Here is a 112,134-nt window from a genome sequence, read left to right on the forward strand (position 1 = left end):
AGCTCTTTTTACGCTGCCATTCGCTTAAAGCCTGAGTCTATTTACATCTTTTGATGGAGAACACAAAAAAGCTTGCGCAATGACTTGGCAAGCAACGTATTTAATCAATTATTTCGCTTACCTCAAACTTGTCTTTGTGACGTTCATAAAAGTCGCTGATCGCAGCTTCATCTATTGGTCCGGTTGTCACTTTAGCATAGTGATTGTTAATCAAACCATGCGTTGTACTTAAACGAAAGATGCTTCTGGAATCAAGTGTAGCAGTGAACAGGTGAACACCATCATTTTGTTGGAGTTCTTCATACTCGGCAGAATGAATTTTTTTTGCTTGATAGTTGCTGAGGATGGCAATGAAATCGTTAATGACGTCCTCGTCAGTTGAATAAAGCTCGTTTTCAATGGTGGGCATAGTAAGGAAAATGCTTTCTGGATCGGTAAAATGGATGCTGCCAAACGCGTAAAGGCTTTTTTCTTTGTACTGATAAAATTGGTAAAGACTGACTAGTAATCCAACAATAACGAACGAACTAAGTAAGATTTTTTTTTCTTGTTTTCATCAATTGGCCTCATTCCATTATATGTCATTCTATTATACTTAGAGAAAAGGGTCTAAGGCGTAATTTTCAAAAAAAAAAAAAACGACTCATTTACTGAGCCGCTTTTTTCTTACTTATGAAAACAAATCAAACACCATCGTGTCACGGACGGTCATCCGGGCATAGTACGTCCCTGATACGTCTACGCCGACACTAAATCCCGCTGCTTCAAAGCCAGCGCGAGCACTTGCTTCGATTGCCGTAACAATCGTTGTTTGCCCGGTAACGGTAAACTCTCTGACTGGAAAGTCTCCATGCAATATGTCCGTATTTGAGTCTTCAAGCGTGTGTGGTCCGCTACCCGTCGTCCACCAAGCGTCGCGAATATCAACAACGTCCTCATAGTTACCTTCCGCATTCTTGGTCACAACAAAGCGGACGTTTAAAACAACTTCGAGCCCATTATATTCACGTGTTGAGAACATTTCCATAAACTCTTCCGTCGGTGGCTCAATTAACGGTGGGGGCAGAAGCGGATGGCGGTCATCCATTGTTCCAACAGAATCTGCTGGTTTTAAGCCAATTGTTTCAATGATGTCTCCAGTTTCCCGATCTACCAAAGTAACCGTCTCATGTCCAGCAGGGCTTGTCCCTTTCTCAATAGTAACGTCTTCCGCTGAATAAGGAAGCTCCACATAGAATCCGTTTAATTCTTCATAAAGACCTTCCTCAGGTGGCGTGGTGTGAATGGTTGCTCCTTCGTATTCTGCCTGTGCCTGTGCGTTATTCCCACCGAAACTTAAAAGCACAGTCATTAAACCAATTGTAAATAATGAAGCTAAAACTTTCATAAATGAAAAACTCCTCTCCCGTTTTTTAATCGTACATGAACAGGAGTACCCGGTAAAAAGCAGGGTCAAGCGTCATAGAGATTGGGAAAAACATGACTGATCAACTTGTACAAACACCTGCTTTTGTCGCGTTTTTAACTATAACTTTGTAACCGTATTTCTGAGGATATGTGTAACGGCGGACGTTAGCTCCTTTTTCGTTAAGGATGTCAATTATCGATATAATGGGAAAATGAAACGGGTTTTAGCACTTCTACGAGAATTACTTTTAAAAAAGATTCTATTGGGAAATATCAATTGCATATAGAAAGAGTCGAAATAATAGGATAAAATAACAAGATCAGTAACTAACCTATTAAGAAGGTGAAGTCTTGTCTACAAAAGTATACGGAGCAATTGAAGTAGGCGCCAAAATTGTAGAATGGCATAGCTGTATCATTGCACACTCGTTCGATCAAGCAATCTTGTTAAAAGATGAGTGCCAGCATCTTGTCCGACGAATGGAAACCAATGATAAAATAGTAGCCTACTTTTCTTTGGTTGATTTCCGTCACGAATTGTTGTTTCAAAGAAAGCTCGATGGGACAGAAGAGATTGAATCGGTTCCAGCAGAGCAACTAGGACCGATTGAGCCTTTATTAAACTACTTGTATTATTTTGTCTCTGGTCAGAATGAATTTAGAAATGAGCGCTATCGCGCCGCAATACGTTTGTTTAACAAAGCCGAGCGGCTGCTTGAGTACGTAAAGGACGATTCAGAGGAAGCAGAGTTTCATTACTATGCCGGATACACATACTATCATCTAAACCAGTATCCGATTGCCTGCTCGTACATTGAAAATGCTCGCTTAATCTTTGACCGTTTGGGTTACAGCGATAAATCGACTTCATGTGATGTTATTCTAGGCGGGATTTACAGTGAAACAAACTATGAGCAGAAAGCGGTTGAGTTGTTTGATAAAGCTTTATCGCATTGTGAAACAGAAGCTGCAAAAGGGATTGTCCTGCAGGCAATGGCTTTAAATGGGGTCCGATATGGGCAATATTCTAAAGCCATAGATTTAATAGAAAAAGCATTAGAGTTAAATGAGCATCGTGATAACTACCACGGAATGAGGAGCCTGTCGATACTAGCGAATGCTTATTTCCGTAACGATGATTTTAAGGCAGGTGAATTGAAGCTGCAACAAGCAGAAAGTGAAGCATCTTTTTATAACAGTGAAGAATACCAAGCGAGATGTTTAGCCAATCGTGGTCTATACGTAAACGATGATTTGACTTACGTAGACCAAGCCATTTCTATGTTGCAAAAGCGTTCTCTCGATTTTGAAGTAGCAGAAGTTGCCAAGGAAGCAGCGGATGTCTTACGAAAGAAAGGAGAATGGGAGAAAGCGTTGAACTATTTAACAATTGCGTTTGATGCACGATTAAATCAAAATTCAATGGGGGTAGAACAATCATGAAAAAATTCATTACGGTAATCGCCTTGATCTTGATTCTGGCAGGTGGAACAACATTTACGGCAACAAGCAGTGGAGACAACGACACGGTAACGGCTTTAGATAAAGTCGGCGGTCTAGGTTAAGCAATCATTTCAATTTCATAACGAGATAAGAAACCTGCTACGGCAGGTTTCTTTTTTTATAATTAAGACATGAACCAGTGGAGCGTGTTAGATGCGGACAATAACGGTTTCCGCTAAGTTCTAAAAGACAACTTTTAGAATGAGAGCAATTCAACTATACTTGCTTTAACAAGAAAAAACAGAGGTGAACAAATGAGAAAAACGGCTGTTCTGCTATATCCACAATTTAGCGAGTATGAATTGAGTGTTGCTCTATCTATATTAATGCAGGGGAAAAAGCCGATTATGACAATTGGTACAGGTCACGAAATTAGGGGGGAGTCCGGGTTGTTATGCAAACCCGATCGTTTGCTAAGTGAAGTAGATATAGACGAATTTGACAGCTTGCTGTTACCAGGCTGTTTAGACATAGGTGAACTAGTTAATCATTATGCTCTTATTCATTTTATTAAAGAGATCAGTGAGTGCGAAAATTGGATAGCAAGCATTTCAAGCTCACCTTACTTGTTGGCGCTAGCTGGTGCATTGCAAGGGAGAGAGTATACAATTGGTTTGCCACAATCATTTATTCAATCGTCAGAGCATCTGGACGCTCAGCTCTACCGTGACGTCCCGGTTGTCCAAGATAACCATATTATAACGGCAATTGGCAGCGGCTTTATTGAATTTGGCATTCGATTTGGTGAAGCGCTTAATCTAAGCTTTGATCAACGCTGGTATCGCAACGAACCCAAATTAGGCAAACAACTTCATTAAATAGCGTAGGTTCTCTTCATAAAAAGTACGGTGCTGTGCGATGCCGCGTCGCTGTGCCCAACCAATTGAGTTAAAGGCATCGGTAAACCGATAAAAAGGTAAAATCTGTTTGAGCTCGATTAAAGGACGGAACGGTAGCCCAAAAAAGCCTAACCGAAATTAGGCTTTTACGCGTTGCAATTAATGGGCCATCATTTCTCTAGCAATTACTTCGGCATTTAAATCTGCTGGATAATACGTTGGCCAGTTTGTCACTTCGTCTAGCAGTGCCTCTCGGTCATCGCCCCAATACAGATGAAAATGATGGGAATCTGTCGGAAAAATGCTATGGTCGCTAAATTGAATGTAGGTCGGCATGTCGGTAGATTCTTCTACCTGTTTAAAAATATAGCGAACACCACGATTGCCTTTCTCATATGTAAGCACCTCATAGCCATCGTATTCGTATTCACTCGAGTGAGAAACACCGTCCTGATAAAAATGAAAGAACGCATCTTCAATCACAATTCGGTCAACATCGGTTTCATAACCTACCGTGTAATAGTCTTTGTATTCTTCAGCGCTTTGATCATCGCTTTCCGCGGCTTTATGTGCAAAGACGTCGTCAAGGGAGCCATCAAGTAAATAAGGATAAACCGACTGCCAATCGCCTTCCCAATCGCTAAGCTCACGGTCTTCAATTTGTTCATCTTCAAAATAACCAGCATAAATCGCTTGCGATTCTTCATCATGGCCGTGTCCGTGGTCGTCAATTGAGATGACAACTGGTAATGACTGAGCAATGGGGGTATCTTGCTCATCAACTAAAACGACTTTGATTTCTTGCCCGTCTACCTCAGCTGTACCAGTGAAGTCCGCATTTTCTTGCCCCGCAATTGGATCCCACTCATTGGTTTCTGGATTTTTTTCAATCCATTTCCAACGATCGTACTCAAGCTCACCTGCGTATGAAGCCTCAAGCATAATGGCATCATTTGTATGGTAATGCCCTGCTAATCCCTCAATCATAATGTTTTCCGGTACTTCGTTTGCGGCTGTTCCTTGATCATCTGCAGATACAGATTCACCATCGTCTGCTTGCTGACAAGCGCTTAAACCAATGAGTGCTACAAAAACAACACTCGACCATGTAAATAAATGCTTATTCATTTGTACTCTCTCCTGTCTTTTTTAAAACGTAATCGTTACGATTTAAAAGTATAGCGACTGTTTTTAAAACCGTCAAGAAGAAATCTGAAAATCATAATCGAAATAAATGGGACATACCTTAGAAGAAAGAATTTTATTGTTAGGGGAATGTTATGGACTTTATCCATTATTTTGTTGTTTTTCTGTTAAGCTTTTGTCCGTTTGCTGAACTGTTCATTGGCATTCCCATTGGGATTGTTGTGTTTGAGCTCGAACCACATTTGGTTGCACCAATCGGCTTTTTAGGAAATGCACTAAGCATTATCTTGGTGCAATACTTGATCATTCGTTTTCATGATAGCCGCTTGCTCCGCCCGATTACGAATGTCAACCCAGCTAATCGGGCCGTGAAGTTTATCCATTTAGTGATTGAGAAATGTGGCTTATTCGTTGCAACGCTGCTCATTCCCTTCATGATAAGTGGACATGTTGGTATTGCAATGCACGCCATTCTCGGTGTGTCTAAGCAAAAGCTCTTAAACTACTTACTCGTCAGCCTAGCTATTTGGTCTTTCTTGTTAATTTATTTAAGTAAGCTGATCCCACAATTTTTGTTATAGAAACCGTTCACTCTCATTGGAAAAACCTGTTAGGATAAGAAAAACAGGTAAAAGGAGACTCGACCAATGAAACGGAAATGGACTCTTTTTCTTTTAACGACGGTGTTTATTTTTGCGGGTTGTGCGCAAACGGAAGCAGATGAGCCAATCGAAAATCATCCCCTCCTTGCAAAAAATACTGGGCAAGAGACTATTACTGCTAGCTATGACCCTTATCCATTCACCGAGGCGGTGACAAAGGCAGATCTAATTGTTGAAGTAAAAATAGGCACTGCTACTGGTGAAGTGCATGAGCCAACTCCAAAAACGATTCTTGAAGCGGATGTATTGCAAGTGTTTAAGGGTGAAACCGCTGAGACATTAACGTTTTTTCAGAATGGAACAGAAGCGATCCGCGTAAATGAACAGTTATTGCTCCAAGCGGGAGACGTGTATACCGTGTTTCTAAAAGAAACGGTTAACTCTGTGGAAGCAGAGTATCTTATTCTTGTAGAGGAAACGTCCTTGTATAAAGTTGACGGTGATAAAATCATCAAATGGGCTTTGCCAGATGAAGAGCTAGATGATATCACACTGGAAACAACGGTTCATCAGAAATCCGGACAATATCAGCAGCATCTTGATAAAGAGTCTTTTTACACATTACTCACAGAAAAAGTGAGTGAGCAGGACGAGGATAACTAGATTGCGAGTGAATTCTCTTATAAGTTCGGTAAAAGGATTTGCCAAAAGAAACAGGCAGGGACGAAAGGATATGAACAGAATAAAAAGACGATCAATTTTAATTAAGATTGGTCGTCTTTTCGTATAGATCAACATCATTAGCGTAAGGAGAACCGGAGACTTCTGCGGGGATAGCACGTGTCTGAAGACTCTGGAGCGTTGTTTTTTCGCGGAAGAGGCTGAGGCCGTGCCCGCGAAAAGCGAAGGATTCTCCTGTAGCGGATTTGTATTCAGTGTTCGTGTTTTCTAGTAGAATAAGACGTTTCCCCTGCCTCTTTTTTGCGTTCCTACGATTTTCTAAACGTACCACTGCGTAGAGACAAAACAAGCGCAAAGAGAAATCCTGAGAGCAGACCACCGAGGTGACCAGCAGTACTGATTGTTGGTATGAGAAAGGTTGATAGGAAAGCAATGCTGCTGAATAGAAGGATAGACGATCGATCAGATCGGGCAATCAGCTGTTTTTGTTGCCAGATCAAATAAAGATAGATACCGATCAAGCCAAATGCTGGTCCAGAAGAGCCAGCTAAAGGGACAGGGTAGGAAGAAAAGAAATGGATCGTCATGCCTGCACCTATGCTAAGAATGACGTAGCTGAGCAAAAAGAGTGAATGACCCATTCGTTTTTCTAAAGGTCTTGCAAGCAGCACAACAAAGGGGATGTTTAACAGTAAATGAAACAGGCTCATATGACCAAAGGCATAAGTAAGCAACCGCCAATAGGCGCCATCGTCCACAGCATTTGCGTCATAAGCACCTAGCAAAAGACGTGTCTCTGCTGTATAGCCACCAAGCAGCATCGTCACGGCACCTTGCAAAAGACAGATGAACGCAATTGCCGTTGTGACAGGGTATTCTTTTATAAACGCGCTAAAACTTTCTGTAATACGAAACATCCAGACCACTCCCTAGCTTCGATCTTATCTGTACGGAAGAATTGAATAAATGTTTCAAAAAAATTATTCTTGTTCTTTATACCGTATAGGGGTATATTGATTGGAGGGAGATGATGCTTAATGAAATCCTATCATGTTGGTATTTTATTATTTGATTATGTTGATGCGCTTGATTTTGCGGGTCCTTACGAGGTGTTTAATGTAACGACTTATGAGGATGGCGACGTGAAGAAATTATTTCGCAATACGCTCGAAGAAAAACCGTTTCTTGTTCACACTGTGTCTCATGACGGGAAACAAGTAACCGTTCACAATGGTCTAAAGGTTACGCCGGATTTCAGCTTTTCAAACAGCCCGCTATTTGATGTTGTCATTATTCCAGGTGGACCGTTAAAGGCAATGGAAGGTGTTAGCCAAAATCAAGAAATAATTGAGTGGGTCGCGGGCTATAAAGATAAGCTTGTTGCCTCTGTTTGTACCGGAGCCTTCTTTGTGGCTCAGGCTGGATTGCTAAACGGCAAAAAAGCAACCACAAACCGGGTTGCCTTACGATTGCTAGAGAAGCAGTATCCAGCGATAACGGTGGTACAGGATGCTCGCTTTGTTGATGAGGGTACTGTTGTCACGTCAGCTGGAATTTCAGCAGGGATCGATATGGCACTTCATCTGGTTAAGCGGTTATTGGATGAAGAAACAGCAAATCGAACCGCCTACACAATGGAATTAACAGAAGCCGATGCCTAACGGGGCACCGGCTCTTTTTATTTAGCTGTGTAGCCACCATCAATGTAAATCGTCGTTCCAGTAACAAATTCATTTTCCGCTAAGTAGACAACGCCATGAGCGATCTCATCTGGTGTACCGAGACGACCTGCTGGGTGCTTGGCAACTAAGCCATCATAGAAATCACCAAGGGCTTCTTTATTAACGAGTCCCGATTCAATAAAGCCTGGCGCAACGGCGTTACAGCGGATGTTGCGATCGGCATATTCAAGCGCCACGGATTTTGTAATTAAGTTAACCGCCCCTTTACTGGCCGCATAAGGGGTTGATGTCGGTTCACCGACCGCGCCTAAGATCGATGCGGTATTAATAATTGAACCCCCACCTGCTTTTAACAGCTCAGGAATTGCATTTTTAACGCCGAAGAAGACGCCGTCTTGGTTAACCGCAATAACTTTCTGATATTCCTCATACGTTAATTCATGCGTCGGTTTCTGGATGCCGATTCCGGCATTATTAAAGATCACGTTAAGTTGTCCATACGTTTCAACCGTTTTTGCGACAAGATTCTTAACGGACGCTTCTTCAGCGACGTTTACCTTTACAAACGTAACGTCTGAATACGTACCTTTTAAATCCTGAACAACGTCTTCTCCTGCTTTTTCGTTAAAGTCTCCAATAACGACTTTTGCCCCTTTTTCTAAAAAGCGCTTTGCTGTTGCCAGACCAATACCAGAAGCGCCTCCTGTTACAATAACAACTTGATTTTTTAATTCAATCACTTTGCATCCCTCCATTAAGTAGAACTTCACCTACTATGCGCTAGAAAAAGGGAGCTTATGCACAAAACGATTGTTTGAAAAAACCTGTTTGTTGTAAAAATGCGTCCTTATATAAAAACATTAAAGTATATGACAGATTAAATGAATAAACGTGAGAAAAAAGGAAGTGAACCTTATCATTTGCATTCATTTTATAAAATAAAGGTAGAAAGGGAGTTGTTGAAATGAATGAAAAGCAATTAGCGAAGATCAATCAAAACAGGACAGTTCCGTTGTTCGATTGTGATTACCATCGATTTGATGAACACCTTGAATTTTATACAGCAATGGGCTTCCAGCTTATCTATTATCAAAAAGCCCCTTACCGATTTGCTTCTGTCACAAAGGAGACAATCGGGGAATTCGGTTTCTATGGAGCGCGAAACTTTGAAGAGGAGGGGAATCAAGGTGGATGTTATGTTCATGTACCGGACGTAAGAGCCGTTTACGAAGAGCTGCGCAAGAACCTAAAAGCCTATTATGGAAAGCTGCCGTTAAAAGGGATGCCAAAAATTTCGCGCTTGAATAAAACCGCTGAAGATTGGCGCGTGAACATTACCGACCCAAGTGGAAATACGATTATCATTGGAGAAGCATTTGGAGACTCAACGGAGTTAATGGAAAAGGAAGCAGCGCGGGTCAAAGCATTAAAATCAATGTTTGAAAAAGGCTATGCAGCCGCTTATCGATTCGCCCACTCAAAAGAAGATTATCTAGCCGCGCGAAACACGCTTGAAGTCGCATTTTCCCAGCAAACGAAGAAAGATTCATGTTTAATGGTATTCAAGGCGAAGGTATTGCAGGCGGAAGTATTTATCCAGTTGAATCAAATTCAATTGGCGACTGAAGCAATTGAAGAGGCAAGTGCAATGGGAGTAATTGTTGAGCAAAGCGGTGAGCTCGGTCCTACCGTTGAGCGCTTAATGGAATTAGTAGAACAACTTGAAAATCTGTAAGCATGTGGTGTAGGTGTCTAAATATGAACAGGAAAAAAGGTGTGCAGGGAGATCGCTTATCCCAATCGCACCTTTTTTCAATTTCCTTAACATGTGCATCAATTACCTCACGCACACGTTAGTAAAAAGGCTGCATCCATCCCAGCAGATAGATTCCAATACGATGCAAGCATAATGGATTGGATTAACCCAAAGCTGAGCAAAATAAAGCTAGTATAGCGGAGCGCCGGTTGTGAATGTGTTTTCTGTCTTAGTAAAAAGACGATGCCAAGCAGTGAGAGCGCAATGGTGACAAACGGAATAATTGACGGGCTTAATCCAAAAAACAGGTTGAGTAAAAGAATGAGTAAAAACAAGAGCGGATACCGCAACATAGTCTTGTCCACCTCCTCCTAATAAGCTATGAAGCTCAGAGTCCAATTATGATGTGAATGATGTATAATACTGGAAGGAACGGCACAAGCTACAAATGCATAGGATAGAAGTAGGCGAATTTACGTGTTTTTTGTTGTAAATTTGATTTTTTAGGTACATACACCTTTTTTATCTGTCGCGAATCGATTATTATTAGATCATACATGTTTTTTCTAAGTCTAATGGATGTAAGGATGAACGAAATGAGCGTACTAAAATCAGATATTATTTTAATTGGTGCTGGAGTAATGAGCGCAACGCTTGGAACAATTGTAAAAGAATTAGCGCCAGAGATGAAAATTACTGTTTTTGAAAAGCTTAAGGGCGCAGGTGAAGAGAGCTCGAATGAATGGAATAACGCGGGCACTGGTCATGCAGCGCTTTGTGAATTAAATTACACAACTGAAAAAGCGGATGGATCGCTTGATATTAGTAAGGCTGTAAAAGTGAATGAACACTTTCAACTGTCACGACAGTTTTGGTCCTATCTTGTCGACAAAAAGATCATTGATAATCCGAAAGAATTTATTATGCCAATTCCCCATATCAGCATGGTTCAGGGCGAGAAGAATGGCTTATTTTTAAAAAGGCGTATGGAAGCGTTATCAGACAACCCGCTATTTGCCGATATGGAAATGAGCGATGACCCTGCCGTTCTAAAACAATGGATGCCGCTTATTATGGATGGACGCAAGGCTGAGGAAGAACCGATCACGGCGACAAAATGTGAAACAGGAACGGATGTGAATTTTGGTTCACTTACCCGTACATTATTTGAGCATCTTGATGCTGAAGATGTCGATGTCCGCTATGAACATATGGTAAAAGATTTAAAACAAAGCCCAGATGGAACGTGGAAACTAAAAGTAAAAGATCTTAAGACAAACCGAGTGGAGCATCATGAGGCGAAGTTTATCTTTATTGGCGCGGGTGGGGGAAGCTTGCCGTTACTTCAGAAAACAGGAATTCGCGAGTCGCGCCAAATTGGTGGTTTCCCAGTTAGTGGATTGTTTCTTGTTTGCAGTAACCCTGACGTGGTGGAGCAACACCACGCCAAAGTGTATGGCAAAGCAAAGGTCGGCGCACCACCAATGTCCGTACCTCATTTAGATACGCGCTATATTAACGGGAAGAAATCGCTGTTGTTTGGACCGTTTGCTGGCTTTACGCCGAAGTTTCTTAAAACGGGTTCTTATTTTGACTTAATTGGTTCGGTTAAACCTAATAACTTGTTTACGATGCTTGGCGCAGGCGTAAAGGAAATGGGCTTAACCAAATACTTAATACAGCAAGTGTTGTTATCGAATGAAAAGCGGATGAATGACCTGCGCGAATTTATTCCGAATGCGAAGAACGAGGATTGGGAAATGATTACAGCTGGTCAGCGTGTTCAGGTAATTAAAGACACCGAAGCAGGAGGGCGGGGGACACTTCAGTTTGGTACTGAAGTTGTTACTTCGCAGGATGGATCAGTTGCTGCTTTGCTTGGTGCCTCCCCTGGAGCATCAACAGCTGTGCATGTTATGTTGGAAATTTTAACGAAGTGTTTTCCAGACCGTATTAAGGAATGGGAACCAAAAGTAAAAGAAATGGTGCCATCATATGGCAAACAATTAAGCGAGCACCCGGCTTTGTTCCAAGACATTTTGAAAAAGACAGCGCATACGCTGATGCTTGAGAATCCCATTCATGAACCAAGCGACATTCGCCAACTATCATAAGCAAGTAAAAGAGACTGCCTAAAAAAGGCAGTCTCTTTATGCGTATATTAGGTTATGAAGATGCTTTCTTATTTCTGCATTCACTTGTGTTGGGTTATCTAAGTTCGTGGCGTGATGAGCCTGATCAATTATTTTCAGAGTTGAATGGGGGATAAGCTGATGCAAGGCGATCTGCTGTCTCATTATCATGGAATCATGCTCACCATGTAGGATGAGAGTTGGGCAGGTAATGGTCTGTAGCTGTTCGCCACTCTCCATTCTAGAAATTGCCTGCCAGAGACGAATCCATCGTTCATGTGGAATTGAGCGAACGGCTTTCTGGATGTACGCTTTATTCTCATGGTTAAAGCGGGAAAGCGTCTTCGCCTGCATAAAAGCGAGCAGCGACATTGGGATAAACCGACTCGACAAACGATTAAGCGGGAGAACCCATTTTTCGAATGCATTAAATGAATTGGTGTAAGGTGTCCCAATCAAAATAAGCGATGAAACGCGCTCCGGATAATAAATCGCCGTCTGTAGGGAAATGTGACCGCCCATTGATAAGCCGCATAGATGTGCCTGCTTTACATGGAGATGATCGAGCAGCGCAATTAAATCGCGGCTAAATTGACGTGCATCTACTTTTCCAGCAGGAAGAGTGGAACGACCATGCCCGCGCACGTCCCAAGTGACTGTATGATAAGAATTCGATAAAGCATTCACTTGCGGCTGCCACTGATGCTGATCCCAAGATGCTCCGTGTGTAAAAACAATCGTCTCGCCCGTTCCTCTTTCTTCGTAATGGAGCTCGACATCATTAAACGTAAGTGTTGGCATAAACTCTCCTTTTCACTGGTCACGTCGTGTACCAAAGCTTGTCATACTTTAAGCGGTTCAAACTATTCACTTCAATTCCTTGAAGGCGGTAATCGGCCTCAATGGAAACATGGGTTAACCGTTCGTAAAGGTAAATGACGTGATAATGGTTCAATAAATACGATTCGAGCTCCCGCAGGCGCGTATATGCTTCTTGCGTCGAAACGCTTGCCATCGTTCTGGCTACGAGCAGATCGGTGTGAGTCCGTGCTTCATCCGGCATCGTATTATAAATAAACGTCGCTTCTCCGCTCAAAGTCTGCACAAGGGATGCAAGAATATCGCCAGCCATTGTGATCCCGGCGATTATAAGATCAGATTGGTTCATTCGCTCAGGCTTAAGCAGTTCGTTAAAATCAACAATCTCTGTATCGAGCGTGATGCCAAACTCTTTTAATGCGTCCTGAAGTATGCCAATTTCATAACCTAAATGAGCATTGTGGCTGAGGCAGGTGGACGTCAGCGTAAAGCGCTTTCCGACATAACCGTTTTCTTTAAACCATTTCCGAGCCTCGTCTGGCCTGTACGTTTGTCTAAGTGGAGTGCCGTCCCGGATAAAAAATCCATCTGGCTGCCAAACCTTATAGTAAGGATGATTGGAAAAAAGCGTCTGGCGGTCAAGCGCATAAGAGAGCATCTTAGGAAAGTCTTGATGCGTGTGCAGCCCTGGTTTTTGTCGGTTTACAACCATATAGGTCCCGCCCCGATCCGTTTGCGGGAAATCATGAATAATCGTCTCGGTTGTATCGGCCTGCTTAACCCGGTAGTGTATACCGTTATGAATGGGAAGCTGTCCTGAAGGCAGACGATACAGTTCTACTTGATCAAGCTGTGGCCGGTAACCGAAATAACGGTCAAACGCCTCTAGTTTTAAATAATTCGTTTGATGCTCGGCAATCTTGAAAGGTCCCGTGCCAATCGGAAAGCGATCGAATTCAGCCTCTTGCTTTCTGTATGAGGAAACGGGCAGGATGGAGCTTTTCTTATCGGTAAAGAGATGCAAAAACAAATGATTTGGTTTAGTTAAACGAAACGTCAGCATCGAGCTTGAATCGAGTGTAATCGTCTCTATCTGCGCGAGCATCGATTGCTTCCATTTGTTTAACGATATCTCTTTCCAGAGTTCAATATTGTCTTTAATTGTCTCAGCAGTTAGCTTTGTACCATCATGAAAATAAACACCTTTTCGCAGAAAAAAACGCCAAACCCGGCCATTTTCTTTTTTCTCATAGCGATGCAGCAGCTCTAGCTCAAAGGTCTGATTCTCATAATTGTAGCTCAACAGGCAATTAAATAAATGAGAAATGATGTGCCCCTCATGCCTTGTTAAGGCTTTATGCGGGTTAAACGTTTGCACTGGAAAGTAGTACGGATAGCTAAGAACATCAAGCTTGGCATGGTTTACATGTTCCGGTGTCCAAAGAAATTGAGCTTGCAGCTGCTGGAGAAAAGCCTGCTCCAGCGGTGTTTTCTCCATCTCTTTTAGCGCTTGTGCCGTCTTGCCAGCTTGAAGTAGACTTTTTATCTGACTTTCTTGTAACGCTTGTTCAGACAGACGAAAGCGGATGGATGAGGCATTGCCCCGGCCCGGAGCCGGTTTCCAGTCAATCCATTCCTTTTCTGCAAGTTGCTTGATAATCGTCTTCGCATGGCGCGGGGTGCATTGCAGCGTTTCGGCGATTTCAGCTAAGTAAACACGAGCAGATGTGCCAAATTTCTGAGAAAGGGTGAAGTAATGATCTTGTAATTTCATCCTCTTTTTCTCCTTTTCCTTAAAAGGTGATCTCTTTTTGTTTTGAAAAGTGTGTCTTTTTGTTCCTCTTTTTAAGTTGTACCATAGATAGGGGAAAGGTGCTAGGGGGAATGGAAGATGGAGAACCGCAAAACAGAGAAAATAGAAATGATGCCGATCCGCTCGCTATGGAAAAACCGCGCGTTTTTACTTGTGTGGGGCAGCGGCACGGCAGGTACGATTGGACTTCAGATTTATACGCTTGTGATTCCGCTGCTTGTTTATGACATGTCGCAAAGTGCGCTGGCAATGAGCGGGATGCGCGTGATGGAATTTCTGCCGAATGTCTTACTTGGCATGGTCGCGGGCGTAATTGTTGATCGGCTTAACCGAAAAAAAGTCATGGTAGCTACGATTGGGGTTCAATGGCTAGCCATTGCATTGCTTGTCCTGCTTGTTTTCTCGCAGGAAATACAGCTGTGGAGCTTGTTTTTACTCGGATTTTTCTTCTCGAGCGCAGGGTATTTTAACGGGAACGCGACTCATTCGATCTTGCCGCAGCTGATTCAACGAGAACAGTTAACGGAAGCGAATGCAAAAATGAGCTTTACTGGCACGCTTATTAGCATGATCGGACCTGGACTTGCTGGGCTGATTTTAGCAGCTGGAAGCTTTGCCGGAACGCTCGTTATTCAATTCATTTGTATAACGATTGCGCTCATTAGCATGCTGTTTTTGCCCTCACCAGCTGTACATAAAAGGGCAAGCAAACAATCCTTTTGGGCTGATATGAAAGAAGGCATTCAAGAACTGCTTCAAAATAAAACGCTGTTAACACCGACAATTGCGACCATATTTCAAAACTTTGCATCAAGCATGGTTCTTGGTGTCCTCATTTTCTTCGCCGTCGACCGGCTTGGTTCTACGGAGACAGAGGTTGGCTTTATGTTAAGCTTTGGCGCTGTTGGTGGACTTCTTGGCGCTCTCATGGTGAAAAAGCTGACGCTAACGTTTGCCCGAGGAAAACTATATACATATACGATACTAGGAAATACCATTGGCTACACGTTACTGCTAGTTGCTGATTCGTGGTGGGTTATCGGCATTTCTCTAGCGGTGCGAACGTTTGCGATTACAATTTCAAACGTACTGTATTTTGCCATTCGGCAGGAATTTACGCCGAACCACATGCTCGGACGTGTTGCAGGAACGTCGTCGATGTTGATGAAATTAGCGCTTCCTGCGGGATTGCTCGCTGCTGGTCTATGGGCGGAAGTGTTCGAGATTCGAATCTTATTCCTGTTTACGATTATCATTACAGCGGCGATTTTCTTGACGATGTTTAGAACAACTTTCCATAAACAGGTTACCTAAAAAAAAGCTCTTCTGCGGAAGAGCTTTTTTTTAGGAGAGGGTTAGTCCAAATTCAGCTTGAAAAGAGGCTGCCCCGAGCTCTGTCACGCTAACGACGCGCTTTGGTTGCTGCACAATCCATTTTCTCGTAATGAGTTGATTCATGACGGCATGTCCAAGCGAGCCAGCTAAATGATAGCGCCGCTCACTCCAATCAAGGCATCTGCGAGCAAATTGCCGCCGCTGTTTTTGGAGTGCGGTGAGGTCAATTCCCATACTAGTGAAAAAAATCATCCCCTCGAAAGTGACTTCATAGTTTAAATCATTTGATTCAATCAGATAGCTCTGTTTAACAAAGTAATCCGTAAGCATAACGCCAAGTGCTCCAGCTAAGTGGTCGTAACAGCTTCTGGCTTTACGGAGTTTTTGTGAAGCGCTGTAGCTGTTAAACGAGTGAACAGCTGGCTTTGGAGCAAGCGCGCTTAATGCCTCAATCACTTGGGCCACTTCAACACTAGCAAGCCGGTAGTATTTATGACGCCCATGCTGTTCGACTTTAATAAGTTGCCCTTCAATCAATTGATGTAAGTGGCTGCTTGCTGTTTGTAACGTTATTCCCGCTTGCTGGGCAAGGGCAGAAGCTGGCAGACCATCAACTTCCATTAACGCATTCAAAAAAACAGCCCGTGAAGAATCGGCGAGCAGTTTAGCCGTCTTTGCGATGTCAGGTACATTGGCCATGCTAAATCCTCCTTAAACAACGATACTTCGATCATAACCGAAGTTGTTGCGTGATACTATTAGAAAAAACGAAATAAATTGCTTGGAGGCAGGAATGAATATGGATCAAGTAGAATGGTTAGTCATGAATAGCCAAGAAATAAGGCGAAGAAGCGAACGCGTCTGGAGAGCAATTCCGGAGGAACATGTAAACTGGCGTCCCGATGAACAGGCTCTATCGTGTCGGCAAATGATTAGGCATGTGCTGGAAGGAGAAGCTTTGTACCATCAGATGTTGCTAGCGCGGGGCACCGCACACGGGCAGTCTTTACACAATCCATACGAAGGCAAGCCTCTCTTGCAGGTGGAGGGCGAGCTTCAATTTGCTAAACCACATCGGGAAGCATACGTGCAATACATAAGTAGTCGATCAATCTGTGAGCTAAATGAGCTGAAGATTGATCGCTCGGATGTGGGCTATGTGCGCACACTTGGTGATATGATTTTGCGTATTGCTTATCATGAAGCTGTTCATACGGGGCAGCTGCTTGATTATATGCGGACAATGAAGCTTGATCGTCCGCATATTTGGGATTAAGTGAGGTGAGGATGGGGGAAATGGATGACTTAGATAAGCGTAAAGAGCAACAGGGTGAGTAAAAAGTTCAGAGCGTGAAAGAATGAAACGTAAGGAGGTCGAAAGATGAACAGTCAACCGAAACAAGTTTTTATAAATTTACCAATAAAAAACCTGCAACGATCAAAAGCATTTTTCTCAGAGCTCGGTTTTCGTTTCAACGAACAGTTTGAAAATGAAACAACAACCTGTATGGTCGTAAACGATTCCATCTTTGTCATGCTATTGGAGGAAGACCGATTCCGAGCTTTTACGAAACGAGAAGTCGCGGATACAAGTAAAGTAGCAGAAGCGATTTTAGCGCTGTCACTTGAAAGCAGAGAGGAAGTTGAAGCCATTGTCAACCGGGCGTTTGCTGCGGGGGCAACGCCTTACAACGAGCCCCAAGATCATGGCTTTATGTACGGCTGGAGCTTTACTGATTTAGACGGTCATTTATGGGAGTTTCTTTACATGGATGAAGCAGCTTTTAAGCAACAAACGTGAAGATTCCGCATAGCGGGATCTTTTTTTGTGCAAACTTGTTTACATATGTAAACAAGTTTGCTATTCTAACTGTAGAAGTTTTCAAAAAATAAGTCAGGAGGAACGAAATGGAATACCGCAAACGGATGTTTAGGGGAGCGAAGATTGAAGATTGCATTAAAGATTTTATTCAAATGGAACAAGTAACAAGAGAGCAAGTGGAAAAGGACACCGGCGAATTACAAACGATTTCAAAAGGCATGAATCAAGCTTATCGGAATGTCGTTAATCGAATGGTGCGAGATTTTGAATACAAAAAGGAGGAGTTAGCAATGAGAGAAAAAATAGAGGAAGCAGCGAAGTTGTTCCAACAACTAGCCCAAAACAATCGCGAGCTCAGTCAAAAAAGTCTGTATGAATCCATTCAAGAAACCTATTATAAAAGCGACATTCCTGAAGAGGCGATTGAAGAATTAAAAAACACGCCGCGGGAGTTTCATGAAGGGATGTTTGAGGGATTGAGCTTTGCCTACGAGCAGGCTGCAGCGTACTTGGCTATTGTTCTCCAAGGTGAACAAACCGTTAACGAAAAGAGCATCAATTTCGTCATCGACCAAATCAATGACAACCATCTGATGAAACAAGACAAGTTTGGCGAAGAGGCGAAAACCTACCAACAAGGCTTTGTTCAAGGCGTGAAATCAGGCTTTGGTATTTCTCGAATTGAGCTTGAAAAGAAATTTAATCGAACAGCTTAAAAAAAGCGTGCCGCGGCACGCTTTTTTATCGTAATTTCACCATATCGGAAGCATCAAATAGCACAAAACGGTTTGGTTTAATCGCGGCAACGCGCACCATCGCTTTGGCGACTGTGTTTGCTTCAATTCCAATTGTTGTTTTTAAAGAGGTCGGCAAAACTGGAGAGACAACTTGATAAAAACGAGTTGCCAGTTTTTCACCGAAGCGAAATTCTGCTCGGTCTCCAACTAAGAGTGATGGACGAAAAATCGATAGAGACGGCAAATTAAGAGCGATCAGCTTATCTTCCAGCTCGCCTTTAATGCGTGAATAAAAGAAACGAGAGTGAGGGTTGGCCCCAACGGAGCTGACGAGCAGAAGATGTTGCATTCCTCGAGCGCGAGCTAGACGGGCAACTGTGTACGGATACTCCACGTCAATTGTATACATCTTTTTCTTTGTTTTTGCTTTTTTAATCGTTGTACCTAAGCAGCAAAAGACATCGTCTGCATGTACGTCTGGATATTCTTCTTCTAAGCGGTCAAAATCAATCATGTGTTCTTGAAGCTTTGGGTGTGTGAGTCCAAGTGGCTTGCGCACAAGTGCTGTGACTTGAGCATATTGATCATTCGACAGTAGCTCACGAATGAGGTGAGAACCGACAAGACCACTCGCACCAATGATAAGTGCTTGTTTTTGTTCCATAGTAAACCTCTCCCATGCGTCTTTCCTAAACGATACCACGAACGGCGCTCAAGTGCGAAATCAAAGAGAGGATGAAGGGCGGCTGTAGGATTGATCGCGAATAACGACTGTTTCGGGTATCATTTTAATCCAAATCCAGTCAGGATTAGTGAGAACGGCTGTAAAACGTTGGTTCCACTGTTCTTCACTGCCCATATAGCGTGTAAAGAGGCGCTTCGCCCGGCTTGAATCAGGAGGAAGAAGCTGCCCCTGACCGCGAAACCCGACGTGATGGACAAGCCCCGTTGTTTGATCATAATCGACAATACCTACCGCGCAATGAGGGTTGTTTTTCACTCGAGTTGGAAACGAATCTGAGTGAAGGTTTCCGATAAACCACAGAGCGTCTTCTTCCCATAAGAACCAAATGGGGGAGTCACGGGGCGCGCCATTCTCGACCGTTGATAAGTGGGCGAAGAGTGGACGAGAAAGGACTTGATTGAGCAATTTTCTTGATTGTTGGTTTTCATCTACGATTTTTATTTGAATCACCTCTAGTGTATTTGGATGAATTTTCTCTTTTTCTGCCATATGTCCTAGTACGAATTTAATTAATTGCTATAATTAGTATAGCAATTAAACAACGAAATGACATACGCTTACAGTCTTAGTTACTCTACAACGATGTAAGGAGAATAGCTGTTTGGAGGAGATGTGTTGGGTACGATTCAGGAAAAGTCAAACAAATGGACGTCGCAAATGGAGGAACCGCTGGAACTATGCATAACGGGTCTTGTACCAACAGAATTGTATACGCTCGTGCTTGAGCGCCGAGCGGTGACAAAGGCTTCAATTATCAAGCGGAAGTCGGAAGCTGTTTTTCGAGCAGACCAATTAGGAAACGTTGATCTATCAACTTCTGAACTGGTCAGCGGTAGTTATGAAGGTACAGAACCGATGGGCTTGTTCTGGTCAATGGAAATAACAGAAAAAAGCGAAAATAAAGGTGAGCATTACGAGCGTCTCGTTCCTCATCAATTTGATTTATCAGTTTGGCATGAGGATACAGAAGTAGCGAGTAGATCATTAACGAAAATATGGCATGGAAAAGAAATAAAAGTGATTCCTGTGGAAACGGGCCAATTGATCGGAAACTACTACGTACAGGAGGACAGTAAACCACGCCCTACGGTTATTGTTGTTTCTGGTTCAGAAGGGGGAATTAATGACTTCTATGCAAGCATTCTTGCTGGTTATGGGTTCCATACATTCGCCGTCGCCTACTTTGGTGTAGAAGGACTTTCAGAAACGTTAACAGAGATCCCGCTTGAAATAATTGAACAGGCAATTGCCTGGCTATCGGAGCGTGAGGATGTCAAGCAAGATTGGCTGGCCATTCATGGCGTGTCCCGTGGCGGTGAGGTCGCACTTTGGTCAGCTGTACTGTTTGATAAGATTAAAGCAGCGGTATCTCTTAACGGGTCGGCGATTTCGTTTGCGGGCATTGTTCCCTGGACAGATACTCTAGCGCTTCCGCCAGCGTGGACGTACCGCGGAGAAGCACTTCCATATGCCTCACCCGTTAATCCTGTAGAAACGGCAAGGCACTGCAAATCACTTTATTTAAAAGGAGAAAATGGCGTGGGGATTTGGTATGACGCTCTGTATGAGGACGGAGTCGACAAAGCGACTATCCCAATTGAAGAAACGAATAAAGCGTACTTACTCATCATGGGTGAAGAAGATGCTACATTTGATATAAAACGCTATAACGCACGAATGACGAAAGAAACCATTAGACAAAACGTTTATCAAGGTGCTGGCCACGAAATTGGAGTGCCGCATATCCCGATATGGGCAAACAAGTTCACGGGTGGGACGAAGAGAGCGACGTACCGGGCTAGTGTTGATTCATTGCAAGCAACGGTTGCTTTTCTGCGGGAGAGTGCGGGAGTAAACCAAGATGAAACAGGGGAGCCTCTATGGAGCAAAAGGAAGTAAGAGTTGGAGCTATTACGATCTATTTTCCGATTGTTGGATATGAAGAGTACTGGATTTACGAAGATTTGGCAGATATTTACCGAAAAGAATATTTAAAGGCATCTATAAGACAATAGAAGAAATTAAAACAATTAATCGGCTCACGTCAGCGCATGTGTTTGCGGCAGCCTATAGCCAATTGAAGTTAAAGTATGTTGCGCTTACTTAATCTTACACAAGACATGATTCACTCGATCACGTTTAATAAAAGAAACTATAACTTCTACAAGAGGTGTATCGATGAAAACGGAAAGAGACATTCTTAAGCGGCTGGATGATACGCTAGCAGAAACAGGCTTTGTGTTAGATAATCAAAACGTTGATTTCGTAAAGGGAAAACTAGATGTCTTTGTAAACGGAGAGAATTGGTTGATCGCCATTCAAATTTATCAGCTCTCTGTAGTTGGACCAGCTGTTGATGTTTTTTTGATAGGTAGTGAGCTTGATAAGGAGGGAATTACATTTATTGACGATGAGCCTTTTTTAATTGTGAATCAAGACGGTGTGGAATATGAGTATGGTGACAACGATTATGTTGGATTCCAGCCTAAGTTTACAAAAAAGCCAGTATACTTAATGATAAAAGAGCATTTTTTTACCTTTAGACTAGATGATTCATTCCAACAGTCGCTTAGGCCTGAACAAGAAATCGTCATGTTCCTGCGCCAAACAATTAACAATAGAGCCTTTCTTAAGAAATTGTGGATCGATCAAGAAGAACTGTTTAACGGTACGCAACTGTCGCCAGGCTATGACCTATTTTACTCTACGGACCATTGGCTCCATTTAGAGTCAATAGTCGACTTACCGAGTGAAAATGCCTTTTTTAAATCTTTAGCAAAGGCAATTTATCAAAAAGATCCAGCTCTTATTGATAAGAGTCATACGAACACAGACTGGATACTTTGGAAAGAGTATGATTCGGTAGAATTCTACTAAAGAGTAGAGAGGTACAAATGATGATCTTATTAATGTATACTACGCCGCTAATCTACCTATACCTTCGTAAACGAAAGCTTGCTTGGGCAAGTGTATTCCTGTTGCTACTCTATACAATTAGCTGGTCTCAGTCGCTACAGTTTAAAGGGACGAATGCTGTTAACTGGGTAAAGGTAAGCTGGGTTAGTCTCCTCGTAATTATGCTTGTCTTATTGTTAATCGCTGTTTCGCTTTTAGTTCGGAGCTGGTTTGCGCTGTCCACTCGTGCGATTCTAGTAAGTGCCCTCGTCATAGCATTTCTAGCTAGTTTTATTTATCTAAGCAAGTGGTTCGCTTGGGAATTGCTTGAGCTACTACTCTATGGTTATGCACCGCTGTATATTTTACTGCTTTTTGTTATTGGTTTGATTAAGTATGAGCACAACTAAAAAAGAACGAGCCCGTATTCTTAGCTCGTTCCTTAAATGATTGATCTCCTTAAAAAGGTAGCCTAATCCGTAAAAGGCAATGCACCCCAAATATTGCCGACTGCAATACCGGCGATATTACCGATAATGATGCCGTATAGTGCGACAAGAATTGCCGGTACAAGTAATTTTCTCCATTTCTGAGCCGCGATTAAAGCAACGACTGTTGGAGGGCCACCGATACAGGCGTTTAATGAGATAAACATATTTTCAATTCTCCACTTGAATACTTTTCCGAGTGAGAGGATGATAAGTGCAGCGAAGATTGTTACAGCGGTGTACAGTAGGAAGACAACAACGCCAGATTCAATAACCATACCGATATTTGCAGTAGTGCCGACCGTCACAAACCACATTAATAGTAAGACCATACCAATCTTGTCAGCACCACTAATATTTCCGAGGATTTTCGGGAAGAGCGTCGCTAAAATAGTGGTGATGATCGTCATTAAAATATAGATGTTGCCGAAAATCTGTTGAATTACAAAAGACGTATTTTCAATGCTGTTTACTTGATCTGCAATTAAAGAAGAGGCAGCGAGAATAATAAAACCGACAGCTAAAGCCTGAAAAATAGAGACGATAGTAAGCGGATTTTTTTCCGTCTGTCTACTTTGTTCATCAAAATGATCCATATCTTCTTCAGAACTGCCATATCTTAAGTGCTTTTTAAAGAAAGAAGATTGATAAAGCAGTCCTTGAACACCAATCATCAGTCCAACAAACAGATTGCCAACGATGGTAATACCGAATAACCACTCAGGATTTAAAGCAAAAACCTGCGATAACGAAACAACGTTTACAGTTCCCCCTATCCAGCCACCTGTTTGAGCGGCAGCATATTCTTTAATGCCGTCCATGCCGCCAAGGAATAAAGGAATAAGTAACGCTCCGAGAAAACATGCAACCGCAACAACATTAAATGTGATGAACATATGTCCGGATTCCTTGAAGATTTTTCTTAAGTCACATTGTAGCAGTAGTAAGGGGATTGAAAGTGGTAAAAGAATACCGGTAATATTCGAATATACAGTAGACTCAAATGGAATAAGGCCTACATTTGCTAAAGCAAGTCCGGCAAATAGGCAAATCATCGTCGCGCTGATTTTTGCTGCCCATGTGAATTTCTTTTCAAGAGTCAGTGCCAGTGCAACGACAGAAATAACGACCATCCAAATTAAAAGTGTACTTTCTGAATGAATTAAACTATCCATGATATACCTAGTATAATCAGAAGCTATCGTACTTCAGTGAATATACATTTCCTTTCATACATGATTATTTTTAATATGTAATCGATTTGCTTTTTTTAATGTTGTTGATCTATTTGACGATAAAATTAAATGCCGTGAGAGGGTATGGTTCATCTTCCAATTGATAATGCCACCATTCTTCTTTGATTGCCTGGAATCCATTTTCAACCATTGCTCGTTTTAAGATGTGTCTGTTTTGGGTTTGCTCACTGGTAATTAAATGAGTGCCGTGATGTGATTTCTGTCCAAAGAAATCAAATACGGTGCCCATATCTAATTCTTGACCTGTCATTCGATTAACCAGTGTTACATCAAAGGCACTACCACTTGAATGTCTGGAATTTGGACCAATGTAACCGTTTTTAATTAACTGGTCTTTTTTTATGTCTGGATAGAAAATGGCTTTAGTCTTTGTATCCTCTAGATCATTTACCCAACGTAGAAAATGGTCGACAGCCCGCTTTGGCCGATAAGCGTCAAAGATCTTTAAGCTGTATCCATCCTTTTTCAATTGGCTAGTTGCTTTTTGTAAAGCTTTAGCAGCTGAAATCGTAGAAACTGCACGAGGACTTTCATAGCCTTCAACACGTACACCAAGAAAATTATCAGAAGAGTAATATTTAATATCTTCAATAATATCGAGAACAACGTCAGAAACATAGATAAACCCAGCAGGCAACTCATTTGTCATATGGTACCCCCCTCCTTTATCCTTATTAAGAATTGTTAAAATTCAATTTAAATTACCATAAATGTCGTATATAGTCAATGTTTGTCGAAATACTTAGTCGTGCTATAGCGCGTGATGCAGCCTGCTAGTACAGTGTAAAACAATATTTTGATCAAAGCGTCACACATGTGAGGTCGTTTTAAGCAAGAGTTTGTATGTTGTCTTGATAAGTAAGCCAGTTAGATTAGGGGCTAAGGTGCAGTGTAATGAAATCATGTAAAAATATTGAATAATTTATAGAAAATTTAGATTTACATACGGATTCAGTCATTTATAATAGATAGAAAAAGAGAAGATGTATTATTGGAGGGAACCTGATGAAGAACAGTTTGCTTAGCGTATTAGAGATTATTAAACTTGCAGAAAAATTAAAGTATGAGTTGAGGCACAGCTGGCTTTCTAATGGTAGACAAGAAAGTGTGGCTGAGCATACATGGCGAATGTCTTTAATGGCCGTGCTGATTGAGCCGCATCTTTCACAAAAGGTTGATACGGCACGCCTGTTAAAAATGATTATTATTCATGATCTTGTTGAGGCTGATGCAGGAGACATACCGGCTTTTGATACGATGAATGATGAAGAAAGAAAGCAGCAGAAATTAATAAATGAAGTGAAATCAATTGAGCGAATTCGCTCCATTCTTGGCGATGAATTAGGTGAAGAGCTCTATCAGCTCTGGTTCGAATTCGAGAACAAAGATACGTATGAAGCGAAAGTTGCCAATGCTCTTGATAAGCTTGAGGCACAGATTCAACATAATGAAGCAGATCTTGCTACTTGGATCGAAATTGAATATGAGATGAGTTTTCTACTTGATAGGCATGTGGATTTTGATCCGACGATGAAAGCGTTAAAAGAACTAATTGAAAGCGAAGCGGATAGTAAGCTGACGTTCGGTGGAATTAATACGGATTTGTTAAAAGAGAAGCTATAAGAAGAAAAGCCGTTTTGTGCTTTTCTTCTTTTCTACGAGAAGAGCATGGCTGCGAGGAAGCGGACCGACCATCTTAGAGCAAGTCGACTCTTCCGACCTGTCTTAAAAAAAGCTTATACAGGAGTTGGTAAAGCTTGATCAAAGGAATCGTTCTGCTTAGTTGTTATGTGCTGACGGCTGGGCTCTTTTGTTTTAGTCATCAGCTGGCAAATGATACGCCTCCTTATAGCTCAATGGGGAATCTGGCATTGATCGCACTGCCTTTCTTGGCTATTCTTACGCTAACGATCGTACTCTTTCTTTCAGCGATTTTACGGGAAAAACAAATTCGCCCGCTACCAGCAATTCTTGTGATGCTCGTGCTCGGCGTTCATGTAACCATAGGCGTTTACTGGCAAGTCCAGTCACTCGAAGGCTATCGCGATACGTTGCTAGAAAGGTATAATGACTACGGAGGTTTTGCAGAATCCAATCACGCCTATATTGAGGCGATAACAAGCGGGTTTGAAAACCAAATGAACAGTCAGTATTTTAATGTGAATACATGGCTAGTTTATGTATCTTTCACTATCTTACTTTCACTTGCTCTATCGTTATTCAGGTTAAAAACTAAGACTTATGTGTCGCCATAAAAGGACGCACTGTAAAAAAAGCCGAAGTGTTTCGTCACAGAAAAAATGCGGAGATCACCTTGTGTTGTTCGTTCGATAGGTGGCGAATTGACGATATAAATAGCGGTATTGTCGGCTGCAAGTCGTTCTGCATCAACATGTAAATCGTCTACTTCAAAATCTGTTGTGAATGCCTTGCCAGGATAACCTATTAAGGCTAGGTGCGTTCTTAAAGCAAGCTCAGGTGTGCAGTGCAAGAGGTACAGCAAGAGTACAAAAACGCCTAGCGGTATGAACGTTTTCTTCATTTTTTTCACCAGTTTCTTCTAGTATTGTTGTGATCGACTTTTACACTTTTTATAAGCAGCCTATCCTTCTGAAATGCTCTCATAAGAAAGGTAGCCTTGTTCGATTTTAGCATAAATAATCGGTTCTCCTTCAAGTTGGAATAACGTTGTCCCGACCGGCAGCAGCGTTGCCATATTCTCTCCTAGCTCTTTCCCTTCTTCGTAAACGCGCTCAATTTCACCGATGAGCGTTAATTCATCTTCATCCATATAGACAGCATCAGTATTTGTAATTTTGTAAACGGAATGATTTAAAATAAATAGATCTACTTCTGGATTATTCTTAAGCTCGTCGTGGGCAATTGACTGTTCGGTACTCCCTTCCGTGGAACAGCCTCCGAAAAAAAATAGAGGTAATAAAAGCACAAAGCCTATGATTCTTTCCAACGCGCAACGCCCCTTAGCTATTGGTATGCTTTTTTTTCAAGAAAAAGGTGAATTATTCCTGCTAATTTCCTCGCGTAAGAAAATGTCCCCGCACAAAAAGCTCCCATAGAAAAGGAGGCTTTGCGCTTATACAAGCGGCTCGATCAAGCTTGCTTCATTATTACGGGGATTATTGACCGCTTTGCTTACTTCGTAGGCTGTCATATGATCACTCGAATAAGGAACTAACAGCTGTTTAAGTTTTTCAGAATCACGTATGTCAGCATCTAGCCACGCCTGTCGATTTCCTTCATTCAGGATGACGGGCATCCGATCATGTAGGTCTGACATAAAGTCATTTGGAGCCGTTGTTAAAATCGTACAAGAAATAAGCACCTCGCCAGTTGCTGGGTCTTTCCAGCGATCCCAGAGCCCAGCAAACGTTAAAATGGGTGAATTTTTTACCCCAATTAAATAGGGATGTTTTGAGTCTTGTTCTCGTTTCCATTCATAAAAGCGATTGGCGACAACTAAACAGCGTCTATTCGCTAATAAGCGCTTAAACGCCGGCTTTTCATCAGCTGTCTCACTTCTGGCGTTGATCATCCGGTTTCTGATCTTCTTTTCTTTCGCCCAATAAGGAACCAAGCCCCAATGCATCCAGCCGGCTTTTGTTTCTGCTTGATTACCAACAATGGCCATGATGTTTTGTGTTGGAGCGACATTGTAATTTGGTTGAATAAAGGGGAAAGGAAAGCCGAATTCTGTTTCCAGTTCTTCTGCACTTGAGTACAGTGTAAATCGTCCGCACATAGAATCACCTCTAGCATCAGTATGATCGGAAAAGAAAAATTGTAGCCATGAGCAAGAATTTATTATGAGAACTATTTAGTAGAATCATTTACAATATATAAAGGAACTGAGCAAAGAAAGGCTTGATTTAGATGTTTGGTTTACGTATCGCGCGTACGGTTTATGGGGATTAATTATAAAGTGGATTCAATCAGATTTTACAGTTCCTAAAGACCAAATGACTTTGGAGTTGATTCAGCTTTTAAAGTATCAGCCAGAAATACATTACCACATCCAAGTTGCAAACCGAGGCAACCAAGAAGGAGCAGATCATGCTAGTAGAAATGCAACAAGATCAGTTCAATGAACTGTATGATTTAATGACACAAAGCTTTCCACCGGATGAATTCAGACCTTATGAAAAACAACGGGCATTGCTGGAAAAGCCAGAGTATACCGTCTACATCCATCAAAAGAACAATGAAATCGGGGCTTTTTTCGCGACTTGGCAAACAAATGAATTTGTTTTTCTCGAACACTTTGCTGTAAAAGAATCGTTTCGTAATGGGGGATTGGGGACAACGTTATTAAAAGCGTTTCTATCTCTCGTAAATAAACCAGTTCGAATTGAAGTGGAGCCTCCTCAAGCAGATCTTGAGCACCGAAGAGTGGGGTTTTATGAGCGGAACGGATTTCACTTTAGCGGCTTGGGTTACACACAGCCAGCTTTAGCAGAAGATTTACAGCCGATTTATTTAAACATCATGTCGTATCCGGAACCTCTTTCGGAGGAGTCGTTTACGCAATTTGAAGCATGGATGTTTTCACATGTGTACAAAAAAGCGGATTGAGTAGGAGACTACTCAATCCGCTTTTTCTGTTTTTAGGCGTTGATAAAACCAGGCAACACCGTTCATTAGCCACTTTGGGACTTTTTTCGGGAAATAAAACCGGTGATAATGCGTTTGATAGCCTTTTTTTAGATCTTGCCACTGTGGGCAGCGCTTGGTCTGGGAAAAGCGCGCAATATCAATAATTCGTACCTGATCATCACTCATAACAAGCAGGTTGTGTAGATGAATATCTGAGGGATTTAATCCTTTATTGCGCGCTTCTACTAATGCTGTATCGACTTGCTTTACATAGGAATCCTTTAACGGAATGCCTTCAGCTAGGCATTGAAAAAATGTTTTACCGGCAATGAAATCCATCACAAGATAGTTTGGGCCACTTTCATATATTTTTGGATAAAAACGAATGCCCTGGACCTTGTCGTAGTTTTGTTTTTCCTGCACGGCCGTCTGTTCAAAAGGGGGATAAAACACCTTTATGACGCGTGGCTCATGCTTTAGCTTAAAGACGACGGCACTCCGACCCATACCGAGAAATGTTAAATCAGGATGGTGATCAACAATTGAAACACCTTGGCGCTTTTTCACCCATTTAATAGTTGAAACGTAAAAAAGGTAGGATGACGCTGGACAAGCCATTACCCCTTTGACTGTCCCTTCCGCTTGGCAAGTTCTTTTTTGATGAATGGAACGACATGTTTTTGAGCTTGCTTTATCCCTTGATGAACGGCTTTGGATTTTAGTAGCTTTGATAATTTTGACATAACGATTGCCTCCTTAGTAAATGGTCGGGCAAAGGTCAAAAAAAAACGAGACCTTTGCCCAAAATCAATTGGACAAAGGTCTCGCAAGCAACAAAAGCGTTGCCAGTAGTGCCGAGGATTGCTCCTGTAATGACGACAGCTACTTTTATGCTACTCCCCTTTGGGATTACAAATCAGTATTGATGTGTGCTTATTATAGATCGTTTTCTTGCCATTAGCAACACAATCCACGGTTTCACACAGAGTCTTCACAATCGCTTTACAAATGAAGAAAATAAGCTTTATTTTTAGAAAAAAACTACGATCAATGCTGATCATAGTGGTCGTAGGATGAAATAACGCATTCCATAAATTGTATATGTTGATCAATAAATCGCTGATTTCCGCGATAAAAACAAGGGTTTTGCTTTTCTTTCTTTAACTGACGGAGTTCTTTTTTTAGCAACAGCCATTCATCTTGTTGTAACATGTCAACCCCCTCTTTCCTTTATCAATTGCCGTTTTGAACAAGTCTGAAACCTCATAAAGCAACGAGTAAAAGAATTAAATCATATGTCATAGGGCAATTGACTAAAAGGGGAGCAAGGGTGAGCGCGTTGCTTACGCTCAGCCAATTTACTTATTTTAACTGTGCGATAGAGCTTGAACAGTCGAGAAGGTTGAAAAGATACCGAACGAGCGGTTTAAGTTCAAATTGGTTCACTACTTATCTCCTTTAACACGGCAATGCCTGTCTCAATTTCACGAATGGTTAATCCACCAAATCCTAGTAAAAGTACAGGTTTTTTATATATGCGCTGTTTTTCGTAATAAATAGAAGCAGGGTAGATACGGACACCTTCTGCTTCAGCTCGCATTTCAATCGTTCTCTCCGATAAATGCGTGTTAATCTCAAGCAAAAGATGCAGTCCAGCGGGATCACCGATGATGCGAGCACTATCGCCAAAATGCTTCGCAATAGCCGTTGTAAGGGCCTCGTACTTTCGGCGGTAGACCGTTCGCATCTTATTAAGGTGACGCTCCCAGTAGCCCTTTTTCATAAAGTGATAGAAAATGTTTTGCTCGAATCGTGAGACACTCTGCTTTGGACTTGGAGTTAGCTGCTGGAAGGATCGTAAGAGCTTATTTGGTAAAATCATATAGCTCATTCGGGCAGAAGGAATCAATGATTTGGAAAATGTACCAAGGTAAATGACTCTGTTGGCTGAATCAATTCCTTGTAAGCTGGGAATTGGACGCCCTTTAAAGCGGAATTCACCATCGTAATCGTCTTCAACCACATAGCCAGAAACGTTCTCGGCCCAGTTTAACAGAGCTTGACGCCGTGAAATTGACATAATCACGCCCGTAGGAAATTGGTGCGATGGCGTGACATAAGCAAGCTTTGCAGAGCTTTGTTTGAGTTCTTGCAAATTCATGCCTTCTTGATCGAGCGTGATAGGGCTTAGTTGAAAACCTTGTTGTTTAAATGTCTTTTTGGAGCGATGAAATCCTGGTTCTTCAAAAGCAATGTCTTTGCTGTGATCAAACAGCGTAGTGAGCAGCAGAAGTAAGTGCTGTGTTCCCGCTCCGATGATAATTTGTTCAGGTGAACAGCGAACGCCCCTTGATTGAAACAAGTAAAGCGCAATTTCCTCACGTAAAAGCTGTTCACCTTTTGAGTTGCCAGTATTAAGAAAATCATCGTTGTTCAAAGCTTCTAGCGTTGCCTTCCGCCACTGATTATGGGGGAAGTGTTCCGTATCAATTCGACCGTAATGAAAGTCAATCGTCGGCTCTGGTTTCTCGGAACGAGAGGGATGTTGATTCATTAAAGCTGGTAAAGAAGCGTGCTCTAGCTGCTGCAATTGCTCCACGTATACCCCTTGCCGCGGCTTGCTCACAAGATACCCTTCTGCTTTTAATTGCCCATACGCGTTCTCAACCGTTAGTGTACTAATTCCAAGATGTTGTGCAAGTTTGCGTTTAGACGGCAGCTTTGTGCCTGAGCTTAGTGAACCGGCATGAATGTCTACTTTAATAGCGTTATAAAGCTGTAGATAAAGCGGCGTGCTGCTATCTGATTGAAGATGAATCGTCAGTTCAAACATAAAACACTTCCTTCTGTAATCTGGCATTGGTTATTTTATTATAACTGGTTATTTTGAACATGCCAGATCGTTTGTATACTTTAACCAACGTTAAAGGAGGAGAAACCAATGAAACCTACAACCATCAGATCCTTAAAAAGGGTTGAAGACTGGCGTGAGGCATACCCGATTATGCATCAGCTGCGAACGCATTTGACGGAAGCGATGTACATGGACTTAGTTGCTGAGGCAGTTAACGTCGATCGCTATCTGCTCTATGCTTTGTATGAAGCAGAGGAGATAGCGGCTGTTGTCGGCTTTAAAGAAATGACGACACTTTACAATGGTCGGTTTATTTGGGTGTGTGATTTAATAACGGATAAAGAGAAGCGTTCACTAGGTTACGGAGAAAAGCTGCTATCATTTGTGCATGAGTACGCTAGGGAAAAAAAGATTAAACGTGTTTCTCTCTCGTCAGGTTTACAGCGAAAGGATGCCCACAGATTTTATGAGGATAAAATGGGCTATGGAAAAACAAGCTACGTTTTTTTAAAACAAGTTAGCGATTAAAAGGAAACTCAAAAAAGGGTGCAGGAATGCACTCTTTTTTGTCGTAAATAGTCACTAGACCAGATAAAGGGGAGTTTTATGAAATTACAAATTGCTTTAATTGGTAAAGGGCCACATATTGATCATGTGTCATGTTTAATTAAACGAGCAGAGCGAAGCAGCGTATACAGGGACGTTAATCAGTATCAAACCATAGATGCGCTTGCTGCAACATCTGAAGTTCCTCATGTGATTGCAATTGAAGAGAGCTTGTTTTTTGAGGCACTTTCCTCTTTACAACAACAGTTAAAACAAGTTGCCTTGGAAAAAGGTAGAAAACTGATTATTACAGATATTGCTGCTGACTGGGAAGAAAGTAAATTGTATGAGTGGGAAAAAGAGTTTCCTTTCGCGCAACCAACCTTGCAAATACCCGTACCAGGAGGTATGAGAGAAGAAGTAATTGAGGACATCGTGTATTTTGAGAATAATAACCGCAAAGTATTTATCCAAACAAAGGCAGAGCGGTATCAAACATCCCTGCGCTTAAAAGAAGTGATGGAAAAGACAGCTAATTTCGCGTTTCAAAGCCCGTATGTTAGTTATGTCGTGCACTTAGCGTATGTGCAAGAGATTAAACAATCCGATCTGATTATGAAAAACGGCGAAGTTTTGCCGCTGTCACAGAAAAAAGCCAGTGAATTTCGAAAGGTTTTTCATACCTATTTGTCTTCTTTGCACTAATTTTTATCTATTTTGTAAATAGAAAGATTTAGTCTATTTTTTTCTTTATAGTATTAAAAAAAGGAGATGATTTTATGATAACGTTCAAAAAACCAGATGTCCGCTCTTTTCTCAAAACCTTTCAAATAGGCCTCTTTGCCGTCAGCCCTGATGAACAAACCGTTGCTTTCAAAGTAGACTTTACGGGTGTTCCGGAAGTTTGGGCGATGGACCTCAAGAGACGCTTTCCATACCAGTTAACGAATACGGGTCAAACTGTGTATGATTTGCGCTTTAGTAAAGACGGAACACATCTTTATATTAGTTTTGACAATGATGGTGACGAGGATCAGCAAGTCTACGCTATTCCAAAAGAAGGTGGGCAGGTTGTTCCGCTATTGCGTGAGGAAAAGACGAAGTTTATTGTGCACGCATTCTCAGAAGACGGGAAGCGCATGTATTATGGCACCAACCAAACGAATAAAACGTTTTTTGATTTATGCGTAATGGATGTTGAAACGCGCCAAAGCGAAACGCTCCTAGAAGGCACAAAAGCCATGACCATGTTTGGTAGTGTTAGTAAGGACGAACAGACGATTATCTACACGGAGATGTATTCCAATACGGTTGAAATAGGTTATCTTCTTCATCAAGGTAAAAGTGAACCGCTTATTCCAGACGCGAAAGAGCACGTAACGAATGCGACCGTATTATTGGATGACGGTAGAGTGTTGCTGGCAACCAATCATGAATCCGATCAAGCTTATCTGGCAATCTACAATTCGGCTACTAAAGAATTTACCAAGCTAGTAGAAATGGATGGGGAATCCGTAACAGAACTGGTGTTAGCAAAAGATGAAAAAACGGTTTATTTGGTAACATCAGCAGGCGTTCAAGACAAGCTTTATGCCTATACAATTGAGACAGGCATGTATGAAGAAATTAATTTGCCGGTTACGAGCATTGCTCAAATCACTATGAGTCGGGCAGGGAAGCTTTATCTGAATGGTTCAACCGCAACGAAACCGAGTAATTTGTATAAACAAAACGAGAACGAGTGGGAGCAGCTAACGGATGTAGCTGTGCTAGGTGTTGAAGAAGCAGATATGGTTGAGCCTGAAGTGATTCGCTATCGATCTTTTGATGAGAAGGAGATAGAAGGGCTGTTTTTTAAACCAAAACAAGAAAAGGATAACGGTTATACGATTGTATTTCCGCATGGTGGGCCACAGCATGCGGATGTGCTCTCCTTTTCATCATGGCATCAAATCCTTGCCTATGAAGGCTATCGTGTCTATTCGCCAAACTACCGTGGGTCAACGCGTTACGGGGCTGAATATACAAAACTAGTGGAACGAGACTGGGGCGACGGACCACGCTTTGACATCCTTGCAGGTCTCGACTTTTTAAGCGGAAAAGGAGACATTGAAGAAGGAAAGCTTATCGTGCTTGGAGGGAGCTATGGAGGTTATATGTCGCTGCTGCTCCACGGTCGTCACCCTGAACGGTTCACAAGCGTTGTTGATATTTGCGGGGTTTCCAACTTATTTAGCTTTTCTAAATCCGTCCCTGAGTCGTGGAAACCAATTATGGAGCGCTGGGTTGGACATCCGGAGCGAGATAAAGAAAAAATGACGGAGGATTCACCGGTAACTTATTTAGCGCAAATGACGAAACCAATGCTTGTTGTGCAGGGCGCGAACGATCCTCGCGTTGTTAAAGAAGAATCGGATCAAATTGTTAACGCGCTCCGTGAGCAGGGGACCGATGTAGACTATCTCGTTTTTGATGATGAAGGGCATGGCTTCACTAAACTGGAAAATAGAATTACGATGTTTGAGACGATCTTAGAATTTCTGCATAAGCATCGGAAATAAGAGAGGCGCAGTGAGGAGTAAACTCACTGCGTTTTTTTAAATAGACGTGCTAATTTTCAAAAATTGAATTGACGGCTCTCATCTAGCATATTATAATACAAAATGTTAACGCTATCATTTTGGTTGGGACAGGTGAACTATGACAAACATGAAAGAAGTTGCACAAGCAGCTGGTGTCTCTACCATTACCGTTTCGCGGGTGATTAACACTCCTGAAATTGTAAAAGAAGAGACGCGAAATCGAATTCTTAAAGTCATGTCAGAGCTGCAGTATCAAGGAAATCAAGCGGCAAAAGCACTTGTGACGAAGAAAACCCGTGTTGTACATATCTTTATCTCACAAAATATTAAGTTGACCAATCCGTTTGCGATGCACTTTCTAGCAGGCGTTAGTGATGGCTTAAGTGAACGGCATTATTCTTTCCTTGTCCGGAGAGAGTGGGATCATCCGTATAAGTGCGACGGGATCATTACGATGAGCGTGACCGCCGATCAGGAGAATCTCATTAAGGAAAAGTTTGATGTCCCTGTGGTCCTTTTTGGTCATTCATTACCGAATTATGATTGGGTTGATGTTGATAATTATCAAGGTGCATATGAAATGGTACAATACTTGATTGCGCTCGGACATCGTGACATTGGCTTAATTGTTATTAATGAAAATCGCCAGTTCGTGTCTGATCGAATTAACGGCTATAAGCAAGCACTAAGTGACAACGGTATTCCTTTTTTATCGGAGCGAATTGAATTTGCGGAAAATAAAGAAGACGTAGGTTACATAAAAACAATTGAATTGCTTGAACGAACGACTATAACGGCTCTATTTTGCATGAGCGATGAATTGGCTCTCGGAGCGATTCGAGCTGCCAGATTAATGAAAAAAAATGTTCCTCATGATTTATCGATTGCCGGATTTGATGGCTTAGGGTATGAACGGTTAACCGATCCAGCGATTACGACAGTGCATCAGCCTGTTTATCAAGTTGGTCAAGAGCTGGCGAAGGTTTTAGTAGAGCGGATGGAACAACCAGATACACCGCTCATTCACAAAATGATTACACCAGAATTAAGAAAAAACAAATCTGTGTTCAAAGCAAATCATTGAGGCAGATTTTTGCAGATAAATGATAACGTTAACATTCGATCGTGTAAGCGCTTTTAAAAGGAGGCTTGGTTTTAAATGTATAAGAAAGCAAGTTTTTTCAAGCGATACAAACAGCAGCTACCGCTTCAAATGATGGTTATTCCAGGTATTCTTTTTATGATTGTTTTTACGTACATTCCGATTTATGGCATTGTGGTTGCGTTTAAAAGCTTTACTGTAACAGATACGATTGCGTCCGCCCCTTGGGTCGGGCTCGAAAACTTCCGCATTGCCTTTACTGATCCTTTCTTCTGGAGTGCGGTAAAAAACACGCTTGCGATTAGCTTTTTAAAACTACTTATTGGCTTTACGTCACCTATTTTACTCGCTATCTTAATCTTTGAATTACGAGCAGGTTTGTTTAAACGGTCGGTCCAAACCATTTCTTACTTACCACACTTCCTTTCATGGATTGTTGTTGGTGGAATGTTAACAAGTTGGTTGTCTACTACTGGCTTACTTAACAGTTTTCTAATGATGATTGGTATTATCAGTGAACCGATTAACTTTCTCGTCGAACCTTCAAATTATTGGATGATCGCGGTTCTTTCAGACGTTTGGAAAAGCGTTGGCTGGGGCACGATTATTTACTTGGCAACGATGTCGAGCATTGATCCTACCTATTACGAAGCTGCTAAGATCGACGGGGCAACAAAGCTTCAGCAAATTTGGCATATTACCTTACCACTGATGTCCTTTATCATTGCACTAATGTTTGTATTGGCGGTCGGTGGGTTACTCGGCTCAAACCTTGATCAGACGCTCGTGTTAATTAATCCGTTAAATGCGTCTCGCGCCGAAGTAATTGACTCGTACGTGTTCAAAATTGGTCTCGTTCAAGGCGATTTCTCTTATGCAACAGCAGTAGGGTTAGCGATTTCGATCGTATCTTTAATCCTTGTCATCATTACACACAAAATTACGAAGAAGCTCAACAATCGATCAATCTTCTAGGAGGAGGTTTTTATGGCTGTACTTCAACCTAAATCAAAGATGCCTTTTAAAAAAAATAAAACGGCTGTTAAGGAAAACAGGCTGTTTAACGCATTAAACGTTATCTTTATGATTCTGTTTTCCATTCTGATTGTCTTTCCAATATGGGATGTCATTGTTGGTTCATTTAGCAGTTCGGCCTCCCTTGCAAGCCCTGGCATTCGCTTATGGCCAGAGAACTTTTCACTAGATGCCTATCGTGTTGTTTTTAACGATCCATCGATCTGGAACTCTTTTATGATTTCTGTTTTGAAAACGGTTATTGGGGTAACCACTTCAGTCTTTTTCACGGCAATGGTTGCGTACGCGATGAGTAAACAAGATTTAATTGGGCGCAAGCTTTTTATTGCTTTAGGCGTAGGAACGATGTTCTTCAGCGGCGGAATGATTCCATTCTACTTATTAATTCGTTCACTTGGCTTGCTTGATAATTTTCTTGTCTACATCATTCCGGCATTGTTTAGCTTTTATAACATGTTGATCCTCATGAACTTTTTCCGCGAAATTCCGGTTTCGCTTGAAGAATCAGCGCGGATTGACGGGGCAGGAGTATGGCGAATCTTCCTGCAAATTATCCTGCCGTTATCAACGCCGGTTTTAGCAACAATTGCTTTGTTTAACGGAGTTTATCAGTGGAATGACTTTATGACGGCAAGGCTTTATATTTCGAATGAAGCACTTTATCCAATTCAAATGAAGCTGTATGAAATCATCGTGCAGCAGCAGGCAGCCAATATGCAGAATGTCGTCGGCTCGGTCATTATTCCGACCTCATCACAAACGATTCAGCTTGCCACGATCGTTGTCGCAACCGTACCAATCGTGTTGGTTTACCCATTCCTTCAGCGTTATTTAATATCTGGAATGATGATTGGAGCGGTAAAAGAATAGGAACAAAGCTAAACAAATAGATAAGAGTCAACAGAGGAGGAGTAAGACATGAACAAGAAAGTAGTTGGGTTCGTTTCTACCTTAAGCATCACCGCTTTAATTGGCTGTAGCAACTCTGGGGGAGAGTTAACGATTGCAGAGCTGGAAGAAGCGCGCTATGAGCTGGATGAAAATACGCCTGCATGGCAGCTGGATGAAGAAGAAGCAGTTGAACTGACGTGGTATGTAAATGCGGAGTGGTTTGACCGTGCTTACGGTGAAGATGTCATTACGAAAAAGCTAAAAGAAGACTTGAATCTTGATATTACGTTTGTTACTGGTGACGATTCAAACTTAAACACACAGTTTTCTAGTGGCGATCTTCCTGATTTAATTACGATTTTTGACGGGCAGTCTCAGGCAGCCCAGCGAGCGGCAACTTGGGCGCTTCCGTTAAGAGAGCTTGCCGATCAGTATGATCCATACTTCCACCAAGTCGCACAAGAGCAGACGCTTGATTGGTATCAACTAGATGATGGTTTTACCTATGGCTATCCGAGCTATTCAAATACGGTTGATGATTACAATGCCAATATTATTCCTGGTTCGGATGCGTTCATCATTCGTCAAGATATTTATGAAGCAATTGGTGAACCAGAAATGTCAACGCCAGATGAATTTTTAGAAGCATTGCAATTAATGAAGGAAGAATTTCCAGATGTTGTACCATTTGCGTTTCGCGGATTTGGATCTGATGGTGACGTAGGGTCAATTGGTGATACGTTCCAAAACCATTTAGGTGTGCCAATTGCATCGGAAGAAGGTGACTGGTATAACCGTAACCTTGATGATAGCTACCTTGAGTGGATTCGCACGTTTAACGAAGCGTATCGTCTTGGGTTAATCAGTGATGATAATTTCTCGGATGATAACACGATCTTTGAAGAAAAAGTCGAGCGTGGTCAGTACGGTTCCGTCTTTGCCAGTGGCATTGCCCAGCTTTCTAGCTCGCTGCAAACAAATGTTGCGAGAGATCCAGAGCAACGCTATATTGCAGTCGATGGTCCGGAAAATACGAACGGAAATGAACCAACATTAAATCAGGCCGGTCTTTCAGGCTGGACCGTTACTTATATTACAAACAAAGTATCTGATCCACAGAAAGCGATTCAATTGTTTACGTACTTGCTAAGCGATGAAGGACAGTATTTAACGACATTTGGCGTTGAAGGTGAGACGTTTGATTTTAACGAAAATGGAAAAGCCGTTTTACGTGACGAGGTCTTACAGCTGCGCAATGACAATCCAGACGAATACAAATCGAACTACCGTCTTGGCGAATTTTGGTTCTTTGGTCATGATGGCTTTGCCTTGGAGCATGGGGAAAATGAGCCTTCAATTGCTGTTGATCAGATCCAGAAGTGGACACAAGGTAAGCTTAAACCACAATTCTTAATTGAAAACATTAATCCAGATCAAGGTACGGCTGAAGCGCGATCGCTCGTAAACATTGATTCCACTTGGGCAACAACGCTCGCAAGCCTCATTCGCGCGCAGGATGATGCGGCGTTTGATCAATTGGTCTCTCAATATGAATCCTTCCTTGATGAACAGAACTTTGAAGCGATTGTTACCATTCGCAACGAAAAAATGGACGAAAATCGTGAGCGGTTAGGGCTTTAATGTTAAAAGAATTGGAAGTGGACACTTGTCCGCTTCCTTTCATTGTAAAAAAGGAGAGATCACAATGGAGCAAACAACTTATAGAGAAGGTACATTGCGCTCAACGTTTTCATTTGAAAATAAAATTCCGTATCAAAATGGCATTCCATACCCTTCCTTTGATCCCCAGGAACGTCAGCGCTATTCCTTGGAAGGAACATGGAAAAAGAAACGGTTTCAGGCAGATCATAATTGGTCAATGAGTGAGCGGACAGAAGCGTGGCTCAAACAAACGGAGAAAGAAGGCTACACAAAAAGAACGTTTGACGATCAGGCCTGGGAAAATAAACAGCTGCCTGCACCGGAAAACCACTTAACAGGAAAAGAAGAAGTTCACGCCGCAGAGACGTATGAAGATGGTGTTTGGTACAGAAAGACATTCACATGGGAGCATCAACTAGATCAAGTCGTAACGCTCAAATGTTTAGGCGTCTCATACGTGGGTGATTTTTGGCTGAATGAAACATACATTGGCTTTCATGAAGGTGGATTTACGCCATTCGCATTTGATGTTTCCCGTGTTCTAACTGCTGGAGAAAACACGATTGTTGTCCGGGTAGATAATCCCCCGTGGACGACGCGACTCGATACGGTTCCAGCTGTAAACAATGATTTTTTTAACTACACGGGTATTGTCCAAGATATTTATTTAGAAATGGTCCCAAATGTGCAAGTGGCTCGAGTGGACATCGTCCCACTATCTAGCGCTGGAGATGTGAAGCTAACGTATGTGATCGAGAATCGAACGGATGAAGAAAAACAGGTCGTGCTAACGCCATTTCTTCATGATACGGATTTTCGTGCAACGAACTGGTTGGAGAATCCTGCTGCTAAAAGCATTTGCACAGATAAGATTGGTGTGAACGGGCTTGAAGCTGAGAGTATGATTCTTCAACCTCATGAGAGTAAGCAAATCACAAAAATGATTCAAATGGCTAACCCGAAATTATGGAGCATTCGCACGCCCCATCTGTACGTGTTTCAGCTCGACATTCAAGAAGGCGACACCGTAGTTGATTCGTTTTACAGTCAATTTGGGATTCGGACGATTGCAACAAAAGAAACTCAAATTACGTTAAACGAGCTGCCGGTCTTTTTTGCCGGTGTCGCAAGGCATGAAGAATGGCCGGAGTACGGCCGGACTGCGCAGTGGGATCGAATCGTTCGTGATTTCAGATCGATTTCTGAACTTCATGTGAACCTGGTTCGGACAGCGCATTACCCGAATCACATTGAAACGTTTATCGCACTCGATCGATTCGGCTTACCAAGCATGTCAGAAATTCCGCTATGGCAGTTTGAAACCGCCCATTACGAAGCGCAAGAAGTCCGCGGCATTTCTTATCAAATGTGGCGCGAAATGATTTTCTCAAGCTACAATCGTCCATCGATTGTGATGTGGAGCACGCAGAACGAATCGAAAGACGTCACCTTGCGCAAAGCGTACAATGAGGCGCTTGTAAAAGAAGTGAAGGGGGACTATCCAGACGGACGCTTGTTGACACAAAGCGCGGCTGCGGATCAGCCAGGGTTTGAAGATGCCTCAATGGAACCACTCGATGTGGCTGGCTGGACCATGTATTTCGGTATTTTCCACGGAAGTACGCCGTACGAAGGAACGAAGAATTTTATTGAAAAAGCCCACCAAGCGTGGCCGAATAAGCCAATTATGAATACAGAATACGGCATTTGGAGCAACGCCGATAAGAGCTTTATAGAAAAACAAGTGGAAATTTACAACGATGTGCAGCTTGCATTAGTAGAAAAAGCGACGGTTACGCCTGATGGTAAGGTCAACCCGAATGGCTATTTGGCGACGATTGATTACTGGACGGCGTTTGACTGGTACGTGAACCATAATGAGTTTTACCAGACGATGGGCATGCTTCATATGGATCGACAAACGCGCAAACCGCTTTACGATCATTTCGTTAAAGATCATAAGCGTTTGCTTGAAAAAACGAATGGAATTGGATCAGGTATGGCTCAAGCACCTATTCGGATTGCACACTCACTTGTGGGAGACGAGGGCAATAAGCTAACCTTTTCTCTTGATCAGCCAACAGCCTTTATGGGAGCACATTATTTACAGCTCGAGCTAGCGTTCAATCAAGCCGACCCTGTAACCATTACGCTGCATAATGCTAACCAAGCAACAAGCTACACAACGTTTACGTTAAGTGAAAAGATGGCGATTCCATTATGGAAATTTGATGACCACGTTCGAGAGGCTGTTGAGGCAATAACAATTGAGTTAGCAGCTGGTCAGAAAATGAACGTAGCAAGCATGCAATTAAGTCAAACTGGAAACTAGCAGAAACTCTTCTCATAAAGTGAGAAGGGTTTTTTTTTATTTAAAGGGTCGTTGTTTTTTGTTAAAATGAAACCGTATTTTTACTAGGAGGAACTGATATGCTTACCATTTTATTTACGATCTTGTTCATTATGGCCGTTGTTTACTTAGGTAATTTAGTTCGATTAATGAAGAAAAATAACAATCTACAAAAACAGGTGTTTGAAGAATTAAAGTATTATAATGAGCGAAGAGATAGGGATTAGGAACGATTCATAAGTAATTCTCTTTTAATCTAAAAGGGCTTTCCAGCTAAAGTTACAGAAACATCTGTTAACGCAAAGTCTACGATCCATAAAGATGCAGTCTTCTCGTAGCCCAATCGCTCGTATAAACGAATGGCTCCATCATTCTCCGCGAATACACCTAAATAAACCTCCTTTGCTTTTTTCTTTCCGAGCAATGTCAATTCGCTCGTAAGGATTGAAGCAAATCCTTGCCCGCGGTAATCAGGTTGGGTCACAATGTTGCCAATCTCAACAAGCTGTTCATCGTAGAAATGAAACCCACCAGCACAAGCAAAGGAATCCTTATCTTTAATTGCTAGAAAAGGATAGGAATCAAGTTCTTTTCTAGTAAAAAATTTCATGCCGTTCCCTTGCATAAACGTAGTAAACAAGTGATAGTCTACCTCTTTAACGGAATGGACCCGATTAGAGCAGACGAGTTTCTCATCATCAAAATGTTTCATTTGCAAAAAAGCTTTAGGTTCATTCTTAATGAGTCCGTAAGATTGAAACAAGAGACAATCTTCTTTTGAAAGAATCGTTCCGCAAGTCGTTTCTTCTGAAAAGTGAAGGTAGGAGCGTGTAAACTCTATTAAAGCAGGGAGATCAACTAGCTTAACATTCATGCACCGGAATGAAAATGCCGGAAAGGGTAGCTCTTCTGTATAAGCAAGTACCGCAGTTAATTGATCTTCTACATATTGTCCGATAAAGACAGCCGTTTGTTTCCTTTGCGTTAAATAACTATAAAATAGGAGATGTTTGTCTTTTTCTTGTTCTCGAATTAATCTGCGCTTCGCCTTCTCATCTAGCGGTTTATGTCTAAGCATGTGGGCTCTCCTTCTTTAAATTTGTTCGTTTCTATTCCAATGATAGAGAGAGAAAAGCCTTTTGTATAGGGCTTTGTGGGGGATTAGTGAGAACTGAATAATCTAATTGAGAAATAAAAGTACAAATAGTTAGATTTTTAATCCGTTTTGCTATATGATAATGAATATTCAGGTGTCAATGCATAAGGAGGTCAAATGAAAAGTTCAGAAGAAATGTTGAGACAACTAATCTCTGAATTTGAACAAAAGTTGTGCAGAGATTTAGTTGAAGCTGAAGTCGAGCTGTTAAAGTCTGTTGTTTATAAGTTGAGTGCTCAAGTAAATTGAATGAAGGACGCTATTCTCTTTTTGCTTTCAAAGTTCGCTTATTTTCGGTTTTGACTTTTTACATGTATCCATTATTTACGCACATACTTCTTCATTTGACCAGAAAAAAACGTTGAACCACTGACCGGAAAAACAATTAAAAGATTTTCAACAAGGTTTAATCCTATTTGAAAACCAGTATGAAGGGGAGATTTTTTGAAACAAACATTACTCGTCATTGATGTGCAACAAGAATTGCTTGATGGAAATTCCCAAACGAGTCCTGTCTATCGCAAAGCAGAGCTAATTGCCACGATTAATCAGGTCGTGAATAAGGCGGAAGCTCATTCAATTCCAGTTGTATTTGTTCGTGATCTTGACGTTGCGGGTGGGAATGGCCAAGGGTTCGAAATTCATAATGAGATTCAGGTCCCGGAGAATGCTCACATTTTTAACAAGGCGGCAACTAATGCTTTTTACGGTACTGGATTGCTTGAACATCTTCAAGCACAAGAAGTCGGTCACCTTGTTATTATGGGATGTGAAACGCCACATTGTATTGATAGTGCAGTCCGCACGGCGACAATTAATGGGTTTGATGTAACGCTCATTGCTAATGGACACTCAACTATTAATAGTGATGTCTTAACGGCAGAGCAGATTATAAACCATCATAATCAGATTCTGCACGGACACTACAATGTTGATCATTTTTCGATTGTTCGCTCAGCAGAAGAAGCCGTTTTTGAACCAACTCATGATACGTATCGAACGTAAACTGTTCGAAGAGGAGCCCATGCTAAGGAGTTGGGCTCTTTTTTTGTTTATCGATTTATTCAGATCAATTAGTGCCGAATTTGAGCGTTTATTTTAGAGAATAATCAGAAAAAAAGTCGCTTGAATCTACTATTTCCCAGGCAATCACTTTAACTCAGATTAACTGAAAGAAGTAGATGAATCAAAAAAAAAGAAGCCATACTGTGGCTACTCCTTTATTTTTGCCACAGACCAAGGTTGTTGTGGATTAATTGTATTTAGTTTTTTTGCTAGCTGTAGTGCATTATCAAACTCTAAGAAGACTTTATCAGTGAGGCAATGGATGTTCTTTAGAATAAACGTGTTTCCATTGACGAGGCGCTTTAAATGATACATTGGCTCATTCTCCCATCTTCTTTGTCTTTATTCTATTATAGCGTTAAATGGCTAATAATGCATTGAAAAAATGAAACGAACCTTGACTATTTAATGACAACCTTCTTGGAAACGGAGATTAATTGTATGACCACTAGATTTTAAAGGTTTTTTCTCTAATTGCTATGGTATTGATTGTTTTTATATTTTGGTAAAGTTATTTTGAAACCGCTTTAAAAGGAAGCTGTCAATTAGAGATCCGGTAAAACGATTGATGGGAAAGGCATTACTGAAAACGATTAGGCCGAGAAATGAGGGGAACGATGATTAACAAAAAACTTCCGCAAATTTGGTATGGTGGCGATTACAATCCTGAGCAATGGGATCATCCTGCGATATGGGAAGAAGATATTCGCTATTTTAAAGAAGCTGGTATAAACGTGGCAACCTTAAATGTTTTCTCGTGGGCACTTAATCAGCCTGATGAAGAAACCTATGATTTTTCGCGCTTGGAAATGCATATGAATCGTTTGTATGACCATGGCATTTATACGTGCCTTGCCACGAGTACGGCTGCTCATCCTGCGTGGATGGCACGCAAGTATCCGGATGTTTTACGGGTTGATTTTCAAGGAAGACAACGCCGCTTCGGTGGTCGACATAATTCCTGTCCAAACAGTCCAACTTATCGCCATTATGCGGGAAAGATGGCCGGTGCGCTTGGTTCTCATTTTAAAGATCATCCGGGTTTGTTAATGTGGCATGTGTCGAATGAATACGGTGGATATTGCTATTGTGATAACTGCGCAGCTGGATTCCGAAAATGGCTGAAACAAAGCTATCATTCTATTGACCGTTTAAATAAACTGTGGAACACACGCTTTTGGGGGCATACCTTTTACTCGTGGGAAGAGATTGTTGTACCAAACGCATTGAGTGAAGAAGGTGAGGGAAATGTTAGCGTGTTTCAAGGAATTTCTCTTGATTACCGACGATTCCAATCGGATTCATTGCTAGAATGTTACCAACTTGAACACACAGTTTTAAAAACATTTACGCCCGATTTGCAGATAACTACAAATCTTATGGGAACCTATTCTGAACTTGATTATTTTAAGTGGGGAAAAGCGATGGACGTTGTCTCGTGGGATAGCTATCCGGCACTTGATACACCAGTAAGCTTGACGGCGATGACGCATGACCTGATGAGAGGCTTAAAAGATGGAAAGCCCTTTATGCTAATGGAGCAGACCCCAAGTCAGCAAAACTGGCAGTCGTATAATGCATTAAAGCGACCTGGTGTGATGCGGTTATGGAGTTATCAAGCTCTTGCTCATGGCGCGGATACCGTGCTCTTTTTTCAGCTGCGTCGTTCAATTGGTGCATGCGAGAAATTCCACGGAGCTGTTATTGAACATGCAGGACATAACGAAACAAGAGTGTTTAGAGAAACGGAGCAGGTAGGAAGGGAGCTTCAACAGTTAGAAGACAAGTTGATCGGTGCAAGAATCACATCGAGAGTAGCTATCGTGTATGACTGGGAAAATCGCTGGGCACTTGATTTATCAAGCGGACCGACAGTTTCCTTGGATTACGTGAAAGAGGTTCATTCCTATTACCGCGCTTTTTACCGTTTGAATATTCCGGTCGATTTTATTTCTGTAGAAGCGGATTTAACTGGATATGATCTTGTTGTTGCTCCAGTCCTTTATATGGTGAAAACAGGTCATGCCAAGCGAATTGAAAGGTTTGTCGAAAACGGTGGGACGTTCGTGTCTACGTTTTTTAGTGGAATTGTGAACGAGCATGACTTAGTGACATTAGGGGGCTATCCAGGCGAGCTCAGATCTCTGTTCGGAATTTGGGTAGAAGAAACGGATGCACTTGATCCGGCACAGTTTAATCACATTGTGATGAGCAAGCAATGGGGAAAATTGAGTGGTCACTACCAGTGTAATTTACTGTTTGATCTCATTCATTCTGAAGGGGCTGAGGTACTAGCAACGTACGGGTCTGATTTCTATGCAGGTTCGCCTGTGGTGACACGAAATACGTTTGGAAAAGGCAGTGCCATTTACGTTGGTTCAAGTGGAGATCAGGCATTTACAGATGGGTTAATCGAAACGGTTTGTAATGAACGAGGAATTGTCTCGTTACTCCCAACGCCAGACGGGGTGGAAGTAACAGAACGAACTAAAGCAGGTGAATCATTTCTATTCGTGTTAAACCATCGTAGTGAACAGGTTGCTCTTACGTTAATCGACCAATACAACAACCTATTAACGAATGAAGAACTAGCGGGTGAGGTAACGCTTGAACCACATGGTGTTTTACTATTAAAAGCATGTTTATAAGCTGTATGTAAGGAGGATTGCTCGTGATTGAAAGCAGAAACAAATCACCGATAATGCGGGGGATGACAAGTCGTTCTCCAGCTAAAAAATGGGAAGACGCACTTATTACTGGGAATGGAACAATGGGTGCACTTGTATTTGGCCAGCCCCTAAACGAAACGATTATTTTTAATCATGAAAAACTGTATGAGCCTTTTAACGAAACGGTCGTACAAAACAACGAGCTAACTCCCATTCTACCTGAAGTACGGCGACAAATGAAGAATGGTCGGTTTCGAGATGCAGCTGCTCTTTTTTCCGAAAAATCCGGTCATCCGCTTCTTTTCACGGATGCTTACCATCCTGCATTTGGGTTAAACTGGAATCAAGCAAATAGTGGAAAGTACCGAAATTATAGCCGCCAGGTCAACTTTGAAACAGGTGAAACGATTGTTAAGTGGGCAAATGAAGCTGCCATGTTCGAACGGTACGGATTTGTATCGCGCGCGAAAGGACTATTTGTCATGCGCATGACAACAAGTCAGCCAGGGTTGCTAAGCGGTTTATTTACGATTGATCCTCTCCTTCTTGAGAGCAGTGCAGCTGGTTATGTGGAGGTCGATGAAAACGAGCTAAGCTACAGTTGCGCCTATAGCAAAACAGAGAAAGGCTATGTAGGACGCGTGAAGATCGTTACTGACGGAAAAACGACGCTCGTCCACGATGAGAAAAATAGCATTCGGGTTCAAGGAGCAACGGAAGTGATGGTTTTCGCTAAAATCACCCCACTGCTTAAGATCAATGCCGAGCACGAGGTAGCGCACGCACAGTTAAAAGCAGACCTGGCCTCCGTTGCTTCTTATTCGTATGACGAATTAGTGGATGAACACGCACGTATACACGGGGAACAATTTGCGAGAACGGCGCTTACGCTAGGCGAAGCGCCTTTGTATTCAGGCGCTATCGAAGATTTATTAGTAAAAAAAGAAAAGGAAATTGACGAACAGCTAGTGCAGCTGATGTTTGATATGGGCAGATACGTTCTCATTAGTTCATCAGGTAGCTACCCTCCTAATCTCGTCGGAATATGGGGCGGTGAGTGGCGCCCGCCTTGGAGCGGTGATTTTACAACAGATGCCAACGTGAACTTGGCCATATCAAGTGCTAGTCTTGGATGTTTACCAGAAGCGCTTGAAAGCTACTTTCATTTAATTGAGAAGATTGTTCCTGATTGGCGCATCAATGCCCGAACGATGTATGGGTGTCGCGGCATATTGGCTGGCTCGCGCACAGATGGCAATCACAACATTCACACCCATTTCGACGTTGATTGGCCGCTTGGATTTTGGACCGCTGGAGCTGCATGGTTGATCATGCCTTATTACGAGTGGTATCAGATTAGCGGGGATGACGCTTTTTTTCGTAACCGTGCGCTCCCATTGTTAAAAGAAGTCGCCTTATTTTATGAAGACTTTTTGACCGAAGAAGACGATCAAGGATATGCTATGTTTATTCCTTCGTATTCGCCAGAAAATACGCCCGTCATCTCATCTGAGCTTCAAGAACAGGGCTGGCAAGAAAGTCAGGCGGCCATCAATGCGACAATGGATATTGCCTGTGCAAAAGAAGTGTTAATGAATTTACTTACTACATGTAACGAGCTTGGAATCGAACAAGAGAATATTCCTCGGTGGGAAGCGCTCTTGAAAAAACTACCGCCTTATTTAATCAATGAAGAAGGAGCTCTGAAAGAATGGGCTCATCCCCATCTAGATGATCAATATGACCATCGGCACATTTCTCATTTATACCCAGTATGGCCAGGCCATGAGATCTCCAAATGGGGGAACCCAGAATGGTTTAATGCTGCTAAGCTGGCTTTGTTAAACCGGAAGCGAGGAAACGAATCAGCGCATGGTGTGATGCATTGTGGGATTGTCGCGGCAAGACTTAAATTAAAAGAACTTGTAGCAGAAAATTTAAAGTTTCTCCTACATGATGGCGATTACATTTACTCCAGTCTCGTCACTTCTCATAATCCAGGGCGAAGAATCTACAATGTAGATGCCAGCTGTAGTCTACCTACTCTTATAATGGAAATGCTCGTTTACTCGGTACCTGGAAAAATAGAGCTGTTACCAGCATTACCAGATCAGCTAACAACAGGGTCCATAACCGGCCTCGCAACGAGAACAGCGGTGACTATTCTTCGTTTAGAGTGGAATTTAGCTGATAAAACGGTCTCGATCTGCTGCCAATCGCATAAGAACCAGACGTTCTCGCTTTCTATGAGAGAAACCATAAAAGCTTTTACAACAAAAACAGAGGCTACAGATATAAACGTTGAGAAGGACGGATCACTTCTGCTTACAGTGGCAGAAAGTGAACAAATCACGCTTCAACTTTATTTCTAGGCTGTTCTGCTCTATAGCAAAAAGAAGGTGCAAAGGGATTGGGTATTACCTTTTGGACCTTTTTACGTTCCATTTGAAAGAATAGTATTTATCTAATTTCTGTATGAAAAGCATTAAAATTGTCCATGTATATTTTTAAGAGACTTTCCAGTAGAATAAATAGATATAAATAAATGAATAAAATGAAAGCGTTTCCTCTTAGGGGATTTATGTCTTTAGTGGAGCTTATGTATGAAGAGAAGCATTCAAAGAAAAGTGAACAGTATGACATTACGGAATAAATTGATTGCTGCTTTTATCCTTGTTGTGTTTGTACCTGTCCTTATTGTTGGCATTTTTTTAACGTCTGAATTGCAGCAGATGGCTTTAGATAATGCAGTTGATGATGCATCATCTGATATGACTAGGATTAAAGCGCGACTAACCGAAGCCCTTGTTCCATCGGTTTATGTATCAAATTCACTATTCGTTGATCAACGTCTAAAGGAAGTAGCGGAAACAACCTATGAAACTACTTATGATGTTGTTGAAGCTTATAAAAACTATACGTATTTAGAAGATCAAGTGCGGTATTATCCCGAGATTGAAAACATCCGACTTTACGTGCAAAACGAAACAATGTTAAATAATTGGCGTTTTATTCCTGTTAAGGAAACGAGTGAGATTGTGCAGACAAGCTGGTACCAAGATGCGTTGAAGCATAATGGATTAATGAACTGGAGTACAATTCAGTCAACTGAAGATCATTCTGATGCATTTAGTGTATCGAGGGTCATTCATTTTGCGGGTACGCAAACCCATGCTGTTTTAGTAATCAATGTTAATACGGCATACTTAAATACAATTATAAATCAAGAAGCACTGCCAATTTTGTTTTTGGACAGCTCAAACCATATTGTTGCGACAAATCAGTCTGGTCTACTGGGGAAAAATTTAGAACAGGTTACGATCTCACCAAAACTAAAAAATGGAGAATTGGGTATTTTTCAAGATCAGGTCTTTAATGCGCCGTCTCATATTCTTGTCGACGAATTAACAATTCCAAACAGCGTGAATGGCTTCCGAATTGTTTCAATTATTCCGGATGCAGCGATTATGGAAGGAGCAAATCGCTTACGAAACGTTGGTTTGGCAGTAATTGCAGGGAGTATAGTAATTGCCCTTTTCTTAATTATTTGGGTATCTACCCTTATCTCAAAACGAATATCGATGTTAAGTCGGCAAATACAAAAAGTAGGTGCTGGAGACTTGACGACCCGTTTTAGTATTGATGGTCAGGATGAAATCGGACAGCTTTCCCGCCAATTTAATCGGATGACCATTAACGTCCAGCAGTTATTAAAGGAGATTGAGGAGAAGAAGGAAGAAAAGCATGTTCTTGAGAAAAGACAAAATGAAATGAAGTTAAAGATGCTTGCGAGCCAAATCAATCCCCATTTTTTATTTAATACGCTGGAAACCATACGTATGCGTGTGCTGTTAAAGGGAGAACGAGAAACAGCCCATATTGTGAAACGGCTTGGACGCCTGCTTCGAATTAGCTTAGAAGTTGGCGGGGGACTTGTCCCATTAAAGCAAGAAATTGATATGGTTAAAGCCTACTTGGAAATTCAACATTTTCGGTTTGAAGATCGATTGACGTATGAACTGAACATTGATCCTGCAACAGAGGATTTTCTCATTCCTCCATTAGTCATTCAGCCGCTTGTTGAAAATGCCGTCATACACGGATTAGAGGGGAAACCTGAAGGGGGCTTAATTCAGGTTGAAACAAAGATTACTGGCAAAAATCTAGTCATCCAGGTAAGAGATAATGGCATTGGGATGTCAGAAGAACAGTATAAAAAAACGATACGTGCTTTAACCGCATCAACAACAGCGGAAGATCGAATTGGTCTACGAAACGTCCATGAACGGATCTTACTGACGTTTAACGATACAACTGGCTTACAAATCGAAACGGAGTTAGGTGCTGGAACAGTTGTTTCTATGACCATTTTTCATGGAGAATAATTAGGGTTTACTGCAATTGCCACTAAATTGATACAAATGGGGTGATGAGGATGTATAAAGTGTTAATTGTTGATGATGAGTCAGCCGTTCGGGAAGGTTTAAAAGCTATCATACCGTGGGAAGAATATGGTTTTGAAGTGACTGAGTTGGCAAAAGACGGACAAGAGGCGCTTCATTTATGTCATAACCAATCATTTGATCTATTACTCTCTGATATCCGGATGGGTCAGATGGATGGCCTGCAGTTAATAAAAGCGATTAGAACGTTTGACAATCGGCTTCATTGTCTAATTTTAACTGGATATGCTGATTTTGATTATGCAAAACAGGCCATTCAATATCAAGTGGCAGGCTATTTATTAAAACCGCTCGAAGAAGAAAACTTAATTCCTTTTTTAAAAGAAATCAAAAAAAAACTGGATAAGGAACACGCGCTTGAGCAACTAACTAAACTGGAGCAGCAAAGAAAGCAAGAGGCGTTTATTATTTCCTTTATTGATCACGAAGGAGAGCAAGGGGTTGTTTCTCATGAGCAATTTGACCATTTGCTTAAATTGTATCGTTTAGACTGGCCAGCGTATGCCGTGATTATAATCCAAGTTGAATCAAACGGTGGAGGGTACACTAATCAAATAAAACAGCAGTTAATGGAGTGGTTTAAAGGCAAGGAAGGGATCGTTTTCTTCACGCATCACATGTATGCTGGTGTTGTGGTGAACGCCGATACGTATCGAAACTATGACATTCAACGGCTTTACAAGCAGGTTGAACAGTCTCTTGCACTTGATCAAATCATTGTATCAGCATCGTTAGGTAAGACGGTTACTCGTTTAATCTCAATTAAAGAGTCGTATCAGCACGCAGTAGAGCTGTTAGAACAATCGTTCTTTTATCCAAAGCAACAGCTTGTGCGTGCTGGGAGTGAAGTGCTTATACCTGGTGCTGGTGAACGAGCAGATTTAACGATTTATGATGTGGCGGATCAACTTTATTTAGCGTTAGAATTAGATGAACTCTCGACGATTGAAACGGTGTTAACACAGCTTAATGTACAGAAGAAACCCTTTTATTCTGAACGGGAATTCAAGAAAACTGTCGTCTGTGTATTAACGGTACTCGTATCAAAATTACAAAAAGCAAAACCAGAGATGCACGATTTTCTTGTTGATGTTACGACGAACTTAGTATCCATCTATTCAATTAATCACTATGAAGACGTGGTCACCTTTGTGCAACTACAGCTGAAATCAATTGGTGAACAGCTTGAACATGAAGAGGGTGCTGATCCATTAAAGAAGCTCTTAATGCTAATAGATACCAATTACCATGAAAATCTGAAACTAGAGAAGTTGGCGGACTTATTTCATTACAATAGTGCCTACTTAGGAAAGTTATTTAAATCCTACACAGGTGAATATTTTAATACGTATGTTGACAAAGTCCGCATCAACCAGGCAAAAAAACTGTTGCTTCAAGGGGATAAAGTATATCGGGTAGCCGAAACGGTGGGCTACAACAACGTTGATTATTTCCATAGTAAGTTTAAGAAATATGTCGGATTATCACCATCCGCTTATCGCCGAAAAGAAAAAAACATCGTTTGATAGAGCAATACGTCTGCTATTTTTACTGCAGGCGTCTTTTTTATGAAAAGGTTAATATACTAACGATGGAAACGGATACAAGAACTAATTTCTATATGATTTTCGTCGTAATCTTTCAGGTATTGAAAGGGCTTTATATTCGGTACTATAAAATTAGAGAGGGGGGCTATGGTGAAGACATTAAATGAGACAGGAGATTCAAGTGTAACGGTCTCAAAGAAAAAGACTTTTTTTGCGACAATGAAAAAACAGAAGATCTTATATTTTATGTCCATCCCTATTGTTATTTATGTTTTAATATTCAATTATCTTCCTGTGTGGGGCTGGACAATGGCTTTCCAAGACTATAGGCCGGGTAGGTCTTTTTTTGAGCAGGATTGGGTTGGATTCGCTCATTTTATTGAGTTATTTAACGATCCTCACTTTTATCTTGTTTTACGAAACACGTTGGCGATGAGTATCTTGCTCTTAATCGCCGGTTTTACGATTCCAATCGTATTCGCTGTCTTATTGAATGAATTAAAAGATTCTCTTTTTAAACGATCCGTACAAACGATTTCCTACTTGCCTCATTTTGTTTCATGGGTAGTTGTAGCTGGAATTGTAACAAAAATGCTCTCCACTGATGGTGGAATCGTAAACGATTTGCTTGTCGGTTTAAATCTGATTGATCAACCGATTCAGTTTCTCGCGAAAGGCGAGTGGTTTTGGTACATCGTTACAGGGGCCGATGTTTGGAAGCAGATGGGCTGGAACTCGATCATTTTTTTAGCAGCAATGGCCGGGGTTGATCCTCAACTTTATGAGGCTGCACGGGTTGATGGTGCCGGACGATTTAGACGAATTTGGCATATAACGTTGCCTGGAATTCGCCCTACGATTTTTGTGATTTTAATTCTATCAATCGGAAACTTAATCGCAATTGGTTTTGAACGCCAGCTCCTGCTAGGCAATTCACTTACTCGAGAATACGCGGAAGTATTGGAAATGTATGCCCTTAATTATGGGATAGGCATGGGAAGATATTCGTTTGGTACAGCGATTAGCATTTTTAATGCAATGGTTAGCATCTTCTTATTGCTTATTGCAAACGGTGTGTTTAAGCGATATTCCAATACGAGCGTAATGTAGCGGAGGTGGCTTATGAGAAAAAAATTAAATCGGATGACTAAAGCTGAAAAAGTATTTGAAGCTGCAAACTATGTGTTTATGTGCATCGTGCTTGTTGTGATGCTTTATCCATTTTTGAATGTGCTAGCTATATCATTAAATGAATCAACAGACACAGTCCGTGGAGGTATCTATATTTGGCCACGGGAATGGACGTTAGAAAACTATGCCGTTATTATGCGCTATGATAGTTTAATAACTGGTTTCATTAACTCTGTATTGCGCACGGTAATTGGTACAGTTCTTGGTTTGTTCGTTTGTTCAATGGTCGCTTATACGTTATCTCGTCAAGATTTCCAAGCGCGTCGGTTTGTCTCGACTATAATCGTGTTGACGATGTTTTTCAGTGGTGGGTTGATTCCAACATATATGCTTATGCGTGATTTAGGCCTAATCAATACGTTTGCTGTATACATCTTGCCATTGCTTGCTAGCGCTTGGAATATCATTATCATCCGCTCATTTATGGATACGCTTCCAAACGCGTTGCAGGAATCAGCAAAAATGGATGGTGCAAACGATTTTACGATTTACTGGAAGATCATTTTGCCGATATGCAAACCCGTTTTGGCAACGATCGCCTTGTTTATCGCCGTTATGCAGTGGAATATGTGGTTTGACACGTACATTTATAACAGCGCCAACCCAGCACTCACAACGCTACAATATGAATTGATGAAAATACTACAGAACACGGCAACTAGTGCCGGAATTGATGCAACAAGAGGTGGACAAGGTGCAGAACTGGCCAGTCGTGTATCGCCAGAATCGGTACGGATGGCCATTACAATCGTAACAATCGTTCCAATTCTGCTCGTCTATCCATTCTTACAGAAATATTTTGTCAAAGGTATGACGCTTGGTGCGGTTAAATAATTCAAAGGGGGATAAATCATGAAGACTTATTTGAAAGTAGCAGGCACGCTTATTGTTCTGGGCACATTTGCTGCTTGCAGTAATGAAACGGAGACGGACGCAGATAGTGATCCAACAGAAGGCTTGGATGAGATTGAAATTGCTGGAGAACTCGAACCAATCACTTTTTCCTTATTTGCAGCAGACAATAATCCAAGCTGGAGTGGTATGGACACGCCAATTGGCAAGGAGATTTATAAGCAGACTGGTGTAGCTCTTGATGCTGATTTTGCCTTGTCAGACCCGACCGAGCGTATTTCTCTATTTGCTGCGAGTGGTGACTACCCAGATTTTATTTTGCCAAAAGGCGATGGCAATCTACTAGTTGACGCAGGGGCAATGGTTGACTTAAGACCATTAATTGAAGAGCATGGGCCGAACATCCAGAAGGTCTATGGAGAGTATTTGGAACGAATGGTGTGGGGCGAGGAAGATGATGCGATTTACTTTATTGGAACAAATGGTGGTGTGGATCAAGAGTATATGACACCAGGAACGGGCTTCTATCTGCAGCATGCGGTCGTCGAGGAATTAGGCTACCCAGAAATTAATACAGTAGAAGACTTTGAGAATGCCATCAAAACCTATTATGAAATGTATCCAGAAATTGATGGCCAGCCAACGATACCACTGTCGCTTCTAGCGGATGATTGGCGCCTCTTGATCTCTGTTACCAATCCGGCCTTTCTAGCAACCGGCGCTCCGGATGATGGTGAGTGGTTTGTCGATCAAGACACGTATGAAGCTCAACTCCACTACAAACGGCCAGAAGAAAGAGAGTATTTTAGATGGTTAAATCATATGAATGCAGAGGGACTGCTAGATCCAGAGAGTTTTGTCCAGCAAGAGGATCAGTACAAATCAAAAATTTCTTCTGGACGTGTTCTTGGAATGATTGACGCCGAATGGTCCGTTGCAGATACACAAGTTGCGCTTCGTGAAGATGGAAAGTTTGAACGGATGCATGGAATTTATCCAGTGACGCTTGACGATTCCTATAAACACGCAAACTTCAAGCCGACAGGTTATTTATCTGCTTGGGGAATTGGAATTTCCGTAGATAACCCTGACCCGGTTCGAGCAATTAAATTTTTAGACTGGATGGCAAGTGAAGATGCTCAGATTCTAAATAACTGGGGCATTGAAGGGGAGCATTATCAGCTTGATGATGATGGTAAGCGTTATTTAACGGAAGAACAGAGGGAGGAGCGCAGATCTGATAGTACGTTTGATGAACGAACAGGAATTAATGTCTATCGAGCGTATGCACCGCATTATGGCGACAGTGTGCTCGATTCTAATGGAGAGCCTTACACCATTAATACAGCAGAGACGTTAATCGATGATTATACGGATATTGAAAAAGAAGTTCTTGCAGCGTATGACGCAGAAGTATGGAAAGATCTCTATCCTCAAGAGGATGAGTTTGAGCCAAGACCGTACGGAGCGGCTTGGGAAATCAACTATGGATCGACTTCCTCGATTGCCGTGCCATTTCAACGGGCAGAAGATACAATATTCACGCGTATTCCACAGGCCATCCTAGCGGATCCAGCTGAATTTGACGGGATTTATGATCAATTTATTGAAGAGATTAGTGGACCAGAAATGGAAGAGGCTGAACTGGAGTTTTCGAGACTTCTGCAACAACGTGTAGAGCTTTGGGGTGGGAACTAACGAATAAGGATAGAGCGCTTCGTTTACAGAGAAACGAAGCGCACTGCTTATTAACGGAAGGAATGAAGAGTAATGAAATTTACAGATGGAAATTGGTTAGTTAAAGATGGGTTTGACTTAATTCCGGGAGATCAGCTTTTCACTACGGATCATGATTCGCATTCATTGACGGCTTACGTTGCGCCGCGAAGTGTTTCCGAGCGAGGTGGACAGCTGGACGTGCCGTTGCTCACGGTAAACTATACGTCACCAATAGAGGATGTTATAAGAGTACAAATTACACGGCATAAAGGTAGAAAGAAAGTGACGCCTGCTTTTACAATCCATGATCAAAACAAGTCCGTTCTCGTAGAAAAAACAGCCGAGTCTATTAAACTTATATCTGGAAAACTAGCTGTCCAGCTTCCAACTAGCGGAAGTTGGCACGCCAACTATACGTATGAACAACAAGCATTAACGAAAACGAAGGCAAGAGGTATGGCCCACATTACAGAGAACAAGAAGGATACGTATATGCGGGAAGAGCTTGGCTTGTCTGTCGGTGAACATGTTTATGGATTAGGTGAGCGATTTACACCTTCTATAAAAAATGGTCAGGCAGTTGACATCTGGAATGAGGACGGTGGGACAAGTACAGAACAGTCCTACAAAAACATTCCGTTTTACTTATCAAACAAAGGTTATGGTATTTTTGTCAATCATCCTGAGTATGTCTCGTTTGAGCTTGGCTCTGAAAAGGTATCTACTGTTCAATTCAGTGTTGCTGGCGAATCGTTAGAGTACTTTATCATTGGCGGTGGTTCGCCAAAAAAGGTATTGGAAAACTATACGACGCTAACAGGAAAGCCCGCATTACCACCGGCTTGGTCTTTTGGCCTCTGGTTAACCACTTCTTTTACAACAGACTACGATGAAGAAACCGTTACACGCTTCGTCGATGGAATGGCGGAACGGGACATCCCACTAAGTGTGTTTCATTTCGACTGTTTTTGGATGGAGGCGTTGAAATGGTGTAACTTCGAATGGGATAAAAATGTCTTCCCTGATCCTCAGGGAATGCTAGCACGTTTAAAGGAAAAAGGCTTAAAGCTATCGGTTTGGATTAACCCGTACATTGCACAGCAATCCCATCTCTTTGATGAGGCAGTAGAAAAAGGCTATCTCTTGAAAAAAGCAAATGGAGATGTTTGGCAGTGGGATAGGTGGCAGCCAGGCATGGGTATTGTTGATTTTACAAATCCGGATGCATGTTCTTGGTACAACAGCCATTTAGAAAAACTAATGGAGATGGGAATTGATAGTTTTAAAACGGATTTTGGCGAACGAATTCCCACAGATGTCGTTTACCATGATGGTTCTGATCCTTTAAAAATGCACAATTACTATTCTTATTTATACAACCAAGTGGTATTTAATTTACTTGAAGAAAAACGTGGCAAAAACGAGGCTGTCTTGTTTGCCCGTTCCTCAACGGCTGGAGGCCAGCAATTCCCGGTTCATTGGGGTGGTGACTGTGACGCAACGTATGAATCGATGGCGGAAAGTTTGCGTGGTGGCTTATCCTTAGGGTTATCCGGTTTTGGCTATTGGAGTCATGACATCGGTGGCTTTGAAAGCACAGCACCAGCCGATTTATACAAACGCTGGGCAGCTTTTGGCTTGCTCTCCAGTCATAGCAGACTGCATGGCAGTAAGTCGTATCGGGTTCCGTGGGTATACGATGAGGAGTCAGTTGATGTTGTTCGTTTCTTTACAAAGTTAAAGTGCAGCTTAATGCCCTATTTGTATCAGCAAGCCAATCACTCTTCATCGATTGGTATTCCAATGATGCGGGCGATGCTCCTCGATTTTCCCGATGATCCAACAAGCGCCTATTTGGATAAGCAGTATATGCTCGGCGACTCCATTCTCGTTGCACCTATTTTTAGTGAAGAAGGGGTCGTAACCTACTATCTCCCTGAAGGGCGCTGGACGCATTTATTAACAAACGATCGAACAAGCGGCGGCAGATGGGTGACGGAACAATATGATTATCTCAGTCTACCCGTATTTGTAAAACCAAACACGATTTTGCCCATTAACCCAAATGCGCAGATGCCTGATTATGACTACAGCAATGAGGTTGAATGGCATGTCTACGAGCTCGATACAAGCGCAGAGCAAGCTCTTCGAGATACAGACGGAAACCTCCTTTATTCAATCAAATTGTTGAGGCGGGGAAAAACCATTCACGTCCATGTAGATGGTACACCGAATAAGCCGTGGAGCCTGTTTTTTCATCGTATAAACATAGGTGAAACATCAGAAGAAGTAAGCTGTAAAGAAGAGACAGGCGGGACGAGAGTTATTTTGCAGGAAAACGTCTCAGATTGTGTGCTTACGGTTGATGAACAGTAAGCTGTTAACTCTAAGAAAAGGGTTGATGGTTCTTGCTGGAATATGCTGCATTCACCTTGGTGGGTGCAGCTCCTCATCTTCTTCTGAAGTGACGGTTATGATCTTTTCTGATCTACCTTTAACTGCGGAAGACGAAATTTCTACTTATCTTGCAAATCGTACAGATGTTGATAAACAGCAGCTGAAAGTAAATCTGTTTCTTCCATCAGCTGAGAAATTAATGGTAGAACTCGTTGCTGGCGAAGGCGATGTCTATCTTGTTGAAGAGTCTCTTTTGCCAATCTTATTTGATCCAGTCATGCTCGAACCTTTGCAGGTAAGTGCAGATTTAGTTGATTCCGTCAATCATTATACTGGATTTAATGACCGGAGCAATGAAGAGCATGTGTATGCGCTTGCGACTGCTTCAGACAACCAATTATTTGCTCATTTAGGTTACTCAGCGGAAACACATGCAGTGGCAATGATGCGGGAGCAGAAATTGCCGGACATTGCTGAAGCCATTCTCGATCAATTAGCACAATAGAGGAGGAAGTTTTATGCAAAGAAGCTGGGTTGATTCACCTTTATATACATGGTCTGATTGGGCAATGCGAATGGCTTATTTAAATATCATTTGGTTGTTGTTTACAGCAATCGGTCTGTTTTTATTCGGGTTCATGCCAGGCACAGTTGCCTTATTTACGCTTGTTCGAAAACAACTTTTAAAACAAGATGTGCCTGTGTTTAAAACTTTTTTTTCAATTTATAAACGTGTATTCATAAAAGCAAATCTGGTTGGGTTTTTGCTCACTTTATTTGGTTACGTTCTACTAGTAAATTTCACATATCTAGGAACGTTGACAGGGACCGAATTCACCTTACTACGATTTGGATTAGTGTTTGTTTCCTTGTTTTATGTGGCGACCTTGCTGTTTATTTTCCCCGTGCTTGTTCATTTTCAGTTGCCGATTATGCGATCGTTTAAGCAGTGCATCTTGGTTGCCTTTATCAACCCACATATTGCTGTCTTTATGGGAGCAGGCGTTGTTGCTGCGTATTATTTGTTCCAGCTGATCCCAGGTCTAACCTTATTCTTTTGTGGAAGCGTTATCGCTTCTTTTCTAATGTGGGCAACGCTAACAGCATGCAAGCGCATAGAAAAAAAGCAGCAGCTTTTACTTGATTCAACCCCTTCATCTTCCCATTGATGAAGGTTTTTTATGTATACTGAGTATAAACATAAGAAAGGGTGGTTGTTGTGCGTAGTGAAGTAGAAATGATGAAGTTGATTCGAGAAACAGCTGAGCAAGATGAGCGTGTTCGCGCTGTCTATATGAATGGATCAAGGACAAATTCGCTTGCACCAAAAGATGAATACCAAGATTATGATGTTGTTTACGTTGTAACTGAGGTTTCTTCATTCTTGAACGATCGAGCTTGGATTGATCGGTTTGGTAAACGGGTGATGATGCAGGAGCCGGACTTACTTGATTATGAGAGAGGGATGGAGGTTGATTTAACGAAATCCTATATTTATTTAATGTTGTTTAAGGATGGCAATCGCTTGGATCTACGCTTACAGACGATTGAAGCGATGCAAGAGACATACGGAGATGAGTCTTTAACCATTCCGATAATTGATAAAGACGAGCTGTTTCCAATGATTCCTAAAGCAACCGATCGCGACTATCATGTTCCAAAACCTTTAGAAGCGGACTTCACTTGCTGTGTAAACAATTTCTGGTGGTGCTTGCAAAATGTCGCAAAAGGGCTTGCCCGCAATGAACACGCCTATGCAAACGGAATGTTTGAGGGCGTGGTTAGAGTTGATTTAAATCAGATGGTCGATTGGTGGATTGGCTGTCAGTATGATTTCGGTGTATCAACAGGAAAATACGGAAAGTATACGCCGCTTTATTTGCCGGAATCGCTTCAAAAACAGTACGAAAAAACCTATGCTACTGGCAATTCGACAGAAATGTGGAAGGCCATCTATCAGGCGATTCAATTGTTTCGTCAGCTTGCCCAAGAGGTGGCGGAGCAACTCGATTTTACTTATGAGATAGAAGATGATCGGAACATGACCTCATACTTAAAGTCAGTTCAATTGAAAACCGGTTCGTTCTAAGCCTCGTCTCTAGATGAGGCTTTTTATATATTTAGTATATAAATTGTTGCGTAATTATGAAAGATCGATTACTATAAAAGACGTTGGTATATATACTAAGTATATAAAAAGGTTGGTGTCTGAATTGATAAAGATAAAAGAGTTAAAGAAATCATTTAAACAAGGAAAAGATGAAACGGACGTGTTAAAAGGAATTGATTTAGAAATAAAAGAAGGTGAATTTGTTGCAATTATGGGACCGAGCGGATCAGGTAAAAGCACGCTGCTTCAATTACTTGGTGGTCTTGATTCACCTACTTCAGGGGAAATAACGATTGCCAGTAATCCGATTCATACATTCAATGAAAAGCAGCGAACGCTTTTCAGACGAAGAAAGATTGGATTTGTTTTTCAGAATTATCAATTGCTGTCTCATCTCTCTGTTGAAGAAAACATTGCCTTTCCTTTGCATGCAGATGGTCCTGTAACAAAAGAAAAAGAAGAACGAGTTGGAGAGTTAATTCGTTTAGTTGGTCTTGAAGGAGAGGCATCGAGACAAGCCAATCTCTTAAGTGGCGGACAACAGCAACGAGTAGCGATTGCCCGGGCTTTAGCTAATCACCCGCAAGTTCTCTTAGCGGATGAACCAACCGGAAATTTGGACCGGGCGAGAGCAGAGGAAATTTTACAGCTTTTAGCATCCTTTCACCGTCGCAAAGGACAGACGATCGTGATGGTTACGCATGATTTATTTGCAGCTGGTTTTGCGGATCGTATCCTCTTGTTTAAAGACGGAATGATCGATCAACAAGTTGCGAGAAGGGATGAGAAATATGCTGAGCAGCTGGCGAATTTCATGGCGTAATAGCATTAGAAATAAAAAGAGGCTTGTATTTTCTTGTTTGGCAATCATACTTGGAACGGCTTTCGTAACAACTATGCTTATTGCTGATCGGACGACCAAGGATGTGTTTACATACTATGAAGAGATGTATGTAGGAAACGCTGACTACTGGCTCTTAAGCGATGAGTACGCATATTCCGATGAAATGGCCGTCAATTTAGCCGAATATGAAGAAGTAAATGACATACTGCTAGCGCTTGATAAGCAAACGTTTCTAGAGTTTGATGGTGATTACACCACCAGCCAACGTTCCGTCCGCATTACGGGCGTAAGTGACCAAGCAAGCCCTCTATTAAAGCTGCCAATCATTAAAGGTGAGCTTGATAACGAGGGTTTAGTTATTACAAACGACGTTGCCTCTCTACTGGACGTTACAATAGGAGACAGCTTAGCATTTGCGGGAATGGGTGAGTTGCCAATCGCGGCAATTGTTGAATTTACACAGCTACTTTCCAGTCCGACTTCTTGGGAACGAGCGGAATCAGCTAGTTTCCGGGTAATGGCACCGCTTGATTGGCTGCAAGAAAATACGGGTCAGACAGAAGAATTGTCTTACATACGCTTCAATGTAAGGGGCGAAGATGACAGGTTTGTTGATCAGTTACAAACGGATTTAGAGGGAACTGAGGCATACCTTTTACCGGTAGTGGCAGATGATCTACAAAACAATGACATTAGCGGACTGTATACATTCTTTTATTTAATTGCATTTCTAGCTATCTTTATTAGCGGCTTTATTGTGTTTAACATGATTTATACGAGCGTAATTGAGCGAAAGAAAGAGTTTTCTATTATGAAGAGTCTTGGTTATCTACAAGGTTCTATCTCGAAATTGGTTTTTATAGAAGTTGGTTTTATAGCGGTAGTTGGAACAGTCATAGGGGTTCCACTTGGAATCTGGCTTGGTGATTTGTTTATGCTGACGCTGCTAAATGTGTTTGAATTTGATATGGTCTATACGCTCAATTGGGTCTTCCCAGCTTTAATAGCTACAGGATTTGGTTTCGTGTTTCCGATTTTGTTCTCGCTGTTTCCCATTTATTTAGCTGGGAAAACATCGATTATGGAATTGCTAAAAGGAACAAGTGCAGAGGGCAGGCAAAAAAAACAGCGACGCGTTCGTTTGATTCTGGCAATTGTTTTCATAGCCGTTGGTTTGTTTGATTCAATCTATGCAATGATGGCTTTATTAGTTGGGCTAGTGCTCCTCTTCCCTTATTTCTTAGCTGTTTTTACAATCATTTTTAAGCCGATTAGTAAGCGGTTGTTTAAGCATCCAGGCTTAATGGCACACGTTCATGTGGCACAACAGCTTAATCGTAATGGCAACACAGCGTCTATTTTAGCAGTGGGTGTTGCTGTGGTGCTGCTTCTTAGCGCTGCCATGCAGGGGGCACCTGAAGGTTATGATAAGCAAATACGTGCCCATTTTGGCGGCGATATGCGCGTAACATCGGAATCACCATGGACTGAGGCAGACCGTGAGGAAATTGCAGCAATTGCAGGCGTTTCATCGAGTCTGTTTTTGCGTGAAGCAGAGCCGATTACGTGGAAGACAGCTGAAGGAGTAGAAAGAGAGTTTTCAGTAATGGGTATTAGTGAGGATGGTCCAGCTCTCTTTGATGAAGCAGACCAAATAATGACGAGTGGTTCAACTATTGTGCTAGGAGAACGCGCTTTTGTAGAGTGGGGAGGTGAGCAAGGCGACCTAATTGATATGTACACGCCAAATGGCTTGCAGTCGTTTGAAGTGACCGATGTGGTCAGCACGTCGCACTACTCTGGTTATGTTGCGTTTATGGAAGAATCCGCGCTTCAGGCTCAATTCGGGTGGGAGAATGCATTCGACTTGCTTCTCACAGTTGAAGATCAGGAAACGGCTGAACAGGTGAGAACACAATTGTGGAACGAGTATTCCAATCTTAGTTCGGTCACACTGGTAGAAGAAGAGGTTGATTCGACTACGTCTGCTTTCGAAGGGATGAATGAATTACTGATGCTACTGTTGATTCTAATCATCGCCCTTGCAAGCATTGGAACGGCGAATACGTTAATGATGAATACAATGGAGAGAAGCTCTGAAATTGGCACAATGCGGGCAATTGGATTTACAAAAAATCAAGTGAAGCGAATGGTTCTATTGGAAGGCGCTTTGATTGGCTTGGCTGGAGTGTCAGGCGGGGTCATTGCTGGAATGATTCTCCTTTATCAATTAAGTCACTCAGCCTTAATGGAAGGTTTTATTCGCTTCCATATTCCGCTTGATCTTGTTATGCTAACAGTAATTACAGGGGTAGTATTAAGCCTTGTCGCATCATGGCTTGCAAGCAAGATGGCAAGTCAGATTGAGTTGCAACAATCATTAAAAGAGGGATGATTCGATTTGTCCGTAAAATATGGAATAATGACGTTACTGTGTAAACAGCTGCGCCATGGATATGAACTAAAGCTAGAACTTGATCGACTGTTAGGTTTGAAAGGAAAAATCAACCCGGGCCAGATATACACAACGATTGACCGTCTTATTCGGGATGGATTGGTTTCAGCAGAGGAACAGGATGAACAAGAGCGGAAGAAATATAGGTTGACCGCTCATGGGCGCCAGGCTTTAGAAGAATGGTTGCTTGAAACGGTTCCTTATCATGAAATGAAGGAAGATTTCTTCTTCAAATGGAATTGTGCACGGGACATTGGCTATGATAAAGAACAGGAAATGTTGAATCAACAAAAAAGGGCAATTCTAACAGAAGTAATGGACTTAACTCAGCAAAAGACCGATCATTTAATTAATGGGGAAGAAACGGAATACCTTCTCATTAGTGGTAAGTTGCTTCATCTTGAAGCTGATTTAAACTGGATGGCTCAAGTCGAAAATCGGAGTAAATCCAAATAAAAAAGATGTGGCGTATTCGCCACATCTTTTTTGTCATTCATCATTTTCCTCTTCGTCGTCTTCTGTCAGAGTAGCACCTTCAGATTCCATTCCAAAATAATCAACGGTCTTAATCAGGTATTCTTTTTCCTTGTCTTCGATTAGAACGGTTTTGCGCTCGGTTTGAGCAACGCTCGCTAAATGAATTTCTTCGCCTTCTTCGTCAAGCTCATAAATACGATAGCCTGCGATATATTCATCTCGAACGGCGTGCCAAGAGAGCAAATCTCCTTGAATAGCTACTTGACTCGGTGCAGATGGAATTTTTTCCTCGTCTGGTTCTTGGACAAGTTTGGAATAGACAACAAGTCGTTCATCATGGTTGCGTGTATCTGGATTATAGATCCCTGTACAGGTAATTAAATTCAATCGTTGTTCATCCGTCCGACCGAATATCTCGGAAAGGGGAGCATCGTCAAATGGATAGCTTTCGATTCGATCAACTTCAAAGATGAGCTCCTCGCCAGATTCATCATAAACAAAAATTTGGTCACCAATCTCGACTTCTGTTAATGTCGCGAAAACAGCAGGACCTTCAAGATCATCAACATGACCAGCAAGAACAGAGTTTCCTGATCCACCAGGCATTGTACCTGGTTCGTACCAGCCGACTTCTTCTCCGTTATCAGGAACGCCCATTTGTCCGTTTTCAAGCTGACCGACTTCAATGACAGGGGCATCAACTTCTAGAGACGGAACGACTAATCGTGACGGGTTTAATTCAACTGTTTCTGATTGCTCTTGAATCGCCTCATCAATATCGGCTTGAGCTAAAGAAAACTCATCTGCTAGCGTCTGTTCTTTATCTGGTTCCGTTTCAGAATTGATTTGTTCAACCGCAGGTGAGCCAGATGTTGAAGGCGACTCATTTGTTTCTGCATTAGGCGTACCGCAACCAACTAATCCTATTCCTGCCACAATGAGAGCCATTTTTTGATACAACTTCATCACGTACTCACCTCCGTTTAGTATGTAAAGAGAGAAGAAAAACTTCTCCCTGTCTTCAAAAGAAAAAGAGGGGAGTTCCCTCTTTTCAATTATATCATCCTACCTTATGCGTTTGAACGCATTTTACGTACTCCGAAGTAGCCACCAAATGCAACAGCTGCTCCAGCTAGTAACCAAGCATACCATTGTAGTGTAGGACCTTGGTTGCTCATGCCACCCATACCTGTTTGAGGCATGTCAGGCATTCCAGCTTCATCTTCGAACATTTCAGGGTTTTGCTCAACAATGGCTCCAGCTAAACCTGAACCGATATCAAACGTAAAGGCATAACCTTCTCTGAACTTCTCAAATGAACCTTCGTAATCTCCGTCAATATAACGGTCAAACGTTGTAAGAACTTGCTCTTCGTGCATGTTTACCAATTCAGTTGCAGCGTCAGCAGGTAAGATTCCTTCAGTAGCAGTTCCAAGGAATGCACCAAACTCGTCAGCAAATGTGCTGAAGCTAGCTAACGCTTCTTCTTTTGCAGCGTCATCTTCATTTTTAACGGCGTTCACATAATCGCTTTGAGCGAGGATGTGGTTACCTTGCCAGATCATTTCGAATTGTTCAGCGCCTTCGTCACCATAAACAGATCCGATTGTTGCTTTTAAATCAGCTGTGTTTTCATCTTCTGCCCAGCTAACAAAGTCAAAGTCAGGGGCATCTTTGAATTCTTTGGCCATCCCAAGTGTAGCAAGAGCGAAGTGTTCCGCAACTAAATTGCTTGCGTCAGCGCGTAAGTCTCCAGCTGCTGTATTTGGGTCTGTACCGTCAAACGTATCAGGTGATTGAGCGACGATTGCGCCAGATAAAGCTGCACTAATATCAAACATGTGTGAAAGACCTTCACGGTATGTCATGTAGACTGTTTCGTAATCGCCAGCAACATAAGCATCAAATGCTTTTTCTACTTGCTCTTCATGTATGTCTAATACTTCTATTGCTGCTCCAGCTGGTAGTTCGCCTTCAGTTGCTGCTTCAAGAAATTCGCCAAGTTCAACATAGAATGCATCAAGCATTTCGGACGCTTCTTGTTGAGCGGCCTCGTCACCGTCTTTCACTGCTTGAACATAGTCAGCAGTAAACTGGTTATGACCAGAGAAGATACGATTAAATTCTTCAGCGCCTTCATCACCGTAAATTGAAGCGATTGCTGGTTTCATATCAGCTGCGTTTTGCTCAAGTGCTGCTTGTGCTGCTTCAGCGCCTTCATCACCATCAAATTGCTTTTGCATTGATACAACTGCTAGAACAAAGTGTTCTGATAAAAGATGGTCAAGCGTCCCTCTTAATTCAACTGCTGGTGTTTCAACTGGAGAAACATTTTCCTCAGCTTGTGCCGGTTGTGCGAATGATGGAGCGATTAACGCTGCACCAATTAATGGGATAAGTACTTTGTTTAACTTTTTCATTTTAAAACACTCCTTTGTTTGTGTTGGTTACATTGAGCTAACGCAGCCCAATTCGAAATGGATCACTATTTGTTAAAAAAAATAAAAAAAGATCAAGTAGTGTCGTTCACTACTTGATCTTTTACCGTTTTAAAGTTGCTCGCTTAAGACAATATCGCCTTTTGGTGTCTCGCTTGTTGCATCTGGTTCTAACGTAATGGCAATCGTATCAAATGGAATTGATGCGTCTATCGTAAAGGTAGACATTCCGTTTCCATCCTCAGACGGAGTAAATGTTCCTGCGCGGTAAACGTCCTCACCACTGATTAGCCATACTTGATAGACTTCGGTTTGTGCAGGCTGAGCTAAGTCTTGCGCTTGAACAACAAGTTCTTGCTGGTTTTCTTTATTTACAATCGAAGCTGTTGCTTGATAACCAACATTCTCGCTTGGCTGCAAGTTCAAGCTTCGTACAAGTGAATCAACTGTAAATGGATTCTCTTCTGGAGGTTCCGTATCAATTGGTGGTGGTGCTGCCTCATCTCCAAGTTGAGATACGGTATAAACATTTCCAATTAAAGAGAAGAACAAAGCAGCTGCCAAAACAGGTAGCATCCAGTTCTTTCTTTTTCGCTTCGTTGGAGCTGCTGTGTTCACAGGATGAACTGATTTTTCTCTAGCTGCCGCTTCATTTATTGAATGGATTTTTTTCGCTTCAGCAGCTTTTTCATTAGGTTGAGTTTGGGCGAAGGCCGCAGTAAGCACACGTTCCTTCATTTCAGAAGGAGGTTCGATTGGGTCGGCACCAAAGCCTAAGTCTGCAGTAAGTTGATTGATCTCTTCTAATTCTGCCTGACATTCCGAACATGAAGCAAGATGCGTTTCAAATGCCTGCTTTTCATCTTCAGTTAGTTGGTCGTTAATATAATCAATCAAAAAATCACACTGTTTACTCATGAGCCACCCCTCCATTCCGTTCAGATGTTTGCATTTGTTCTCGTAGGTGTTTTAAAGCCAATCGAATACGCCCTTTAACTGTTCCTAATGGGATGTCACATTGATCGGATATTTTTTGCTGTGACATTCCTTTAAAATAGAAAAGTTCGATCACTTGGCGCTGATCAGGGCCAAGTTTGTTCATCGCTGCTTGTATAACTTCTTTCTTTTCTTTCCATTCAACTTGATCCTCTACACTAGGATCCGTATCAGCGATCGTATCCCGCTCTTGCATATCAGAAGGAATTTCTTTTCGCTTTCGAATCGTATCAATAACGGTGTTCCTAGTTGTGGTGAGCAACCAACTTGAAAACTTGCCCTTGGATTCGTCGTAATGGCTTTTTTGCGTCCAAATTTTTATAAATACTTCTTGGACGATCTCTTCAGCCTGTTGCTTATCCTCGAGCATCTTATAACTAAACGAATAAAGAAGCTTAACGTAGCGGTCATATAACTCTTCTAGAGCTTGTTTGTCGCCACTTTTCATACTCGAATAGAGTTTCGCATCCAGTTCAGACATAATAATCTCCTTTTCAACGATCTCGATTTGTAAAATTGTAAAATCGGAAAGCTCAGTCTTGTATGATTTTACAATCTATTGTCGAGAAATGCCAAGAAAACAACTGAAAAGAATGATTGATCTATTTACCTAACGTATGAAAAGAACAAATGGATGCCTCAATCCGTAAAAAAGTTTTAAAAAACATAAATATGGGTAAATGTAAAGTTTTAACCATTATAGTATCTTAATTTTAACAAGCTTTTTACGATGATGAAAGCAAACAGCGCTTAAATACATCATTTTCTGCTTTATTGAAAAAACACGGCGCCATCGCGCCGTGTTTTTAGCTTTTTAAGAAATCGTCTTGCAAGAATGCAGGATTAGGGTATTTGTAAAACCCTTCGCCTGATTCGCGTCCTAGTTTTCCTTTATCAACATAATTCTCTTTCAAGTAGGCTGCTAGCTGTTTGTACTTTTCATCACCAGTTGCCTCACCTTTGCCGTAAGAGATATTATAGGCAGTTCGCACACCAACGACATCTAGAATTGCAAAAGGTCCTCTAGGCGCACCTGTCGCAATCATCCACGTTTTATCAATTGTTTCTGGATCAGAAACCTCTTTAACAAGCAGTGCTTGTGCCGCTTCTAAGAAAGGAACAAGTAAACTGTTTAAAATATAGCCTGGTTGTTCTTTGTAAATGGGTAGTGGAACCATGCCAATTTGTTTAGAGAATTCAAGAAGAGCATTAAAAACACTTTCTTCTGTTCCTTCGTGGCGCATGACTTCTGCTGTATTGCTTTTCCAAATCTCGTTGGCGAAATGCAAAGCGATGAACTTGCTAGGTCTGCCTGTTGCGTCAGCGAACTGGCTTGGTAAAAAGGTTGAGGAATTTGTAGCAAAAATCGTTTTTTCAGGTGCTGCTTCGCCCAGCTTCTTGTAGAAATCGGTTTTAATATCAACCACTTCAGGAACGGCTTCAATGACTAAATCTGCAGATTCTACCGCTTTGTTTAAGTCGCTGTAAAACGACATGCGCGCAAACGCGTCATTGACTTCTTGGTCGCTTGCATCTAAATTTTCTTTGTAACGTTCTTTAAGCTTTGTTACTCGTTCTTTAGCTTTTTCAAGCGCTTCATCGTTTAGATCATACACGGAAACAGAGAAGCCTTTGAATGCGGTTTGATAGACGATTTGACTTCCTAATACACCACTACCTGCTACAGTGATATTTTTGAATGACATGGTCATACTCCTTTATTATGGATTTATAATATCTATTATGGACTGCGGATTGGAAAATGAAAAGAAATTTGCTTGAGGTAACTAGTTTGTCCTATTCATCCAAAAACTTGTAGTAGCTAAACAGATTTGGTCGATAAATTGGTACTAATACGTTAAAATGAGGAAAAGATTTAGGGGAGAAACGATAATGAACCAAATCAAAATTGCTTTTTTTGATGTAGATGGAACGTTATTAAGTGAGAAAACAAATCAACTGTCAGAAAAGACAAAAGAAGCAGTTGCTGCGTTAAAAGCAAATGGAATTATAGTCGTTGCAGCTACAGGTCGTCCATTATCATTGTGTACAGAACTACAGGAAATTGGCATTGAGTCTTTTATAACGGCAAATGGGGGATACGCGGTCGACAGAGGTCAAGTCATTCATCAAACCATCCTTGATGCAGAAGTCGTCAAAAGCATTAGTGATTATGCAGAAAAGGCTGGTCATGGTTTATCCTATATGACTGAATCATTTTATGTGAATGGTATACAGAACGAAACATTTGCGAAAACGCTTCATGAAACGTTATCGTTAACGGATTATCCTCCCTTAGGAGAGGCAATGGATAAGCAGTCGATTTATTTACTATGTTTGTATGGCAATAAAGAGATGGTTCAACCTTATATCGAACACTTTCCACAGTTAACGTTTAGCCGTTGGCATGATCAAGTGGTAAATGTGTTACAAGAAGATGTCTCTAAATCAGTTGCGATAAAGAAAATGTTAGGGCACTTTGGAATCGATCGCGTAAATGCGATTGCTTTTGGCGACGGTGGGAACGATATTGATATGATTGACTATGTTGGCTTCGGAGTAGCTATGGGCAATGGAAATTCGGCCCTAAAAGCGAAAGCGCAGTTTGTTACAAAGAAAGCGAGTGAGGACGGTGTATCTTACGCGCTTCAACAACTAGGACTGATTAGGAGTGATCAAAATGCCACATCAGCAGGGTGAATCTGAGATAGGCTGGAACATTGACGCAAGCTACAAACAACTCCCAGAAGCGTTTTACAGCTTGCAAAGGCCTAATCTTGTTCAATCACCTCAATTAAAACTATTTAATCACCCCCTTGCAGAAACCTTGGGCTTTGATCCAGCTGTTTTTGCGGAAAATGGGTTGTCCTATCTTGCAGGGAACCAAGTTCCATACGGTGAAAAAGGATTAGCGCAAGCCTATGCGGGGCATCAATTCGGTCATTTTACGATGCTTGGCGACGGACGGGCATTGCTACTAGGGGAGCAAATGACAAAGAACGGAGAACGGTATGATATTCAGTTAAAAGGGTCCGGAAAAACATCTTTTTCTCGTGGCGGTGATGGACGTGCCGCACTTGGACCAATGTTGCGGGAATATCTGATTAGTGAAGCGATGCATGGACTTGGTATCCCAACAACAAGAAGCTTAGCCGTAGTGACGACCGGTGAAAACGTTTACCGAAAAACGACCTTGCCAGGGGCCGTTTTAACGAGAGTAGCGAAGAGTCATTTACGAGTCGGCACGTTCCAATATGCAGCAGCAAAAGGAAACGTTAGTGAATTAAAAGCACTAGCTGACTATGCGATTAATCGTCATCCACTAGCTCACAAGGAATATGAGAATCAGTACTTGAGCTTTCTTTATGAAGTAATTGAAAGGCAGGCAAAGCTTGTTGCAAGCTGGCAATTGGTCGGTTTTGTGCACGGCGTCATGAATACAGATAATATGACAATTAGTGGGGAAACGATTGATTATGGTCCATGTGCGTTTATTGATCACTATGATCCGGCGACGGTTTTCAGTTCAATTGATCAGCAAGGTCGGTATGCATATGGAAACCAACCTTATATGGCTAACTGGAATCTTGCCCGTTTTGCCGAAGCACTCGTGCCTCTTTTAGATCCTGAAAAAGAAAAGGCAGTTGGTCTTGCTCAAGAAGCAATTGAATCGTTTAAAAATCTTTATCTACGCCATTGGTTCTCTGGCATGAAGAAAAAGCTTGGCTTAGTGGGAGTGGCTGAGGGAGATGAAGCATTAATTGAGGAGTTGCTTGCTTTGATGGAGCAAGAAAAGGTCGATTTCACCAATGCGTTTCGAGCTCTGACATTTATGCGTGAAGATGAGACGCTCTTTGGACGAAATCCGAATTTTATTCAGTGGAAGGAGAAGTGGCTTTCCCGAACTCGATTTCAAGCTGAATCAAAAGAAGAAGTTCAGGAGCTGATGAAATTACACAATCCGGCGATTATCCCACGAAATCACCTTGTAGAAGAAGCGTTGGAAGCGGCAGTTAAAGCAGACGATTACAGGCCTTTAGAAAAGTTGCTTGAGGTCTTGGCCGACCCTTACGCCCATTCAACCGCGCAAGAAGCGTATACGATGGGACCAGACCAGCATTCAAATGGGTACGTCACGTACTGCGGTACGTAAAAGATAGAGCTATAAGACGCTAGCTGGAGGCTGTTGAGAAATCTTTTCTCAACAGCTTATTTTGTTTTTCTGCCCTCCATCTGCATGTATTGCTGCTGTCGTTTTGTATTTTGAAGAAAAAAACCTTGCAGTATCCTTAGGGAAGGCGCATACTTACTTAGTAAAGTTTCTTTAATAAATTGATGAAATCAAAGAGAAGGCCATTTTAATTTAGAACAATGTATAAGGATATAGGGGATTAATAAATGAGAAAACTAATATGGATGGCCTGCCTTGCATATCTTTTGACGGGCTTTGGTCACATCATCATCGGTTCTGTGCTCGAACCAATGATTGAGCATTACGGGCTTAGCTATAGCGACGGCGGTCAATTAATTATGAATCAATTTCTAGGCTTTCTTGGAGGGGTTTTGCTTGCTCCAATTATCCTAAGAAAGATTGGTAGAAGAGCAACCATTCTTATCGCGCTATTTTTGTTTGCAAGCTCACAGCTGGCTCTGTATCTGCTCATTCCATGGAATATTCTCCTCGCAGTCATTCCATTAGGTGGAGCTGGATTTGGTATCATTGAAACCGTTCTTGCAGGTCTAATTATCGGCAAGCTTAGAGAGAAAAAAGCATCCATCATGGTGTTAACAGAAGTCTTTTTTGGCGTAGGTGCTCTAACGGTTCCCGTTTTATCCGCTATCTTTATCGCAACCGGGAATTGGAACGCGATCTTCATTGTCGTGGGATCTTTTGTCTTTCTATGCTTTTTACTTTGGTTATTCCTGCGTTTCAACGAGTTTGAACCATTATTAAAAAAAGAAGCAGTAAACAAGCATGATGAGGACGGAAAAACGTTAAAGCTGCGTTACCCGAAACCTACAGCGCCGCTTATTGTTTTAGGTTCACTCTTTTTCTTTTTGTATGTTGGTGCAGAAATGACGTTTCCAAACTATTTGCCATCAATCATGGCAATGACGTCTGACTTGTCTGAAGCAGCCATGGCTTTAAGCATCACCGTTTTCTGGGGGGCGATGACGCTAGGACGTTTTATTATCATTTTCATTGTTGATAGAATTGGAATTGCGAAGCTGTTCTTCATTTCCGTCACAGGTCAAGTGATTACGCTAGGGTTATTTGCCCTTTCATCAAATTTAGTCATCAGTTTTATCGTTATTTTTATCGCAGGTCTATTAATGGGCGGGATCTTTTCACTTGGTTTACTTGTAATAAATGAAGGCATTCCTGGGCTTGAAGATCGGACAACAAGTTTATTGATTGCGATGGGTGGACTTGGTGGAGCACTACTGCCGCGTTTTGCCGGAAGTTTACTTGATCAATATACGGTTGACGTTACCTTGTGGACGTTGTTTGGGTTGGCAGGATGCATGTTTGTCCTAATGCTGCTCATCTTTCGTTTTCGGAAACGGCTTTTTATATAAATCAATCTGAATATGAAAACCCAACGGTTCTCTAGAAATCGTTGGGTTTCTTGCTTATAAATTGATAAAATAAATTGATAAAGGATATGAAGGAGCTGGATGAATGATTAATTACCGAATTGAACCACATGAAGGCCTAGCACAAAGAGTCGGTGAATTGCTATCAATGCTCGATTACACAAGAAGAGTGACATTGAAGGATGTGGAAAATTTAACGATTGAAGAACTTGATTACGTACCTGAACATGGCTCTAACTCCATCGGCGCACTGCTTCTACATATGGCGACAGTTGAACGCGTCCATCAAATCATTACAACGGAACACAGAGACATCACGACAGAAGAAGAGGAATTTTTTGAACCAGCACTAAGTCTAGGAGAAAAGGCTAGAGAAAAAATCAAGCAGCAACCAATCGAGTTTTACCTAAAGGCGCTTGATGAAGCAAGGCAAGCTACTATTAGAAAGCTGGAGCATGAGACGGATGAGTGGTTGCTCAAAGAAGATGTTTGGGATAATGGAGTTACGCATAATTATTACTTCATTTGGTTTCATGTGATGGAAGATGAAATTAGTCACCGTGGCCAAATCCGTTTGATTAAACGAATGATGAAGCAAAGCGTAGCAAAAGCCTCTCGTTAAAAAAATAGTAGGAATCTGACTATTTATTAGAAGTTTCGTCGTTTGAAAAGGAGATCGCCTCATTGTACGGAATAAGGTACGTACAAAATGATCGTTAAACAAAGGCGGTGTTGTCTTAGATGATGGCGAGCACTCTGATTCAAGAAGCACAGCATAATTTAGAAGGTTATGTAGGCAAGAAAACGAAAGTGCTAAATGAAACAAATGAAATGTGGGTTTTTGCCTGTGATGAGGACAAGCACTATCAAATTCGCAAAAGTGACGGAGCTACATATGTCGATAATAAGCTTGTTTGTTTGCTAGCATTTGGAGAAGAAGAGAAGGGAAGGACCGCGCTGTTGTTGCGGCTCCTGCAGAAGTTTCCGGCTGGTGTGCAATTGCTGAATGAAGATAATCAATCGTATTATGTTATTGTTCAGGAGAACGCTAAGCGAAGAAAGCGAAGCGTGGAGCTACGTATATCCAAACAATCAGGGTTTATGTACAAAAAAGAAGGGCAGCAGTGGTCGGTTACCCCCATCTTAGCTTGTTGAAAAAGTCTGATTGATGTGAAAAAAAGACATGAAGAAAGAAGGATATTTTATATTGATGAAGAATTGAATAGCTAAGGAAGAAGAAGAGGATTACTGCACCCATCCTCTTCTTCTTCCTTTTTTTATAGTTGAAACAGAGAGAATTGGAGTGATAAAGGTAATGAATGAATTTGAGCGCACTCATAATCAATTTATTAATGATTGGAATAGCGCGATGAATACAGGAGAAACAACAGCGCTAGAAAAGATGAATGAGACCTACTACGTTGCGTTTTTTTATAATTCAAGTGAGAAGCCTTCCTATTTTACGAAAGAAGAATCGATAGAAGGAATGAAAAAGTCAATTGATGATCTGCGTGGGGCAAAGAAGCGGTTTGAGAATCGATTGATTCGTATGAAAGATGAACAGAATGCCGTCGTATTTTATGAGTTGGTCATTGATCAGAATGGTGAAAGTATTGCTCGGCTATTTACGATTGAAAACTGGATAAAGAAGGGTGCCAGCTGGCTGCTTGCGAACGAAATCCAGCAATCAATCTAGTAAATACAAGCTTGTTTAAGTAGACAGAGAGAAGTGAGGAAAACGCTATTTTTTATTTATATTTAATAGTCATTATCTTGTACCTTATAAACATATGGATCGATGTAATCTGGATGGATCAACTAATAGGCGCACTTGCGTTGCTTATTATTGCATGTACCGTAAAGAAGGCATCAAGCTTGTATTTATGGGCTGGTCTTGTCTTTTTTATTAGTGGATTGATTTTTTATTTCATTTCAGTACCAAGTACGATTTCGTTTTTTTCCTTGTTTGGCTCAATGATCAGCTTACTCGCTTTAGTGTTTGTATTGCCGTTTATGAGCACGATTATTTCTGTTGGGAAGTACGACCGGGCGCTGGGTCAATTGATAAACCGCCCACCCCCGTTAAACATGAACCGACTCTATCGTCGCACCTCGGTCATGACTTACTTATTGACGCTTTTTTTAAATGTTGCAACGGTGCCTGTTGTTGTGGCAACGGTAAAAGAGCGATTGGTGTCGCTAAGAGATGTTGTGATTCAACGTTTTTTTGCTCATAGTATTTTACGAGCATATGCATTGGTGCTTTTATGGAGCCCGACTGAAGTGCTTGTAGCTTCAACAATTGATTTAACTGGAACAAACTACTTGCTGCTATTTCCAACGTTACTAACAATTAGCATTCTTTTTATATCATTTGATTGGGTGTTACACCACTTTCAATTAAAAAAGATAGCCGTCAATATGCCTGTGTCTGTAACTGAGCAATCACCGTTTCTTTATCGTAAATTAATTGAGCTTGGGATTGCGATCGTTTGTTTTATTACGGTTTTACTGATTTCAAATGAGCTGCTTGCTCAGTCATTTTTATTTACTGTAACGGTTTTAATTATTCCGTTTACATTTATTTGGGCAGCGGTGATTAAAAAGCAAAAACGATTTACGTTGCTTTCGATTGCTTATGTGAAAGGAAACACGTCTCAACTGCACGGATTGTTTTTTCTCTTTCTAGCAGCTGGTTTTTTTGTGGAGGTTTTTCCATATACGATTTTGTTTGAATACATGAACAGCATGTTTGTTCATACGTACTTTCATGCATCACTGTTTTGGTTCTATTTACTTGTAGCGCTCTGTGTCTTTTCATTTGCCTTGATTGGCTTCCATCCCCTTATTTCAATTGCACTTATTTCTCCTTTTTTATCAGAAGCCATTGCTAGGCATCCTTATGGCATGAGCATCTTGTTAATTGGAGTTGGATTAAGCACTGTCATGATTGGACCGTTTAATATTACGCCAACGATTTTAGCGATGCAGTTAAAGGCAAATCCATATCGAATCATTCGCAAGAACTTGTTGTTTGCCCTTTGTTATTTATTGTTTATTGTAGTTGTTGCCTTTTTATTTAGTCGCGCATTGAATTAAATGATTGATAAAAAAGGAATGAGCTTGATGAGAGAAACAAGAAAGATCATAAGTGGTCAACTTTTCATTTCAATGCTTTTGTTTTGCGCTGTAATTGTTTTGATGACAGTTAGCCCACTTGCTCAGTATGGCAGACAAGCAAATCAGCTATGATCAATAGGGATGTGGGCAGCCATTTCGTTAACAATCATTGGTTACGGAGTGCTTCTGTTGTTTAATCGGTTAAAGGGGCGTCTGTTTCGGCTTTTTCTCGCAATAAGTGTTGGTTTAGCTGCGTTGCATGATGTAAGTTTGATTGTTGCTTATGCGTTATCCAGTTATTTCATGGAAAGCTATCATTGGGCAACACTGACAGCAATCGGCATACAAATGGTTGCCGTTATCAGCAAAGCCATAATCTTGAGATGCTTAACAAAGAAGCGGAAACCAGAGACGAGTGCGAACACAACGTTTATATACAAATCATGATGGCATCCCCTTAGTAACCAATGAGCATACCTCCTACAATTGTGAACAAAATAGGGCAGATTGTTAGTAATCTGCTCTTTTTTTGGACAAAAATTGCCTCTATTTAAGCGGATGTTATAAAATTGAAGAGTATCTTAATCAAAAAAGAGGTATGTAACAAAATAAAGGTAGGGGAGGAAATAGAGCATGCTGTTCTTTAAAGTCGCCACTGCGATTGTTGTTGTTATTGGTATTGTCTTTATTGTTCAATCAGATTGGCTGGCGCAATTAAGAGTAGGTGATTCTCTTGAGACAGCAGAGCTATTCTCACATTCTCTGCCATTTTTACTTATGGTCTCTTTCTTATTTATCGTTGTACAAAGCGTTGTAACCGTTATTCCTCTCGCTCTTATTTTATTGTTTAATTATTTTATGCTCGGCTTTTGGCAAGGGTATGTATGGAGTTTGCTAACGAGTATTACAGCTAGCTTAATTGCCTTTTTATTGTATCGTTATTGGTTGCAAAGCTTTGTTCATAGGAAAGTAAAACGTGAATGGATGAAGTCGCTTGAAAACAACGGTTTTTGGTTTGTAACCATTAGCCGCTTGATTCCAGTCATGCCTTCGAGCTTGATTAACCTCGCCGCTGGCAGTAGTTCCATCCGTGTGATGACATTTAGTACAGCGACATTACTAGGCAATGGCCTCTATCTTTTTGCCGTTTTTTTATTAATGGAGGGTTTACTTGCGGTTGGTACAGAATGGATTTTAGCGCTAGTTGTTTTCTTCGTCGGACTCGGATTATTTTTAAAAAGACGCGCAAAAGTTTTGAAAGGTGTTTAGTTGATCTTATTGTCCTATCCTTAATCATCATGGGGCTTGCGTGGGTAGCTGATTTTTTCTTTAGACAGTCGATTGCGACGATTTTGTCCATCCCAGCAGCGATTATAGCGATTGTCATCGCTTTGGTTGCCGCAAAGAAAGCATCGGATGGCATTGAAGAAGTGCTTAAGTAGAAGAGGGATTCAAAGCTTGTGTTAAACCTTTTTATTTTCATATATTGACTTCTCCATTTTTGTCGTTATGATAAATAAGAATAAAGCAAACATATCCATGAGGATATTTAGGAGTAAAACGAGCTATGGAAATTAGAAAATTACGAGAAAATGAAGCGGTTCCGATGGATTTGTTGTTGCTGGCAGACCCTTCGACAGAAATTGTTCAAGAGTATGTTGAGAGAGGATCTTGTTACGTTCTTGAAGATAATGAGGAAATCGTCGGTATCTACGTTCTGTTACCAACACGGCCAGAAACCGTCGAGCTTGTAAATGTGGCAGTGGCTGAAGCAAATCACGGAAAAGGATTAGGCAAAAGACTCGTGCTTCACGCTATTTCTGAAGCAAAAAAACGAGCATTCAAGACGCTCGAGCTTGGTACAGCTAATTCAAGTATTCATCAACTTGCGTTGTATCAGAAATGCGGCTTTCGAATTGTCGGCATTGATGCGCACTTCTTTTTACGTCATTATGATGAAGCGATTTATGAAAATGGTATTCAGGCTGTTGATATGATCCGGCTTTCGCAAGATTTAACCTAAGAAAAAAGGAAGGGCGCAAGCCACTTCCTTTTTTTTATTTATACTTCTTTAACAATCCAATGATCATGATCCATTAAGATTAAATCCATATTTAATTTTTTCGCCATCAATTCCGCAGTAACAGAATCGTCAAAGGTTTGATCAAATTGATTTTGTGCATCCTTTAGGGTTTCCGTTACCCCTCTTACCGTACGATAGATCGTAAACAAAGGGTTACACTCCTAAATTCAATTCAGCATCTAAGCGCTGTGCCCTCATTATTGCACACTTCAAATTGCTTGCATAGGTACGCGTCCGTAACGAAATTTACAAATGAACTACTGAGGCTTATTCGATTAAAAAATTACGCAAAAATGGAATGTCGCTAAAGTCTGTACGTCATGCGGTTTAATTAGATTTCACGTTACATAGCAGTGCTCCGATTATTATATAAAAAGGAGAAGTAACAAAAATTGTATAAATAGTGGGAGAGGCAAAAACAAACGGAATGAATAATCTCGATCTTTTCAATTACTTTGTAGAAAAAAGCAGATTTCTGCTTGTTATAATAGACAAAATGAAGGGAATCGGGTCATAATAAAAGGTATAATGGGGGGATAGACATGCTATATGATTTTTTGAAAAGCAATACAAGAAGATTAACAGACGAATGGTATGATTCATTGGACAAATCGAAAGAGGGCGTTTATGGATCAACCAATCCTGATGTGATAGAAATATTAAAAAATCAAAATCATGAGTTTCACGTTATTTTTAGTGAAATCTTTAATGAAGGACGTCAGGCAAGCGAAATAGAAGCTGAATTTAGCCAATGGATTGATAAGTTGGCAAAAGACCAGCAGCATCTTGCCACACCTGTACCTGAAATGATTGAGGAATTTTTAAATGTCCAAGAACAATATTTAGATCTTATTTCAGAATACAGTGAGACGCATAAAGATCAGGTTTCTTTCGCTAAAAGCAGCTCGTGGAATCGTATTGTAACAAAGGCATTAAAAGAAGTGATTGTTGCATTTAGCCGTGCCAATTTAACGCAATCTGAGATTCATCTTCAAGCTCAAAAAGAAATGATTACTGAACTAAGTGCACCTGTCATTAAGTTAAGTAAAAACATTGCCCTGCTTCCTTTAGTAGGTGAAATCGATACGCATCGTGCGCAAGTGATTTTTTCACAAACGATGGAACAGTGTGTTCAGCTACAAGTTGATTCCTTATTAATTGACTTATCTGGAGTGCCAATTGTGGATACGATGGTTGCCAACCAGATCTTTTCACTAATTGAAGGGTTAAAATTGATTGGCGTAAAAGCCTCTCTTTCAGGGGTTCGTCCAGAAATTGCACAAACATCGGTTCAATTAGGCATCGATTTTATGTCCATCCCTATATATTCATCAATTGAGCGAGCACTTGTAAATCAGATGCAGCTGACGTAATTTATACATAGAAAAGAAGCCAACTAGACTAGGCTTCTTTTTTGCTAATTAACGAGAGGGAGTGAATCTAATGCTGCATATAAAAAAGAGAAAGCAGGGCATTCATCGGCCGATGGTTTGTACGCCTCTAGTAGGAAAAACAACTGAAGAACTTCAAGTGGAGTTACAAAAAGTAGTCTTAAAGAAGCCAGATTTAATTGAATGGCGCATTGATTTTTTTAGTGCGATAGGTGAAACGGCTACAGTCATTCAGACCGGAGCTTGGATAAAAGCACATGCGAACGGCATTCCTATCTTGTTTACCAGACGTTCAATTCGTGAAGGTGGAGAAGCGATTGAGCTTAGCGAAGAAGCGGTTTGTGCCCTGTATGAAGCAATGATGGGCGCAGGAGATATTGACTTAATTGATATTGAACTCAGCTGTCCAGAAGAGTTAAAAACACAGTTACTAACATCCGCACAGAAAACAGGCAAACAAACGATTCTATCGTTTCATCATTTCTCTGAAACACCGTCTGAAGAAGCGATCATTGCCAAGTTAAAGGAAGCAGAATTAACTGGAGGAGACGTCGGAAAAGTTGCGGTTATGCCCCATTCAGTTGCCGATGTTCTAACGTTAATTCAAGCGACACAGAAAGCAAACGAGTTGCTCTCAATACCAGTCGTCACCATGTCAATGGGGGAGGTTGGCGCACTGTCAAGATTAATTGGTGGCGCATGCGGCTCAGCGGTAACCTTTGCGATAGGTAGTGATTCTTCCGCTCCAGGTCAAATTCCAATCGAAGAGTTAAACCAAGTGCTCAATGTGATTGACAGGAGTCAAAGCAAAAAAACGACCAGCTAAGATGAAGCTGGTCGTTTTTAAATTTATAAGCGAATGAGTATCCGGCCTCGTATCTTACCTTTAAGAATTGCCGGTAATCTTTCTGGTACTTGATCAAGCGTAATTTCCTCGGCAACATGCTGTTCAAGCTGGGATAGTTTTAAGTCAGTCGCCAGACGTTCCCAGATTTGAATTCGTTCTGCCATTGGACAGTAGACAGAGTCAATACCAAGCAAACTCACACCTCGTAAAATAAACGGAAATACGCTTGTAGGGACTTTCCCTCCAGCGGTTAATCCGCTGACCGCGACAGATCCCCGGTACTTGATTTTACTCAGAACAGAAGCAAGTGGTTCACCACCGACTGGATCAACCGCACTTGCCCACTGCTGCTTGCCGAGAGTTGATAGTTTGCCATCATAGACGTCTTCACGGCTAATAACTTTGGTTGCCCCTAAGTTTTTTAAATACTCATGATCCGCTGACTTACCTGTACTAGCGACAACAGCGTAGTTTTTTCTGGCAAGCATCGCGACCGCGAGACTACCCACACCACCCGTTGCACCAGTAACGAGCACCTCACCATCATTTGGCGTTAGTCCGTTTTCTTCTAAGCGCTGAATGGAAAGCGCTGCTGTAAAGCCAGCTGTGCCGAGAATCATGCTTTCTTTTAGGGTAAGCCCTTTTGGAAGAGGAACGACCCAATCAGCTGGTACTCGGGCAAATTGACTGTACCCACCAAAGTGCGAAACGCCAATTTCATAACTCGTTGCGACAACAGAATCTCCAGGTTCAAAGCGATCATCGGATGATTCAACAACTTCACCAGCTAAATCAATTCCAGGAATAAAAGGAGTTTGTTTCACAACCTGTCCGTTTCGATCAGCGGCAAGTCCGTCCTTGTAATTGATTCCTGAATAATGGACGTTGATAAGCACGTCGCCCTCAGGTAAGTCATTGAGCTGAATAGGTTGAACGGTTGCGTGACGAACACCTTCTTGATCTTCTACTACGAGAGCTTTAAATGGTTTTTGCAACTGTATTCGCCTCCTACTTTTTCGGATTAAGACTATATTGTACTAGCTTTTTAATTGCATGAGCAAAGCAAGTGCTTGTTCTGTTGAATCGATTAATGATGCATTCCCTTTTTTCTGCCTAATTAAAAGTGCCTCGTTAAAACACATTTCAGCGTCAGCAAAATAACCTTGTTCCATTAAGCATTTGCCTTTATGCTGTAACGAAAAATCTGTGTATGCAGTAACCTCATGCATCTGACAGAGGGAGAGCGCCTGATTAAACAGGATGAGGGCTTTCTTATGTTCCTCATTGTACTTTAACGCTTCTCCTACGCGAATCAATGAAACAATTTGCTGAGTGGTTGTCCCACTTTCTTGAGCAAATAACAAACATTCATTTAAATAGACAAGGGCTGTTTGTGGACGTTTGCATATTCGATACAAATTCCAAATCGTTCCTTTTAAAAAGAAACGATCTTGCTCGTTACTGACCTCTGTTACTAACTGAAGCGCATCTTCAATCATGATTTTCAGTTGAGCAGGATCATCCGTTTTTTCACGCAGGAATTGTTTTTTATCAAAATAAAGAATTGTTTCAAGCGTGGCTAGTTTGTTTTTAAATAAAGATAAAGTCAATTCAAACCCTCTTTTATCTGTTAATTTATGCAATTCTGTATCAATTCTAGTGTACAATAAAAAGTGGGGGGAACGCGATGACTTTCACAAGAGTAAAAATAGAAGTGTATTTGCCAGAAGAGACCATTGTGCCACTTCGGAATGAGCTGAATGAGCAAGGGCTGTTGACGGTAGATCATTATGACCATGTGGTATCTTATACGGAGGTAAGGGGCTATTGGCGACCGCTGCAAGGTGCTGATCCGGTGAATGGAAGAATTGGAGAGCTGTGCTACGGACCGGAATGCAAAATGGAGTTTTCATGTAACTATCATCAATTACCTAAAGTGAAGCAACTCATTGAAACCATCCATCCGTATGAAAAACCTGTCTATTATGTAATTCCACTGTTTGTTTAACGCTAGGTGAGGAGCGATAACGATGTATCAAATGTATTTGTTGTTAATCTGCTTAACCTTTCTTTCAAAAGGGATTTCACTTGTGCTTATGCTTTATTATGGCTCTGATATTCCGGTACTCCCAGTGCTGTTTAGTGGCTATGCCTTTGGATTAGCAGCGGCCATGATGATCTGTCATCTCTATGGAAAGCTTACAGCCGTATTACTACTTATTTATTTCTCATTGGAGTTTTTATTTGGAATCGCCAGTAAAGTAAGTGTAGTACTTCACCCAACTTTTGCGTTCGAACAGCATGCGTTTTATGAGCGCATTTTGCTAGGCGGATATTACGTAGATGATGTAATATCAATCATTTGCGTGGGGTTATTAATTCGTCACATTAATCGAAAAAGAGACTATCAATCAACCTAAAAAAGAGCGCTAGCGCTCTTTTTTATTCCGTATTAGGAAGCAGACTGCCATAGTCAGCCAGCTTATCACGCCAAATCGTGTGAAGATGGAAATCTTCTTTCTTCGCAGCTCCTTCACGGGATGACAGCTCGATCCACATACGTGGCCCGTCTAGACGGATATAAGCACCTTGCGTTGTGATCTCAGTCGAGCTAGACCAAGCAAGTGTCGTTTGCGCAAGGGCATCTTCGCTAAAATAGGCATCCATTAGTGCTTGTTGTTCTTGTTTGGGCACAGAGGTAATCCAGGAAAGAACGAGCTTTTTTACATGTGCTTGCTGATGGTTGTTCAAAGCACTGAGAGCAAGTCCTTCTTGTTTCGGAAATGCACCGTCTTTTTCAGGACCTACTAGAACATCTGAATACGTTTGTTTCAGCTTAGACTGAGTTCGTTGATCGTCATTCAACGATTGCATCAACATTTGAGCGGCGGCAATCCGATCTTCAAATGGAGCGTAAGGCTGGTTATTCCAATGAAATCCACGCGGTTCAAGCCCGGTAAATTGTGATGTAACAGCGGCTTCTTCCGTGTGAAAGCCAATTGTTTCTGCTAAGTGATGACCGCTAAATTGGACAAACCATGGATCCGCCTCCGTTGGCTGCCCATGTATTGATAAAAAGTAAAGGTTTGGGCCCCATTTAAATTGCGGGTAAACGGTGGTTGTTTTTAAATAAGCGTCTGCTTTAATGATTTCGCTTGCTTGCTCAAATCCTTCAGGGCTCAGAACAGAGCGAACCAATCGTAAGCCTGCTTTTAAACTTTCCTCCGAAAGCTCACCGAGAGAGACTCCGTTACGGTTTTCAGCCGTAGCCGGAAGGTTGGACCATTTTACAAGTGTTTCAGGCTTTAGTTCAAGTAAGGTCCGTTCCTTTTGATCATCAGGAAGGGTAGCCAGAAAGGCTGTTGCAGCGTGTTCGGGTTCGAGCACTGTTTTTTCTTGAGAAACTGTAGAAAGCATATCTGTGATTGCTTGCTGTTGAGCTGCTTCATCTGCTGGTGCAGCAGAAGCGGTCAGTGGTGAGAGCATAAGCGTAAGTAAGATAAGGTTAACGAATAGTACGATGCGTTTCATAAGAAAACTCCTTAGGCCGTTTTCTTAGGTTTGTGCAGGGCTTGGTAGAAACATACATACAAATGGTTCATTAAAGAAATGAAATTTCAAGAATGGGGGAGTACATATGGTTAGTTGGTTAAAAGATGATGAAAGACAACAACCTCTAACAGATGAACAAAGAATAGCAGTAGAAAAACAATTAAAGATACAATTGCCAGAAGAGCTTATTGCTCTATTTAAACAGCAAAATGGAGGCTATATAGAAGGACTCGCCTGTCCAACTGCTGAACCAACTTCTTGGGCAGATGATCATATACAGATCGATCATTTCTTTGAAATTAGCGAAGAAAGTGGATTAGTTGATAGTCCATATTTGTGTAGCGAATGGGGACTACGGAAGAAGCTTGTCATTTTTAGCGGAGATGGGTATGGTTGGTTTGCACTTGATTACAAGAGGAAGAAGAATGGGCCTCGAGTTGTCTATATTGATAGTGAGTTGGAAGAAGAACAAGAGCTGGCACCATCGTTTGCGGCATTTCTCTCGAAGCTCGTACCTGCAGAGGAATACGTAATCGAGAAAGAAGATGAGGGCATAGCACTTGAAAATACAAAAGAAAACCGCGCCTTTATCGCTGAGCAATTGCGGAAAGGTCGTACAAATGAACAATTGCTGGCGAAAATTAATGCTGTTCTTGCAGAGAACAATGCCAAAAAAATTAAAAAATGTTTTAACGATATCATTAGTTTAGAGGACGAGTCGCTTGAAATGTATCTTATTGATCGCCTAGTTCACCATGAGAATACGAGCATTCGGGGTCATGTTGTTGGGTATTTATCTGCTTATCTTCCTGCATTTGAAGGCGATAAGCATGTAAACGATACTCTATCGCTTTACTACGTGAATCAAACGATGGAGAAATTAAAGCAAGACAAAAGTGCGAAAGTAAAACCATTCGTTGCCTATTGGTTTCAAGAATACAAAATGTAACAGTGGAAGACGCCAATCAATCAGCAGGCGTCTTCTTTTGTTTTTTTAATCCCCATGCTTGAAGTAAGGATGTAAATGCTTGTTCAATGTCAGTCTCGGCAATGCTCGCAAAGCCAAGAACAACCCGAGGTGGTTTATGGGCTCTTGCCTCAATTGAATAAAGCGAGAGTGGATAGACAAGAATGTCAGCAGCGCGGGCAGATGTGACGAGTGTCTCTTCATCCATACCATTGTTCACTACTAACACAATATGAAGTCCTGACTGATCACCTATAATCGTCAATTCTTCTTCAAATGGTTTTAAAAGTGAAAGAACTCGGTCTAATTTCCGGCGGTACAGCTTCCTCATCCGATTTAAATGTTTCTCAAAGTCACCGTGCTTCATAAATTCAGCTAGTGCAACTTGGTCGAATCTAGCTACGGTCGAATGATGAGAGGAGAACATCTGCTGATAGCTCGTTAGAAGTGGTTTAGGCAAGACCATGTAGCTAATCCGAGCTGAAGGAATAAGTGATTTCGAAAAGCTACCTAAGTAAACAACCTTGCCATGTTGATCCATGCTTTGCAAAGATGGAATGGTTTTGCCACTGTAACGAAATTCGCTGTCATAATCATCTTCAATAATAAACCGACTTGAATCGGACTCTGCCCAGTTTAACAACCTCTTGCGGCGGTTAATTGATAAAACCGAGCCGTATGGAAAGTGGTGTGAAGGAGTGAGGTACATAATGTTAATTTGTGATTGGCTAAGTGCGTCAACATTCACTCCCTCATGGTCAACTGGAAATGCTTCATAATGGTTTGGATAGTGGCGCAAGATTTTTTTAATTAGTTGGTAGCCTGGATCTTCAATACCATAAATGGTAGTCTCGCCAAACAGTAAAAACAATTGCTGTAGCAAGGTTTCCATTCCAGCACCCACGACAATTTGCTCAGGTGTGCATTGAACTCCTCTAGAATGATACAAGTAATGGGCTATTTCTGATCGAAAAATTTCTTCACCTTGCTGGTTTCCGAGTAAAAGCAGATCGCGATTCGACTGATCAATCGCCTGTTTCATATATTTTCGCCATTTATCAAACGGGAAATGTGCCGTATCAATATGCGTTGGATGAAAATTAAATCTTATTTGTTTTTTGGATGGCGTTGATTGCAATTCTGGAGATTTTTTTGAAGGGATTTGCTCTAACTCCTCGTAAGCTTGCACAAAAAATCCTTTCCGTGGTTTCACTTCGACGTAGCCCTCCGCCGTCAACTGTTCGTAGGTTGCCTCAATCGTGTTTTGGCTCAATTTTAGAAAAGCAGCAAGCTTACGTTTAGACGGTAATTTTGTTCCATAAGCAATCCGTCCAGACGTTATTTCTGCTTTTAAATGTGTATATAGCTGTTCGTACAAAGGTATTGTACTGTCACGTTTTAACTCGCACCAGATCGTGTCCAAAAGCATAGCTCCTTTAAATCTGACCTCATTCATTTATTGAAAACTGACACTTACAATACAATCAGTTCTTTTCTATACTAAAAAACAAATCAGTAAAAAGCAATCAAAAGGAGTGGAGAAGATGGAAAAAGCACTTGGAACAGATCGAGTGAAGCAAGGCATGGCGCAAATGCAAAAAGGTGGCGTCATTATGGACGTTATTAATGCGGAACAAGCAAAAATTGCAGAAGAAGCCGGTGCTGTTGCCGTCATGGCACTTGAGCGTGTACCTTCTGACATTCGGGCAGCTGGTGGAGTCGCACGAATGGCAGATCCAACAATTACAGAGGAGGTTTTAAATGCAGTCTCAATCCCTGTAATGGCGAAAGCAAGAATTGGTCATATTGTTGAAGCGCGTGTGCTTGAAGCGATGGGTGTTGACTATATTGACGAAAGTGAAGTCCTTACACCTGCCGATGAAGTGTACCATTTAAACAAGCGTGAATTCACAGTGCCATTCGTGTGCGGAGCAAGAGATTTAGGTGAGGCAACTCGTCGCATTGGTGAAGGGGCGTCAATGATTCGAACAAAGGGCGAACCAGGAACGGGCAATATTGTAGAAGCTGTGCGCCATATGCGCAAAATGCAGGCACAAATTAAGCAAGTTGCTCACATGTCAACAGACGAGCTGATGACGGAGGCAAAAAACCTCGGTGCTCCATACGAGTTACTGCTACAGATTAAAGAAACAGGAAAATTCCCGGTCGTTAACTTCGCTGCAGGAGGTATTGCAACACCTTCTGATGCGGCGCTCATGATGCAGCTTGGTGCAGATGGCGTCTTTGTTGGATCTGGTATTTTCAAATCAGATAATCCGGAAAAATTCGCCCGAGCGATTGTTGAAGCAACGACACATTATACCGATTATGCCCTAATTGCAGAGCTTTCAAAAAATCTTGGCACAGCAATGAAAGGCATTGAAATCTCGACGCTTGCTCCGGCTGATAGAATGCAGGATCGTGGTTGGTAATGACGACGATTGGCGTGCTGGCGCTGCAAGGCGCAGTTAGCGAACATATTCGTTTTATTGAAGAGAGCGGCGCAAAAGCGATTCCAATTAAACGGCCCGTACAGCTAGCAGAGATTGACGGCTTAATCATTCCTGGTGGAGAATCAACCGCAATGAGGCGTTTAATTGATAAATACCATTTCCTTGAGCCTCTGAGACAGTTTGGTCAAGCGCAAAAACCCGTTTTCGGAACATGTGCAGGCTTAATTTTAATGGCTAAATCGCTAACTGATCGAGAAGAAGGCCACCTCGGTTTTATTGATATGGTTGTTGAGCGCAATGCCTTTGGGCGACAGCGGGAAAGTTTTGAAGTAGGGCTTGATGTAAACGGAATTGCAAATAAAGTTAATGCAGTCTTTATCCGTGCTCCGCTTGTTAAAGAAATTGGTCAGGGTGTAACGGTACTGAGTGAATACAATGGCGAGATGGTTGCTGTGCAACAAGGACCGTTTCTCGCCTGCTCGTTTCATCCGGAATTGAGTGACGACAACAGCCTGCATCAATACTTTTTACGCATGGTTGAAGAACAGGTTTGACAAAAATATAGCTTTCTCAATAAAAGCTGTCTTCCGAAGAAGGCAGTTTTTGTTTTTATAAATAATGATAGACAGGTTCTTCTCCGGAGGAACCTGTCTTTTTTACGTAGGATTTACCAACTTTTAAGATACACCTTTTGTAAATAATCTTTATTTTAAAAAGGAAGGCTAAGATAAAGATGATGGTTAAAGGAGATTGAACATGGATTTACAGACATTATTAAAATCTATAACTGATGAGAATGTGTCTGGCCATGTGCAGGTTACAGGCATTTCCAATCATTCAAGCACGGTCCAAAAAGGGGACTTATTTGTTGCGATTTCTGGTTTTGCCGTTGATGGTCATGAGTATGTTGATGAAGCAATTGCTGCCGGGGCTGTCGCTGTTGTTGGGGAAAGAGATCTGCCTTCACTAAAAGTTCCCTATATCAAAGTTGAGAGTACACGCTTAACGCTCCCTTTACTAGCAAAACAATTTTATTTTCCTGTCCAAGGGATGAAGACGTTTATCGGCATTACTGGAACAAATGGCAAAACAACAACGTCATTTATGTTAAAACATCTTCTAGAAAAAGCTGGACATGACACAGCTTTATTTGGAACGATACACACGTATATAAATAAAACGATTTATCCGACGAAGAATACAACAGTGGATTCACTCCAGCTCTATAAATACCTTGCCGAAAGCGAGGATAAGTATGTCATTATGGAAGTAACGTCCCATGCGCTATTGCAGCATCGCGTTGATGGAATTCAATTTGATTTGTGCTTGTTCACGAATCTTAGTAGAGATCATCTGGACTACCACAATGATATGGATAGCTACTTTGAAGCGAAAAAACGATTATTTGAAATGATGAGTCCAACAGGATTAGCAATAATAAATTATGATAATCAGTGGGGCGAGACACTATATAAGCAGCTGCAGCAAGAAGGAAAAAGAGTAGAAGCGGTTGGGGCAGAGGCTCCTGACTTTTCGATTAACAGCATTGAATATGGAGAGGAGATGCGTGTTGAATTTGGTGTTAAACAATCTTCTTACCGGCTGGAAGTGCCGCTGCTCGGTGAACATAATGTTACTAATGCGCTGATGGCCTTTCAAGCAGCGCGCACTGTCGGTATGCCGCCGCCTAAAATTATAGATACATTTAAATCTTTTACAGGGGTTCCAGGACGATTTGAACGGTTTCAATTACCTAGTGGAGGATATGCCATTATTGATTATGCGCACACGGAAGATGCGTTGTACCATTGTTTTAAAACAGCAGAACAAATGGGAGCGGAGCGAATCGTTCATGTTTTAGGCTTTCGTGGCGGGAGAGATAAAGGCAAACAGCAGGCAATGATCGAACAAACGCTGGCATATAGCGACGTCATTTTTTTAACGTTAGACGATTTGAACGGAGAATTAAAGGAAGAGATGATTCTGAGTTTAGAACGGTTTGATTTAAAGCGAAGGGGTAAGGTCATTGCAGATCGAGTGAAGGCCATTCAAACCGCACTTGCAGAGATTAAGGATGGAGACTGGCTCTTTATCACAGGTAAAGGAAGAGAGAGGTATAAGGAGAGTTCTTACAAAGCGATTCACTCTGATTATGAAGCGGTTCAAGATTGGCTAAATCATACAGCAGGAATGAACGTTTTTAAATTGCCATCCACTTAATAAAAGAGACTGTAAACGCAGTCTCTTTTTCTGATGCCCCTATGTTATGATTGGATGGATATGCTGTTATCAGCAACCTTTTTTGTAGCGGAAATAACTAAACATTAAAGTCTGTACAATTCATTCTTACGCTATGAATAGTTTGTATTGCAGGAAGGATGTATTAGTAATGAAAATTCGATTGTTGAAAGACGAAGATCATGCTTATTTTCTCCCGCTTATTAATCAATGGTGGGGCGGAAGAAAGATGGATCATTTACTCCCAAGATTGTTTTTCACTCATTTTCAATCAACAAGCTTTGTTGCTGAAGTTGAAGGAAAACCAGTTGGCTTTTTGATTGGCTTCCATTCACAGACGAACAAAGACGAGGGATACATTCATTTTGTTGGTGTTGATCCAAATTATCGCCAACAGCGTATCGGACAATCGCTCTACCAAGCTTTTTTTGACAAAATGAATGAAGCAAAGCGTTACAAAGTAACCTGCATTACTTCACCTGTTAATCAAGGATCAATTGCTTATCATACGAAGATGGGGTTTATGATTCAACCAGGTGATAAAGAGGTAAACGGTGTCCCGGTCACGGCTGATTACGACGGTCCAGGGCAGGACCGAGTAAAATTCGAAAAACGACTAACAAGTAACGAGTGAGGTTGGGACAAAAGTAGATAGACAGACGAAAACGACGAACATTCCTGAAAATAGGAACGTTCGTCGTTTAATTTATACTAAAATGAGCGGAAGAGAATCTGAAGACTCCTAGGGGACCAGCACGTGTCTGAAGACTCTGGAGTGGCGGTTTTCCACGAAGGAGGCTGAGGCCGTGCCCCCGGAAAGCGAAGAATTCTCCTGTAGCGGTGCTACTCAGCATCGTTTCGATTATTCGACTTTTTAACTACTGCTTTTCGTTATGTCCCAGCCTCATCATGACTCTTTACAGATGAGAGAATATGTTTCAAGAACGAATGCTTTCATGGTTTTTTCAGGGTATTGAAGTGCGTCAAAACGCTCTTTAACCCGTATAGCATGGAATTTGGCTTTCTCTAAATGATTTAAGGCGAGGTGGCTACGGGCAATATACGCATCGGCAGCGTATATATGCGAAATATCAAGACCATGAAAACCTCCTAAAACAAATTCTAAGTCAGGAAGTACCTCAAGCGCTTGCTCGTAGCGTTCTAGTTTATAATAACAAGCGCCAATTTCTGTATGAAAAAAATTCAAGGAATAGCTCTCATTCAAGTAGGTAATTCCAGTTTCAAGTTCCTTAATAGCCAATTCGTAATCGCGATCAAATTGGCTCATGACGAACCCGCGTAATAAATGAGTTAAAGCATGTAGTTGATTGCTGTCAAGTAATTGAGCAAGTTGACCATGTTTCTCAACGTAATACATGATGTCGGTTCGATTATCGGTCGGCGTAGAGAACATAACGGCAACTCGGTAGTATTCGTCCATTTTGTAAAAAAGCTGTTTTTCTGTTGAGTACGCGATAGTTTTCTGTAGAAGTTCTTTTCCAGCTTGAATGTTTTCAGTTAAGAATAACAACCCAATTTCGAGATAATTGGATCGTAGCTCGTTCATTAATTCAAGTTCAAACCGTTGTGATTGATAAAATTGTTTCTTTGCCTCAAGCAGCTTGATGGCCTCATCAAATTGGTAGTGAGCTGTATGAAAAGAAACCCGTTCTAAAACAAGGCGAAAACCTTCATTAAACTGATTCATCTGCAAAAAACGGTCTTCAGCTTCTATCATGTAGCGTTCCCATTCGCTGTTTTTTTGACTATACAGTGTTAAACCATACAGTTCAATTAGCTGAGCGGATTCATAAGCAAGCGGCATGTTTTGCCTGATAATTGGCTGCAACAGTTCCTCCACTAGCTCATACTTTTCTTCATCATAAGCTTGTCTGCCTATGTCGAGAAGCTCTCGTAGTTGGCGAATGCTTACTTCTTCGAGCAGCTCACTTTTTTCTACACCAAGCGTTTCGGCAATATAGTGCAGGCTTTCCATTGAAGGCTGAGCCTTATCGTTTTCAATTAAACTAAGCATGCCCTTAGTGAGTCGTTCACCAGCTAAGTCGGCCAGCGTTTTTCCTTGTTGCTTTCGAAGCGCGCGTATGCGACTACCGAGTGACTCCATCGTATAAACCTCCGTTGGTTCTTATTAGTTTAATTATATTAAACTTTTGCTTGCTTGGGAAGTTCTTTTCGGTTACAATTTGTTTAATTTAATTAAACTTTATTTTGCTGGGGGATGATGAAGTGACAGAAGAGCAGAAAAGAAAGCGGGCAACTTACCATTTATGGACATTTGGCTTAAGCAAATTAATCGCATCATTTGGAGGAAGTGTTTATGTTTTTGGTATTAGTCTTTACATATTGACGTTAACAGGGTCTGCAATGAGTTTTGCGATTAATCTGATTTGTACGATCTTGCCGAGAACGTTACTAGCACCTTTCGCTGGTTACATCGCTGATCGTTACTCCAAAAAAGCGATCGTTGTAACTGCACAGGGCTTTTCCGTCTTAATTGTAAGCGGCTTGTTACTTTACAGCTTGCAAATCGGACTGTCGCTCGGAATTATCTATTTAGCAACGGTGCTGCTAACAATATCATCAACATTTACAAGCCTTACCTTCACGGCTTCGATTACTGGACTTGTTGATCCACCTCGAATTCAGCGCGCTTCAGCCATTAATCAAATGACGATTTCACTTTCTTCAATCGGCGGACCAGTACTTGGTGGGATCTTGTTTGCCTTCGCCCCGTTTGAGTGGTTTTTACTTATCTTCATTGCTGGATTTGCAGTAGCTGTTCTGCTTGAAGCAACCATGAATTTTAAGCTCTTTCTAAAAGAGAATCAAGAACTAGGTGATATTCCTGAGTCGATGAAGCAAAGCATGCTTTCTGGATTTCGTTACATTAAAGCAAATCCAGCAATCGGTAGAGTCATTACGATGGGGTTGTTTGTAAACTTTTTCTTTGGTGCACTAATTGTCGGCATGCCTTATGTCATTGTTGAGCTACTACAAATTGAATCGCAGCACTTTGGTATCATTGAAGCTTTTTTAGCTGGAGGGATGTTACTAGGCGGCTTGTTCTTCTCGATTCATAAACAGCTTAAGTTTCCACTGAATAGTGCAAGAAATGGCCTACTTCTTGTTAGTCTGGTGTTGGCGATGTTTACGGTGCCGTTGTTGTTTCAGATGAGCTATATGAGCATGGTTTTCTTTTATAGTGCAATTACGCTTTCCCTAGGTGTTTGTATGAGTTTTATCAACACACCACTTGGAGTTATGATGCAGCAGCTTGTGGAAGATGGCTATAAGGGTAGAGTATTTGGCGTAATGGAAACTGTAGCACAAGCTTTAGTGCCGCTTAGCATTTTACTGTTCGGGATGCTGTTTGAATGGGTTGGAGCGATTGCGGTTTTGCTGCCATCGAGTGTGGGGTTGTTTATCATTACGTTGATCATGCTACGTAGAAAAGTGTTGGCAATCATTCATCCTGAGATTCTTAAAGGTGAAGATGAGATCATGAAAGAAGTTTCTTTGTAAAAAGTGCTTACTAATTTTCTAACAGGCAGCATAAGATCGTTGGTTTTTCTTATAGTACCAATTGTCGTCATTTGCTAAACTAATTAAGACGGTTAAAGGAAAAGAGGTTCAACTATGGAAACGGAATTCTTTAAAATTTTTGATGAAAACAAGAACGAAATTGGCACAGCTTCTCGTGAGGAGGTACATCGGCTTGGCTATTGGCACGAAACATTCCATTGCTGGCTTGTTGAAAAATCTCCAAAGAAGACGTATCTCTATTTGCAATTACGCAGTGATTCAAAAAAAGATTATCCTAGTCTGCTTGATATTACGGCAGCCGGGCATATTCTAGCTGATGAGACTCCTGCCGATGGAGTACGAGAAGTGAAAGAGGAGATTGGCATTGATGTAACCTTAAATGAGTTAATTTCACTTGGTCTTATCGCCTATGATGTAACCCATGGGGCATTAATTGATCGGGAGCTCGCCCACACGTATCTGTACATAAACGAGTTTTCATTCGATTCCTTCACATTACAGGAAGAAGAAGTGGCCGGTATGGTGAAAGTGGAGTGGGAGGATTTTGTGCAGCTTTGGAAAAATGAGCAACTAGATATCCCGGCTTCAGGTTTTAAACTGAATGCTGCAGGATTGAAAGAAGAATGGAAAACCTCTGTGACAAAAGAACAGTTCGTCCCCCATCCGACAGCATTTTATCATACAGTTATTCAAAGAATTCAGCAACAACTTTAGCAGAAGTCGATAGCCAACAGCTCGCTGCTGGCTATGCGGCAATTTGCAATAAAACAACGCCAGCTGTAATCAAGCTAAGAGCTACGTATTTAACAAGACTACGCGATTCTTTCAAGAAGATTGTCCCAATTAAAGCGACAAATAGGATGGTCGTTCCGGACCAAATGGCATAGGCAATGCCAACCTCTAAATATTGAATGGAAAAGGTAAGCGTGAGCGTGACAATCAAGTAGCAGATAACAGCTAGAACTGTAGCTGTCCGGTTTTTAAACCCGTTTGATAACTTCATAAAGAGATTGCCGAGCACTGAAAACAAAATGGCAAGTGCTAGAAAGAGGTAGCCCACGTTTATGACACTCTCCTTTTTTCAGCTAGTGCATTTAAATTTAGTAAAACAACTCCAGCAACAACGAACCCCATTCCGATAAACTTCATTAACGAAACAGATTCATTAAAAAACCAAATGCCCAGCAAGATCACCGCAAATGTACCAAGACCTGACCACAGTGCATTCACAAAACCAACTTCTAATTCCCGCACAAGATAAATGCAAAGAACTAAGGCGCTGAAATAACAAACAAACACCATAATGGATGGAAATAAGCGCGTAAAACCATCTGCTTGATTCATAAATAAAGTGCCGATCACTTCAATGGTAATGGCAGTAAACAACAGACTTATCTTTTTCATGCTATAACACCTCTGCTTTAGCAGTAGGATAGCATTAGTTTGGACATTTTGCATGATTGAAGAATTAAAATTCTGAGTAGAGATAAAGGGAGACTTGTTCGGATCTGAGAGGGGTTTGAATAACGAGTAAGGCTTATACCAACTTCTTAATGATGGTTCCTATATTTAAGATGTAGAAATAATTATTGGCGTTTAATTTGATTTAAGTCCTTTATTAATTAATGTATAAACGGCTTTAGAAAATGTTGAGATTTCGTTCTCTGATTGGAATTTTTTTATGTTCACTACAACATCTTCTGGGAATTTAATTAGTTTCGGGATGCGTGGCATATGTGGACTTCCTTTCCTTCTTAAAAACGTCTACACGGTGATCATATTCCTGTGCGAAACACTTGTCAATGCCTATTTTAGCGCATGTCTCGCAGAGCAGAGCTAATAAATATGAAGAAACTTTTTTATTTAGGAACAAAAGTTGCTTACTAGCTCGGTTCATGTTGAATAAGGGAACTGGACTTGGTAAATGATAAATCCATTGAATACAGAAGGTGAGTTTATATGAAGAAAAGGATAATGATTATCATCATCGCTTTATTTATTGGAACAACTTCTCATGCACAAGCATTTGATGTACATATTAATCCGAATAAAGACTCGTCATTTCTGTCTATTTATGATTCGCTCACGCTGTTTTTGATGGGGCCGATTGAACAAGAAGTAGCCGATTATTATGAAAGTATCCTCACTGAAAGCCCGATGCTTTACCCTTATCAAATAGATGTTCAGAGCGTAACGCGGATTGACGGATTTCGTTCTTTTAGTTTTCGTTATCAAATTGAAGTTGAACCTGTTGTTGGGCCACATATTGCAGTAGGAAGAGACTTGGTCACGCTTGAGGTTTCTCCTCTGGTTCCATCGTTGGTTAAGGTAACACAGTTCAATCATTTAGAAACCTATAAACTGCCGCCACAGTGGGAGCATATCGAAAAGAACAGACAATAAAAGTCACAAAAAAAAGGTTTCTTCCATAGAGACTCTTTTTTTATGCCAATTTTTAAAATGAACTGTTTATAATAGCGTGATTTGTTATAGTCATGTAAAAGGGGGATGAATGGACACAATGAAACAAATTATCGCATTAGGGGGCGGGGGCTTTTCAATGGAGCCTGACAATCTCTTACTGGATCAATACATAGTAAATCAAGCTAAGAAGGATCAACCAAAAATTTGCTTTATTCCGACGGCAAGTGGAGACTCAGAAACGTATATTCAACGATTTTATAATGCGTTCAACCAGCTCGATTGCGTTCCTTCACACCTTTCATTGTTTAAACCACCGACTCGTGATCTAGCAAGCTTTGTGCTTGAAAAAGAGATCATATACGTTGGTGGTGGGAACACAAAAAACCTGATGATTTTATGGAAGGAATGGGGGCTTGATCACTTGCTAAAGCAAGCATGGGAGAATGGCATCATTCTATCAGGATTAAGCGCTGGTTCAATTTGCTGGTTTGAGGAAGGAGCAAGCGACTCTTATGGAGATCGCTTAGAACGAATTGGTGGCTTAGGTATTTTAGCAGGTAGTCATTGTCCCCATTATGACGGAGAAGAGCTACGTCGCCCTTCTTATTTAAAAATGATCAAAGAGAAGGAGCTTACAGCGGGTATCGCCGTTGATGATGGCGCAGCTCTTCATTATGTAGATCAAGAGCTGGTAACTTGTGTCAGTTCAAGAAAACAGGCTGGCGCGTATAACGTTTATCTCGAAGGAAACGAATCTGTTGAAGAGAAGATTGCTACGAATTACCTTGGTCAGACGTAAAGTTTAAAGCATAGGGTGGGTAAAGTTGATTTCGATTTTAGCCGTTCTTTAGAATCATTTCGAACGTACCCTTGTTCTTCATAAGCCGAATTCATTTATGTTTAAGCGTGATCGCTGTAAACTAAATGAGAAATACATTTTGGTTAACAGGAATGAGGAGGATCTTATGGACAATTATTCAAGCACTAAAACGTTATTTGAACCATTTTCATTTGGTAGAGGACAGCTTCAGAGCAGGGTTGTCATGGCACCAATGACAAGAGCCTTCTCACCAAATGGAGTACCAGGAAAAGATGTTGCGAGCTATTACCGTAAGCGGGCTGGACATGGTGTTGGTTTAATCGTAACGGAAGGAACAGCGATTAACCACCCAGCAGCAGTAAGCCACCCTGATATTCCGCGTTTTCATGGAGAAGACGCCCTTGCAGGCTGGGCGTATGTCGTGAAAGAAGTCCATCAAGCGGGAGGCAAAATCATTCCTCAGCTTTGGCATGTAGGTGCAGCCCGTAAGCAAGGAGACGGACCGAACGTTGAAGCGCCGCCGGTCAGTCCATCGGGTGTTGGTCTTGGTGGGAATGAACATGGTGTAGCCTTAACAAAAGAAGAGATTAAGGAAATGATTCAAGCATACGCAACTGCGGCTGCGAACGCAGAAAAAATAGGGTTTGATGGCATTGAACTGCATGGTGCACATGGCTATTTAATTGACCAATTTTTATGGGAGCAGACAAACAAGCGGACAGATGAGTATGGTGGAGATATAGCCGGTAGAACGCGTTTTGCTACTGAAGTCATTCGCGCTTGTCGTGAAGCAACGAGCCCCGACTTTCCAATCGTGTTTCGTTTTTCGCAATGGAAAGGTGGCGTATACGATGCAAAGCTTGCAAAAACCCCGGAAGAACTGAAGCAGCTGCTTACGCCACTAGTGGAAGCTGGAGTTGACTTATTCCATTGTTCCACTCGTCGGATTTGGGAAGCGGAATTTGCTGGTGAGGAACCGTTAAATTTAGCTGGCTGGACGAAGAAACTTACCGGTAAGCCAGTTATCTCAGTCGGTTCGCTTGGTATTAATCATGCTTTTCTAAGCACAAAGAGTAATGGGGAACAGACGATAGAAGATAATCTACGTCTTGTAGACGAGAAGCTGAATGCCGGCGAATTTGATCTTGTAGCTGTAGGACGTGCGCTGCTTGCAGATCCCGAATGGGCCGAAAAAGTCCGCGAGAATAGACTTGATGATGCCATTTTATATACGAAAGATGCAGAAAAAGAATTGATATAAACAGAGAGCAGCCAATACTTTGGCTGCTTTCTGTTTGTTTAGACCTTGTTTTTTAAGGCTTTGTTTAATGCTTGAGCTTGCTGCAATGCTAGATAATCTTGTTTAATCTCGCCTGGCTGATTTGCTTCTCCAATAATATAGGATGACAAAGGTTTCATTTGTAAGAAATCAAAAGCGAAATGAAACTGTTGGATAAGCGGCAATGCTTTTAGCTTTGGTTGATCTCCCCCGACAACGAGCACGATTGCTTCAACTGAGGGCATTCTTGCTTTGAGCTGAGGTCCATAGTGCTCATCTCGTAATGCTTGGCTAAGCCGATCAAACATTGTTTTCATCAGGCTCGACATGCCGTACCAGTATAATGGCGTTGCGAAAATAAGAAGATCGTTTTCCATAAAAGCTTGGACAATTTGGTCATAATCATCTAAGGCAGAAGGAAATCCTTCTTTTGTATGGCGTAAGTCAGTAAAAGGGTGGAGCGTCAACTCGCTTAATTTAATTATAGTAGTTGGAATGTCCGCTGTTACCATTTGTGCAAGCTCTTCCGTGTTGCCACCTCTTCTTGTACTTCCAATAATTGTTGCTATCTTCATGTTTTTAGCCCCTTTTTAATCAGCTATGCAATTACTTAGTTCTAGTTTAAAATATGTATATTGATCATTAAAATGAATGTTTTCGATTGTTATGATCGAAAAAAACGATTAAAAAGGAGTGGTGAAGTGGAAATCAAGCAGTTAATTACGTTTGTTGAAGTGGCTGAATCGCTTCATATAACGCGAACGGCTAAGAAACTTTCATTTGCCCAATCAAGCGTAACGGCGCATATTAAAGCACTCGAAGCTTACGTCGGAACCGCATTATTTGAACGACTTGGCAAGAAAATCTATTTAACCGATGCAGGTCGTACATTTAAGCATTATGCCGACCAAATGATTGCTTTGGATGAGGAAGTGAAGGCAAAAATAAATGGTACCGGAAGTGCTGTTGCGAAACTGACAGTTGGTGCACAAGAAAGCCAATGTACGTATCGCCTTACGCCCATTTTAAAAGCATTTAAACAACAGTATCCAGATGTAGAGCTTGTCTTTAAACCAGCCCATTCTCATAAGATGGCGCGTGAAAAACTGCTTGAGGGCGCACTTGATTTTGCTTTTATTACGGACACTGCTGCAACTGGCTCATCTCTGGTTGTAGAAAAATTGATTAAGGAAGACGTCGTTCTAGTTGCCTCACCTGAACACGCTATTTTTAAACGAACTTCGTTGCCTACTCCAGCTGATTTAAAAGAAGAAACGTTTTTGCTTGCTGAAGCAGGCTGCTCATATCGTGATTATCTCGTAAAATGGTTTGAACGAGCAGACCAATCCATTTTTCATAAAATTGAATTTGGTAGTATTGAAACCATTAAGCAATGTGTATTAACTGGTCTTGGTATAGCAATTCTGCCTAAGATGGCTATCGAGAAAGAGCAGAGTGAAGGCATGTTAAAAATAGTGCAGTGGGATCCGCCAGACGATACGATTTATACTCATATTGCATGGCATAAAGACAAACAGTTGACGCGACCACTGCAAACATTTATTGAGTTGACGCGTCATCACTTTCAATCGGCATAGCTACAATGTCAATTACGTCTCTAAAGGATGAAATGTTCATCGTGGCCTGAGCCAATTCTTCCATGCTACCGTATCCATATGTACAAGCAACAGTATGTAATCGATTGGCGGCACCAGCAGAGATATCTGATTTCCGATCTCCAATCATATACGCTTCATTAAGTTGATGATCTTGTTTTAATTGATGGACTAATTCTGTTTTTGACGAAACGGGTAAGCGGTCTGCTCCGTAATAATCAGTAAACCATTGATTTAACTGATAGTGATTCAAGATCGTTTTTAAATAAGACATCATGCCATTACTAGCTATGTATAAAGAAAAGCCCGCTTCTTTCAGCCTCTGAAGCGTTAGCGGAACATCAGGGTAAAGCTCACCTTCATCTGCCTTTATTTGTTCAATTATCTTAACTAAAAATAAATGATCAGCCTGCTTTCTTAAAGCAGGTTCAGCTCCCGGGAGCAATGTTTGCCAGACGTCTTTCATCGGTGCTCCTAGCATAGTGAGATAGCTCTGTACAGGCGCTTCCCCATGCCAAAGCTGCTGTTCATTTAGTTGATTAAATGTGTCAACTAATGCAAGCGTTAACACTTTTTCGGTTTTAAACAGCGTTCCGTCCATATCAAAGATGAGCGCCGGCTTCATTGTGTGTTCTCTCGCTTTGAGGGCAGTGTTTTACTTAGAATAACGCTGCGATAGTTGGTCACGTCCCAGTTGGCAAATTCTATAAAGCGATAGCCTTTCTTCTCGTAAATAGAACGTAAATGCGCTGCTGGTTCAGCTGTATCAAGAGCAAGTTCTTTTAATCCTGTTTGAAAGGCATAGGTTTCAACTCGATTTAGTAGGAGTGTACCTAGTCCAAGTCCTTGATAATCGGGGTGCACGGCATATTGTCCGACAACTCCAACGGTATCCCGTTCATACCAAGGGCAACCATGCTTCATTCCTGGTTTATAGAAGCTAATGGTTCCTATGATTCTGTTGTCTTTAAGTGCAATCAAGCAGTGTGCTCCGTCAATTCGTTCTCTTGTTATCGTCGAATCTTGGTGTGTAGCAAGATAGCGTAAACCCAAATCAGAAAGCTGTTTGTAAGATACATTTAATAAGCGGGTTAACTCATCAATCGAGTCAACATCCATTTGAAACGGACGTATTGCGAAATCTTCTGTCATCTCCATTTGCACCATCACTCCTTTTCTCTTCTTTTGCAGTGTATCAAAAGAAAAACGATAGATAAAGAGAAATATTAATTGATTTCGATAAATCAAAAGTGTATATTCGAGAAAAAAGGAGAGTGATAGCATGTTTGTTGAGGAAAGAAGAGAACGAATTCTCCAGAAAATTTACAAAGAAAAGACCGTTTCCGTCCAGCAACTGGCTGAAGTATTACAGACATCTGTTCATACAATTCGTAATGACTTAACATACCTTGAAGAGCAGAATCATTTAACAAGAACGCATGGCGGGGCAGTCTTAAATGAGCGATCACGTTTGAACGTCATGAAGACGAGCGTGCGGTACGATCAGGCGGATCAGTATCAACATGCGATCGCCAAAAGAGCGGCAGGTCTTATTAAGCCCGGCATGACGGTTTACATTGGTGGGTCCGTTACACATTATTTAATGCTTCAATACATAAAGCAGGACATGAAGTGTACGATTGTGACAAATTCGCTTCAAGTCGCGTTAGACTTGTCTACCAATGAATCGGTTGAATGTTACATCATTGGTGGGCACGTGCCTTATTCGTCAAATACAGTGGGGAGTATGGCTGTAAAGTTAATGGAACAGTTTCATGTTGATCTCGCTTTTATTAATAATGGATTCCATTTAGAGCAGGGTATGACAACCTCTAATCCAGAAGTGGCAGCTTTTCAATCAGCGGTCATTCAAAACGCGAAAAAGATTGTTGGTTTAGGAAACCACTATAAGGTTGATATTGTGACGTTTGCCTCAATTGCATCGCTTCAGGTAGTAGATTTGCTTATTCTTGATGAGAAAGTTTCTGAAGAAATAAGGGATGGGCTTGAACAAGCCAAAGTAGACTATGTTGTAGCAACAGGAGATGAGCTGGCATGAAGCTTAATCACATTACCTTCTCTGTTTCAAATTTAGAAAAATCGATTGCTTTCTATCAAGAGATATTTAACGCGTCATTGCTAGTAAAAGGAGAGAAGATGGCTTATTTTGATTTAGATGGGCTCTGGCTTGCTCTCAATGTGGAAACCGACATTGAGAGAAGTGAGGTAAATGAATCGTATACGCACATCGCATTCACCATTACAGAGGAAGAACTTTCCGCCATGACAGAAAAATTAAACAAGCTCGGAGTAAACATATTGGATGGTCGAGCGAGGAGCAAAGAAGACAAACGGTCTATTTACTTTACCGATCTTGATGGTCATCGATTTGAATTCCATACGGGAACACTGCAAGAGCGTTTAACGTATTATCAGAACGAGAAGAAACACCTTGATTTTTATTCGTAATAGACTGCTGTTTATGAGAGGGGTGTTTATTAAGTGCGAGACCGAGGCGTTGCGCTTTTGTTGAAAAAGGATAAGATTGCCCTTATTAAACGTGTAAGGAACGGTCAAAGCTATTATGTCTTTCCTGGCGGCGGAATTGAATCTGGTGAAACACCTGAGCAAGCAACAAAAAGAGAAGCACGTGAAGAATTGGGCGTTGTTGTTAAGGTACAGCGAAAAGTGGCAGAGATAGTAGATGAGGGAACGCAGCATTATTTCTTGGTTTCGATCATCTCGGGAGAGTTTGGAAGTGGCAAAGGAAATGAAATGGTTTGTCCACAAAGGGACCGGGGCACGTATGAGCCGATGTGGGTTTGTTATGATGAACTAGAGCAGCTAAATATTAAACCAGAACAAGCGGTAAAAATGGTTATGCGAGTAATGAGAGAAGGTGATGAATGAATGAGCTTCTCGTTTCAAGTATTGACGCAAGAACAGGCCGAAGAGATCGCCTATCGTTGGCAATATGAAGAACCTTATGCTTTTTATAACATGGACGCAGATGAAGAGGATTTGCATGATTTTCTAGATCCTCAAAAACGAGGATCAACCATTTATGCTGTTATGCAAGGGCGCGACCTGTACGCCTTCTTTTCTATTGAACGAGTCGGGCAAGAAATGTATGAGATTGGGTTAGGGATGAAACCAGAGCACACAGGTAGAGGTGGCGGGAAAGCGTTTATAAGGGCTATAGTTGATTATGTTGTTTCAAGTTATTCACCCGCAAAGCTCACCTTGTCCGTTGCGACATTTAATCAACGAGCCATTCATGTTTATCGTCAAAATGGCTTTGTCGACAGAAATGTGTTCATGCAAAAAACAAATGGAGATGTTTATGAGTTTCTTAGAATGGAGAGATGGCTTACTGACAAAGCTGAGATATAAAGAATTGATGTATTTGAGTTTGGTTTAAAAGATAACAGGTTGCTATGATTCTAGAAATGTTAGCAAATTTGGAGGGGAAAATGGACTGGCTTCTGATTGGTGGTTCATACTTATTAATAAGTGTAGTTGTATCAATTGCTTATATAGGTATTGTGTTGGCGAGCTTCATGTTAATGAAAAAGTTATTTAAAATGAATGAAACAAAGTGGGATCACTTTTTTCGCTATAAGAATGGGTTCGGTCTGTATCTTGCACTAGTATTGCCTTACCTTTTAACACTTGCCATTTTGTACCCAGCAACTTTAGTATGGTTCGATTGGATTGACGTTACGTATAAACTAGCAGCGACTAATTTCATTTTTCTACTATTAGCTCTGACCGGTTTATGGAAATTACCTAAACTCAAACAGCTCAAACAGAAGCTAGATCACTAATTTTTCATTTCTTAAGAGATCGATTCACATTCGTTTCGTTATCTTTGTAACAAAATCGTCTTTTTTTCAATACTTTTTCAAGAAAAAATGAGAAAATGCATCTTTTTAACTCTTCTATTCGTATATATACTAGAAGGAATAGATAGAGGAGGCTGAGGCTATGTTTTTATCACTGACTACAAGTATGATTGCAGTCATGTTTTTATTAACGTCTTTTATCGATTTAGCAAAGGGACAAGTTGAAACAGCCTTTTTCACATTGATTGGCTTTATTTCATTTTTCCTGTTTACCTTGCTTATTGTGATGAAGCGAAAAGACTTATTTTCAAAAGAGATGTTTAAGAAATAAACCAATAGAAAAGAAGCAGGTCGTTAATCGACCTGCTTCTTTTTCCTACTTATCTGGTGAAAAACTTTTCCGTATAATAAGGCTGTGAATCGTCATTAAAATCAACACCAACGCCAAGATTTCGAAACTCTTTTTTGAGAATGTTTTCCCGGTGCCCGAGTGAATTCATTAAGCCTTCGTGAGCAAAAATGCTGCTAAACTGACCATAGGCTAGGTTTTCACCAGCGGTCGTGAAGCGAATATTATCGTCAGCCATACGGTCAAACGGGGACTTACCTTCCAAATTCGTATGTCCAAAGTACTCATTGAGGGCCATATCCGTACTATGTTTTCGTGCTGTTTCTCTGACTGGATCATCCCAAGTCAAAAGGGGCAATTCGTTCATTGAACGAGAAGAGTTTGTCAAATCAAACAGCTGGTATTCAAACCCCTCTCTTAATGCCTGACTTTCTTCTGTATAAAGAGTACGCTTGCTTTGTTCTAAATCGTAATCAATGATTTGAATTGCTGTAACCGTATCATCACGATGTTTATCGTAGAAAATGGTCAAATAACTATCATCTAATTCAAATAAATCATATTCTTCATCTTGATTTAATTGATAATTAAAGAAGCCTTTTCTCATCGAAGTTTGAGGATCTCCAAGCTGGTCACGAACCTCTGCTTTATTACTACCAAATTGAATTTCAGTCTCAGTTGATGCAATTAAATCTTGGTTCGTATATAGACCTTTTACGCGGTTTTCTTCATCGTAAGCAACCATCATAAACCGGTGATACTCTTCATGGTATGCCTCCCAATTGAGACCATATTCATTTTCTGTCACACGTTTCGGAGACCCGACATCTTCTTCGACAATCGCTCTTGTATCGCCCAATTCAATATTATGAACGGAAAAAAGACTGGAATCGGGTCCTACTAAATCTGGGAATTCAATCCCGACTGGTTCATCCGGCTCAACATAGTCATCAGCTGACAGAAAAGACTTAATCGATTCATCAATCGCTTCCCAAGAAAAGTTCGAGAAATCAATTGATTGAAAGGAATCAATAAAAGAAGGAGGTACGAGGCTTTTTGCAGAATCAAGCCATAACGATCTGGAGCTGTAAGCAACGAGCCCGATTAATAGAATTATAATGAAACGCTTCATACGTCACATCCTAACAAGAAGTAATACATTTGGTAAACGTAATTAAGTCTACTATACGAAAGCGGGCATCACAATATAAAAACAGATATTCCCACTGTCTTCCAATTATACCTGATTTGCTTGGTTTTTAATCATGGTAGGATAAAAGAATAGCTTAAACAGCTAACGAGACAGATGATCCAAAAGATCACTGCATGATGGATCTGTCACATTTTGTTCAAGAGACCTATTTGTTGGAGGTGAAACTTGTCTGTGAAACAAATAACGTTTGATTTTCAAGAGACACAAGTAACCGCAATGGCAGAGCTCTACGCCCGAGTGTGGGGAAGTGAAGTAGAGACTGCTAGAGTGAAAATTGCTCGTTATCAAACCTATTCTGGCTTTAAAGCTGTGCTGCTCGTTTCTAACAAAGAAGAATTAATTGGATTTGCTTATGGCTATACGTCAAGCCCTGGTCAGTATTATCATGACCTGCTTGCTGCTGCGTTAACAGCAGATCGACGTCAATGGCTTGACGATTGTTTTGAATTTGTAGAACTCGTTGTTGATAAAGCGATGAGAAGGTTGGGCGGCGGAAGGATACTCGTGCAATCACTTATGGAAGCTACTGATTGTCAAAAGGCGTTACTAACAACTCAAATGGCGAACCAACCTGCGATTACGCTGTATAAACAGTTAAACTGGGTAGCCATTCAAGACGATTTTTTACCATCTTCAAGTGGAGAGCCATACGTCATGATGGGAAAGGTCTTGAAATAAAAAGCGCCACTCCTTTAAGAGCGGCGCTGATTGTTGATTAAAACTGGATAACACCTATTAAAACGGCCAGTAGGACTAATACAATACTGAAACCCCAGACCCAGAAGAAGGCGTAACGAATGTATTTCCCCATATCAATTCCAGCAAGACCAACAGCAAGCCATACCGCTGGAGCTAGTGGACTGACAAATGTTCCAACGACATTACCAATAATCATCGCATACGCAGTTGATGTACTCGCTACCCCTACTTGTGCGGTGATACTCTCAACAATTGGGAAAAGTGCGTAATAATAGGCATCTGTACTAGTCACCATATCAAATGGAACGCCAAACAAGCCAACAATTAGATGAAGCACAGGTAGTATTGCAGCTGGTAAAATTGATATACTATCGACTGCAATTGATTCAAGCATGCCGGATTCATCAATAATACCAAGAAAGGTTCCCGCTGCTAAAATAACGGCAGCCATTAACAGTGCGCTTGGAGAGTGCGCTTTTACGCGATCCATTTGCGTTTGTACATTCGGATAGTTCACGACGAGAGCTAGCACGAGCCCAACCATAAACGAATACCCGGCAGGAAGCAACTCGGCTACAAGGATGATAAGAACGCCGACAAAGATAAGTGCGTTTGCCCAAATTAAATGATACCGTTTCAAAGCTTTGTCGCCGTGTGAGCTAATTGAACGAAGCGCTTCTTGTAAGTCTGCTTCACTCATGGAACTCGCCGCAGCTTCTGCTAAGCCCATCTTGGCGATGCGTTTCTTTTCACGGACCCCTAGGCCAAATGCAAGTGCTAAAACGAGCACAATCCCAATCAATTGTACGGGAATTAACGGATACCATAGTTCAACAGGGCTCATATCAAGTACGCCTGCAACGCGACCTGTTGGACCCGCCCAAGGAACCATGTTCATAATACTTGCACTCAACCCTACAATAAGAACGAGTAAGTAAGGGCTCATATGTAACCGCTTATACAGGGGCAAGAGCGCGGGGATCGTAAGTAAGAAAGTAGTCGCCCCGGCACCATCAAGGTGAGCGACCATTCCGATTGCCGCCGTTCCAACTGCGACCGTTACAACGTTCCCTTTTGTTAAGCGAACCATTGCTTTTATGATTGGTTCAAAGAATCCAGTATCTTGTAAAACACCAAAAAACAGAATAGCAAAGATAAACATGATGGCTACGTTCAACACTTTATCAATACCAGCTTCAAAAAATAAAGCAATTTCGTCAAGACCAAAGCCGGCAATAAACGCCCCGATTAAAGGAACGGCAATCATCGCAACGATGGGACTTGCTTTCCCCCACACAAGTAAGATGACAATGATTAGTATCATCGAAATACCAATAAGACTTAACATGGATTATCCCCCCAGATGTAAATAACGTTATGTTTGCGCTTTCATTTCTACATAACCTACCATATCAGTGAGCTTGTTTATCGTTTCGTTCATAACGAGTATATTGTTCATTTTGTTCACGGTGGCAGAAAGCGAGATGACAGTATTTTATAAATTTATTGTAAGTTTGATTTCGGCTTGGTAAACTAGTCTGTATCAATGATAAAAGGAGAACACGATCTATGAGAAAATACATTATTAACTAATAGCGAAGATTGCTATTAGTGAAGATACGATTGGTTGAAATAGCAGTCTTTGCTTACCTCTTATTTTACAATTAAGGAGGAGCAGAGAGCGGATGAGCTATCAAAAAGCGGAACACATTTTACCAGAAGAATTAGTAGAAATGGTCCAGAAGTACATAGATGGTGATGTTATCTATATCCCAAGGAAGCAAGAAAACAAGAAGTCTTGGGGCGAAGCAAATGGTGCCAAACGTGAAATTCAGCACCGGAATGAGAATATACAATTAGCCTATGGTCGAGGGATTTCCATTACCGCATTAGCTGACCAGTATTGTTTATCACGAAAAAGCATTGAGCGAATTGTATATCAGCCTTAAAAGAGACGCTAAGTCTCTTTTTTGTATTCCTCAAATATAGTTGGTAAGCGATATTGAGGTATTAAATAATCGGAATGCGTTTTAAGCTAATTATAAGAGAATGAGAGGATGAGAAAGAATATGCAACAGTTAAAGAAGTTAGCTGCTTTTCCAACGATCCATACAAAACGTTTAACGTTGCGTCAGCTTACGCATGAAGATGCCGAACAGCTTTACGCATATTACGCAAATGAATCCGTTTATCGCTACCTTGACTGGAATGGACCAGAATCCATCGAACATAGCAAGCAAAACATTGATAGATGGAATAAAGGGTTTGAACAAGGCTGGATAATTCGATTCGCAATCGTAGATAACGAAACGAATACCGTTATTGGAACAATCTTTTTAAGTGATTTCCACGGTAAGCGCGCTGAAATTGGATTTGAACTAAGCCAATACTATTGGCGCAGAGGGATTATGTCAGAAGCAATGAGAGAAGTGCTATATCTAGGGTTTCAACAGCTTCATCTGCAAAGAATTCAAGCGTTTGTTGCTGAAGAAAATGTTGCTTCAAGGCAGTTATTTAACTCATTTAATTTTAAAGAAGAAGGGTTATTGAGGCAGTATGAAACTCATTCTGTAACAGGTGAATGCAATGATATGTTGGTTTATAGTTTGATACAAGATGCAAAAGGATAAGGGGATGAATCAATGTTTTCATTTAAAGTAAACGACCAGATTGAGCTTGAGCTTATGCAGCACCATCATAAAGGAGAGCTGTACGACCTAATTGATTCAAATAGGCAGCATCTTCGGCAATGGCTGCTCTGGGTTGATAAGCGAAACGCCGTTTCAGATTTAGATGCTGTTATACCGATTTGGTTACATAATTATGCCGACAACAATGGCTTTGATGCGGGAATTCGATACAATGGCAAACTTGTCGGCATGATTGCTTTACAAAAAATTGATTGGAAAAACAGCAAGACAAGTATCGGTTACTTCTTAGCGCAAGAAGCACAGGGGAAAGGAATTATCACAAAAGCTATTACCGCACTATTGCCCTATATATTTCAAACTCTAAAGCTTAATCGAGTAGAAATCCACTGTGCGCAAAGCAACACGAAAAGTTTAGCAATCCCCGAAAGGTTAGGATTTCAAAAAGAGGGCATTCAAAAGGAAGGTCAATGGCTCTATGATTATTATGAAGACATTGTTCTGTACCGTTTGCTCGCAAAAGATTGGAAGAAGTAGCGACACCTCCTTACCATCGTTTTTAATGTTTGATTTGTTCAGAGAGTTAGTCCGAGCAACAACGGAAATATAGTTTTGCACGAAGTGACATTCACTAAGAGTCACTCATACTATTGCTTCTAACGGAGAGGCATATAATTTGGTCTAGCGCAAGAAAATAGGGTTTGTTTAAAAGACGAGCGGGTATGATAGAATTAACGTCTTAAGTAAAGGTGAGAACGTGATGTTAACGATCGATGAGGTTTCTATCATACAAAGAGAAGTTCGGTATCTAAACCAACTCAAAAAAGAGATACACAATCCTGAGTGTCCTTTTCTACACATGATTAATGGTCAAATAAATGACCTAAATCGTGCATTAGATGGGTATGACTTTTAATAAGAGCGAATCCTATAAATATTGCTAAAGTACCTGGTTGATTTGGTGCTTTTTTTGTTTTTGAACATCATTACTGAAAGTATTTAAACAAACAATCTGTCATTTTAAACAAAACTTCTTTTAATTAAATGGCACATGTATACAATGAAGCTAGAAGTCATTTACTGATGAAGGAGGAACGGAGTGAAGATTTCAGTTCAAGCATCTGCTGCATATGAAAAATTGGAAGTCGAAATTAAACATTTTAAGCAGGACACTCAAGTCGAGAAGCTCGTAAAGCATTTGCAACGTTTCCAAGCAAAATAAAAATGAGGAGGCTGAAATGCAGTCAACATTGGTCTGGAAGAGTCTTGAATTTTTTGGTATTGAGTACGTTGGGTTAACACAAACAGAGAGTGAGATTCGGGTGATCAGTACAATCATTAAATCCGAAACTGCTAAACCTGAGAAGATTGAATACAGTCTGACTTTAACGTTAGATTGGCAAGTGAAGCAACTTTATGTAAAAAACAGTCGCTATCAACATGTGATTCAATTATTCCAAAACGAGATGGGGTGTTGGGTGAATCAATTTGGTGAGGAAATTCCTCAATTAAGAGGGGCTGTTGATGTAGATTTATCCTGCACACCTTTTACAAATTCATTACCGATAAAACGGCTACCGTGGGAACTGAATCAACCAATCAATTTAGAAATGGTTTATGTCGATGCATCTAGTGGTGCCTATAGAAAAGTGACGCAAAGCTATGAGCTGCTTGATGCGAAGGAAGAATTTCAATTGTTTCATTACAAGAGCGGTGCCTTTCAATCGAAAATACTTGCAAACAGAGACGGTATTGTAAGTGAGTATCCAAATTTATTTGCGCTCGTTTCATATTAATAGAAATGACTACATCACATCTCTTAGTAAAAAGAGATGTTTTTTTTGTGAGATAAAGTATGAATAGATATTGCCAATGAAGCCAGATATACTTAAGCAAACAACCAATGAAAGCAGGGAAGAACGATGGAGCTTAAAGTGTTGTCGTACAATGTGCGGTATGGAAGTGAAGAAGATTTAACAGAAAATAGCTGGAGAAATAGGCGATTAGCGATGAAAAGCTTACTAAAATTAGAAGATACCGATTTAATTGCCACACAAGAGGGCCTCTATCAACAGATTATGGAGATTGAAGCCGATTTAGAGCAGTATAACTGGTGTGGTGAAGGAAGGGAAGGGGGAACAATCGGAGAACATATGGCGATTTTTTATAAAAAAGATCGTTTTACACTGCTTGAAACGGGGCATTACTGGCTTTCTGAAACACCCTATACGAAGGGATCAATGTCTTGGGGTACAAATTATCCGCGCATGGTAACTTGGGTGAAATTAAAGGAAACGCAATTAAATAAGGTATTCTATCTGATCAATACTCACCTTGATCATGAATCCGAACAAGCACGGATTGAAAGTGCAAAAATGATCATACATAAAAGTCTTCAACTTGAAGACCAGATTCCCATCATCCTAACCGGTGATTTTAATACTGCAAGAAATAGCAATGTCCATCAAATTCTAACAAGGGATTGTTTCTTTGAAGATCCGTGGAATATAGAGATTGTGAAAACGAATGAGAAGCTTGGGACATTTAATGATTTTTATGATGAGAGAGGCGGAGGTTCGATCTTGAAGATTGATTGGATCTTAATTAAAGGATTTTCTGCAACTGCAATTGGAATTAATAATGCAACAATTCGCGGTCAGTTTCCTAGTGATCATTTTCCTGTTAGTGCCGATCTCAACCTTTAACTACATCAAAAGTCTGAGAGAACATACATCTGACGCTGCTTCTGAATGCGGTTTCTTTCATGATAGATTGGTGGAGAGAGAAGCATGAAGGAGAAGAGAGAATGAGAATAGAACAGAGAATCGAAACAAGGAATGGCTGGTTCCTCGAATTTACGAATCGTTACTGCTTAAAGGAATCGCCTAATGAGTAACTCAATTAAGAAAGACGTTCGCCTATGGATGTTAATTGCTGCAAATTTCTCTTCAGCGATTGGAATGGGAATATTGAGTATTGGTGTAGCTTGGTTAATTCTTGAGCAACCTCAAGGAGAAAAGTTGCTTGGGATTATTATGGTTGTGACAACAATATTGATTTTTTTTGGAGCACCTTATATAGGCAGTTTAGTCGATCGCTTCTCACGTAAACGGCTGTTTCAATTAAATCAAGTATTCATTTTTCTAATTGTGTTTCCAATTGCGTTATTTGGATATTGGAATCAAGAGTTGACGACATGGCAGTTGCTTGCGCTGTATATTGCATCTGTGATCTACTACAGCATCCACTACCCGACTATGCTTGCTTTTGTACAAGAAATATTCGACTCAAAAACCCATAATCGTTTGAATGGCGTTTTGGAAATTCAATCTCAAGCAGCGAGCATGATTGCTGGCGGATTAGCTGGAATATTATTTCAGCTAATGGATCCAGCTCGCTTGTTAATGGCAGTAGCAATTGGATTTGTAATGAGCTTTGTACTTCTTTCCAGCATTCCATATCAACGCAAGTTCATCAAAAGAGACCATACAACTATTTTCTCATCAATGTTTGCTGGAGTGCCATTTATTAAACAGCATTGGAAAATTTGTTTAAGTATTTTTGCGCTAACGATTCCGTTCTTAACATTAATGGTAGGAAACTATTTAAGGCCGGTATTTATTCAGACAACGCTTGAAGCGGATGCCTCAATCTATGGATTTAGCAACATGATTTATTCCATTGGCGCGGTCTTAGCAGGAATCTTTATTCCAATAATATACGCGAAGTGGGGACCTTGGATAGCATCAATGTTAGCT

At 41.2% G+C, this 112,134-nt stretch carries 125 protein-coding genes (1 of these 125 cut by a window edge); 85 read left to right on the top strand and 40 right to left on the bottom strand.

What is annotated here, in order from left to right:
* Nucleotides 1-100: 100 nt before the first annotated feature.
* Nucleotides 101-409 carry a hypothetical protein gene (locus tag JOC54_RS02075; RefSeq protein WP_204464079.1) on the bottom strand — a complete coding sequence of 103 codons (309 nt, stop codon included), beginning with the start codon at nt 407-409 and terminating at the stop codon, nt 101-103.
* A gap of 261 nt (nt 410-670) precedes the next feature.
* On the bottom strand, nt 671-1,387 hold the full coding sequence (locus tag JOC54_RS02080; RefSeq protein WP_204464080.1) for a hypothetical protein: 717 nt from the start codon (nt 1,385-1,387) through the stop codon (nt 671-673).
* 371 nt (nt 1,388-1,758) lie between these two features.
* Between JOC54_RS02080 and JOC54_RS02085 the strand changes: the two genes are divergently transcribed.
* The 3 genes from JOC54_RS02085 (at nt 1,759) to JOC54_RS02090 (ending at nt 3,728) form a co-directional block, all read left to right on the top strand.
* Complete coding sequence (locus tag JOC54_RS02085) at nt 1,759-2,850, top strand: response regulator aspartate phosphatase (RefSeq protein ID WP_204464082.1); 1,092 nt, start codon at nt 1,759-1,761, stop codon at nt 2,848-2,850.
* Nucleotides 2,847-2,972 carry a hypothetical protein gene (locus JOC54_RS23095; RefSeq protein ID WP_275582665.1) on the top strand — a complete coding sequence of 42 codons (126 nt, stop codon included), beginning with the start codon at nt 2,847-2,849 and terminating at the stop codon, nt 2,970-2,972. The genes JOC54_RS02085 and JOC54_RS23095 overlap by 4 nt, the downstream gene beginning before the upstream one ends.
* A gap of 192 nt (nt 2,973-3,164) precedes the next feature.
* A complete protein-coding gene (locus JOC54_RS02090) occupies nt 3,165-3,728 on the top strand; it encodes a DJ-1/PfpI family protein (protein ID WP_204464085.1) in 564 nt (187 codons plus the stop codon).
* Nucleotides 3,729-3,908: 180 nt separating this feature from the next.
* Here JOC54_RS02090 and JOC54_RS02095 read toward each other — a convergent pair whose 3' ends face one another.
* Nucleotides 3,909-4,877: a ZinT family metal-binding protein gene (locus JOC54_RS02095; RefSeq protein WP_204464087.1), complete on the bottom strand. Its 969-nt coding sequence runs from the start codon at nt 4,875-4,877 to the stop codon at nt 3,909-3,911.
* A 152-nt stretch (nt 4,878-5,029) separates the two neighbouring features.
* On the opposite strand from JOC54_RS02095, the gene JOC54_RS02100 reads away from it, so the two are divergent.
* Together JOC54_RS02100 and JOC54_RS02105 are read left to right on the top strand one after the other, a co-directional pair.
* On the top strand, nt 5,030-5,476 hold the full coding sequence (locus JOC54_RS02100) for a hypothetical protein (RefSeq protein ID WP_035417594.1): 447 nt from the start codon (nt 5,030-5,032) through the stop codon (nt 5,474-5,476).
* A gap of 66 nt (nt 5,477-5,542) precedes the next feature.
* The gene (locus JOC54_RS02105) at nt 5,543-6,160 is read left to right on the top strand and encodes a metal ABC transporter substrate-binding protein (RefSeq protein WP_204464088.1); all 618 of its coding nucleotides are present in this window, start codon (nt 5,543-5,545) and stop codon (nt 6,158-6,160) included.
* 326 nt (nt 6,161-6,486) lie between these two features.
* Here the strand turns inward: JOC54_RS02105 and JOC54_RS02110 are convergent, their stop codons facing one another.
* On the bottom strand, nt 6,487-7,095 hold the full coding sequence (locus tag JOC54_RS02110; protein ID WP_204464091.1) for a rhomboid family intramembrane serine protease: 609 nt from the start codon (nt 7,093-7,095) through the stop codon (nt 6,487-6,489).
* Nucleotides 7,096-7,215: 120 nt separating this feature from the next.
* Between JOC54_RS02110 and JOC54_RS02115 the strand changes: the two genes are divergently transcribed.
* Entirely contained in the window at nt 7,216-7,839 is a 624-nt protein-coding gene (locus JOC54_RS02115) for a DJ-1/PfpI family protein (protein ID WP_035417601.1), read from the top strand.
* Nucleotides 7,840-7,856: 17 nt separating this feature from the next.
* On the opposite strand, the gene JOC54_RS02120 is transcribed toward JOC54_RS02115, so the two are convergent.
* Nucleotides 7,857-8,597, bottom strand: a complete 741-nt coding sequence (locus JOC54_RS02120) for an SDR family NAD(P)-dependent oxidoreductase (protein WP_437183506.1) — start codon at nt 8,595-8,597, stop codon at nt 7,857-7,859.
* 227 nt (nt 8,598-8,824) lie between these two features.
* Here JOC54_RS02120 and JOC54_RS02125 point away from each other — a divergent pair, with 227 nt between their 5' ends.
* Entirely contained in the window at nt 8,825-9,595 is a 771-nt protein-coding gene (locus JOC54_RS02125) for a DUF8817 family protein (RefSeq protein ID WP_204464095.1), read from the top strand.
* Nucleotides 9,596-9,702: 107 nt separating this feature from the next.
* Here the strand turns inward: JOC54_RS02125 and JOC54_RS02130 are convergent, their stop codons facing one another.
* On the bottom strand, nt 9,703-9,969 hold the full coding sequence (locus JOC54_RS02130; RefSeq protein ID WP_204464096.1) for a hypothetical protein: 267 nt from the start codon (nt 9,967-9,969) through the stop codon (nt 9,703-9,705).
* A gap of 243 nt (nt 9,970-10,212) precedes the next feature.
* Between JOC54_RS02130 and mqo the strand changes: the two genes are divergently transcribed.
* Nucleotides 10,213-11,730: a malate dehydrogenase (quinone) gene (gene mqo / locus JOC54_RS02135; RefSeq protein ID WP_204464098.1), complete on the top strand. Its 1,518-nt coding sequence runs from the start codon at nt 10,213-10,215 to the stop codon at nt 11,728-11,730.
* A gap of 36 nt (nt 11,731-11,766) precedes the next feature.
* On the opposite strand, the gene JOC54_RS02140 is transcribed toward mqo, so the two are convergent.
* Complete coding sequence (locus JOC54_RS02140) at nt 11,767-12,549, bottom strand: alpha/beta fold hydrolase (RefSeq protein WP_204464099.1); 783 nt, start codon at nt 12,547-12,549, stop codon at nt 11,767-11,769.
* A 19-nt stretch (nt 12,550-12,568) separates the two neighbouring features.
* Nucleotides 12,569-14,341, bottom strand: a complete 1,773-nt coding sequence (locus JOC54_RS02145; protein ID WP_204464102.1) for an ABC transporter substrate-binding protein — start codon at nt 14,339-14,341, stop codon at nt 12,569-12,571.
* A 117-nt stretch (nt 14,342-14,458) separates the two neighbouring features.
* Here JOC54_RS02145 and JOC54_RS02150 point away from each other — a divergent pair, with 117 nt between their 5' ends.
* Complete coding sequence (locus JOC54_RS02150; RefSeq protein WP_204464104.1) at nt 14,459-15,694, top strand: MFS transporter; 1,236 nt, start codon at nt 14,459-14,461, stop codon at nt 15,692-15,694.
* Between the two features lie 30 nt (nt 15,695-15,724).
* On the opposite strand, the gene JOC54_RS02155 is transcribed toward JOC54_RS02150, so the two are convergent.
* Complete coding sequence (locus tag JOC54_RS02155) at nt 15,725-16,414, bottom strand: ArsR/SmtB family transcription factor (RefSeq protein ID WP_204464106.1); 690 nt, start codon at nt 16,412-16,414, stop codon at nt 15,725-15,727.
* Nucleotides 16,415-16,514: 100 nt separating this feature from the next.
* On the opposite strand from JOC54_RS02155, the gene JOC54_RS02160 reads away from it, so the two are divergent.
* The 3 genes from JOC54_RS02160 to JOC54_RS02170 all read left to right on the top strand — a co-directional run bounded on the left by JOC54_RS02160 (nt 16,515) and on the right by JOC54_RS02170 (nt 18,253).
* Nucleotides 16,515-16,991, top strand: a complete 477-nt coding sequence (locus JOC54_RS02160) for a DinB family protein (RefSeq protein WP_204464445.1) — start codon at nt 16,515-16,517, stop codon at nt 16,989-16,991.
* Between the two features lie 105 nt (nt 16,992-17,096).
* Nucleotides 17,097-17,516, top strand: a complete 420-nt coding sequence (locus tag JOC54_RS02165) for a VOC family protein (RefSeq protein WP_204464108.1) — start codon at nt 17,097-17,099, stop codon at nt 17,514-17,516.
* A 107-nt stretch (nt 17,517-17,623) separates the two neighbouring features.
* Nucleotides 17,624-18,253 (top strand): hypothetical protein, encoded by a 630-nt coding sequence (locus JOC54_RS02170; RefSeq protein WP_204464110.1) that lies wholly within the window; start codon nt 17,624-17,626, stop codon nt 18,251-18,253.
* 25 nt (nt 18,254-18,278) lie between these two features.
* Here JOC54_RS02170 and JOC54_RS02175 read toward each other — a convergent pair whose 3' ends face one another.
* Both JOC54_RS02175 and JOC54_RS02180 read right to left on the bottom strand, forming a co-directional pair.
* On the bottom strand, nt 18,279-18,938 hold the full coding sequence (locus JOC54_RS02175; RefSeq protein WP_204464112.1) for an NAD-dependent epimerase/dehydratase family protein: 660 nt from the start codon (nt 18,936-18,938) through the stop codon (nt 18,279-18,281).
* 60 nt (nt 18,939-18,998) lie between these two features.
* Nucleotides 18,999-19,508 carry a pyridoxamine 5'-phosphate oxidase family protein gene (locus JOC54_RS02180; protein WP_204464114.1) on the bottom strand — a complete coding sequence of 170 codons (510 nt, stop codon included), beginning with the start codon at nt 19,506-19,508 and terminating at the stop codon, nt 18,999-19,001.
* Nucleotides 19,509-19,634: 126 nt separating this feature from the next.
* Here JOC54_RS02180 and JOC54_RS02185 point away from each other — a divergent pair, with 126 nt between their 5' ends.
* The 4 genes from JOC54_RS02185 (at nt 19,635) to JOC54_RS02195 (ending at nt 22,324) form a co-directional block, all read left to right on the top strand.
* A complete protein-coding gene (locus JOC54_RS02185) occupies nt 19,635-20,918 on the top strand; it encodes an acyl-CoA thioesterase/bile acid-CoA:amino acid N-acyltransferase family protein (protein WP_204464122.1) in 1,284 nt (427 codons plus the stop codon).
* Entirely contained in the window at nt 20,900-21,034 is a 135-nt protein-coding gene (locus JOC54_RS23100) for a hypothetical protein (protein WP_275582666.1), read from the top strand. Before JOC54_RS02185 ends, JOC54_RS23100 begins: the two co-directional genes overlap by 19 nt.
* A gap of 163 nt (nt 21,035-21,197) precedes the next feature.
* Nucleotides 21,198-21,896: a DUF7003 family protein gene (locus tag JOC54_RS02190; RefSeq protein ID WP_204464125.1), complete on the top strand. Its 699-nt coding sequence runs from the start codon at nt 21,198-21,200 to the stop codon at nt 21,894-21,896.
* 17 nt (nt 21,897-21,913) lie between these two features.
* Nucleotides 21,914-22,324: a hypothetical protein gene (locus JOC54_RS02195; protein ID WP_204464127.1), complete on the top strand. Its 411-nt coding sequence runs from the start codon at nt 21,914-21,916 to the stop codon at nt 22,322-22,324.
* A gap of 62 nt (nt 22,325-22,386) precedes the next feature.
* Here the strand turns inward: JOC54_RS02195 and JOC54_RS02200 are convergent, their stop codons facing one another.
* Together JOC54_RS02200 and JOC54_RS02205 are read right to left on the bottom strand one after the other, a co-directional pair.
* Complete coding sequence (locus JOC54_RS02200; RefSeq protein WP_204464129.1) at nt 22,387-23,577, bottom strand: DUF819 family protein; 1,191 nt, start codon at nt 23,575-23,577, stop codon at nt 22,387-22,389.
* 109 nt (nt 23,578-23,686) lie between these two features.
* Nucleotides 23,687-24,307 carry a M15 family metallopeptidase gene (locus JOC54_RS02205; RefSeq protein ID WP_051990821.1) on the bottom strand — a complete coding sequence of 207 codons (621 nt, stop codon included), beginning with the start codon at nt 24,305-24,307 and terminating at the stop codon, nt 23,687-23,689.
* Between the two features lie 356 nt (nt 24,308-24,663).
* On the opposite strand from JOC54_RS02205, the gene JOC54_RS02210 reads away from it, so the two are divergent.
* On the top strand, nt 24,664-25,281 hold the full coding sequence (locus tag JOC54_RS02210) for an HD domain-containing protein (RefSeq protein ID WP_204464130.1): 618 nt from the start codon (nt 24,664-24,666) through the stop codon (nt 25,279-25,281).
* Nucleotides 25,282-25,415: 134 nt separating this feature from the next.
* A complete protein-coding gene (locus JOC54_RS02215) occupies nt 25,416-25,913 on the top strand; it encodes a hypothetical protein (RefSeq protein ID WP_204464131.1) in 498 nt (165 codons plus the stop codon).
* Here the strand turns inward: JOC54_RS02215 and JOC54_RS02220 are convergent.
* The 3 genes from JOC54_RS02220 to JOC54_RS02230 all read right to left on the bottom strand — a co-directional run bounded on the left by JOC54_RS02220 (nt 25,898) and on the right by JOC54_RS02230 (nt 27,418).
* Nucleotides 25,898-26,200 carry a YjcN family protein gene (locus tag JOC54_RS02220; RefSeq protein WP_204464132.1) on the bottom strand — a complete coding sequence of 101 codons (303 nt, stop codon included), beginning with the start codon at nt 26,198-26,200 and terminating at the stop codon, nt 25,898-25,900. The genes JOC54_RS02215 and JOC54_RS02220 overlap by 16 nt on opposite strands.
* A gap of 60 nt (nt 26,201-26,260) precedes the next feature.
* Complete coding sequence (locus tag JOC54_RS02225; RefSeq protein ID WP_204464133.1) at nt 26,261-26,626, bottom strand: hypothetical protein; 366 nt, start codon at nt 26,624-26,626, stop codon at nt 26,261-26,263.
* A 126-nt stretch (nt 26,627-26,752) separates the two neighbouring features.
* Nucleotides 26,753-27,418, bottom strand: coding sequence for an SOS response-associated peptidase (locus JOC54_RS02230; protein WP_204464134.1), 666 nt, complete (start codon nt 27,416-27,418; stop codon nt 26,753-26,755).
* Nucleotides 27,419-27,729: 311 nt separating this feature from the next.
* On the opposite strand from JOC54_RS02230, the gene JOC54_RS02235 reads away from it, so the two are divergent.
* A complete protein-coding gene (locus tag JOC54_RS02235; protein WP_204464136.1) occupies nt 27,730-28,248 on the top strand; it encodes a GNAT family N-acetyltransferase in 519 nt (172 codons plus the stop codon).
* Nucleotides 28,249-28,260: 12 nt separating this feature from the next.
* Here JOC54_RS02235 and JOC54_RS02240 read toward each other — a convergent pair whose 3' ends face one another.
* The 4 genes from JOC54_RS02240 to pdxR (JOC54_RS02250) all read right to left on the bottom strand — a co-directional run bounded on the left by JOC54_RS02240 (nt 28,261) and on the right by pdxR (JOC54_RS02250) (nt 31,102).
* Nucleotides 28,261-28,887 (bottom strand): protein kinase family protein, encoded by a 627-nt coding sequence (locus tag JOC54_RS02240; protein ID WP_204464137.1) that lies wholly within the window; start codon nt 28,885-28,887, stop codon nt 28,261-28,263.
* Nucleotides 28,887-29,012, bottom strand: coding sequence for a hypothetical protein (locus JOC54_RS23105; RefSeq protein WP_275582669.1), 126 nt, complete (start codon nt 29,010-29,012; stop codon nt 28,887-28,889). Before JOC54_RS23105 ends, JOC54_RS02240 begins: the two co-directional genes overlap by 1 nt.
* 304 nt (nt 29,013-29,316) lie before the next feature.
* Nucleotides 29,317-29,481 (bottom strand): hypothetical protein, encoded by a 165-nt coding sequence (locus JOC54_RS02245; protein WP_204464139.1) that lies wholly within the window; start codon nt 29,479-29,481, stop codon nt 29,317-29,319.
* 220 nt (nt 29,482-29,701) lie between these two features.
* Nucleotides 29,702-31,102: a MocR-like pyridoxine biosynthesis transcription factor PdxR gene (gene pdxR, locus JOC54_RS02250; RefSeq protein WP_204464140.1), complete on the bottom strand. Its 1,401-nt coding sequence runs from the start codon at nt 31,100-31,102 to the stop codon at nt 29,702-29,704.
* 108 nt (nt 31,103-31,210) lie between these two features.
* Here pdxR (JOC54_RS02250) and JOC54_RS02255 point away from each other — a divergent pair, with 108 nt between their 5' ends.
* From JOC54_RS02255 to JOC54_RS02295, 9 genes are all read left to right on the top strand, one after another.
* Nucleotides 31,211-31,651, top strand: a complete 441-nt coding sequence (locus JOC54_RS02255) for a GNAT family N-acetyltransferase (protein ID WP_204464141.1) — start codon at nt 31,211-31,213, stop codon at nt 31,649-31,651.
* A 78-nt stretch (nt 31,652-31,729) separates the two neighbouring features.
* A complete protein-coding gene (locus JOC54_RS02260) occupies nt 31,730-32,374 on the top strand; it encodes a LytTR family DNA-binding domain-containing protein (protein WP_204464142.1) in 645 nt (214 codons plus the stop codon).
* Nucleotides 32,375-32,448: 74 nt separating this feature from the next.
* Entirely contained in the window at nt 32,449-34,230 is a 1,782-nt protein-coding gene (locus JOC54_RS02265) for a S9 family peptidase (protein WP_204464143.1), read from the top strand.
* A gap of 148 nt (nt 34,231-34,378) precedes the next feature.
* Nucleotides 34,379-35,335: a LacI family DNA-binding transcriptional regulator gene (locus JOC54_RS02270; protein ID WP_204464144.1), complete on the top strand. Its 957-nt coding sequence runs from the start codon at nt 34,379-34,381 to the stop codon at nt 35,333-35,335.
* A 75-nt stretch (nt 35,336-35,410) separates the two neighbouring features.
* Nucleotides 35,411-36,328: an ABC transporter permease gene (locus JOC54_RS02275; protein ID WP_054792527.1), complete on the top strand. Its 918-nt coding sequence runs from the start codon at nt 35,411-35,413 to the stop codon at nt 36,326-36,328.
* A gap of 39 nt (nt 36,329-36,367) precedes the next feature.
* A complete protein-coding gene (locus tag JOC54_RS02280) occupies nt 36,368-37,258 on the top strand; it encodes a carbohydrate ABC transporter permease (protein WP_204464446.1) in 891 nt (296 codons plus the stop codon).
* Between the two features lie 48 nt (nt 37,259-37,306).
* Nucleotides 37,307-38,920: an extracellular solute-binding protein gene (locus JOC54_RS02285; protein WP_204464146.1), complete on the top strand. Its 1,614-nt coding sequence runs from the start codon at nt 37,307-37,309 to the stop codon at nt 38,918-38,920.
* Nucleotides 38,921-38,984: 64 nt separating this feature from the next.
* Entirely contained in the window at nt 38,985-41,273 is a 2,289-nt protein-coding gene (locus tag JOC54_RS02290) for a glycoside hydrolase family 2 protein (protein ID WP_204464147.1), read from the top strand.
* A 98-nt stretch (nt 41,274-41,371) separates the two neighbouring features.
* Nucleotides 41,372-41,518: a hypothetical protein gene (locus tag JOC54_RS02295; protein WP_204464148.1), complete on the top strand. Its 147-nt coding sequence runs from the start codon at nt 41,372-41,374 to the stop codon at nt 41,516-41,518.
* Between the two features lie 29 nt (nt 41,519-41,547).
* Here the strand turns inward: JOC54_RS02295 and JOC54_RS02300 are convergent, their stop codons facing one another.
* Complete coding sequence (locus tag JOC54_RS02300; RefSeq protein ID WP_204464149.1) at nt 41,548-42,369, bottom strand: GNAT family N-acetyltransferase; 822 nt, start codon at nt 42,367-42,369, stop codon at nt 41,548-41,550.
* A 195-nt stretch (nt 42,370-42,564) separates the two neighbouring features.
* Between JOC54_RS02300 and JOC54_RS23110 the strand changes: the two genes are divergently transcribed.
* Both JOC54_RS23110 and JOC54_RS02305 read left to right on the top strand, forming a co-directional pair.
* On the top strand, nt 42,565-42,696 hold the full coding sequence (locus tag JOC54_RS23110; protein WP_275582670.1) for a hypothetical protein: 132 nt from the start codon (nt 42,565-42,567) through the stop codon (nt 42,694-42,696).
* A gap of 195 nt (nt 42,697-42,891) precedes the next feature.
* Complete coding sequence (locus tag JOC54_RS02305) at nt 42,892-43,452, top strand: cysteine hydrolase family protein (RefSeq protein ID WP_204464150.1); 561 nt, start codon at nt 42,892-42,894, stop codon at nt 43,450-43,452.
* Nucleotides 43,453-43,659: 207 nt separating this feature from the next.
* On the opposite strand, the gene JOC54_RS02310 is transcribed toward JOC54_RS02305, so the two are convergent.
* Nucleotides 43,660-43,827: a hypothetical protein gene (locus tag JOC54_RS02310; protein WP_158332435.1), complete on the bottom strand. Its 168-nt coding sequence runs from the start codon at nt 43,825-43,827 to the stop codon at nt 43,660-43,662.
* Between the two features lie 302 nt (nt 43,828-44,129).
* Here JOC54_RS02310 and JOC54_RS02315 point away from each other — a divergent pair, with 302 nt between their 5' ends.
* The 14 genes from JOC54_RS02315 (at nt 44,130) to JOC54_RS02380 (ending at nt 64,215) form a co-directional block, all read left to right on the top strand.
* Entirely contained in the window at nt 44,130-46,160 is a 2,031-nt protein-coding gene (locus tag JOC54_RS02315; RefSeq protein WP_204464152.1) for a beta-galactosidase, read from the top strand.
* Between the two features lie 23 nt (nt 46,161-46,183).
* On the top strand, nt 46,184-48,553 hold the full coding sequence (locus JOC54_RS02320; protein ID WP_367617750.1) for a glycosyl hydrolase family 95 catalytic domain-containing protein: 2,370 nt from the start codon (nt 46,184-46,186) through the stop codon (nt 48,551-48,553).
* A 231-nt stretch (nt 48,554-48,784) separates the two neighbouring features.
* A complete protein-coding gene (locus JOC54_RS02325) occupies nt 48,785-50,566 on the top strand; it encodes a cache domain-containing sensor histidine kinase (protein WP_204464153.1) in 1,782 nt (593 codons plus the stop codon).
* Between the two features lie 50 nt (nt 50,567-50,616).
* Nucleotides 50,617-52,170: a response regulator transcription factor gene (locus tag JOC54_RS02330; RefSeq protein WP_204464154.1), complete on the top strand. Its 1,554-nt coding sequence runs from the start codon at nt 50,617-50,619 to the stop codon at nt 52,168-52,170.
* 168 nt (nt 52,171-52,338) lie between these two features.
* Nucleotides 52,339-53,301 (top strand): ABC transporter permease, encoded by a 963-nt coding sequence (locus tag JOC54_RS02335; protein WP_204464155.1) that lies wholly within the window; start codon nt 52,339-52,341, stop codon nt 53,299-53,301.
* Between the two features lie 12 nt (nt 53,302-53,313).
* The gene (locus JOC54_RS02340) at nt 53,314-54,216 is read left to right on the top strand and encodes a carbohydrate ABC transporter permease (RefSeq protein WP_204464156.1); all 903 of its coding nucleotides are present in this window, start codon (nt 53,314-53,316) and stop codon (nt 54,214-54,216) included.
* Nucleotides 54,217-54,234: 18 nt separating this feature from the next.
* Nucleotides 54,235-55,932, top strand: a complete 1,698-nt coding sequence (locus tag JOC54_RS02345) for an ABC transporter substrate-binding protein (protein WP_204464157.1) — start codon at nt 54,235-54,237, stop codon at nt 55,930-55,932.
* A 72-nt stretch (nt 55,933-56,004) separates the two neighbouring features.
* Entirely contained in the window at nt 56,005-58,329 is a 2,325-nt protein-coding gene (gene yicI / locus JOC54_RS02350; protein WP_204464166.1) for an alpha-xylosidase, read from the top strand.
* On the top strand, nt 58,319-58,855 hold the full coding sequence (locus tag JOC54_RS02355) for a hypothetical protein (RefSeq protein WP_204464168.1): 537 nt from the start codon (nt 58,319-58,321) through the stop codon (nt 58,853-58,855). The genes yicI and JOC54_RS02355 overlap by 11 nt, the downstream gene beginning before the upstream one ends.
* Nucleotides 58,856-58,868: 13 nt before the next feature.
* Nucleotides 58,869-59,519: a YesL family protein gene (locus JOC54_RS02360; RefSeq protein ID WP_204464171.1), complete on the top strand. Its 651-nt coding sequence runs from the start codon at nt 58,869-58,871 to the stop codon at nt 59,517-59,519.
* A 50-nt stretch (nt 59,520-59,569) separates the two neighbouring features.
* Nucleotides 59,570-60,439 carry an aminoglycoside 6-adenylyltransferase gene (locus tag JOC54_RS02365; protein ID WP_204464172.1) on the top strand — a complete coding sequence of 290 codons (870 nt, stop codon included), beginning with the start codon at nt 59,570-59,572 and terminating at the stop codon, nt 60,437-60,439.
* Nucleotides 60,440-60,563: 124 nt separating this feature from the next.
* Nucleotides 60,564-61,283 carry an ABC transporter ATP-binding protein gene (locus JOC54_RS02370; protein WP_035417795.1) on the top strand — a complete coding sequence of 240 codons (720 nt, stop codon included), beginning with the start codon at nt 60,564-60,566 and terminating at the stop codon, nt 61,281-61,283.
* Nucleotides 61,252-63,699, top strand: a complete 2,448-nt coding sequence (locus JOC54_RS02375) for an ABC transporter permease (protein WP_204464173.1) — start codon at nt 61,252-61,254, stop codon at nt 63,697-63,699. The genes JOC54_RS02370 and JOC54_RS02375 overlap by 32 nt, the downstream gene beginning before the upstream one ends.
* Before the next feature lie 6 nt (nt 63,700-63,705).
* Nucleotides 63,706-64,215 carry a PadR family transcriptional regulator gene (locus tag JOC54_RS02380; RefSeq protein ID WP_204464174.1) on the top strand — a complete coding sequence of 170 codons (510 nt, stop codon included), beginning with the start codon at nt 63,706-63,708 and terminating at the stop codon, nt 64,213-64,215.
* A gap of 33 nt (nt 64,216-64,248) precedes the next feature.
* On the opposite strand, the gene JOC54_RS02385 is transcribed toward JOC54_RS02380, so the two are convergent.
* The 5 genes from JOC54_RS02385 to JOC54_RS02405 all read right to left on the bottom strand — a co-directional run bounded on the left by JOC54_RS02385 (nt 64,249) and on the right by JOC54_RS02405 (nt 69,376).
* On the bottom strand, nt 64,249-65,202 hold the full coding sequence (locus tag JOC54_RS02385; protein ID WP_204464175.1) for a class F sortase: 954 nt from the start codon (nt 65,200-65,202) through the stop codon (nt 64,249-64,251).
* A gap of 104 nt (nt 65,203-65,306) precedes the next feature.
* On the bottom strand, nt 65,307-66,656 hold the full coding sequence (locus tag JOC54_RS02390; protein WP_035417669.1) for a hypothetical protein: 1,350 nt from the start codon (nt 66,654-66,656) through the stop codon (nt 65,307-65,309).
* 129 nt (nt 66,657-66,785) lie between these two features.
* On the bottom strand, nt 66,786-67,592 hold the full coding sequence (locus tag JOC54_RS02395; RefSeq protein WP_204464176.1) for an anti-sigma factor: 807 nt from the start codon (nt 67,590-67,592) through the stop codon (nt 66,786-66,788).
* Entirely contained in the window at nt 67,585-68,151 is a 567-nt protein-coding gene (locus JOC54_RS02400) for an RNA polymerase sigma factor (RefSeq protein WP_035417672.1), read from the bottom strand. Before JOC54_RS02400 ends, JOC54_RS02395 begins: the two co-directional genes overlap by 8 nt.
* 325 nt (nt 68,152-68,476) lie before the next feature.
* Entirely contained in the window at nt 68,477-69,376 is a 900-nt protein-coding gene (locus JOC54_RS02405) for a 3-hydroxyacyl-CoA dehydrogenase (RefSeq protein ID WP_204464178.1), read from the bottom strand.
* Nucleotides 69,377-69,563: 187 nt separating this feature from the next.
* On the opposite strand from JOC54_RS02405, the gene JOC54_RS02410 reads away from it, so the two are divergent.
* From JOC54_RS02410 to JOC54_RS02465, 12 genes are all read left to right on the top strand, one after another.
* Nucleotides 69,564-70,370: a Cof-type HAD-IIB family hydrolase gene (locus JOC54_RS02410; protein ID WP_204464179.1), complete on the top strand. Its 807-nt coding sequence runs from the start codon at nt 69,564-69,566 to the stop codon at nt 70,368-70,370.
* The gene (locus JOC54_RS02415; RefSeq protein ID WP_204464180.1) at nt 70,351-71,823 is read left to right on the top strand and encodes a protein adenylyltransferase SelO; all 1,473 of its coding nucleotides are present in this window, start codon (nt 70,351-70,353) and stop codon (nt 71,821-71,823) included. The genes JOC54_RS02410 and JOC54_RS02415 overlap by 20 nt, the downstream gene beginning before the upstream one ends.
* Before the next feature lie 245 nt (nt 71,824-72,068).
* Nucleotides 72,069-73,250, top strand: coding sequence for an MFS transporter (locus tag JOC54_RS02420; protein ID WP_204464181.1), 1,182 nt, complete (start codon nt 72,069-72,071; stop codon nt 73,248-73,250).
* A gap of 103 nt (nt 73,251-73,353) precedes the next feature.
* On the top strand, nt 73,354-73,890 hold the full coding sequence (locus JOC54_RS02425) for a DinB family protein (protein WP_204464182.1): 537 nt from the start codon (nt 73,354-73,356) through the stop codon (nt 73,888-73,890).
* 119 nt (nt 73,891-74,009) lie between these two features.
* Nucleotides 74,010-74,423, top strand: a complete 414-nt coding sequence (locus JOC54_RS02430) for a hypothetical protein (protein WP_204464183.1) — start codon at nt 74,010-74,012, stop codon at nt 74,421-74,423.
* A 160-nt stretch (nt 74,424-74,583) separates the two neighbouring features.
* Complete coding sequence (locus JOC54_RS02435; protein ID WP_035417797.1) at nt 74,584-74,964, top strand: hypothetical protein; 381 nt, start codon at nt 74,584-74,586, stop codon at nt 74,962-74,964.
* Between the two features lie 113 nt (nt 74,965-75,077).
* On the top strand, nt 75,078-76,367 hold the full coding sequence (locus tag JOC54_RS02440; RefSeq protein ID WP_204464184.1) for a hypothetical protein: 1,290 nt from the start codon (nt 75,078-75,080) through the stop codon (nt 76,365-76,367).
* A 27-nt stretch (nt 76,368-76,394) separates the two neighbouring features.
* Nucleotides 76,395-76,520: a DUF5391 family protein gene (locus JOC54_RS02445; protein ID WP_204464186.1), complete on the top strand. Its 126-nt coding sequence runs from the start codon at nt 76,395-76,397 to the stop codon at nt 76,518-76,520.
* A gap of 9 nt (nt 76,521-76,529) precedes the next feature.
* Nucleotides 76,530-76,835: a hypothetical protein gene (locus JOC54_RS02450; RefSeq protein WP_204464188.1), complete on the top strand. Its 306-nt coding sequence runs from the start codon at nt 76,530-76,532 to the stop codon at nt 76,833-76,835.
* Nucleotides 76,836-77,021: 186 nt separating this feature from the next.
* Entirely contained in the window at nt 77,022-77,657 is a 636-nt protein-coding gene (locus JOC54_RS02455) for a TVP38/TMEM64 family protein (protein WP_054792547.1), read from the top strand.
* Nucleotides 77,658-77,686: 29 nt separating this feature from the next.
* Nucleotides 77,687-77,830, top strand: a complete 144-nt coding sequence (locus tag JOC54_RS02460; protein WP_204464190.1) for a hypothetical protein — start codon at nt 77,687-77,689, stop codon at nt 77,828-77,830.
* 125 nt (nt 77,831-77,955) lie between these two features.
* A complete protein-coding gene (locus tag JOC54_RS02465; protein ID WP_035417690.1) occupies nt 77,956-78,411 on the top strand; it encodes a GNAT family N-acetyltransferase in 456 nt (151 codons plus the stop codon).
* 38 nt (nt 78,412-78,449) lie between these two features.
* On the opposite strand, the gene JOC54_RS02470 is transcribed toward JOC54_RS02465, so the two are convergent.
* Entirely contained in the window at nt 78,450-78,620 is a 171-nt protein-coding gene (locus tag JOC54_RS02470; protein WP_157684020.1) for a hypothetical protein, read from the bottom strand.
* 393 nt (nt 78,621-79,013) lie between these two features.
* Between JOC54_RS02470 and JOC54_RS02475 the strand changes: the two genes are divergently transcribed.
* Nucleotides 79,014-79,844: an STAS domain-containing protein gene (locus tag JOC54_RS02475; RefSeq protein WP_204464192.1), complete on the top strand. Its 831-nt coding sequence runs from the start codon at nt 79,014-79,016 to the stop codon at nt 79,842-79,844.
* Between the two features lie 70 nt (nt 79,845-79,914).
* The gene (aroD, locus tag JOC54_RS02480; protein ID WP_204464194.1) at nt 79,915-80,688 is read left to right on the top strand and encodes a type I 3-dehydroquinate dehydratase; all 774 of its coding nucleotides are present in this window, start codon (nt 79,915-79,917) and stop codon (nt 80,686-80,688) included.
* A gap of 23 nt (nt 80,689-80,711) precedes the next feature.
* Here the strand turns inward: aroD and JOC54_RS02485 are convergent, their stop codons facing one another.
* Nucleotides 80,712-81,704, bottom strand: coding sequence for an acrylyl-CoA reductase family protein (locus tag JOC54_RS02485; RefSeq protein WP_204464202.1), 993 nt, complete (start codon nt 81,702-81,704; stop codon nt 80,712-80,714).
* Between the two features lie 42 nt (nt 81,705-81,746).
* Nucleotides 81,747-82,319, bottom strand: a complete 573-nt coding sequence (locus JOC54_RS02490; protein ID WP_204464204.1) for a hypothetical protein — start codon at nt 82,317-82,319, stop codon at nt 81,747-81,749.
* Between the two features lie 77 nt (nt 82,320-82,396).
* Between JOC54_RS02490 and JOC54_RS02495 the strand changes: the two genes are divergently transcribed.
* Entirely contained in the window at nt 82,397-82,717 is a 321-nt protein-coding gene (locus tag JOC54_RS02495; RefSeq protein WP_204464206.1) for a YqfO family protein, read from the top strand.
* Nucleotides 82,718-82,739: 22 nt separating this feature from the next.
* Nucleotides 82,740-83,129 carry a hypothetical protein gene (locus tag JOC54_RS02500; RefSeq protein ID WP_204464208.1) on the top strand — a complete coding sequence of 130 codons (390 nt, stop codon included), beginning with the start codon at nt 82,740-82,742 and terminating at the stop codon, nt 83,127-83,129.
* A 22-nt stretch (nt 83,130-83,151) separates the two neighbouring features.
* Here JOC54_RS02500 and JOC54_RS02505 read toward each other — a convergent pair whose 3' ends face one another.
* Nucleotides 83,152-84,240: a DUF3500 domain-containing protein gene (locus JOC54_RS02505; RefSeq protein WP_204464211.1), complete on the bottom strand. Its 1,089-nt coding sequence runs from the start codon at nt 84,238-84,240 to the stop codon at nt 83,152-83,154.
* A 106-nt stretch (nt 84,241-84,346) separates the two neighbouring features.
* On the opposite strand from JOC54_RS02505, the gene JOC54_RS02510 reads away from it, so the two are divergent.
* A complete protein-coding gene (locus tag JOC54_RS02510) occupies nt 84,347-85,210 on the top strand; it encodes an SMI1/KNR4 family protein (protein ID WP_204464213.1) in 864 nt (287 codons plus the stop codon).
* 16 nt (nt 85,211-85,226) lie between these two features.
* On the opposite strand, the gene pdxR (JOC54_RS02515) is transcribed toward JOC54_RS02510, so the two are convergent.
* Nucleotides 85,227-86,657: a MocR-like pyridoxine biosynthesis transcription factor PdxR gene (gene pdxR, locus JOC54_RS02515; protein ID WP_367617751.1), complete on the bottom strand. Its 1,431-nt coding sequence runs from the start codon at nt 86,655-86,657 to the stop codon at nt 85,227-85,229.
* Nucleotides 86,658-86,772: 115 nt separating this feature from the next.
* Between pdxR (JOC54_RS02515) and pdxS the strand changes: the two genes are divergently transcribed.
* The 4 genes from pdxS to JOC54_RS02535 all read left to right on the top strand — a co-directional run bounded on the left by pdxS (nt 86,773) and on the right by JOC54_RS02535 (nt 90,553).
* Nucleotides 86,773-87,660: a pyridoxal 5'-phosphate synthase lyase subunit PdxS gene (pdxS, locus tag JOC54_RS02520; RefSeq protein ID WP_035417703.1), complete on the top strand. Its 888-nt coding sequence runs from the start codon at nt 86,773-86,775 to the stop codon at nt 87,658-87,660.
* Nucleotides 87,660-88,235 carry a pyridoxal 5'-phosphate synthase glutaminase subunit PdxT gene (gene pdxT, locus JOC54_RS02525; RefSeq protein WP_035417705.1) on the top strand — a complete coding sequence of 192 codons (576 nt, stop codon included), beginning with the start codon at nt 87,660-87,662 and terminating at the stop codon, nt 88,233-88,235. Before pdxS ends, pdxT begins: the two co-directional genes overlap by 1 nt.
* 202 nt (nt 88,236-88,437) lie before the next feature.
* A complete protein-coding gene (locus tag JOC54_RS02530) occupies nt 88,438-89,901 on the top strand; it encodes a UDP-N-acetylmuramoyl-L-alanyl-D-glutamate--2,6-diaminopimelate ligase (RefSeq protein WP_204464217.1) in 1,464 nt (487 codons plus the stop codon).
* Nucleotides 89,902-90,070: 169 nt separating this feature from the next.
* A complete protein-coding gene (locus JOC54_RS02535; protein WP_204464219.1) occupies nt 90,071-90,553 on the top strand; it encodes a GNAT family N-acetyltransferase in 483 nt (160 codons plus the stop codon).
* A 273-nt stretch (nt 90,554-90,826) separates the two neighbouring features.
* Here the strand turns inward: JOC54_RS02535 and JOC54_RS02540 are convergent, their stop codons facing one another.
* The gene (locus JOC54_RS02540; RefSeq protein ID WP_204464221.1) at nt 90,827-92,044 is read right to left on the bottom strand and encodes a helix-turn-helix domain-containing protein; all 1,218 of its coding nucleotides are present in this window, start codon (nt 92,042-92,044) and stop codon (nt 90,827-90,829) included.
* Nucleotides 92,045-92,166: 122 nt separating this feature from the next.
* Between JOC54_RS02540 and JOC54_RS02545 the strand changes: the two genes are divergently transcribed.
* Nucleotides 92,167-93,462 carry an MFS transporter gene (locus JOC54_RS02545; RefSeq protein ID WP_204464223.1) on the top strand — a complete coding sequence of 432 codons (1,296 nt, stop codon included), beginning with the start codon at nt 92,167-92,169 and terminating at the stop codon, nt 93,460-93,462.
* Nucleotides 93,463-93,576: 114 nt separating this feature from the next.
* A complete protein-coding gene (locus JOC54_RS02550) occupies nt 93,577-94,197 on the top strand; it encodes an NUDIX hydrolase (protein WP_035417715.1) in 621 nt (206 codons plus the stop codon).
* 31 nt (nt 94,198-94,228) lie between these two features.
* Here the strand turns inward: JOC54_RS02550 and JOC54_RS02555 are convergent, their stop codons facing one another.
* Together JOC54_RS02555 and JOC54_RS02560 are read right to left on the bottom strand one after the other, a co-directional pair.
* The gene (locus JOC54_RS02555) at nt 94,229-94,543 is read right to left on the bottom strand and encodes a DMT family transporter (protein ID WP_054792563.1); all 315 of its coding nucleotides are present in this window, start codon (nt 94,541-94,543) and stop codon (nt 94,229-94,231) included.
* A gap of 2 nt (nt 94,544-94,545) precedes the next feature.
* A complete protein-coding gene (locus tag JOC54_RS02560; protein WP_035417720.1) occupies nt 94,546-94,887 on the bottom strand; it encodes a DMT family transporter in 342 nt (113 codons plus the stop codon).
* 555 nt (nt 94,888-95,442) lie between these two features.
* Between JOC54_RS02560 and JOC54_RS02565 the strand changes: the two genes are divergently transcribed.
* From JOC54_RS02565 to JOC54_RS02575, 3 genes are all read left to right on the top strand, one after another.
* Nucleotides 95,443-95,886, top strand: a complete 444-nt coding sequence (locus tag JOC54_RS02565) for a DUF3888 domain-containing protein (RefSeq protein ID WP_054792565.1) — start codon at nt 95,443-95,445, stop codon at nt 95,884-95,886.
* Between the two features lie 118 nt (nt 95,887-96,004).
* The gene (locus JOC54_RS02570; protein WP_204464448.1) at nt 96,005-96,706 is read left to right on the top strand and encodes a Type 1 glutamine amidotransferase-like domain-containing protein; all 702 of its coding nucleotides are present in this window, start codon (nt 96,005-96,007) and stop codon (nt 96,704-96,706) included.
* A gap of 166 nt (nt 96,707-96,872) precedes the next feature.
* Nucleotides 96,873-97,988 carry an NADH:flavin oxidoreductase gene (locus tag JOC54_RS02575; protein WP_204464225.1) on the top strand — a complete coding sequence of 372 codons (1,116 nt, stop codon included), beginning with the start codon at nt 96,873-96,875 and terminating at the stop codon, nt 97,986-97,988.
* Between the two features lie 38 nt (nt 97,989-98,026).
* Here the strand turns inward: JOC54_RS02575 and JOC54_RS02580 are convergent, their stop codons facing one another.
* Nucleotides 98,027-98,581 (bottom strand): flavodoxin family protein, encoded by a 555-nt coding sequence (locus JOC54_RS02580; protein WP_035417726.1) that lies wholly within the window; start codon nt 98,579-98,581, stop codon nt 98,027-98,029.
* 126 nt (nt 98,582-98,707) lie between these two features.
* On the opposite strand from JOC54_RS02580, the gene JOC54_RS02585 reads away from it, so the two are divergent.
* A complete protein-coding gene (locus JOC54_RS02585) occupies nt 98,708-99,604 on the top strand; it encodes a LysR family transcriptional regulator (RefSeq protein WP_035417729.1) in 897 nt (298 codons plus the stop codon).
* On the opposite strand, the gene JOC54_RS02590 is transcribed toward JOC54_RS02585, so the two are convergent.
* Nucleotides 99,567-100,247, bottom strand: a complete 681-nt coding sequence (locus JOC54_RS02590) for an HAD hydrolase-like protein (RefSeq protein ID WP_204464227.1) — start codon at nt 100,245-100,247, stop codon at nt 99,567-99,569. The genes JOC54_RS02585 and JOC54_RS02590 overlap by 38 nt on opposite strands.
* The gene (locus tag JOC54_RS02595) at nt 100,244-100,780 is read right to left on the bottom strand and encodes a GNAT family N-acetyltransferase (protein WP_204464229.1); all 537 of its coding nucleotides are present in this window, start codon (nt 100,778-100,780) and stop codon (nt 100,244-100,246) included. The genes JOC54_RS02590 and JOC54_RS02595 overlap by 4 nt, the downstream gene beginning before the upstream one ends.
* 124 nt (nt 100,781-100,904) lie before the next feature.
* Here JOC54_RS02595 and JOC54_RS02600 point away from each other — a divergent pair, with 124 nt between their 5' ends.
* The 6 genes from JOC54_RS02600 to JOC54_RS02625 all read left to right on the top strand — a co-directional run bounded on the left by JOC54_RS02600 (nt 100,905) and on the right by JOC54_RS02625 (nt 103,798).
* A complete protein-coding gene (locus JOC54_RS02600; protein WP_204464231.1) occupies nt 100,905-101,681 on the top strand; it encodes a DeoR/GlpR family DNA-binding transcription regulator in 777 nt (258 codons plus the stop codon).
* A complete protein-coding gene (gene fosB / locus JOC54_RS02605) occupies nt 101,678-102,091 on the top strand; it encodes a metallothiol transferase FosB (protein WP_204464233.1) in 414 nt (137 codons plus the stop codon). Before JOC54_RS02600 ends, fosB begins: the two co-directional genes overlap by 4 nt.
* Before the next feature lie 33 nt (nt 102,092-102,124).
* Complete coding sequence (locus JOC54_RS02610; protein WP_035417743.1) at nt 102,125-102,532, top strand: NUDIX hydrolase; 408 nt, start codon at nt 102,125-102,127, stop codon at nt 102,530-102,532.
* Nucleotides 102,533-103,015, top strand: a complete 483-nt coding sequence (locus JOC54_RS02615; RefSeq protein WP_204464236.1) for a GNAT family N-acetyltransferase — start codon at nt 102,533-102,535, stop codon at nt 103,013-103,015. It begins immediately after the preceding gene.
* An 80-nt stretch (nt 103,016-103,095) separates the two neighbouring features.
* Entirely contained in the window at nt 103,096-103,449 is a 354-nt protein-coding gene (locus tag JOC54_RS02620) for a hypothetical protein (RefSeq protein ID WP_204464238.1), read from the top strand.
* A 160-nt stretch (nt 103,450-103,609) separates the two neighbouring features.
* Nucleotides 103,610-103,798: a hypothetical protein gene (locus tag JOC54_RS02625; protein WP_035417748.1), complete on the top strand. Its 189-nt coding sequence runs from the start codon at nt 103,610-103,612 to the stop codon at nt 103,796-103,798.
* Nucleotides 103,799-103,847: 49 nt separating this feature from the next.
* On the opposite strand, the gene JOC54_RS02630 is transcribed toward JOC54_RS02625, so the two are convergent.
* Nucleotides 103,848-104,948 (bottom strand): CAP domain-containing protein, encoded by a 1,101-nt coding sequence (locus tag JOC54_RS02630; protein WP_204464241.1) that lies wholly within the window; start codon nt 104,946-104,948, stop codon nt 103,848-103,850.
* Nucleotides 104,949-105,200: 252 nt separating this feature from the next.
* Between JOC54_RS02630 and JOC54_RS02635 the strand changes: the two genes are divergently transcribed.
* Nucleotides 105,201-105,707 carry a GNAT family N-acetyltransferase gene (locus JOC54_RS02635; protein ID WP_367617761.1) on the top strand — a complete coding sequence of 169 codons (507 nt, stop codon included), beginning with the start codon at nt 105,201-105,203 and terminating at the stop codon, nt 105,705-105,707.
* 37 nt (nt 105,708-105,744) lie between these two features.
* Here JOC54_RS02635 and JOC54_RS02640 read toward each other — a convergent pair whose 3' ends face one another.
* Nucleotides 105,745-107,076: a CitMHS family transporter gene (locus tag JOC54_RS02640; RefSeq protein ID WP_204464245.1), complete on the bottom strand. Its 1,332-nt coding sequence runs from the start codon at nt 107,074-107,076 to the stop codon at nt 105,745-105,747.
* Nucleotides 107,077-107,413: 337 nt separating this feature from the next.
* Between JOC54_RS02640 and JOC54_RS02645 the strand changes: the two genes are divergently transcribed.
* From JOC54_RS02645 to JOC54_RS02670, 7 genes are all read left to right on the top strand, one after another.
* The gene (locus JOC54_RS02645; protein WP_204464247.1) at nt 107,414-107,677 is read left to right on the top strand and encodes a CD3324 family protein; all 264 of its coding nucleotides are present in this window, start codon (nt 107,414-107,416) and stop codon (nt 107,675-107,677) included.
* A 108-nt stretch (nt 107,678-107,785) separates the two neighbouring features.
* Nucleotides 107,786-108,358, top strand: coding sequence for a GNAT family N-acetyltransferase (locus JOC54_RS02650; protein ID WP_204464250.1), 573 nt, complete (start codon nt 107,786-107,788; stop codon nt 108,356-108,358).
* 12 nt (nt 108,359-108,370) lie between these two features.
* Nucleotides 108,371-108,913, top strand: coding sequence for a GNAT family N-acetyltransferase (locus JOC54_RS02655; RefSeq protein ID WP_204464252.1), 543 nt, complete (start codon nt 108,371-108,373; stop codon nt 108,911-108,913).
* Nucleotides 108,914-109,475: 562 nt separating this feature from the next.
* Nucleotides 109,476-109,598 (top strand): hypothetical protein, encoded by a 123-nt coding sequence (locus JOC54_RS23115; protein WP_275582671.1) that lies wholly within the window; start codon nt 109,476-109,478, stop codon nt 109,596-109,598.
* A 16-nt stretch (nt 109,599-109,614) separates the two neighbouring features.
* Nucleotides 109,615-110,172 carry a putative glycolipid-binding domain-containing protein gene (locus JOC54_RS02660; protein ID WP_204464255.1) on the top strand — a complete coding sequence of 186 codons (558 nt, stop codon included), beginning with the start codon at nt 109,615-109,617 and terminating at the stop codon, nt 110,170-110,172.
* 126 nt (nt 110,173-110,298) lie between these two features.
* Nucleotides 110,299-111,081, top strand: a complete 783-nt coding sequence (locus JOC54_RS02665) for an endonuclease/exonuclease/phosphatase family protein (protein WP_204464257.1) — start codon at nt 110,299-110,301, stop codon at nt 111,079-111,081.
* A 183-nt stretch (nt 111,082-111,264) separates the two neighbouring features.
* Nucleotides 111,265-112,134 carry the 5' portion of an MFS transporter gene (locus JOC54_RS02670; protein ID WP_204464258.1) on the top strand. 360 nt of this gene lie beyond the right edge of the window, so the window shows 870 of its 1,230 coding nt (coding positions 1-870); the start codon lies at nt 111,265-111,267; the stop codon falls past the right edge of the window.

It is taken from the genome of Shouchella xiaoxiensis, from assembly GCF_016907895.1.
Classification (GTDB): domain Bacteria; phylum Bacillota; class Bacilli; order Bacillales; family Bacillaceae_D; genus Shouchella; species Shouchella xiaoxiensis.

What these genes read in the sequence shown, in the direction of transcription:
- JOC54_RS02075 (WP_204464079.1), bottom strand. Translation starts at nt 409, where the DNA reads ATGCCCACCATTGAAAACGAGCTTTATTCAACTGACGAGGACGTCATT.
- JOC54_RS02080 (WP_204464080.1), bottom strand. Translation starts at nt 1,387, where the DNA reads ATGAAAGTTTTAGCTTCATTATTTACAATTGGTTTAATGACTGTGCTT.
- JOC54_RS23095 (WP_275582665.1), top strand. Translation starts at nt 2,847, where the DNA reads ATGAAAAAATTCATTACGGTAATCGCCTTGATCTTGATTCTGGCAGGT.
- JOC54_RS02090 (WP_204464085.1), top strand. Translation starts at nt 3,165, where the DNA reads ATGAGAAAAACGGCTGTTCTGCTATATCCACAATTTAGCGAGTATGAA.
- JOC54_RS02095 (WP_204464087.1), bottom strand. Translation starts at nt 4,877, where the DNA reads ATGAATAAGCATTTATTTACATGGTCGAGTGTTGTTTTTGTAGCACTC.
- JOC54_RS02100 (WP_035417594.1), top strand. Translation starts at nt 5,030, where the DNA reads ATGGACTTTATCCATTATTTTGTTGTTTTTCTGTTAAGCTTTTGTCCG.
- JOC54_RS02105 (WP_204464088.1), top strand. Translation starts at nt 5,543, where the DNA reads ATGAAACGGAAATGGACTCTTTTTCTTTTAACGACGGTGTTTATTTTT.
- JOC54_RS02110 (WP_204464091.1), bottom strand. Translation starts at nt 7,095, where the DNA reads ATGTTTCGTATTACAGAAAGTTTTAGCGCGTTTATAAAAGAATACCCT.
- JOC54_RS02115 (WP_035417601.1), top strand. Translation starts at nt 7,216, where the DNA reads ATGAAATCCTATCATGTTGGTATTTTATTATTTGATTATGTTGATGCG.
- JOC54_RS02125 (WP_204464095.1), top strand. Translation starts at nt 8,825, where the DNA reads ATGAATGAAAAGCAATTAGCGAAGATCAATCAAAACAGGACAGTTCCG.
- JOC54_RS02130 (WP_204464096.1), bottom strand. Translation starts at nt 9,969, where the DNA reads ATGTTGCGGTATCCGCTCTTGTTTTTACTCATTCTTTTACTCAACCTG.
- mqo (WP_204464098.1), top strand. Translation starts at nt 10,213, where the DNA reads ATGAGCGTACTAAAATCAGATATTATTTTAATTGGTGCTGGAGTAATG.
- JOC54_RS02140 (WP_204464099.1), bottom strand. Translation starts at nt 12,549, where the DNA reads ATGCCAACACTTACGTTTAATGATGTCGAGCTCCATTACGAAGAAAGA.
- JOC54_RS02145 (WP_204464102.1), bottom strand. Translation starts at nt 14,341, where the DNA reads ATGAAATTACAAGATCATTACTTCACCCTTTCTCAGAAATTTGGCACA.
- JOC54_RS02150 (WP_204464104.1), top strand. Translation starts at nt 14,459, where the DNA reads ATGGAGAACCGCAAAACAGAGAAAATAGAAATGATGCCGATCCGCTCG.
- JOC54_RS02155 (WP_204464106.1), bottom strand. Translation starts at nt 16,414, where the DNA reads ATGGCCAATGTACCTGACATCGCAAAGACGGCTAAACTGCTCGCCGAT.
- JOC54_RS02160 (WP_204464445.1), top strand. Translation starts at nt 16,515, where the DNA reads ATGGATCAAGTAGAATGGTTAGTCATGAATAGCCAAGAAATAAGGCGA.
- JOC54_RS02165 (WP_204464108.1), top strand. Translation starts at nt 17,097, where the DNA reads ATGAACAGTCAACCGAAACAAGTTTTTATAAATTTACCAATAAAAAAC.
- JOC54_RS02170 (WP_204464110.1), top strand. Translation starts at nt 17,624, where the DNA reads ATGGAATACCGCAAACGGATGTTTAGGGGAGCGAAGATTGAAGATTGC.
- JOC54_RS02175 (WP_204464112.1), bottom strand. Translation starts at nt 18,938, where the DNA reads ATGGAACAAAAACAAGCACTTATCATTGGTGCGAGTGGTCTTGTCGGT.
- JOC54_RS02180 (WP_204464114.1), bottom strand. Translation starts at nt 19,508, where the DNA reads ATGGCAGAAAAAGAGAAAATTCATCCAAATACACTAGAGGTGATTCAA.
- JOC54_RS23100 (WP_275582666.1), top strand. Translation starts at nt 20,900, where the DNA reads ATGGAGCAAAAGGAAGTAAGAGTTGGAGCTATTACGATCTATTTTCCG.
- JOC54_RS02190 (WP_204464125.1), top strand. Translation starts at nt 21,198, where the DNA reads ATGAAAACGGAAAGAGACATTCTTAAGCGGCTGGATGATACGCTAGCA.
- JOC54_RS02195 (WP_204464127.1), top strand. Translation starts at nt 21,914, where the DNA reads ATGATGATCTTATTAATGTATACTACGCCGCTAATCTACCTATACCTT.
- JOC54_RS02200 (WP_204464129.1), bottom strand. Translation starts at nt 23,577, where the DNA reads ATGGATAGTTTAATTCATTCAGAAAGTACACTTTTAATTTGGATGGTC.
- JOC54_RS02205 (WP_051990821.1), bottom strand. Translation starts at nt 24,307, where the DNA reads ATGACAAATGAGTTGCCTGCTGGGTTTATCTATGTTTCTGACGTTGTT.
- JOC54_RS02210 (WP_204464130.1), top strand. Translation starts at nt 24,664, where the DNA reads ATGAAGAACAGTTTGCTTAGCGTATTAGAGATTATTAAACTTGCAGAA.
- JOC54_RS02220 (WP_204464132.1), bottom strand. Translation starts at nt 26,200, where the DNA reads ATGAAGAAAACGTTCATACCGCTAGGCGTTTTTGTACTCTTGCTGTAC.
- JOC54_RS02230 (WP_204464134.1), bottom strand. Translation starts at nt 27,418, where the DNA reads ATGTGCGGACGATTTACACTGTACTCAAGTGCAGAAGAACTGGAAACA.
- JOC54_RS02235 (WP_204464136.1), top strand. Translation starts at nt 27,730, where the DNA reads ATGCTAGTAGAAATGCAACAAGATCAGTTCAATGAACTGTATGATTTA.
- JOC54_RS02240 (WP_204464137.1), bottom strand. Translation starts at nt 28,887, where the DNA reads ATGGCTTGTCCAGCGTCATCCTACCTTTTTTACGTTTCAACTATTAAA.
- JOC54_RS23105 (WP_275582669.1), bottom strand. Translation starts at nt 29,012, where the DNA reads ATGTCAAAATTATCAAAGCTACTAAAATCCAAAGCCGTTCATCAAGGG.
- JOC54_RS02245 (WP_204464139.1), bottom strand. Translation starts at nt 29,481, where the DNA reads ATGTTACAACAAGATGAATGGCTGTTGCTAAAAAAAGAACTCCGTCAG.
- pdxR (WP_204464140.1), bottom strand. Translation starts at nt 31,102, where the DNA reads ATGTTTGAACTGACGATTCATCTTCAATCAGATAGCAGCACGCCGCTT.
- JOC54_RS02255 (WP_204464141.1), top strand. Translation starts at nt 31,211, where the DNA reads ATGAAACCTACAACCATCAGATCCTTAAAAAGGGTTGAAGACTGGCGT.
- JOC54_RS02260 (WP_204464142.1), top strand. Translation starts at nt 31,730, where the DNA reads ATGAAATTACAAATTGCTTTAATTGGTAAAGGGCCACATATTGATCAT.
- JOC54_RS02265 (WP_204464143.1), top strand. Translation starts at nt 32,449, where the DNA reads ATGATAACGTTCAAAAAACCAGATGTCCGCTCTTTTCTCAAAACCTTT.
- JOC54_RS02270 (WP_204464144.1), top strand. Translation starts at nt 34,379, where the DNA reads ATGAAAGAAGTTGCACAAGCAGCTGGTGTCTCTACCATTACCGTTTCG.
- JOC54_RS02275 (WP_054792527.1), top strand. Translation starts at nt 35,411, where the DNA reads ATGTATAAGAAAGCAAGTTTTTTCAAGCGATACAAACAGCAGCTACCG.
- JOC54_RS02280 (WP_204464446.1), top strand. Translation starts at nt 36,368, where the DNA reads ATGCCTTTTAAAAAAAATAAAACGGCTGTTAAGGAAAACAGGCTGTTT.
- JOC54_RS02285 (WP_204464146.1), top strand. Translation starts at nt 37,307, where the DNA reads ATGAACAAGAAAGTAGTTGGGTTCGTTTCTACCTTAAGCATCACCGCT.
- JOC54_RS02290 (WP_204464147.1), top strand. Translation starts at nt 38,985, where the DNA reads ATGGAGCAAACAACTTATAGAGAAGGTACATTGCGCTCAACGTTTTCA.
- JOC54_RS02295 (WP_204464148.1), top strand. Translation starts at nt 41,372, where the DNA reads ATGCTTACCATTTTATTTACGATCTTGTTCATTATGGCCGTTGTTTAC.
- JOC54_RS02300 (WP_204464149.1), bottom strand. Translation starts at nt 42,369, where the DNA reads ATGCTTAGACATAAACCGCTAGATGAGAAGGCGAAGCGCAGATTAATT.
- JOC54_RS23110 (WP_275582670.1), top strand. Translation starts at nt 42,565, where the DNA reads ATGAAAAGTTCAGAAGAAATGTTGAGACAACTAATCTCTGAATTTGAA.
- JOC54_RS02310 (WP_158332435.1), bottom strand. Translation starts at nt 43,827, where the DNA reads ATGTATCATTTAAAGCGCCTCGTCAATGGAAACACGTTTATTCTAAAG.
- JOC54_RS02315 (WP_204464152.1), top strand. Translation starts at nt 44,130, where the DNA reads ATGATTAACAAAAAACTTCCGCAAATTTGGTATGGTGGCGATTACAAT.
- JOC54_RS02325 (WP_204464153.1), top strand. Translation starts at nt 48,785, where the DNA reads ATGAAGAGAAGCATTCAAAGAAAAGTGAACAGTATGACATTACGGAAT.
- JOC54_RS02330 (WP_204464154.1), top strand. Translation starts at nt 50,617, where the DNA reads ATGTATAAAGTGTTAATTGTTGATGATGAGTCAGCCGTTCGGGAAGGT.
- JOC54_RS02335 (WP_204464155.1), top strand. Translation starts at nt 52,339, where the DNA reads ATGGTGAAGACATTAAATGAGACAGGAGATTCAAGTGTAACGGTCTCA.
- JOC54_RS02340 (WP_204464156.1), top strand. Translation starts at nt 53,314, where the DNA reads ATGAGAAAAAAATTAAATCGGATGACTAAAGCTGAAAAAGTATTTGAA.
- JOC54_RS02345 (WP_204464157.1), top strand. Translation starts at nt 54,235, where the DNA reads ATGAAGACTTATTTGAAAGTAGCAGGCACGCTTATTGTTCTGGGCACA.
- yicI (WP_204464166.1), top strand. Translation starts at nt 56,005, where the DNA reads ATGAAATTTACAGATGGAAATTGGTTAGTTAAAGATGGGTTTGACTTA.
- JOC54_RS02355 (WP_204464168.1), top strand. Translation starts at nt 58,319, where the DNA reads ATGAACAGTAAGCTGTTAACTCTAAGAAAAGGGTTGATGGTTCTTGCT.
- JOC54_RS02360 (WP_204464171.1), top strand. Translation starts at nt 58,869, where the DNA reads ATGCAAAGAAGCTGGGTTGATTCACCTTTATATACATGGTCTGATTGG.
- JOC54_RS02375 (WP_204464173.1), top strand. Translation starts at nt 61,252, where the DNA reads ATGCTGAGCAGCTGGCGAATTTCATGGCGTAATAGCATTAGAAATAAA.
- JOC54_RS02385 (WP_204464175.1), bottom strand. Translation starts at nt 65,202, where the DNA reads ATGAAGTTGTATCAAAAAATGGCTCTCATTGTGGCAGGAATAGGATTA.
- JOC54_RS02390 (WP_035417669.1), bottom strand. Translation starts at nt 66,656, where the DNA reads ATGAAAAAGTTAAACAAAGTACTTATCCCATTAATTGGTGCAGCGTTA.
- JOC54_RS02395 (WP_204464176.1), bottom strand. Translation starts at nt 67,592, where the DNA reads ATGAGTAAACAGTGTGATTTTTTGATTGATTATATTAACGACCAACTA.
- JOC54_RS02400 (WP_035417672.1), bottom strand. Translation starts at nt 68,151, where the DNA reads ATGTCTGAACTGGATGCGAAACTCTATTCGAGTATGAAAAGTGGCGAC.
- JOC54_RS02405 (WP_204464178.1), bottom strand. Translation starts at nt 69,376, where the DNA reads ATGTCATTCAAAAATATCACTGTAGCAGGTAGTGGTGTATTAGGAAGT.
- JOC54_RS02410 (WP_204464179.1), top strand. Translation starts at nt 69,564, where the DNA reads ATGAACCAAATCAAAATTGCTTTTTTTGATGTAGATGGAACGTTATTA.
- JOC54_RS02415 (WP_204464180.1), top strand. Translation starts at nt 70,351, where the DNA reads ATGCCACATCAGCAGGGTGAATCTGAGATAGGCTGGAACATTGACGCA.
- JOC54_RS02420 (WP_204464181.1), top strand. Translation starts at nt 72,069, where the DNA reads ATGAGAAAACTAATATGGATGGCCTGCCTTGCATATCTTTTGACGGGC.
- JOC54_RS02425 (WP_204464182.1), top strand. Translation starts at nt 73,354, where the DNA reads ATGATTAATTACCGAATTGAACCACATGAAGGCCTAGCACAAAGAGTC.
- JOC54_RS02430 (WP_204464183.1), top strand. Translation starts at nt 74,010, where the DNA reads ATGATGGCGAGCACTCTGATTCAAGAAGCACAGCATAATTTAGAAGGT.
- JOC54_RS02435 (WP_035417797.1), top strand. Translation starts at nt 74,584, where the DNA reads ATGAATGAATTTGAGCGCACTCATAATCAATTTATTAATGATTGGAAT.
- JOC54_RS02440 (WP_204464184.1), top strand. Translation starts at nt 75,078, where the DNA reads ATGGATCAACTAATAGGCGCACTTGCGTTGCTTATTATTGCATGTACC.
- JOC54_RS02445 (WP_204464186.1), top strand. Translation starts at nt 76,395, where the DNA reads ATGAGAGAAACAAGAAAGATCATAAGTGGTCAACTTTTCATTTCAATG.
- JOC54_RS02450 (WP_204464188.1), top strand. Translation starts at nt 76,530, where the DNA reads ATGTGGGCAGCCATTTCGTTAACAATCATTGGTTACGGAGTGCTTCTG.
- JOC54_RS02455 (WP_054792547.1), top strand. Translation starts at nt 77,022, where the DNA reads ATGCTGTTCTTTAAAGTCGCCACTGCGATTGTTGTTGTTATTGGTATT.
- JOC54_RS02460 (WP_204464190.1), top strand. Translation starts at nt 77,687, where the DNA reads ATGGGGCTTGCGTGGGTAGCTGATTTTTTCTTTAGACAGTCGATTGCG.
- JOC54_RS02465 (WP_035417690.1), top strand. Translation starts at nt 77,956, where the DNA reads ATGGAAATTAGAAAATTACGAGAAAATGAAGCGGTTCCGATGGATTTG.
- JOC54_RS02475 (WP_204464192.1), top strand. Translation starts at nt 79,014, where the DNA reads ATGCTATATGATTTTTTGAAAAGCAATACAAGAAGATTAACAGACGAA.
- aroD (WP_204464194.1), top strand. Translation starts at nt 79,915, where the DNA reads ATGCTGCATATAAAAAAGAGAAAGCAGGGCATTCATCGGCCGATGGTT.
- JOC54_RS02495 (WP_204464206.1), top strand. Translation starts at nt 82,397, where the DNA reads ATGACTTTCACAAGAGTAAAAATAGAAGTGTATTTGCCAGAAGAGACC.
- JOC54_RS02500 (WP_204464208.1), top strand. Translation starts at nt 82,740, where the DNA reads ATGTATCAAATGTATTTGTTGTTAATCTGCTTAACCTTTCTTTCAAAA.
- JOC54_RS02505 (WP_204464211.1), bottom strand. Translation starts at nt 84,240, where the DNA reads ATGAAACGCATCGTACTATTCGTTAACCTTATCTTACTTACGCTTATG.
- JOC54_RS02510 (WP_204464213.1), top strand. Translation starts at nt 84,347, where the DNA reads ATGGTTAGTTGGTTAAAAGATGATGAAAGACAACAACCTCTAACAGAT.
- pdxR (WP_367617751.1), bottom strand. Translation starts at nt 86,657, where the DNA reads ATGCTTTTGGACACGATCTGGTGCGAGTTAAAACGTGACAGTACAATA.
- pdxS (WP_035417703.1), top strand. Translation starts at nt 86,773, where the DNA reads ATGGAAAAAGCACTTGGAACAGATCGAGTGAAGCAAGGCATGGCGCAA.
- pdxT (WP_035417705.1), top strand. Translation starts at nt 87,660, where the DNA reads ATGACGACGATTGGCGTGCTGGCGCTGCAAGGCGCAGTTAGCGAACAT.
- JOC54_RS02530 (WP_204464217.1), top strand. Translation starts at nt 88,438, where the DNA reads ATGGATTTACAGACATTATTAAAATCTATAACTGATGAGAATGTGTCT.
- JOC54_RS02535 (WP_204464219.1), top strand. Translation starts at nt 90,071, where the DNA reads ATGAAAATTCGATTGTTGAAAGACGAAGATCATGCTTATTTTCTCCCG.
- JOC54_RS02540 (WP_204464221.1), bottom strand. Translation starts at nt 92,044, where the DNA reads ATGGAGTCACTCGGTAGTCGCATACGCGCGCTTCGAAAGCAACAAGGA.
- JOC54_RS02550 (WP_035417715.1), top strand. Translation starts at nt 93,577, where the DNA reads ATGGAAACGGAATTCTTTAAAATTTTTGATGAAAACAAGAACGAAATT.
- JOC54_RS02560 (WP_035417720.1), bottom strand. Translation starts at nt 94,887, where the DNA reads ATGAAAAAGATAAGTCTGTTGTTTACTGCCATTACCATTGAAGTGATC.
- JOC54_RS02565 (WP_054792565.1), top strand. Translation starts at nt 95,443, where the DNA reads ATGAAGAAAAGGATAATGATTATCATCATCGCTTTATTTATTGGAACA.
- JOC54_RS02570 (WP_204464448.1), top strand. Translation starts at nt 96,005, where the DNA reads ATGAAACAAATTATCGCATTAGGGGGCGGGGGCTTTTCAATGGAGCCT.
- JOC54_RS02575 (WP_204464225.1), top strand. Translation starts at nt 96,873, where the DNA reads ATGGACAATTATTCAAGCACTAAAACGTTATTTGAACCATTTTCATTT.
- JOC54_RS02580 (WP_035417726.1), bottom strand. Translation starts at nt 98,581, where the DNA reads ATGAAGATAGCAACAATTATTGGAAGTACAAGAAGAGGTGGCAACACG.
- JOC54_RS02590 (WP_204464227.1), bottom strand. Translation starts at nt 100,247, where the DNA reads ATGAAGCCGGCGCTCATCTTTGATATGGACGGAACGCTGTTTAAAACC.
- JOC54_RS02595 (WP_204464229.1), bottom strand. Translation starts at nt 100,780, where the DNA reads ATGGAGATGACAGAAGATTTCGCAATACGTCCGTTTCAAATGGATGTT.
- JOC54_RS02600 (WP_204464231.1), top strand. Translation starts at nt 100,905, where the DNA reads ATGTTTGTTGAGGAAAGAAGAGAACGAATTCTCCAGAAAATTTACAAA.
- fosB (WP_204464233.1), top strand. Translation starts at nt 101,678, where the DNA reads ATGAAGCTTAATCACATTACCTTCTCTGTTTCAAATTTAGAAAAATCG.
- JOC54_RS02615 (WP_204464236.1), top strand. Translation starts at nt 102,533, where the DNA reads ATGAGCTTCTCGTTTCAAGTATTGACGCAAGAACAGGCCGAAGAGATC.
- JOC54_RS02620 (WP_204464238.1), top strand. Translation starts at nt 103,096, where the DNA reads ATGGACTGGCTTCTGATTGGTGGTTCATACTTATTAATAAGTGTAGTT.
- JOC54_RS02625 (WP_035417748.1), top strand. Translation starts at nt 103,610, where the DNA reads ATGTTTTTATCACTGACTACAAGTATGATTGCAGTCATGTTTTTATTA.
- JOC54_RS02630 (WP_204464241.1), bottom strand. Translation starts at nt 104,948, where the DNA reads ATGAAGCGTTTCATTATAATTCTATTAATCGGGCTCGTTGCTTACAGC.
- JOC54_RS02640 (WP_204464245.1), bottom strand. Translation starts at nt 107,076, where the DNA reads ATGTTAAGTCTTATTGGTATTTCGATGATACTAATCATTGTCATCTTA.
- JOC54_RS02645 (WP_204464247.1), top strand. Translation starts at nt 107,414, where the DNA reads ATGAGCTATCAAAAAGCGGAACACATTTTACCAGAAGAATTAGTAGAA.
- JOC54_RS02650 (WP_204464250.1), top strand. Translation starts at nt 107,786, where the DNA reads ATGAGAAAGAATATGCAACAGTTAAAGAAGTTAGCTGCTTTTCCAACG.
- JOC54_RS02655 (WP_204464252.1), top strand. Translation starts at nt 108,371, where the DNA reads ATGTTTTCATTTAAAGTAAACGACCAGATTGAGCTTGAGCTTATGCAG.
- JOC54_RS02660 (WP_204464255.1), top strand. Translation starts at nt 109,615, where the DNA reads ATGCAGTCAACATTGGTCTGGAAGAGTCTTGAATTTTTTGGTATTGAG.
- JOC54_RS02665 (WP_204464257.1), top strand. Translation starts at nt 110,299, where the DNA reads ATGGAGCTTAAAGTGTTGTCGTACAATGTGCGGTATGGAAGTGAAGAA.